The organism is Dickeya sp. MK7 (assembly GCF_000406305.1).
Lineage (GTDB): Bacteria > Pseudomonadota > Gammaproteobacteria > Enterobacterales > Enterobacteriaceae > Dickeya > Dickeya fangzhongdai.
This window is the reverse complement of sequence record NZ_CM001984.1, coordinates 2,698,083-2,790,730: the sequence shown is the minus strand read 5'-3', so window position 1 is coordinate 2,790,730 and position 92,648 is coordinate 2,698,083. Positions and strand designations below refer to the sequence as shown.

Genomic DNA, 92,648 nt, shown 5'->3' with positions numbered 1-92,648 from the left:
GCTGATTTGTCTGCGATGTCGGCGCCGTTCTGCTCTTTTTGCAGGGCGACGTTTTTGACAAACGCAGTGGTGGCCAACTGTGTGGAGTTTGCGCTTTTCTGCGCCGTTGGCGCGGTGGGCGCGCCGGTCAGCGCCGGACTATTGAGCGGAGCGTACTGCGGGTGAGGGTTGGCGGCGGCAATATGGGCGCCGAGTTGGGTGTCGGCGTAAGCCTTGGCCTTAATGGCGCTATCATCGACGTATTGACGAGTAGCCAGCACCACCGCCGGGTCAATCTTCAGGGTAATGGCTTCGGTCGTGCTGACAATCAGGATCATGCGCACGGTTTGCACCCGGCCTGATCCTTCCTGCAACTGTGGTTTATAGGTTTCGGCGCAGTTTGCGACCGCGATCAGATCGCCGTCGCTGTCGTACAAGCCGATTTCCCGGATCCACCAGCCGCCTTCATTCTCAGGAATAACCTGCTCGGCAATGATCTGGTTGGTGTTTTGCGCGTCGATGCTTAGCGCGTTGAGAGCGGCGCGGCGTTTCTCATTGACCAGTTTGGTTTGAGCGGGCGTCGGCGTCGGCAGGCTGCCGCCGCCATCGCCCACCGCCATTTGCGTGATAGCCAGGTGGCTACCCAGCGCGGTGGCGCTAGCCAGCTTCGCCGCGCCGGTGTTCGTCAGTAAAGCAAAGTATTTTGTACTCATGCAGATTACTCATACGGTTAACAGAATAGGATGCCGCAGGGCGACATCGGAGAAGCCGGGCTGGCCGACAGGTGATGACCACCGGTATGCCCGGCTGTGGGTAGGCGGTGTCCCGGCGCGCGTTGCGGACGCAGACCCCAAAGGCGTTATCGGGTTATAGAACGATGAGCTGGGGTACGTGCGCCCGCTTTGGTCGTGAAGAGCTTTACCCGGGGACACTGCCTGGGTAGAGGTAGTATGCGAAGTCAGCGCCGCCAGCGCATCCAGCGGGCGTTGTTCGCAGAGGGAGACAACATGTGAAGACCACATTCGGCGGCGATGCAGCCATAAAAAAAGCCAGCTCAGGCTGGCTTGGAACGAGTGGGGAAATCAACCGCCGACACGTATGTCATCAATCAGGTGGATAGCCGCGCCATTGATCTCGTCGCCAGAAACGCTGATGGTTTCCGGGAAGTAAGGGTAGATGGTGAGTTCGTCGCCGCTATAGGAACTGGCGCCCATTGACAGCGGACCCGAACTGTCCAGATTGATGTTTAACCCCAGCATCTGGCGGCTCACCGGTTTGGCGTCGGCAATCAGTCGCTCCAGTTCCTGAAAGGACTCTTCCGTGATCCCTGACTCCTGGACACCGATATCCAGCCGGAAGGTGCCGGGGGCGTCGCCGGTTTGCCACCATTCCTTGATGCGAATCAGATATCCCAGCGGTTCAACGACCCGGCGCAGCGCGCCGATCGTGCCCTTGTGGCGGTGGATAAAAAACGCATCTTTGATGACTTTGCGTTTGACGGCTTCCGACCAGCTTTCATCCCAACGATCGACCGATAGCGTCCAGGCCAGATAGGGCAGCAGTTCGACCGGACAGGTATCCGGATTCCAGATCTGACGCAGCGGAATCGGCACCTGCTCCAGCCCGGCGCCGGTGAGGGCAACGGCATGTTCCAGCGGCGATGAACCGGGTGGCAGTAGGGGGCTTTTATTCATCCGTTCCCCCCAGCGTTAGGGTATAGCCGGTACAGTGCGACGCCTGAGTATCGTCCAGCACGATATCCGCCGCTGGGCTGGTCAATTCCACCCGCTGTACCCCTTCCACATGCAATGCGGCGTAGATGGCGGAGCGGCGGATATCGCGGCCCAGCCGGTGCTGGCTGCTGACGTAACTCTGCAGTTTCTTCTCGGCGGCGGCGCGAATCGGCTCGACTTCCGGGCCGGGATACAGGTAAAGCGTGGCATTGATATCGTAAGGAACGATCACCGCCGATTTGACGGTAACCCGGTCAGCCACCGGCCGGACGTCTTCGGCGTTCAGCGCCGCATTGACGGTGGCGAGCAGCGTATCGCTGGCGGTGCCGTCGTTTTCCCGCGACAGGACCGACACCAGCACCTGAGCGGGGCCGGGGCTGATGACCGAAATATCCGCCACCTGGCCGCTGGCGCTGCGCCCGTGGAACTGGTAGGCGCCGATGGAACCTGCCACGCTCAGGCCCTCATAAGCCTGCTGAATGCGCAGACGAAAATCGGTATCGGACTCCATCACGGCGGCGGTCGGGGGAACGGTGGAGGTGTCGGCCGGGGTGATTAGCAGTCGGGAGACGTTGACGTTGGCGCCCAACTGGTCCAGATCGTTGCCCTGAGCAAACGCCAGCATCCCGGCCTGAGCGGCCTCATTGATGCGCTGGCGCAGCAGTAGCTCACGGTAGGCGTTTTCCTGCAGCAGTTTCACCATCGGCTCCGATTCCAGCGTCAGGGCGCGCGCGATGGCTTCACGCTCGTCGGCGCTGTAGAGCGACAGCAGGGTTTCTTTGCGTGTGGCGTACAGGGTTTCATAATCCAGCGTTTCGACCACGCTGGGGGCGGGTAACTGACTTAAATCGATAAGAGGCATGATCTCAGCTCACGGGAATGGTTAACGAAAGGGATGTGCCGTTGCCGGCCAGGGTGCCGGAAATATCCACAATCAACTGGCCGTCGTAGTGGCTTTCCATTGAGATGGAGGTCAGCGTCAGCCGCGGCTCCCACTTCAGCAACGCGACATAGCAGGCCGCCTGCACCTGTAGTTTCAGCGCGGGCGTTTGCGGTTGGTCGATCAGGGTGGAAAGCAGCGAACCGTAATCGCGCCGCATGACCCGGCTGCCTTGCGGAGTGGTCAGAATATCGCGCACGCTCTGGCGCAGATGTTCCAGATCGCTGAGGCTGCCGCCGGTGCTGCGATTCATGCCGGTGTATGACGTGCTGGTCATAAAGGTCCTCCTGTTGTGCCGCCGCCATTCTGTACGCCGCTGTGCTGATGGGTATGCACCACCACGCCATTGGAGGAGAAACTTCCCCCCGAGTGGGTGACGCTGCCGGTGATGCTGCCGCCTTGCTGAACGTCGATGGTCTGGGTGATTAATTTGTGCGTACAGACGACTTCCGGGGTGTCCAGCGTGATGCGCTGGCTTGCGTTGACGGTGACGTTTTTCGTGGTGACGGTCACCGATTCCGATGCGACGACCGTCGCACTCTTGATGCCGGTGACGGTCAGCGCGCCGTTGGCCGGTTCGTATTCCATCACCGCGCCATCAGGGAAACGGATGTGGCAGGCATCCGCAGAGGCCGATGGGGCCGGATGGTGTTCGCTGTAAATACCCGGTAAAACAAATGCCGTATTGAGTTCGCCTCCTATTGCAAGCAATAACACCTGTTCACCCACCGACGGCGCCCACCATTCGCGGGAACTCCCCGCACGACGGGACATCCAGTGGAGCCATCCGGTGACCATGCCACCGGTCTGCACGCGGCAGCGTGCCTGTTGGGTATCGACTTCGGTAATGACGCCGATACGAATCAGGTTACGCAGCGCGCGCTGGATTTCGGAGAGATATTCGTATGTATTCATGGTGGGAAGCATGCGTCTTCCCGCGGAATGAGACAATTTGTCGTGGTTGTGTGGCGGATGGCCCCACCGATCTTTGCGCCACGACTTTTACGTTACGACTTTTGCCTCACGGTAAACCACCGTGGCGCGGCCAGACAGGCGTAAGGGATCAGTGTCGCGCCGGGTCCGGTTTATTGACGAACATGTGCGTCAGATAAGGCGAGTCCTGTCGGAAGAACGGGGTGAATGGCACGCAGGTGTGGGCACTGCGACGGTTGTCGATAATGAGCAGATCGCCCCGCTTCAGATTGAGCCATTGCATGCTGTTTTTCAGCAGCGGGTCGAGCTTCAACAGCGCATGTCTGGCGGGCGAAGTCAGGGGATACGCCAGGTCAGGCGTACAGGTTAGAAATGGATCGTGGTCGGCGCTGAGGAGACTGAACGGCGTTTTTTCCTGGCTGACGGCGCCGGGGCGCAGCGCATACTGCGGCAGACATAATTCGGTGCGGGTGTGCTGATCCACATGCGCAATGACATGGCGAAGACTGGCGATGCCGACCAGTATTTTGAAGACGGACGTTTCACACAGGCAATACAGCAGCAGAAAGTCGGGCTGGGTAAACACCGGCGTTGGCGAGTCCGCGGCGGACTTCAGCAATCCGTAGGAAGAAAAAATGCTGGCGAGCTGCGGTGAGGCACCGGGAACGGCAGTTTGGCTGCAATACGGGTCGCCTAAATGACAGCCGAACAGATTGAGCAACTTTCTGGATTTTTCACGATTGCCGTTGCAATAGGGGGGCGTGTTTTCAGGAAGGGAAGGACGGATATCTTCCATGATTTTCGGGTAATAAAGAAATCCTTCATTGTTACCGAAATGTTTAAAGTGGAATAATTCCTTTCGTATATTACGTGGCAAACTTCGGCTTTTATCCAATTGTGTTTCCCTTCAGTTATTCAATCCAAAAGAGAGCAGGCGAGGTAATAACATCAGCCGGTTTTCGCTGACGAAACATGGAAGGTAATAGGGTATTACTGATTAATCCCGGGCGATAACAGTAGAAAACGATTTCTGAAATAATTTGCGATGAAGAAGATGAGGGCGCGTGTCAGATAGACTGCGGTGATAATCTTTTATTATGAAAATTACGAGCTGGAAATAAATATACCCGTCATACTTCACGTTGCAGGTGCGTTGGCTTTATTACTCGGCCCATCCCTGGGCCTCGCCCCTGCGGGCCGCGGTAAACCGCGTTCAACGCTGCTCCCGGCAGCGTTGTCGCTCATCCCAGTCACTTACTTATGTAAGCTCCTGGGGATTCACTCGGTTGCCGCGTTACAAGGCTCTTATGAGCCTTGCCCTAAAGGGCCAACGCGTAGCGTTGTTCAACACGCCAGCGTGTTGTCCTGCAACTCGAATTATTTAGGGTATAGGATAAGTATTTTAAATCATAAAATAATCATGATTTATCGTTTCCTGTGAAGAAAACAGGCCGTATTCGCAACGGCCCTCACGGAAGAAATGATATCTGAAGGGATCAGTTCCCTTTCCACTGGCTGACCAGCTCGCCGGCGATATACAGCGCAGTGGGTCGACTCACCGGCTCGGGCGGTGTTGGTTCCGGTTCATAATGCACCTGCAGGCTTTGATTCTGTTCATTGACACGGTTGCGCTCCGTCAGATTGAGCCGAACGGATAGTGTGCTGGTGTTGTCCGCATTGTTGTCGATCGTAAAACTGATGCCTTTATTGCGAATGCCTTCGCGCGTTAACAAATCCGGCTGGTTCTGGCGCACCCAGAGCAGCAGGGTGACAAAAAGGGTGTCGGGATTGTCAGAGAAATTATTCAGCGTCAGCAGCAACTGATAGCGGTATTCAAACGACAGGGACGGCTCCTGCAACGCGGCGATTTCCCCCTCCTGGATCCGAAACTGTAACGCATTACCCAGCGCGGGCAATGCGGTGGTCAGTGCAAGTCTGAGGCTTTGTGGTTTTTGCATGATAAGGTTCCTGGTGTGGCGGCGATCTCCATGTGTTATTTGCCGAAGGCGAGCATGGAGCCGGATAGTCCGGAATTATTCCCAGATATTGACGCTTTCCTGCGAGCCGGAAGCATTCATGTCGGGCAGCGTGACGGCGGTGCCGTGCGGCAGAATCGGACCAAGATCCGCAAGCCCCGGATTGGATTGCATAACCGTCTCCACCACATCTTGCGTGCGGCCATAATAGCGGTAGCAGAGCGCATCCAGGGTGTCGTCCTGATGGGCGTAAACTTTCATGTGATACCTTTAAGTTCGGATAAAATAAGGTCGAATAAAACAGGTTATTTCTGGTCCTTTATCCTCCAGAGGATCGGTACTGGTCGCAATGCCGGAAAGGTGTCGGACGGATGGCACAACAACAGGCGGGAAATACGGGAAATAATGTTGGGGGTTTATTGATTGTGTCTGCTGCTTATTGTCACTCTACCTATTTTGACCCCTGCCAATCTTTGCTGGCAGGGGGTATTGCGCATTAAAGGTACTGGAAAAGCCGGGGTAATGTCGCTAACAAATTTTCTTACATGGGATTACCCTAATTCCGTACTACGGTGTTAAAGAAAAAACGTCACCAACGAACAGGTTCGCACTGAGTCGAAATTAAAATTAATGCCAAAATGTATATACCAGCTTTGGCCGGTCAGACCGTTTTATGGAATGGTCTGGATACGAAAAAATTTTTGCTGCGTATTAGTCTGGCGTGTTAGCCACAGAGAAAATCCATTAATTTGCACGTGCCTCTGGCGATCGGCCAGGGAATTTCACGTCGGTCATTATTATCCATCGAAATCCCTTACAACATTTGTTGTTCGAACCATGCTTTAAGCTGCTGTCCATCACTGCTGTTCTTCAGAAACTGTTGATAATCACTCTCCGGGAGCTCGCCGTGAGATAAGTCGGCGATCAACGACATGGCGATTTTCATTTCTTCAGGATCGCATTGTGATATCAATGACATATCGGCAATTAATCGAATCCTTGACAAGGTCAGCTCTCTGTTTTCAGTCTGTTCCACGGTACCTCTTCCATTGTGAGACTGTATTTATATACAGTACTTTATTCAGTAGTATTCGTCAACTCATAAGTGCAGGCGCTGTGCGCTCATGATGCACTTTTCATCAACGGCGGATATCGCGTTATTCCTAAATTCATCAATCAGTTGGCCGTCAATTTTCACGCTGGCGCCGCGTACCAGCGCCTCCCGCTCCCAGCGTGAGATTTCGATACCCTGCCGGCTAAGACGGGGGCGCAACGACGCCAGCCGATCGCGCTGAAAATAGGTTAGCCGCGCTGAAGGAACGCGGGGAATATCGCGAAATGGGTAAGGGAGCGCGCCGGGTGAAAACGCGCCCCCACAGTTATTGACAGAACTCCAAGGCAGAGCCGGCCGGCGGCGATCGGCGATATCGACAGCGGCGTGGTTTTTGGCCACGATCTGCCATTCATCCGGGCGGGTGGTGAATACACGTTCACGGCCGCGCTGGGCGGAAAAAATACCGACGGTACGCACGATCGTTTCATCGTAGGCGTTCAGCCGTTCGCTGGCGGCTCTGGCGACACGAACCGACTGATGTTGCCGGGCGACATTCGCGCCGCCCTGCGCCTCGATATAGGCGGCGAAGTCGCCGCGATCCGCCGCGTTCCTCACCGTTTCTGCCTGTTCGCCCAGCGCATCCTGTAATGACCGGCTGCGAATGCGTCGGCATTCGCGGTAGGCGCCAATCGTGGGCAGCCCGATGAAATGGAATTGAGGAATGCGCCAGAGCGAGGCCCAGGCCGAGGCCGAGGCGGCCATGTCTTTCAGCGGCTTGCCGGTTTCGTGGTCGGATTCGCCGTCCAGCGCATAGCCATCGATATTTTTGGCGATGTACTTGGCGACGTACGCCGCCGCGCCGCCCTTGTTGATATGCTTGCAGTCAAACCGGCGGCGGTGCGCCACGGCGCGGTCGCTTTCATTTGACTGGGCGTAACGGCGCAGGATATCGACGATCGCCTGACGCTGCGCGCGTTCGCAATACAGCATCATGTGCCAGTGCGGCGTGCCGTCGTGATGGGGTTCAACGACCCGCAATCCGTAGATTTGCAGTTTACGGTCTTTGAGCGCAGTGCGGATTTTTCCCCATAGCCGGACCAGATAATGCTGGGTCATTTTGGGCGAAGGACAGTCCGGCATCCACCCTGTGTTGACCAATACCCGGTCGTGACCGCGAGTACGGGTGGGATGGTAGTGGCCGGGAGCGGTGAGCGTCACCAGCATGCCGATGTGATGGTGTGCGGTAGCGTAACGCTCAATACCCGCCAGCATGGTCATCAGTTCCATACGGCGAATATCCGGATTGGCGATACTGCCCATGACTTTATCGATCAAATCGACCCGCTCGCCGTTGCGGGTATTTTCCAGCTCGCGACTTTTCAGAAAATCCAGCGTCGCCAGACGGCGGTAGCGGATATCCTGCAGCGCCTGGCGGCTGAGAAAGGGGGATGCGGCCCGGCTCACCTCGCCGCTGGCAATCCACAATGCTTCACGCCAGCGGGTTCGCTGAATTTTCAACTGGCGTTCCCACCAGCGGGGGGTGACCAGCCGCATAATGCCGGCGCATGCCTGTTCCAGCGTGAGCGTCCCGTTTTGATGGCGTTGCCAGTGGGCGGGCGCCACGTTTAGGGCTTGCGCCAGCGTCGCTAACTGGCCATAGATGCGCGCTTGTGTTTCATCGCTGAATAAATTCGCCTGATTATCGCCGGGGCATTCCTGCAGGTAGCGTTCGCAGTAGGCATGGTAGGCATCGTTCATGTGGGCGGCGATACGGCTGGCAAACGCCCGCAGAACCTTGTCCGGCATATCCGGCAACTGATGATACTGCTCCGCTTCGCTGATGAAGCGTGAAGAGCAGGCGGTATTCATCCGATAGCGGGCGTTGACGGCGTCGATTCGGGGCCAGAGCCGACGCTGAACCACCGATAACAGGTAGTTGAACGCGGCACCCAGTCCCTGATGCTGCTTCAAATAATCGAAACGGCGGCGGAAATGGCCGGCCAGAAAACGCGGCAGCAACGCCAGCCGATACAGTACCGCCTGTCCCTGCTGCAGGGTATCCGCGGACAATGCGCTGGATTCGGGCAGAATGGCGGAACGGGGCGCATTCCACGGGTATGCCCAGCGGTTGCCCCGGTTGTCGGCGTTTTTTTTAGCTTCGTCAGACGTCATAACCAGCCAGCGTTTACCTGCTCGATGAGTGTTTGCCGGGTTGTCGGCGGGAATAAATAGCCGCAGATCGACCCTGGCTTGTCTGTCAGTGACCGCACGTTTAGGACGGTGAGCGGTAGTGACGTTGCTTCTGTTCGCGAATTTCCTGACACGCTACGCAGCACGTCACGCCGGGGATCGCCTGACGACGGGCCTCGGGAATCGGCGCATCGCAGTCCTCACAAACGTGGGCGGTGTGAGCGGCTGGGGCTTTGCGGGCATGGGCGATTTGCGCATCCAGCAGCATGGCCTGCTGCTCCTGGGAAATGTCCATACTGTCTGCCATTAGTGCGCCTCCCAAATCTGGTGACGGATGTTTTCGGCTTCCTGTTGCAGCAAGGCCACCAGTTCCTGAGCGGATAACTGCTCCTGCCGGGCGTGTTGCGCCAACTGGTCCAGATGTTCGCTATAGCGATGAGCAAGGTCTGTACGCCAGACGTCATTCGGGATTTGCCGCCTTGCGACAGACTGAGTCTTGTGATTGGTTGGTGTGTTTTTCATACAATTTCCTGATGTTAAGCAGCAACAATGCGGACCTGCCTGAGCGGCGGCCTATGTGCTGGCGGTTGAGTTAACGAGGGTCGTTTTTTCTGGCGAGATCTGTCGTCAGCGAAACTGTCGTCAACGAGAATGGTGTTCGGGTCTGAAATAGTGTTCGGGTCTGATGCTGGTCAGAATGTCGGGTGCTCCGGTAAACATACTGTGCAGCTCGCCGAGGGCGCGGCTAAGCGCTGTCGACCACTGGCAATCCGACTCGTCAATGCGTCGCAAGGGTTGATCGAATTCCCGGGTCGTGAGCCCGGCATGGAAAAACAGCGTGCGGCGCTCGCTGAGGGTGAGGACCCGAACCGCGTGCAGCAACTGATCGTGCTCCTGTTTTTCCGGCAAGCCGAATGCGCTACGCAGTTCATTCAGCGCGCTGACAATTCTTTCGCGCGCCATTTCATCCATCTCTTCCAGTTGATAGACGCACCAGCGGTGATGCAGTGCGGCATGAAAACACAGCGTACGGCGATAGCGTTCGGAGAGACGCCGGTAAAAAACGCACGTCTGCGCCCAGCGCGAATCCGCGAAGTGTTTTCCGATCAGCGCCCGCAAATTGGGCGGCAGGGTCTGCAGATGGTCGGCGGTAAAGGCATAATGGGGCTTCATGATTACGCTCGGTTGCCATCGCTGCCGCCTGTTTTCGGCAGCAGGCGCAGAATATAACCGAAATTCGAATTTCCGAATTCGATGTTAAAATCATTGCCGCCATTCACAACGGTTGAACCGCCATACCGTACTGATAGCGCACAGGCAGCAATGAGGCTGGAAAATAGGGCTGCCGTCGTGGCGGTGATGAATGCTGTTTTTGCATTTGCAAAATCATGCTGAAGCGCGGTGCGGGTAAACCGGAACCGCTGCTTCCTTGTATGGCGCGTTGCGCGCCACGCCACGGATATCGGCGCTGCGGCGTAGGCTGCGTTACGCAAGCCGGTGAAAGAAAACAGCGCCCGAACAGGGATAGCATGGGGCTGTCGGCTGACGTCCGAAAAGCCGGTTTCTGTCACCGCGGATGGACTCGCTGTGGTAGGATTTTCCTCAGAAATGTGCGTTAGAATTGAAATCTCGTCCGACATAAAGCAATATCTCCCCCAGGCCAGGGTGTTCTATGGTGTTACATGTGCTGTGTAGACACTATAAAACACGTAACGTGTATATGTAAATACTCGTGAGGTGTTTTTGAATACAAATAGTAATGCCGTGTCTGCGGCCTTCGTGCTTGAACGCATCATGTCAAGTTACGGAGTAAAGACTCAGAAGGAACTGAGCGAGGTCACTGAGATACCTACCAATACAATCAGTAACTGGGTTCAGCGAGGGAATGTGCCGGGTAATATTATTTTGAAGTGTGCGCTTGATACCGGAGCCGATGCCGGATGGCTGGTCACCGGAGAGTTCGCAAATGCGAATGTTTTTACGCATAAATCGCCGCTGAAAGGCAAAGCGCTTTATGAGCAGATCCTGTCATCGGGCGGCAAGGCGGTACTGCGTCGAATGCTTGATGCCTATGGCTTCAGTACGCAAAAAGAGTTGGGCGACTTGCTGGGCATCGCGCCCGGTACGATCAGTACCTGGATTCGCCGTGATTTCTTTCCCGGGGATGTGGTGGTCACCTGCGCGCTGGATACCGGCGTGTCGTTGGCGTGGCTGGCAACCGGTAAAGGCTCGCCGCAGCAGGATGACGCGCCCGTCAGCCGTCAGGATGACAGCGGTATCTGCCTGATCCCGCGCAATCTGCTGAAAACCGGAAAACTGCAGGACGCGGGGGAGTGGAAGGCGGATCCGCAGTTTATTCCGGCAGGGTTGCATGCGCCTTTGCTGGTGGAGGGGAGTTCATCTTCCTGGCTGGTGGATACTGGAATTACCAGTATCAGCAATGGTCGCTGGTTGCTGGATATCGACGGCAAGAGCGATATCTACGATGTGGCGCTGTTGCCGGGGCGTAAAATGCAGGTTGAAGGCGGCGGCTCACAATTCCAGTGCGGGGTGGATGAAGTTACCCCGCGCGGTGTGGTGGTGCTGACGCTAACCCCCAGCTTCTGAGATCCGAATACCCGGCGCGCGCAGGCTGCGCCGGGTATTTCCATCTGCAGAGAAACCGTCGCCGTTGCGAAAGGTCGACCGCGTCAAGAGTTGAGCGCCCCATTGCGCCATCACAGGTTGAGCGCGTCATAAAGGTTTAGTTCGTCTAAAGGACGGATTTGTCATAAAGAGAAGGCCACGCCTGAGTATCATCCCGAGGTATATGCTGTTTTCCCGCTGTTGTTAACGAGCTATTTATTTTCACTGAAATATCCAGTCATGATAGATCTGCGGGGGTTCTTATACCCTTGTATTATATGTCTTTCTATTATGGGAAGGATGATATATAGATTATGAGGGATTAAACGGTTAACGGAAATTCTGATAATCAACGTAAATCGTTTTTCTTTCACCATTCTTAACGGCGCCCCGGTTAATTCACAATCGCATGATTTATTGGCTATTTTAATCATGCAAGACGGTATGACACATTCCGGTGTCCATTATTTTTTACTGAATTTGGCTTTATACCCAAAATAATTCGAGTTGCAGGACAACACGCTGGCGTGTTGAACAACGCAACGCGTTGGCCCTTTAGGGCAAGGCTCAGAATGAGCCTTGTAACGCGGCGACGCAGCGAATCCCCAGGAGCTTACTCAAGTAAGTGACTGGGGTGAGCGACAACGCTGCCGGGAGCAGCGTTGAACGCGGTTTACCGCGGCCCCAAAGGGGCGAGGCCCAGGGATGGGCCGAGTAATAAAGCCAACGCACCTGCAACGTGAAGTATGACGGGTATATACGTATCAATCGATTTTTGACGGCAGGATGGCAGTAAAAAATGGACGTTGATTATCTTCGTAATTATTAAATGACGATATTTAATTTTTCATGGCATGTCATTGATATACATGGAATGACAATCACATCATGAGAGCCATAAATGGTGATTCTATGACTATTTTGGGTGGGAAATACGAAAACCTTAAGCTGGGAACCAAACTGTCATTAGGCTTTGGTTCGGTTTTGTTATTGTCGCTGGTGGTGTTGATCGCCGGCGTTATTGGATTTCGCAGTGTGGCGGATAATAACGATAAGGCGCTGGCGACTAATCAACTTAACGCCACATTGGCGCAGGCCCGCATTCTGCGCACACAATTTCAATTCACGCATGATTACAGCTTTATCGATAAAAATGGCGAGCTGATTAATAAAATGGACGATATTCTCCGGCAGGCGAGGGCGCTGAGTTGGGATAAGGATACGATTGACGATGTAAACCGAATTGAGCAGGACCTGAAAGCGTATCGGGTCGTGCGGGACGCGTTCATCGCCGCCAGCAAAAAGCGGGATACGGCCGGCTTGGCTATCGGTCAGGATGAAAGCGGCAGTGTGCTGGAAGCATTCCATAATAAATGGCAGCAGGTTGCGAGCGGGCCGTCAGACATTCAGGTGCTGTTGTACCAATTGGGCGAGTACATGGCGGACATTCGCGACCTGGCGCATGACCTGCTGCTGACGCCCTCGGATAATACGCTGGGCGCGACCATGAAAAGCATTGATGTCGCCGAAACCGCCATCAGGGAAAAAGCCGGGCGGTTGTCTGCGGAACAACAGGCATGGCTGAACACCGCCTGGGAGTATTTCGCGGGCTACCGCCGTTCTGCGCCGGCTTATCTGGCCGCCTTTCAGGATGAAACCCGCGCCAGTCAGGCGATGAGTGAAGCGGCGGAAAAACTGAATGCGGATGTCGGCGGCCTGTTCAATCAACAACTGGCGAATTCCAACCAAACCACCCAGTCGTCGGAATTCAATATGGTGGTGACCGGCCTGCTGGTGATCCTGCTGGGTATCGTCATGGCGTGGCGTATCTCGGTACAGCTGATTACCCCGCTTAAACTGAGCCTGTCGGTCGCGGAACGGATTGCCAGCGGCGACCTGTCGTCCGTCGTCAGCACAACGCGTCGCGACGAGCTGGGGCAGTTGCTCACCGCAATGGGCAACATGAATGACAAGCTGCGCACCATGATCCGGGATATCCGCGAAGGGGTGGGTCATGTCGAATCCGCATCGGCGGAAATCGCGGCGGGCAATACCGATCTCTCGTCCCGCACCGAGCAGCAATCGGCGGCGGTGGTGGAAACGGCCGCCAGCATGGAGCAGTTGACCTCGACGGTGAAACAGAACTCTGAAAACGCCCACCATGCGTCGCAACTGGCGTCTGAAGCGTCGCGGAACGCGGTCAAGGGCGGTGAAATCGTCAATAACGTGGTGAAGACCATGGACGACATTTCCAGCAGCTCCAAACGTATTTCTGATATTACGACGGTGATCAACAGCATCGCCTTTCAGACCAATATCTTGGCGCTGAATGCGGCGGTTGAGGCGGCGAGAGCCGGCGAGCAAGGACGAGGGTTCGCGGTAGTCGCCAGCGAGGTGCGCAATCTGGCGCAGCGCAGCGCCCAGGCTGCAAAGGAAATCGAGGGGTTGATTCATGAATCGGTATCGCGGGTCAATACCGGTTCAGCGCTGGTGGGGGAAGCGGGAAAAACCATGCAGGATATTGTCAGCTCGGTAGCTCATGTATTTGACATCATGGGGGAAATCGCGTCGGCTTCGGATGAGCAAAGCCGGGGAATATCCCAGATCGCGCAGGCGGTATCGGAACTTGACACCACGACCCAGCAAAACGCGGCGCTGGTGGAGGAGTCGTCATCGGCGGCCAATTCGCTTGAGGAACAGTCGCGGATGCTGGCGCAGGCGGTATCGGCGTTTCATTTGGGCGACGATGGGCATCCTCACCATGTCAGTTCACCAGCAAGTCATCAGACATTACTGCTGAATAAACCAGGCCAGACCGGCCGAAAACCGGCGCAGAAGAAAGATACTCACCGCAAGGCGACTGAATCGGCGAAACATCATCCCGCCGAAGATGAGTGGGTGAAATTCTGACCGTTATGAAATTCCAATAATAACAGGCAATAACCATCACACCTGTTTGGGCAACGCCGTCACAGCTGCGGCGTTGCTTTTTTTGCGGTGCCATCAGCGTCAGCGGTCACGATACTCGTGAGCCGGTTTCCAGTACCCGCTGCGAAAATCATCAACCGGAAAACAGCCGCCGTTACGGATTTGCTGTTCCTCCATGGCACCCAGACATTGTGGTTCATTGATATAGGTTCCCGCGACCAGACTCTCGCAGTTACCTCCCAGGTAACAGACAAAGATCACCAGTGCGAACATAGATTCCTCAACAGGTTGCCACGCCCTGCTTGTGAGTGTAGATGAAAAAAACGCACTGGGGACGCCGCGTACGGCGGCCCGGTCAAAGATTATCCGATAGCGGAGACAAGGTTGGCGCCATCGCGAACCAGATCACGAGGCAGGTTGTTTTTCAGGCGTTGGCCGACACGTTTGGTCAATCCCAGCGTGGTCTGCTGCCAGGTCAACAACACCTCGTCGTGGCTGACGGGCGAGGGCGGATAAATGTCTTTGCCGCGGAACCAGTCGACGACCTGCTCCGCGCTGAGCGCGTAGGTGTTTGGGCTGTCGGGGTTGCCCAGCGCCACAACGGCTTCATGCTGCCAGCGATACCCTTTGGCAAAGCGCTCCGCCAGCTTGACGCCCATGCGGGAGAAACGCATTTTGCCCAGCATCGGCTGCAATGCCGCCGGAAATAACCAGATCTCATCGTCCCGTTGCCACAGCTGTAATTGCTGTTCTGACCACTGCAGGCCCAACCGCTGCGCGCTTTGGCGAATCAACTGCGCATCCTTGGGGTTGATGGGGGTAAACGGCAGCTTGCCGAGTTTGTAATCCGGCGCCGCCAGCGGCGTTACGCTGGCGGTTTTACGCAAGCGCGCCACAAAAAAACCTTCGCTGTCGTAAATCTGCGGGAAGACGTGCAAAAAGCCGTCTTCGGTGATAGCACGGTGCGCTTGCGGGAACAATGCCTCCAGCGATTCGATCTCGCAGGCGTCGGGGAACTGCTGCATCAGCCAGCGGCAAACATGCTGGTTTTCTTGATGGTTCAGGGTACAGGTGGAATAAATCAGCACGCCGCCCGGCTTCAGGGCATGGAAGGCGCTTAGGATCAGTTCGCGCTGGGTCGCGGCGATATCGGCGATGCTCTCCAGCGACCAGTGACTCATGGCGGCGGGATCTTTTCTGACTACGCCTTCCCCGGAGCAGGGCGCGTCCAGCAGGATGGCGTCAAACGTCTCCGGTAAGGCGTTGCCGAATACCCGGCCGTCAAAATGCGTCAGGGCGGTATTGCTGACGCCGCAGCGGTGCAGGTTGGCGTGCAATACCTTGACCCGGCTGGCGGAATATTCGTTGGCGACAATCAATCCCTGATTGTTGAGCCGGGCGGCGATCTGGGTGGTTTTGGAGCCGGGGGCGGCCGCCATGTCGAGCACCCGCTCCGGGGCGTCATCCCCCATGAACAGCGCGCTGACCGGCAACATCGAACTGGCTTCCTGAATGTAGAACAGGCCGGCCAGGTGCTCCAGCGCGTTGCCCAGCCGCATGGCTTCCTCATCGGCGTTCAGCAGCCAGAATCCTTCATCGCACCAGGGCACCGCCTCTAACTCCCAACCGTAGGGCGCGACCAGCGCGAGAAAATCGGGCACGCTGATTTTCAGGGTGTTAACGCGGAGGCTGCGTCGCAGCGGTCGCTGGCAGGCGTCGATGAACGTGTCCATGCTCAGGTGCGCAGGCATGATCGCCTGCATGGCGGTCAGAAAGTCGGGAGTGAGAGACGCGGGAATAGGTTTGGCCACAGAAATGGTTCCGTTACAGCTACAATCAGGACGCGAATCTTACCATATCTCTTCCGCCGGAAGGGATGACGACTCACCGCTATAAGCCGGTGAGTCGCAGACATGACGCCTATCGTTCCGGCAGCGCGGTTCCCCAGTCGCGCCAGCCGCCGGGCTCTTCGCCGTGCAGCAGGAAGTGTTTGCCCGCCTGTGCCGCAGGCGCCAGCGGGGTGGCCGGCGGGGTGGCGAAGGCGATGCCGCCGCGAATAAATTGCTGGAAGGTGCCGCTTTTGATCACACCGCCGGTCAGGCCAAACTGCAGGTTGTAGCCGGAGGCCAGCCAGAACACCGAATTGTCGCGCACCAGATGTGCATGGCGTTTGCTGATGCGAAGCGCCACCGATACCCGGTCGGATAGCGAACCCAGCGACAGGCCGGTCACCGTGCCGACCTCAATCCCGCGGAACAACACCGGAGTACCGATTTGCAGCGACCCGGCTTCGGCGGTATCAACACTGATGTTCAGCCCGTCCTGATAGCGGGAGTCGGAAATGGTGGCTTTTTGTAGTTCAAAGCTGCGGGTAAACGCGCCGCTGCCCGGCTCGACGTTGATATAGGGCTGGATCAGGGTTTCCAGGTGGTTGACGCCGGCGGCGGAAATCTCCGGCGTCACCACCGAGAAGCGGGTGCCGGCGCGGGCGAAGTTGCGGACATATTCCGGATAGAGCACCGCCTGCACCAATACTTCATCCCGCTGCTCCGCCAGTTTCAGCGACTCCAACTGGCCGATATCGATGCCGAGATAACGAATCGGCATCCCGGCGGAGAGTTTGCTGGCGTCGTAGGTACGTAACGTAATGCGGCTGCCAATCGCCCGGGCGGCGGTTTCGTTACTGTATAACGGCCGTTTGCCGCCCTGTACGTCGGCGGCGCCGTCCACGTTGTCGAAGCTAATGGCGCCTTTCAGCGCCCGGCTGAGCGGAGACGCCTGCACGGTCAGTCCGGCGCCGCTAAGTTGCACGCGCGCGCCGCCTTCCGCCCAGAAGACACTGTTGTCGGTCAATAGGTTGCGGTATTCCGGCCGGACATAAACATCGATTTCGAAGGTGTCGGCTTTCGGGCGAATGCGGGTGATTTCACCCACCTGAAACTTGCGGTACAGTACGACCGAACCTTCCTGAATATCCGGCAGGCTGTCGGTCAGTAGCGTCAACGTGGTGGGCGGGGTAGCGCCCTGAATCCCGGCGCCGGCTTTTTCCCGATCGCTGTAGAGCGGATAACGCGGCTGGGCGTCGCCAGTGCGTCCCGGCAGCACCGTCACGCCGCCGCTCAACCATTCCTGGGCGCTGGCGCCCAGCACCTGAACGCCATCCAGCCCCATTTTGACGTTGACCCGGCTACTGGCGATGAACTGGCTGTCTTTATGCAACAAATGACGGTACTGACGGTCGATAACGGCGGTAAAGCTGACGCCGTTATCGGTTAAGGCGCGCTGAACAATCCGGCCGATTTGTACGCCGTGCAGGACAACCGGCTGACCGCTGTCGATGCCGTAACTCTGGCTGGCGGTCAATTCAACGGTGAGCGCGCCGGGCTGCTGTAGCTGCTGTTGGGTGGCGTCGGGCACGGTGAAGCGCTGCTTCGGCTCGCCATCGCCGGGGATCAACGTCAGGGTCGTGCCGCCCAGCAGGCTGGGCAGATTGAGGTCGTTCAGCGACAGACGCGGCGCGGCCAGTTCGATACGGGTGTTTTCCCGCATTAGCGGCACCACGGACGGGTCGACAATCAGCTCCCCGGTGACGCGCTGAGCCGCTTCCAGTGCGATGCGTTGCAGCGTGCCTACTTCCAGCCCCTGATACAACAGCGGCGTATGTCCGGCCCGCAGTTTATCGCCGGAGGGCAGATCCAGCGTGATCAGCACGCCGCGCTGGCTGCGCGCCAGATCCGGGTACAGGGTGTAATTCTGGTCTGCGGCCGCCGCTTCCCCTTGCTCGGGGGAGTCGAACGCGATGGCGCCGTTGACCAGCGCGGACAGATTCTGCATTTCGACGGTCGCGCCGCTGAGACTGACGTCGGCTTTCAAACCGGACACGTTCCAGAAACGGCTGTCCTTTTTCACCAGCCCGGTAAAACGGCGGTCGATCAACACATCGATCATCACGCCGTTGTGATCGGGGTTGATGCTGTAATCGTAGACTTTCCCTACCGGCATTTTACGAAAATAGACCAGCGAGCCGGCGTTCAGCGAACCCAGATCGTCGGCGCGCAGATGTATCAGCAATTCGCCGCTGTTAACGCGGTATTTGGGCTGAGTGTCCTGGGCGGTGAAGTGACTGACGGGCTCGCCGCCGCCGGGCAGCATGCCGATGTAGTTGCCGCCGACCAGCGCATCCAGACCGGACACGCCGGCCAGCGACGCTTTGGGGGTAACCAGCCAGAACTGGGTGCCGCTGCGCAACGCGTCTTTCATGTCGTTGCGAATGCTGGCGATGACCTGGATGGTGCGCAAATCGTCGCTGAGCTTAATGTTGCGCACGGTGCCGATCTCGACGCCCTGATAGCGTACCGGCGTGCGGCCGGGGACGATGCCGTCCGCCGACACGAAATCGATGGTCACCGTCGCGCCGCGTTCCTGCTGGTTGGTGTACAGCAGCCAGCCGGCGATCAGCAGGGCGATAAAAGGAAGCAGCCAGAATGGCGACAGGCGGCGCCGGGTTTTGACGTTGGCTTCAGTTGGTGTCATCGGCGTTTGGTTCTGCATTGTTATCCTACGATTATTAATCGTTATCCCACATCAGTCGGCTATCCAGCCACTCGACAGACAATATTGTCAGAATAACGGCGGCGCCAAAATAGAACGCCGCCGGTCCCATGGTAAAAGCAAGCAATTGGTCGCGGTTAACCAGCGACATGGTCAGGGCGATCACGAACAGATCGAGCATCGACCAGCGCCCGATCCAGGTCATCAGGCGCAGCAGCCGCATGCGCGTCATTAGGCTGTGTTTGACCCGAAAATGAATACTCAGCAGCAAAGTTGAGGTAATGAGCACCTTGCTGAACGGCACCAGAATACTGGCGATAAAAACCACCAGCGCCACGGGGACATTCCCGGCGGCCAGCGACATAATTCCTGAAAAAATCGTGTCTTCCCGGCGAACGCCGTTGACGTAAATCACCGATATCGGCAGCAGATTGGCGGGAAACAGCAGGATCACGGAGGTAATCAGCGCGGCCCAGGATTTCTGCAGGCTATAGGGGCGGCGCAGCGTCAGCGGAATATGACAGCGGCGGCAGCGGCCCCGGTGGTCCGGCGCGCCGGTGAAGCGGCAGGACAGGCAGACCAGCGCCTGCGGCGAGGCCGGAGCGGCGCGCTGCGGATAGAAGCGTTGCCAGAGTTGTTCGGGATTAAGATGAATCAGGGTCAGCAGACTGAGCGCCATCAGCGCCAGAAACGCCAGCAGGCCGTTGCCGGGCAGCACCTCGGAAAACTCGCGCACCTTAATCGAGGCGACCGCCAGACCGACCAGATACACATCCAGCATGACCCACTCTTTCAGGCGCTCAAACAGCAACAGCACCGGGCGCAGGTTCATGCCGACCCGCGGGGCGAAGAACAGATACAGCAGGGCGAATACCAGCGTCACCGGCGCGCCGATGATACAAAACGCCACCATGCTGGCGGTGACCGGGTGGCCCTGACGGGTCATTTGCCAGATGCCTTCCAGCAGGCTGGCGTTAATCGACACCCCCAGCAGCCGGATATTGATCAACGGCTCGGTATAGGCGAAGGGCATTAACACCAGCATGGCGAGCGCCATCGCCACCAGTCGAACAATCGGCCAGTCGCGGCCGCTGGCGATATGCGCCGCGCAGCGCGGGCAGTGGCCGTGCTGATGGCGTTTGAGCCGGGGCAGCGTGAACAGCAGGTCGCATTGCGGGCAACGTTGAAGCCGCCGCGGCGCGGCAGGCGGGGAATCAGCCGGCCCGGCGGACGGGGCGGCGTTATAAATTTTCATATTTCCTGCGGGCAGGTTAACAGGACAGGTATTATCATAGTGTAACTGAATGATGGACGACACAAAATCACTGCTACCCTTGTCAGTTGACATTGATGGCGTCACCAGGCGGTAGCCCGTACGGCAAGGACAGGATGCCAGGCGGAAAGGTATAACCCGCTGTCCTGTGACGGCGCCGTGCGGTGAAGGTTGGGCTAACAAGAGAAATCCTGTAGCATCCTGATCCGAAACTTTATTAATGTGCTGCGGGCGTCAGCCGTCAGGCGGTCCGTAAAGACAATTTCTGCCTATTACAAGCTATGAAAAAAGAACAATTCTACGATGAGCTGGTGCGTGATCTGACGGCGCTGATTGCCGGTGAAGATCGCTTCATCACGATATTATCAAACAGCAGCGCGTTACTGTTTGAACGACTGGATGGTGTGAATTGGGCCGGCTTTTACCTGCTGGACGGCGATACGTTGTTTCTGGGGCCGTTTCAGGGGCGCCCGGCCTGCGTGCGTATTCCGGCGGGAAAAGGGGTCTGTGGTCGGGCGGTTGCGGAAAACCGCGTGCAGCGGGTCGGCGATGTGCATGAATTTCCCGGCCATATCGCCTGCGATGCCGCCAGCAATGCCGAAATTGTGTTACCGCTGACGGTCGACGGGCAGTTGATTGGCGTACTGGATATCGACAGCACCATTCATCACCGTTTTGATGCCGTGGACGAAGACGGGCTGAATGCTGTGACGGCCGCGCTATGCCGCCAGTTGTCACAGAGCGACGTGCTGGCTTTCATCAATTCTCTTACGTTGCGACAAGGATAACGTAGCAATTGCCGATGGCGTCATTATAATGACGCCTGTTCATGCCTGCGCTGGTTGGCAAACCCGTTGTAATCAGGAAATTTCATGGAAAATCAACCTAAGTTGAACAGTAGTAAAGAAGTGATCGCCTATCTGGCAGAGCGTTTTCCGCTCTGTTTCACACTTGAAGGCGAAGCGCGTCCGTTAAAGATTGGTATTTTTCAGGATCTGGTCGAACGCGTGTCCGAATCTGAACACGTCAGCAAGACGCAGCTGCGTTCCGCACTCCGTCTTTACACGTCAAGCTGGCGCTATCTGTATGGCGTCAAACTGGGCGCCCAGCGCGTCGATCTTGATGGCAATTCGTGCGGCGAGCTTGAGCAGCAGCATGTAGAACATGCGCGCAAGCAGCTGGAAGAGGCCAAAGCCCGCGTTCAGGCCCAGCGGGCGGAGCAGCAGGCGAAGAAACGCGAGTCCGGCGAAGCCGAACCGTCCCGTCCGCGTCCGGCTGGCGGCAGAAATGCCCCGCGTCGTGAGCGTGATGCCGCCGGCGCCGCGCCGCGCAAGCCGCGTTCTTCCTCTTCCCGTTCCGCACAGACTGCTTCTCCGTCATCCGAAAAATCCCAACCCCGTCAGCCTAAAGCGGCCCGAGCGGTGCAACCGGAACGGCAGGCGGTGACGGATATTTCCAGCCTGCAAATCGGCCAGGAAATCAAAGTCAGGGCTGGCAAAAACGCCATGGATGCCACTGTGCTTGAGATCGCCAAAGATGGAGTCAGGGTACAGCTGGCTTCCGGACTGGCGATGATCGTACGCGCAGAACATTTGCAGTTCTGATACGGAGGCCAACCTGGGCATGAACAAATTTGTCAAAGCAGCGGCTTTAATCTGGCTTTTGCTGTCTGGATGCAGTTTTGCCAGTGAGAATATCACCCGCGCGGATCAAATCCCCCAATTGCAGCCGGAAGCGCAGCATTCCACCGTTAGCGAACGCGTCGCGTCGCGTTTCCTGCGTTCCCACTATCGCCAGTTCATGTTGGATGCGCAGTTTTCCGGCAAGATTTTTGATCGTTACCTCAACATGCTGGATTACAGCCATAACGTGCTGCTGGCTTCCGACGTGGCGCAATTTTCCGGTCAGAAAGGCGAGTTGGGCGACGATCTGAAAAGCGGCAAACTCAGCCTGCCGTACGCCATGTACAATCTGGCCCAGAAGCGCCGTTTCGAACGTTACCAGTACGCGCTGACGCTGCTGGAAAAACCGATCAGCCTGAACGGCAACGATGCTATCGATCTCGATCGCGCCAAGGCGCCCTGGCCGCAAAGCGTGGATGAGCTTAACGCGTTGTGGGACGCCAAGGTCAAATATGACTGGCTGAGCCTGAAGTTGACCGGCAAGGCCGATGCGGAAATCAAGGAAACGCTGACCAAACGTTATCAGTTTGCGATTCGCCGTCTGGTGCAGACCAACAGCGAAGACGTGTTTCAGCTGATCATGAACGCCTTCGCGCGGGAAATCGATCCGCACACCAGTTATCTGTCGCCGCGCAATACCGAGCAGTTCAATACCGAGATGAGCCTGTCGCTGGAAGGCATCGGCGCGGTGCTGCAGATGGATGAAGATTACACCGTGATCAACTCCATGGTGCCGGGCGGCCCGGCGGCGAAAAGCAAACGCATCAGCGTTGGCGATCGCATCGTGGGCGTCGGTCAGGCCGGCAAGCCGATGGTGGATGTGATCGGCTGGCGTCTGGATGACGTGGTGGCGTTGATCAAAGGGCCGAAAGGCAGCAAGGTGCGTCTGGAAGTGCTGCCTGCCGGCAAAGGCACCAAAACGCAAACCATTACCCTGACTCGTGAACGTATCCGGCTGGAAGATCGCGCGGTGAAAATGTCGATCAAGGATGCGGGTAAAGACAAGGTTGGCGTACTGGATATTCCCGGTTTCTACGTCGGGTTGACGGATGATGTGAAAGTGCAGTTGCAGAAGCTTGAGAAAGAGCATGTCAGCAGCATCATCATTGACCTGCGCGGCAACGGCGGCGGCGCGCTGACGGAAGCGGTCAGCCTGTCTGGGCTGTTCATTCCCACCGGGCCGGTAGTGCAGGTGCGCGACAACAACGGCAAAGTGCGTGAAGACAGCGATACCGACGACACTATCTATTACAAAGGTCCGTTGGTGGTGCTGGTCGATCGCTTTAGCGCCTCGGCGTCGGAAATTTTCGCGGCGGCGATGCAGGACTACGGCCGCGCGCTGATTGTCGGCGAGCCGACCTTCGGTAAGGGTACGGTGCAACAATACCGTTCGCTCAACCGCATTTACGATCAGATGCTGCGCCCGGAATGGCCAGCGCTGGGTTCGGTGCAATACACCATCCAGAAGTTCTATCGTATCAATGGCGGCAGCACCCAGCGTAAAGGGGTCACGCCTGATATCGTGATGCCGACCGGCAACGAGATGGTGGATACCGGCGAGAAGTTTGAAGACAACGCCTTGCCGTGGGACAGCATCAAACCGGCCAGCTATACGGTGATGGGCGACATGAAACCGCTGTTGCCGGGGCTGCTCGATCAGCATAACGCGCGTATCGCCAAGGATCCGGAGTTCCAGTACATCCAGCAGGATGTGGCCCGGTATCAGGAGCTGAAAGAGAAGCGCAACCACGTGTCGTTGAATCTGGCTCAACGCCAGAAAGAAAACAACGAAGACGAGGCTACGCGTCTGCAGCGCATCAACGATAGACTGAAGCGTCAGGGTAAACCGCCGTTGAAAACGCTGGATGATTTGCCGAAGGATTATCAGGATCCGGACGCTTACCTGAATGAAACCGTCCAGATTGCGGAAGACCTGTCTAAACAGGAACCGAAGCCGCAGTAAAGGCGAGCGGTAGCACTAAAGAAAAGCCCGGTGAGAAAACCGGGCTTTTTTATGGGTGATGATCCGTCCTGAATAGCGTTGACACGTTCCTGACTTAAATCTGGAGAACGTGATGATGACTGAGTTCAAACGTACCCAACGTGATTATCCTCTATCCTTTAAATAGCCGTCGTTGAGCAAGTCGAAAAAGGTGAAATGACCTACAAACAGGCTCAGCAACGATACGGTATTCAGGGGCGCTCCACTGTCCTTGTCTGGCTGCGTAAATATGGCCGGCTTGACTGGAGCCCCGGACTTCCGAATTTGGTGAAGAGGAAATTGCTTGTGGCTCAGACAAATACCCCACTCACCCCCGAGCAAAGAATCAAAGAGCTTGAAGAACAGCTTGAGCTGGCGAACCAGAAGGCTGAGTTTTTTGAGTCGGTTATCAATGTCCTGAAAAATGATTACGGGGTGAGTGTCGTAAAAAAGCGGCCCGGCAAGTCCTTGCTCAAGGTCAGACCTCAAAAATAACCGTTACGCGCGCCTGCCAATTTCTGGGTCACAGCAGACAGGCATGGTATCAGTACAATGCCCGCTGCAATCAACGACATGCACACCATAGTAAGGTTCTGGATGTTATTGCCCGGATCCGGTGCCGCCAGCCGAGGATCGGCACACGTAAACTGCACCATCTATTGAACAGTCACCCGGACAAGACACTGAAGGCACGGTTTATCTGAGTCTGGTCACTGATGCCTGCTCAAGAAAAATCATGGGTTATCATGTGGATGAAAACCTGCACACTGAAAATGTAGTAAAAGCGTTCAAACAGGCACTGCGGCAAAGGCAAACAGAAGGCCCTCTGATACATCACTCAGACAGGGGGATACAATACTGTTCAGCACTTTATCAGTCAGTGCATAAAGAATACGGAATAACCTGTTCAATGACAGATGGTTACGACTGCTACCAGAATGCACTGGCGGAACGAATAAACGGGATCCTGAAGAGTGAATTTTTACTCTCACGCCCGGCCGATCCGGCACAGGCAAGGAAAATGGTGAAAGAGTCTGTAGCAATTTATAACCATGAACGGCCACATCTGGCCCTGAAATACAAAACGCCTGATGAAGTTCATCAGGCGTTTTACGGGCAAACAACTGTCAACCTATATCAGGACTAGTCATGAAACTTTTTATGGACCGAACACACGGTGGTACAGGGAAACGGTTCCTGCGGCAATCGCAGGAACCGGGCCGGAAATTACCAGCCGACGCCCAGACCCAGCGAGTACAGGGTATCGTTGACGTTGCCCTGAACGCTTTCGGTACGGTTGCGGGATACCTTCATGCTGACGGATGACCAGTCGGTAACCTTGAGGCGCAGACCGGCGCCAGCTTTGAAGTAGAGCGGGGTGGTGCTGTCAAACGAGCGGCCCACTTCGCCATCGGTGAACAATTCGGTGCGCTTGCTGAACAGGAAACGATCATAGTTCCACTTCAGGCCGCCGGAGTAGAAATTGTCTTCGCTGTTGTTCTGATAAGTAAAGGTCTGGGAGTTCACCAGCGTGGTGACGGAGAAGGAACCCAGATCGTTATCCCAGAACTGGTAACCCGGACCGGTACCGACGGAGCGGTTGATCTTGATGTTTTCCACCCAGTCGCGTTTGTATTCATAACGGCCCTGCCAGAACCAGTGCTCGTCGATGAATTTATCCAGCGCGTATTCGCCGGCGGCGTTTTTGGTGCTCTCCACATTGTCTTCTTTGGTCATGTGGTAGCTGGCATCCAGATTGTGACGCCAGGTGCCGTGACGCAGGCGGGTGTTCAATGTGACATCGCGGTTGTCGGTTTCGGTGGAGCTTTTCTTGTGGGCCAGGCTGACATCAACGTTGCCTTTCCAGGAGAAATCTTCCACCCAGCGGCGCGGCACCACCATTGAGTTGATGTCAGACAGCGGCAGGGTTTCCTGACCGGCGCTGACCTGCTGGCCATCTACGCTTGCCGGCTGGGCAACGATGGCGCGTGAACTGTCGGATGCCTTGATGGACGGGTAGAGCACGCCTTTTTCGTAGCGTTGTCCCTGAATTACCATCCCGTGGTCGGTCTGGAAGGTTTTGACTTTGTCCCAGGTGACCGACACGGTGTCGGCATAGTCGGTTTTGATGAATAATTTACCGCTGTCCAGCAGCGTAATCTGGCCGCTGATCTTGTCACCGTTGGTTAACCAGACGGTGTCCGCATGGCTGGTGGAAATGCCTGCGGCGCTGAGGGCGATAAACAGACTCAGCGACGAAAGTGCGTGTTTGGAATGTGTCATGATGTCAGATAAAACAGTGGGTGACTAAAAGTGAAAGACGCCGTTCAGACGGTCTGCCGATGCATCGATGTACCGGTTTTTTCCGGCGAGGCAAACATTAACAGGAATCGCGCTGCGCCTCTAGGTATAAGTGTCCCATAATTAGAATGGAAATTGTTATAAACCGTGCGATTAATGATTTACGGCTATAACGGTGATGACGATCACATCACCGCGATAGCCGTTATCATCAGGCTGCGCTGCGGGAGGGTTGGAAACGGCGGCCCAGGAAACGTTCGGTCAAGGCCTGTTTCATGCGGATGACCACCTGTTCCTGAAACACCACGCACAGTGCGACAGTGGTCAGCAGGAACACGCCATAACCGGTCATGGACAGTTCGACTCGTCCGGCTGCGTCGATACAGGCCGTCCAGTCGGTGAAGCACTGCAACGGGTCGCCGCGCAACAGCTGTTCCAGCGTGCGGAACAGATTGAACAGCGGTACATGCAGGGCGAAGATCGACAGCGATGCCGCACCGAGGCGGGTGGCCCAGATTTTCAGCGTGTCGCTGTCCGGCTCGCGGAAGTGAGCGCACAGGCACACCAGCGCCACCTGCGCCGGTAACAACAGACCGTTGTGCAACAGGAAATACCAGTAGCGGTCGCCATGGGTAAACAGCCAGGTGGCGACGATAAAACTCAGGCTGATAAAGACGCCCAGCGCTTTACGCTGTATACGGCTCAGCGCCGGCAGTGTGCCGTCGCGGTATTGACGGAAAATGGCGTAGCCCAGCACCCCGGCCAGAAATTCCGGCAGACGCAGCAGGGGGCTGCGTTGCAGCAGACCGGTGTAAGGCGCGCCATATAATTGATGCCAGACAACCCATATCGGCGGCAGCAGGTACAGCACAAACATCGCGATCAGCCACAGGCGCGGGTAACGGCTGCCTAAAAGCCGCGGCGCCAGCAGCGGGAACAGTAGATAAAAGAAGAACAGCGTCGAAACCGACCACAACGGCGCGTTGAACGTCAGAAAATAAGGGTTCCACGCCTGCAGCATCAGTAATTGCAGCAAGCCGTTAAAAGCCAGTTGAGCATTGTCCATGTAATGACGCAATGTCTCCGGCGCGACGCTGGGGTCGTTGCTGTCGTAAATGACGAAGCGGGCGCTGGCGACCTGGCCTTCCGGCGGAATCGCCAGCCAGTGCATCAGGCTGACCACCACGATGGATGACACCAGCCCGATGATATGGATCGGGTAAAGGTTAAAGAACCGTTTGGCCAAAAAGTGCCGGGCAGGTTCCCGCAACTGGCCGTCACGCAGATAAACGTGCGTCAGCAGAAAGCCGGATAACACAAAAAAAGTACTGGTGGCGAAGAACCCCATGCTGGTCAGTTCGTTCATAAAGAGGATCTTTTCGCGCTGTGGATAGATATGTACGGTGTGATAGACCATGACATAACATCCAAGTAGAAACCGGAGCCATTCCAGTCCAATAAATCGTTCTCTGACTTTCATTCTCTTTTTCCTCCGGTTAAGCCTGGCGAAAGCGCAATGAAACGCCGAACAAGGTGAGTCTAGGAAAGGAATATGGGGAAATATCTAGGAAAATGGCGATAAAGTACTAAAAACCATGATCAGGTGTTACTTTATCACCCCCAGTGCAAACAAATGTATAGAAGTGTAGGTGAGGGTATTTTACTGTAATTTCTGACATTAAAAGGTAAGGGCGACATCGCTGGGTCTATTCCGGCTGGCGGCGTCCGGCCGCCGCCGGTTAAAAAATCTTCTCCTGCACCACCCAGACAGCGGCTTCCACCCGGGAGCGCAATTTCATTTTTTTCAACAGATGTTTGACGTGCACTTTCACCGTGCTTTCGGTGATCGTTAGCTTGCGGGCGATGACCTTGTTGGGCAGGCCCTGGGCGATCAGCTTCAGGATATCCTTTTCCCGCGGGGTCAGTTGCTGGATATCCCGCGTGTCGCTGCTGCGCGTTTCCCGCAGGCTGGCCGCCAGAACCGGCGTCAGGGCATCGCTGAGCACCATTTTGCCGGCGGCGGCCTGATGCAGCGCCACCAGCAGGTCTTCCGGCTCCATGTCTTTGAGCAGATAACCGTCGGCGCCGTTTTTAAATGCGCTGATGACATCTTCTTCGTGGTTGGAAACGGTGAACACCACGATACGCCCGGACAGTGGCGTTTCCCGCAACCGGGCCAGTGTTTCCAGCCCATTCATGCCGGGCATGTTCAGGTCCAGCAGAATCAGATCCGGATCCAGCTGTTCCGCCAGCGTAACGCCCTGCTCGCCGTGGCTGGCTTCGCCGACTACGCGCAGGTCGGGCGCCATGCTAAGCAACTGCTTGACGCCGTTGCGCAGCATCGGATGGTCGTCAATCAGCAGCACGGTGGCGGCGTCGTTAGTCATGGTGTTCTCCTGATAATACGGGGGGCTGGCGGTAGTCTGCCAGAAAGCTGACGCAGACTTCTGTGCCGCCGGACGCAAGACGTTGAATAGTACAGTCGCCGTGCAGGCTTCGGGCGCGGTCGCGCATGATGATCAAACCGTAATGATTCGCGCGGCCGATGTCATCGCTGATGCCGATGCCGTTATCGCGCACGCGCAGCTCAATATACCGCTGCTGCTGACGCAGGGTGATGCCGACGGCTGTAGCCTGCGCATGTTTGTAAATATTGCTCAATGCCTCACGCACGATCTGCAGCAGATGGATGCCCTGATGAGCGGAAACCGCCTGTAGCGGCAGCTGGTAGTCCAGCGCGATATCGTAGCCGAGGCGCTGGCTGAATTCGTCCGCCGTGGCCCGCAACGCCGCCAGCAGACCGGACTCCGACAGTTTGAGCCGGAAGGTAGTCAGCAACTCGCGTAACTGACGGTAGGCGGTATTGGTTTCATCGCGCATCGCGTCCAGTTGCTGTTGTATCTCCGGCGTCAGCGCGGTGTGCTGCATCTGCAGGCAGCTGATCTGAATCTTCAGACAGGAGAGCGACTGGGCGATGGAGTCATGTAATTCGCGGGCGATGGTGGCGCGTTCTTCCATCAGCATCAGCTGCTGCTGATGGCTGGACTGCCGCTCCAGCGCCAGCGTGCTGGTCAGTTGCTCCAGCAGGGTATTGAACAACTGGTGTTGGTCGGGCGTCAGTTGCTGGTGGTCGGGCAGCCGCGCCAGCACCACGCCGTAATGGCCGAGTTTGTCGTGCAGATCCCAGCTTACCGGTTTGCCTTCGGTCGCCATGCGGGGCGGGGCAAGGCGATCGCAGCGTTTGCAGTGACTGTCCGGGCAGGCGTCGGGGTCGGGAATGTGCGTCAGGCTGGAGGGCGTCACATGCGCCTGATGATTGTCTTCATAGAGCTGTAAGCGGATATCGGACAGCGGCATCAGCGCGCTCAGCTCGTCCAGCACCGGCAGCAGTCGGCTGCAGAGCGGCGCGCTGGTATGCAGCCGGCGGCTGGCGCGATAGAGAAACGCCAGCGTGTCGTTCTTCTGTTGCAGGTCAGCGGTCTTTTCCGCCACCCGCCGTTCCAGATCGCGGTACATCGCCGACAGCTCATCCGACATATTGTTCAGCGCCTGCGCCAGCGTGCTCATTTCATCCTGACCGCGCAGCGTCACCCGCTGATGGAATTCGCCCTGACCGATGGCCTGCGCCATCGACACCAGCTTACGCCAGGGGGCCAGCAAGCGGTGGCGCAAATAGAAAAAGGTGATCAGCAATAGCGACAGCATGATGCCGATAAAAACGCGCTGCACCAGCGTCACCAGCCGCAGGTGCGCCTCGGTTTTCTGGTCGATGGCCAGCACCAGCGTATCCAGATGGTGGACAAAATCGGCCACCGCGGTGGCGGCGTCGGTCGGGCGTTCGGCCTGGCGCAGGCGCGGTTTAAGCTGCTCCGCCCAGTAATGCCGCAGGGTGCTGAATTGGTCGCTCAGCCCCTCGCGCACCACCGCCTGACGCAGGTCGTCGTCGTTTTCATCCTGCTCCAGCTCCTGCAAATAGCGCTCGCCGCCGGCGTCGAGCGGCACCATCGACAGCAGCCGGTAGCTCTGCATGCGCAGAGAGCCGGCGGTATTGATGGCGTGCGCATTGCCCTGAATGCTTTGCGACATCCAACTGGAAACCGCCATGCCCGCAATCCCCAACAGACCCTGCAGCAACATCAGCAACGCCACCTGATTGACCAGCGAGAGTGGAAGCCGAAAGCGTCTGAACATCGGGAAACCGCCTGTGACGAAAGTGGAAACGCGTTTGTGTGATAAAACTGTACTGCGGGTATGGTGTTACGCGTTGATGGAGATCGACAAAAAACCGAACCCTGCTGCCTGCCGTGAGAACAGCCTCACGCATCACAAGGTCATTTTTTCTTATTTTCAGGGGTAACCCTATACCCCTAAAGAGGTACCTCCCAATTTCCACAAGGGGGAGGCGGTGAGTACAGTGACAAAATAAATGACTATAACAGTATGAAACTATGACATTAACTTGTCATTATCGCTTACCTATTTGGGAGGGGGCGCAAAAGAGACGCATTTTTTTACCCAACAACCTGTTGATGTATATCAACTTTGCCCCGGTCATACCTTCTAATGTGGCGCGTAGTGTTATAGGCATTTTTACTGACCGAGGCTTTTTATGACGCAGTCAACCATTACGCCAGGCGCTTCACGGCAGACTGTTATCCGGGAATGGCGCCCGGAAGACGTTCAGTTCTGGCAAACACAGGGGCGCGGTATCGCTCAGCGCAACCTGTGGATTTCAATTCCTTGTCTGTTGCTGGCTTTCTGTGTCTGGATGTTGTTCAGCACCGTGGCCGTCAACCTGAACAAGGTTGGGTTCCATTTCACCACCGACCAGCTGTTTATGCTGACCGCCTTGCCGTCGGTATCCGGCGCGCTGCTGCGGGTGCCGTATTCGTTCATTATTCCACTGGCGGGCGGGCGCCGCTGGACCACCTTCAGTACGCTGATTCTTATCATCCCGTGCGTGTGGCTGGGGTTCGTGGTGCAGGATCCGCAGACGCCCTACGGCGTATTCATCATTATCTCGTTGCTGTGCGGGTTCGCCGGCGCCAATTTTGCCTCCAGCATGGCTAACATCAGCTTCTTTTTTCCCAAGGCGCAGCAGGGTAGCGCGCTGGGCCTGAATGGCGGCTTCGGTAATCTGGGCGTTAGCGTGATGCAGTTACTGGTGCCGGTGGTGATTTTTCTGCCGGTGCTGAGTTTTACCGGCAATGGCGTGGCGCAGCCGGACGGCGGTCAGGTCTGGTTGCAGAATGCGCCCTGGGTGTGGGTGCCGCTGCTGCTTATCGCGTCGGCGGCGGCCTGGTTTGGTATGAACGATCTGTCCACCGCCAAAGCGTCGCTCCGCCAGCAGTTGCCGGTGCTCAAACGGGCGCACTTGTGGATCCTCAGCGTACTGTATCTGTCGGCGTTCGGCTCTTTTATCGGTTTTTCCGCCGGTTTCGCCATGCTGTCGAAAACCCAGTTCCCGGATGTGATTATCCTGCATTACGCCTTTTGCGGCCCGCTGCTGGGGGCGCTGGCGCGTCCGGTGGGCGGCATGCTGTCGGACCGCTTCGGCGGCGTGCGGGTGACGCTGATCAATTTCGTGCTGATGGCGATTCTGTCCGTGTTGTTGTTCACCGCGTTGCCGGGTGACAATCAGCCCGGTTCCTTCCTGCTGTTCTTCGGTATCTTCATGCTGCTGTTTTTAACGGCCGGGCTGGGAAGCGGGTCGACCTTCCAGATGATCGCGGTGATTTTCCGCGGGCTGACGGTGGCGAGGGTGACCGCAGCAGGCGGCGGCGAAGATGAAGCGCAGCGCAGCGCGGTGACCGATACCGCCGCGGCGCTGGGATTTATTTCCGCCATCGGCGCTATCGGCGGCTTTTTTATCCCGAAAGCGTTCGGCACCTCGCTGGCGTTGACCGGCTCGCCCGCCGGCGCCATGAAGATCTTCGTGGTGTTTTACGTGGCCTGCGTGGTTATCACCTGGCTGTGTTACGGACGTAAAGCCCGCGCCTGATCGCCGAACAATGCTATTTATCGCCGAGCAATGCTATTTATCGGCAAACAATGCTTTTGATCGTTGAATAATTGATCGCTGAATAATTGATCGCTGAACAATCCTACCGCGTTGAGGCCGTGAAACCTCAACGCGGTAGCGTTCCCGCACGCTTTCATCCCATCCACCCATCCACCCATCCACGCCATAATCCTACATGCTCGTTCTTGGGCTGCTTTTGTGCCCGATTACCGATCTTAAATCTTCCTGCCATCTGTAGCGGCGTTTACACCTGCTACGGCCTTACTCTGCCGCAGAATTGACCGGCTTACATTTACCACCCACTTATGGCTGCGCTCATTCAGGCTAAAGCGTCGGGGTGAAAAACCGGTTTTGGTCGCCTGATACGACCTACTACCTCCAAATAGTCACCGGGGGTGAGTATCCTCTCCCCTGATCATTGCAAATCAATAAATTCCATTAATTATCAGTCTATTGGGTTGTTTTTTTCGCGTAATCCTTTGGTGGTATCTCCGCTGTTCCCCGCGTAAACCGGCCCGGGCTGGCTTGATCGCTGTCAATTCTGGCACTTATCCGGCTGGCTACCCTACGCCTCAGTGAGCAAAACCCACGTGTACTTCATAACGACAGGAACCGTCAGGTTCCGCAGCAGGAGAGTCCGGATGAGCAAATTTCTTGACCGGTTACGTTATTTCAAACAGGTGGCCGAGCCGTTTTCCGGCGATCACGGCCAGACGCTGAATACCAATCGTGACTGGGAGGACGGCTATCGCAGCCGCTGGCAACATGACAAGGTGGTGCGTTCGACGCATGGCGTCAACTGTACCGGTTCATGCAGCTGGAAGATTTACGTTAAAAACGGGCTGGTCACCTGGGAGACACAGCAAACCGATTACCCCCGCACCCGGCCGGACCTGCCGAATCATGAGCCGCGCGGCTGCCCGCGCGGCGCCAGCTATTCCTGGTATCTCTACAGCGCTAACCGGCTGAAATACCCGATGGTGCGCAAACGCCTGATGAAGCTGTGGCGTGAGGCGCGTCAGCATCATGCCGACCCGGTGGACGCCTGGGCGTCAATCGTCGGCGACGCGGGCAAAACGCGGGAATATAAGCAGGTGCGCGGGCGCGGCGGTTTTGTGCGCGCCGACTGGCAGGAGGTGAATGAACTGATCGCCGCCGCCAACGTGTATACCGCCAAAACCTTTGGCCCGGACCGGGTGATTGGCTTTTCGCCGATCCCGGCGATGTCGATGGTGTCCTACGCTGCCGGCGCCCGTTACCTGTCGCTGCTGGGCGGGGTATGCCTGAGTTTTTACGACTGGTATTGCGACCTGCCGCCGGCCTCGCCGCAAACCTGGGGCGAACAGACCGACGTGCCGGAATCGGCCGACTGGTATAACGCATCGTACATCATCGCCTGGGGTTCCAACGTACCGCAGACCCGCACCCCGGACGCTCACTTCTTTGCGGAAGTACGCTATAAAGGCACCAAAACCGTTGCCATCACCCCGGATTATGCGGAAATCGCCAAGCTGTGCGATCAGTGGCTGAATCCGAAACAGGGCACCGACAGCGCGCTGGCGCTGGCGATGGGTCACGTGATCCTCAACGAGTTTCACCTCAAACAGCCGCGCCAGTACTTCACCGATTACGTGCGCCGCTATACCGACATGCCGATGCTGGTGCTGCTGGAGGCGCGTGCGGATGGTAGCTACGCCGCCGGGCGTTTGCTGCGCGCCGCCGATCTGGTGGGCAACCTGGGGCAGGAGAACAACCCGGAGTGGAAAACCGTCGCGATTGACGAACCCACCGGCGAACTGGTCGCGCCGCAGGGCTCCATCGGTTATCGCTGGGGTGAGCAGGGCAAATGGAATCTGGAACAGCGCGAAGGCAGCGCCCAGCGTGATGTCAATCTGCAACTGAGCCTGTTGGGCAAGCACGACGACGTGGTGTCCGTCGGTTTCCCCTATTTTGGCGGCGCATCCAGTGAAAACTTCGCCAGCGTCGCGCTGGACGAGGTACTGCTACATCAACTGCCGGTCAAACGCCTGACGCTGGCCGATGGTCAGGAAGGGCTGGTCACCAGCGTTTATGACCTGACGCTCGCCAACTACGGCGTGGATCGCGGTCTGGACGACGCGCAGTGCGCGACCGGCGATGATCAGGTAACGGATTATGATCAGGTAAAAGCCTACACCCCGGCATGGGCGGAGCAGATCACCGGCGTGTCGCGCCAGAACATTATCCGCATCGCCCGTGAGTTCGCCGATAACGCCGACAAAACCCACGGCCGTTCGATGATTATCGTCGGCGCGGGTATGAACCACTGGTATCACCTCGACATGAACTACCGCGGGCTGATCAATATGCTGATCTTCTGCGGCTGCGTCGGGCAGAGCGGCGGCGGCTGGGCGCATTATGTCGGTCAGGAGAAACTGCGTCCGCAAACCGGCTGGCTGCCGCTGGCATTCGGTCTGGACTGGCAGCGCCCGCCGCGTCATATGAACAGCACCTCGTTCTTCTATAACCACTCCAGCCAGTGGCGTTACGAAACCATCGCGCCGCAGGAGCTGCTGTCGCCGCTGGCGGACCACTCCCGTTTCAGCGGCAGCCTGATCGATTTCAACGTGCGCGCCGAACGCATGGGCTGGTTGCCGTCGGCGCCGCAGCTGGGCGCAAACCCGCTGCGTATCGCCGGGCAGGCCGCGGCCGCCGGCATGTCGCCGCAGGATTACACCGTAGCGGAACTGAAAGCCGGCCGCCTGCGTTTTGCCGCCGAGCAGCCGGATAACCCGCAAAACTTCCCGCGCAACCTGTTTATCTGGCGTTCCAACTTGCTGGGTTCATCCGGTAAGGGGCATGAGTACATGCTCAAGTACCTGCTGGGCACCGAACACGGTATTCAGGGGCAGGATTTGGGCCAGCAGGGCGGCGTGACGCCGGAAGAGGTGGAATGGCGCGAGCAGGGCGGCGAAGGCAAGCTGGATCTGGTGGTAACGCTCGATTTCCGCATGTCCAGCACCTGTCTCTATTCCGACATCGTGTTGCCGACCGCCACCTGGTATGAAAAGGACGACATGAACACCTCGGACATGCATCCGTTCATCCACCCGCTGTCGGCGGCGGTTGACCCGGCCTGGGAGTCGAAAACCGACTGGGAAATCTATAAAGGGCTGGCGAAAACCTTCTCTCGCGTCTGTCAGGGGCATCTGGGGGTGGAAACCGATGTAGTGACGCTGCCGATCCAGCATGATTCGGCGGCCGAAATGGCGCAGCCGCTGGGGGTGCAAGACTGGAAAAAAGGCGAGTGCGACCTGATTCCGGGCAAAACCGCGCCGCACATCATGACGGTAGAGCGCGACTACCCGAACCTGTATACCCGCTTTACCTCGCTCGGTCCGTTGCTGGATAAGCTGGGCAACGGCGGTAAAGGCATTAGCTGGAATACCCAGAATGAAGTCGATTTCCTCAAGCGTCTGAACCGGGTGCAGGAAGACGGCCCGGCCGCCGGCCGCCCGAGAATCGACACCGCGATAGACGCCGCCGAGGTGATTCTGTCGCTGGCGCCGGAAACCAACGGCCAGGTGGCGGTAAAAGCCTGGGCGGCGCTGAGCAAGGTCACCGGGCGCGATCACACCCATCTGGCGCACCCGAAAGAGGAAGAAAAAATCCGCTTCCGGGATATTCAGGCGCAGCCGCGCAAAATCATTTCCAGCCCGACCTGGTCCGGTCTGGAAGACGAGCATGTGTCTTACAACGCCTGTTACACCAACGTGCATGAACTGATTCCGTGGCGCACGATTTCCGGTCGCCAGCAACTGTATCAGGATCATGAGTGGATGCGCGCCTTCGGCGAAAGCCTGCTGGTGTATCGCCCGCCGGTAGATACCCGCGCGGCGCAGCCGTTGCTGAATAAAAAGCCCAACGGTAACCCGGAAAAGGCGCTCAACTTCCTGACGCCGCATCAGAAGTGGGGGATTCACTCCACCTACAGCGAAAACCTGTTGATGCTGACGCTGGGGCGCGGCGGGCCGATTGTCTGGCTGAGCGAGGATGATGCCCGCGAGCTGACCATCGCCGACAACGACTGGGTGGAAGTGTTTAACGCCAACGGCGCGCTGACCGCCCGTGCGGTGGTGAGCCAGCGTATTCCGTCCGGCATGACCATGATGTACCACGCTCAGGAGCGGCTGGTGAACCTGCCCGGCTCGGAAGTCACCGGCCAGCGCGGCGGCATTCATAACTCGGTCACGCGCGTTTGCCCGAAACCGACCCACATGATCGGCGGCTACGCCCAACTGGCGTATGGCTTTAACTACTATGGCACTGTCGGTTCCAACCGCGATGAATTCGTGGTGGTCCGCAAGATGAACCGTATCGACTGGCTGGATGAGGACAGCCATGACGACCTGTCTTCCCATGTGCAACCTCATCTGCAGGAGAAAGCCTGATGAAAATTCGTTCACAAGTCGGCATGGTGCTGAATCTGGATAAATGCATTGGCTGCCATACCTGTTCGGTGACCTGCAAGAACGTCTGGACCAGCCGCGAAGGGATGGAGTACGCCTGGTTCAATAACGTGGAAACCAAACCCGGCACCGGTTATCCGCACGCCTGGGAAGATCAGGAAAAATGGAAAGGCGGCTGGATTCGTAAAATCAACGGGCGGCTTGAGCCGCGCATGGGCAATCGCGTCGGGGTGCTGTCGAAGATTTTCGCCAACCCGGACGTCCCGACGCTGGACGATTATTACGAGCCGTTCGACTACGACTACGCCCATCTGCAACGCGCCGGTGAAAGCCGGCACCAGCCGGTGGCGCGCCCGCGTTCGCTGGTAACCGGCCAGCGCATGGAGAAGATCGAAAACGGCCCGAACTGGGAAGACGATCTGGGCGGCGAGTTCAGCAAACGTTCGCAGGACAAGAACTTCGACGACATGCAGAAAGCCATGTACGGGCAGTTCGAGAACACTTTCATGATGTACCTGCCGAGACTGTGCGAGCACTGCCTGAACCCGGCCTGTGTCGCTACCTGTCCGAGCGGCGCCATCTACAAACGGGCGGAAGACGGCATTGTGCTGATCGACCAGGATAAATGCCGCGGCTGGCGCATGTGCCTGACCGGCTGCCCGTACAAGAAAATCTATTTCAACTGGAAGAGCGGCAAGTCGGAAAAATGCATTTTCTGCTATCCGCGCATCGAATCCGGCATGCCGACGCTGTGCTCGGAAACCTGCGTCGGGCGTATCCGCTATCTGGGGGTGCTGCTGTACGATGCCGATCGTATCGAGCAGGCGGCATCGGTAGAAAGCGAAACCGATCTGTACGGTCGCCAACTGGATATTTTCCTCGACCCGCACGACCCCGAAGTGATCGCGCAGGCGCAGCGCGACGGCATTCCGCTCAGCGTGATTGACGCGGCGCAGCAGTCGCCGGTGTACAAGCTGGCGGTGGAATGGCAACTGGCGCTACCGCTGCACCCGGAATACCGCACGCTGCCGATGGTGTGGTACGTGCCGCCGTTGTCGCCGATCCAGTCCGCCGCCGATGCGGGCAATCTGGCGCACAGCGGCGTACTGCCGGACGTGGAAAGCCTGCGTATCCCGGTGCAGTATCTGGCGAATCTGCTGACCGCGGGCGATACCCGCCCGGTACTGCGCGCGCTGCGGCGTATGCTGGCGATGCGCCATTACAAGCGGGCGCAGACGGTGGAACAGGTCACCGATGTCAGCGCGCTGGAGCAGGTGGGGCTGACGCAGGCGCAGGCCGAGGAAATGTACCGCTATCTGGCGATCGCCAACTATGAGGATCGCTTTGTGGTGCCGTCCAGCCATCGGGAACTGGCGCGGGACGCGTTTCCGGAAACCCGCGGCTGCGGCTTCAGCTTTGGCGATGGCTGCCACGGCAGCGACTCGTCGTTCAACCTGTTCAACAGCCGACGTATCGACGCTATCGACGTTACCAGCAAAACCCAGACCATGAGCAACCGGCGGATGCAGGAGAACAAGTCATGATCAGTCTTCGCGTTATCGCCCGACTGCTGGAGTATCCGGATGCGGAACTGTGGCAGCAGCGTCAGGCCATGCTGGAGGCGCTGGAACAGGCCGACGAACTGCCGCTGCGCCAAAGCGCGCAACTGCTGCAGTTCATCGCCGACTTTTATCAGGGCGACCTGCTCGACCGGCAGGCGCGCTACAGCGAACTGTTTGACCGCGGCCGCGCGTTGTCGCTGCTGCTGTTCGAACATGTGCATGGCGAGTCGCGCGACCGCGGTCAGGCGATGGTGGATTTGCTGGCGCAGTACCGTGAGGTCGGGCTGGAACTGGATTGCCGCGAACTGCCGGATTTCCTGCCGCTCTATCTGGAGTACCTGACGTTGCGCGATCCGCAGACCGTGCGCGATGGGCTGCGCGATATTGCGCCGATCCTGACGCTGTTGGCGGAGCGGTTACGCCAGCGCGACAGCGAGTATGCCCTGCTGCCGGATCTGCTGTTGGCGCTGGCGGCGATCGAGCCCTCGCGTGAATCCGTGGCGGCGAAAGTGGCGGAAGAGGCGCGCGACGACACGCCGCAGGCGCTGGATGCCGTGTGGGAAGAGGAGCAGGTCCGCTTTCTGGCCGACGCGGGCTGCGCCCCGGCGCAACAGACTGGTCACCAGCGTCGTTTCGTCGACGCGGTGGCGCCGCACTACCTGAACCTTGACGCATCACGCGCCAAAGGAGACTGCTGATGCATTATCTCAATCTGTTTTTGTTTGATATCTACCCCTACATCGCCGGCGCGGTTTTTCTGATCGGCAGTTGGTTGCGCTACGACTACGGTCAGTACAGCTGGCGCGCCGGCTCCAGCCAGATGCTGGATAAGAAAGGCATGCGGCTGGCGTCGAACCTGTTCCATCTCGGCATTCTGGGCGTGTTGGGCGGTCATTTTCTGGGCATGATGACGCCGCACTGGATGTACGAGTCGTTTTTGCCGCTGGAGATAAAACAGAAGATGGCGATGATCGGCGGCGGAACCTGCGGCGTGCTGACGCTGGTGGGCGGCGTGCTGTTGCTGAAGCGTCGGCTGACGAATCCGCGGGTGCGCGCTACCTCAACCACCGGCGATATTTTGATCCTGTCGCTGCTGGTGATTCAGGCGGCGTTGGGGCTGCTGACCATTCCGTTTTCCGCGCAACACATGGACGGCAGCGAGATGATGAAACTGGTGAACTGGGCGCAGGCGGTGGTGACGTTTCGCGGCGGCGCCTCGGCGCATCTGGATGGCGTAGCGCTGATTTTCCGCCTGCATCTGGTGCTGGGAATGACGCTGTTCCTGCTGTTCCCGTTCTGCCGGCTGGTGCATATCTGGAGCGCGCCGGTTGAGTATCTGACCCGTCGTTACCAACTGGTCAGAAACCGGCGCTAACGCCGTCTGTCATTCGGCATGGTTAACGCGATATGCTCCGGCGTATCGCGTTGTCATTTGGGGAAGAGAGAATCAGTGCGTATCGCGCCAGAGCAGGTTCAGGGCGCGCATGACATAGGGCACAACCGGCAGATGCGCGATTTGCTCGCGGGTGAAGAACGCAAACCCGGAACCTTCCTGCAGCACGATATCGCCCGGCGTCAGCGCCGTTGTCAGCGAGAAGATATAAATCCGGGCGTTTTTACTGTCATCCGACAGCGTGACGATCAGCGGCGTCAACTCCCGGTCGTCAAGGGTGATGCCGATCTCTTCATTTAATTCACGCACCGCCGCCTGGGCGGGCGTCTCTTCACCTTCAAGTCCGCCGCCGAACAGCGACCAGTAACCGGGGTAGGGTATGTCTTTATCCGAATCCCGCAATTGCAGCAGGATTTTTCCGTACGGATCGACGAGTACAACCAGCGCCGCGCTACAGGCGCTGGCCGTGCTGATATCGCCGATCACCTTAAATGTGATCTCATTCGTCATGGGTATTGTCGACATTAAAAGCCCCGAGTAGTCATGACACGACCGCCTGTCTCTGTTCACTAATACTGATACGGTTTGGTCTGGCGCGATACGCCGATGTAACACCTTTTCAGGCCGTAATCTATGTAATAACGGCAGATTGACCCGCTTGTTTACGATGAAAATACCACCCGCCCCGTTACGCCGGTTCTATGCGCAACCTGGAAGTAAAATAATTGTTTATTTGTGCGGCGCAGTTTTTTCATTCATACATGATATTCCTCAGAAAAAACGGTTCAGCATTTTAGCGAAGAGTGGATGAAATTTGTTTTTGGTCAATTTCACCGATAAATGTCAATGCTAGGATGGCTGTAAGTTAAGACTCTGTAATAAATGGATGGTGATCTATGAGCAGCGCATTTTATATTCCGGCTTTAAACCTGATGGGTGAGGGTGCGTTAGAGGAAGCGGCCAGGCAGATTCAGTTGCAGGGTTTCAAACATGCCTTGATCGTGACTGACGGCGTGCTGAACAAAATCGGCGTCGCAGCCTCCGTGCAGCAATTGCTGAAAAAATACCAGATCGATAGCGCCATTTATGATGGCGTGCAGCCGAACCCGACCGTTGCCAACGTGGATGCGGGCCTGAAAATTCTTAAAGCAAACCACAGCGATTGCGTGGTGTCGTTGGGCGGCGGTTCTTCCCACGACTGCGCTAAAGGTATCGCTCTGCTGGCAACCAACGGCGGCGAAATCGCCGACTACGAAGGCGTGGATGTTTCCGCCAAACCGCAGTTGCCGCTGATCGGCATCAACACCACGGCGGGCACCGCGTCTGAAATGACCCGCTTCTGCATCATTACCGATGAAGTGCGTCATGTGAAAATGGCGATCGTGGATAAAAACGTGACCCCGGTGATGTCCGTCAACGACCCGGTCCTGATGGTCGGAATGCCGGCATCGCTGACCGCTGCTACCGGGATGGACGCCTTGACTCACGCCATCGAAGCTTATGTGTCGACCGCCGCTAACCCGATTACCGATGCGGTGGCGATCAAAGCGATTGAACTGATCCGCGACCATCTGCGTGATGCGGTCAAAGACGGTAAAAACATGGTGGCGCGTGAACAGATGGCTTACGCCCAGTTTATGGCCGGCATGGCGTTCAACAATGCATCGCTGGGGTATGTGCATGCGATGGCGCACCAGTTGGGCGGCTTCTATAACCTGCCGCACGGGGTGTGCAATGCGGTGCTGCTGCCGCACGTAGAGCGTTACAACGCAACCGTCGCCGCAGGGCGTCTGAAAGACGTCGCGGTCGCGCTGGGCGTCGACGTTGCCGGGCTGAGCGATCAACAGGCTGCTGACGCGGCGATCGCGGCGATCAGCCAGATGGCGCGCGATGTCGGTATCCCGGCCGGATTGAAAGATCTGGGCGTGAAAGAAGAAGACTTCAACATTCTGGCGGACAACGCGCTGAAAGACGCCTGCGGGTTGACCAACCCGAAACAGGCGACCCACGCGGAAATCGTCGAGATTTTTGCCGCCGCGTTCTAACTGTCATCTGAATATTATCGACGAGCCCCCGGCCTTTCATGGCCGGGGGCTTTTTTATAACTGTCTCCTGTCTATAGTCAGGATGATGGGCTGTTTTATTAATCGGGTGTATTTTACTGGCTTGTAATTAATTTCAATTTGACATTATTGTTGGTGTAATTATTTCTGCTGGTCAGTTAAATGCCGGTAGCGGACATTACGCACATCACGGTTTATTAATTAATGGGAGCAGACCATAGTGCTATGCACAAACTCCATGCATAAGAGAGGAGGCCGCACAAAAGGTGCGGCCGTCAGTGTCAGGCTGCTAGTTCAGGCATCTGCTCCATCACGAACTTTAAAACTTTCTCCGCGTCGAGTGATGCATAGAGTAGACTTTCAATAATCGCAATTGAACGAGAGTCTCCGACAATCTCTCTAATTTCTGTGAGTTTGTACTGAATGTGCGGCGCAATGAGAAAACCGTCGAAAACGGAAGCTACGCTGGCGAAATTATCCAGACCCACAGCACTAATGATCAGATGGTAGCCTTTCCTTTCTGCCACTAACTGCATCTTTTTGGCGAGAGAGTTTGCTGTATTCCCGAACAAACAACATATCAGAAGCTTTTTCATGGTATTTCCTCCTGAGAGCTATTCACAGAATATGACTCGCTAAGGTAATAAAATGAGCGCTACCTCTTATTTGCATGACAAATCAATAGCCGAGTTGACTGTACCACCCCGGAAAGACGAACCTGCCGTATAGTTGAACCGCCGCTGAGCATTCACACCTTTTCGAGTAGCCGCTCTTGTATAAGCAATTCGCTATTGGGGTCTTAAGTCTGCTTCTCGCTTATAGCTGCCCAGTGAAGTTTCCGCAGACGGCTTCGTGCCAGAAACGGACAATACGAAGCATGACGAGCTTGTGCCGATCATCATGGTGGTAATCGAACCAGCCCGGTCTGACGATGGTGTAGAAATGACCGTATCAATATCTTTCGCCACGCCAGCCAATGTCTTAAGCATTGAAACGTCACCGTAGAAAACGTCGACCTCATGGGGAAACTGTTTTACTTTGCGCCGATTTCTGACCAATGCTTTGGGTCGGCGGCCCATTTCCATTGCGGTCTTCACGACATGCAGACCAATACTTCCCGTCGCCCCGACAACGAGTATTTTCATGAGAAACCGTCTGTTAATTCAGACATATTTTCAATACAGACAGAATATCAATTATCATTATTGCCAGTGGCGAGACTAAAATGATGGCGTCTATGGACACCCTTCATAAGTTCTCTTTGAGGGGTATAGGAATAAGGAAATGGCCGATGCTTAAAGAAAACTTCAATGAGTTGCAGATCTTTCTTGTTGTGGCAAGAGAGCGAAGTTTTACCAAAGCCGCCGGTAAGCTTGGCGTTTCGCAGTCGGCGCTGAGCCATGCAATGAAAGCGCTGGAAGAGCGCTTAAACATCCGTCTTTTGACCCGAACCACCAGAAGCGTAGCCCCCACAGAGGCTGGCGAGAGAATTATTGCCTGCCTTGAGCCACGAATTGCCGATCTTGAGCAGGAACTGGAGGCGCTGATTCAACGGGATGGTACTGCTTCAGGTAACATCCGCTTATCAGCCGGGGAGCATGCCGCACGTAGCTTGGTGTGGCCGAAGCTGAAACCCTTCCTCAGGGAATATCCAGAAATCAATGTCGAACTGGTGGTTGATAATGGTTTTGTCGATATTGTCGAAGGACGTTTTGATGCCGGGATTCGCCTTGGCGAAAGTGTTGATAAGGATATGATCGCCGTAAGAATTGGGCCGGACATGCGAATGGCCCTGGTCGGCGCGCCGGCATATTTTGCCGCAAACCCTGTTCCTGATTCGCCGCATGAGCTACAAAATCATCGATGTATCAATATGCGCCTGCCTACCGCCGGTGGCCTGTATCATTGGGAGTTTGAACGGGAGGGGAAACCCCTGCGCGTCAGAGTCGAAGGGCAACTGACGTTTAATCTGTTGTCGGAAAGAATCGATGCGGCGTTATCCGGGTTTGGCATCGCCTGTGTGCCAGAGGATACGGTTCAGGCTTTTATAACATCAGGCGAACTTATCCATATTTTGCAGGATTGGTGTCCCTCTTTCCCTGGATACTATCTTTACTACCCCAGCCGTAAACAGCACCCTCCAGCCTTTGCGTTAATGATAGATGCGCTGCGGTACTCGGAATAACCGGGCCGTAGCCGTGGCTGAGCCCCATGCAACCCAGCCCCAGAGCCGACACTTCAAGCCCGGATGTTCCGAGATAACGTTTTTGCATCAAGAGGTACCTCTTCTGCCGTGGCTTAAACGTCGAGCTTACGGCCGGTCAGCCATTCCACCATCGCCGGGTCTCGATGCGAGAAGAATGCGCTGGTTGCGGTATCGAGAGCGGCAAGCTGCAGCATATCGTCAGCGCTTAACTCGAAGTCGAGGATGTTGATATTCTCTTCCATTCGCGCTTTTCGTACAGATTTTGCCAGCGAAACGATGCCACGCTGGAAGATCCAACGCAGGACAACCTGACCCACGCTTTTGCCATACTTCTCACCAATCGCCGTTAATACCGGATGCTGGAACAGACCGTTTTTCCCTTCTGCAAAAGGCGCCCAGGCTTCAGGCTGAATTGCGCGGCTTTTCATCCACGGCACGGCATGCAGTTGCTGGTTAAAGGGGTTTACTTCAATCTGATTTACGGCAGGGACGACTTTGTTGAAGGCGATAAGATCGGCAAGTCTGTCGGGATGAAAGTTGCTTACGCCAATCGCGCGAATTTTTCCTGCCTGATGCAGTTCTTCCATCGCGCGCCAGGCCCCATGAACATCGCCATAGGGTTGGTGAATCAGGTACAGGTCGACATAATCCAGCTGCAGCCGATTCAGTGAGCGTTCGAACTGTGCTTTAGCACCTGCGTAATTGGTATCCTGCAGCCAAAGTTTAGTGGTAATAAAAAGTTCGTTACGTGCGATGCCGCTTTGTTTCAGCGCGTTCCCGACCTGAGTCTCATTTTGATAGGACGCTGCGGTATCAATCAGACGATATCCTGTTTCGATGGCATCAAGAACGGCGCTCTCACACTCCGCGGCATCCGTCATCTGAAATACACCAAAGCCCAGCAGGGGCATTTTAATACCGTTGTTCAGTGTTACTGTTTGCATGACGTTATCCTTCAGCTTGTTATGTATGAAAAGCATACCGCAAGGTGATTTATTCGATTAGAGGGTGAAATTCGCTAGGGTTAATTAGTAGAGTTCATTAATACTCTTTGAGCCTTGCTTGCGGCTCTTTTACTACGGCAGGTTTTTTCTTGCAGGAACCGGCTAACCAGATCAGCGATCTGAACATTATTCAGATCGGAGAACGGGAAGTGGAATGTCTTTTATCCCCCCCTCCGGCAGATGCGTAACGGTCACATCACCTCCGGATTTGTTAACCACGTCTCGCCATTGCCGGGCCATTGCCAGGCGTACCCGACAGCTGTCTTGTGCTGCCGGAGCAGGGCCGGCAAGAATACGTCGCTGTCACCTTTGCCGTAACCGCCGTGAGTAATAGGGCCCCTTTATTTTGCGCCAGCCAGTGCCTGTTGCAGCGCATGTTCAGCCCGTATTGCGGCATCATTTTCGCCATGTTCACGCAGTGCCTGTACCAGCTGGCGCAGTTGTCCTGCCGTCAGGCCGACCCGCATGCCTGCACGCGTATGCGATAGCAACTGAGCTTCAACGCCCGGAGTGGCCGCTAATGCGCCGACCGTTGCCAGTTCGCGGCTTTGCCAGTCGAGGTTATCGCGGGCAAAAATGTCACCGAACAGATGTGTTTGCAGGAACTGATTAATGACCGGAGCGAAATCAAACAATGGGCCCTGAACCGGGGCGCCTGAGATTCTGGTCTGGTTTGCGGTGCCAATACGGCGGAGTTCATCGCCGACGGGAACAGGGTTGACAGGTTCTTTACCCTCAACATCGCTGATGCCGCGTTGTTTACGTGCTTCAACGACCTTCATGAGTTCATTTAACGCATTCAGGCTGCGAGGGAAGCCGGTATAGGCATAGAGCTGAACGAGAATTTCTTTGGCTTCGTTTATGGTGAGTCCGGCGTCCAGGCCCTGATTAAGCGCGGCATTAAGCTTTTCCATCTGGCTGCTTGCCATATACGCCGCAATCAAAGGGATAGCCTGCTGGCGTGCGGACAATGTATCTGCAACGGTTTGTTCCTGATTCATTGCGGTGACTCCTTGCGTTACTGTCGCCGCATTTGCCGTGAGGCTGTAACCAACGATCAGCAATGCTGCTACCGTGAATGCCTTAATGGGCGTGGTATTGTTCATCAGTCACTTTCTCCATCCAGTTAACGCTTTTCCCATCCACGATCCCGGTTATCGCCAGGTGCGTCATGGCGCTGCCAGAGGCTGCACCATGCCAGTGTTTGACACCAGGGGGGCATGACACGACATCACCAGAACGAATTATCTGTACCGGCTGGCCTTCCTGCTGGGTCAGCCCTACGCCGGAGGTCACAATAAGCCGCTGACCTGCTGGGTGCGTATGCCAGGCGGAGCGAGCACCTGGCTCAAAAGTGACGTAAGCCCCCGAAACACGCATGTCCTTATCAGGCTTGAACAGCGGATCTACCCGGATGCGTCCGGTAAAATTCTCCGCTGGCCCATATACCGCGTTCTGACTTCCGGCGGGGGTAATATGAACGGGGACATTTTGCGCCACCGCCCAGGATGAAAAAGTGAAGAGGGGTAGTAACAGCCCGAAGTAACGTATTTTTCCGGTCATGCAAAGCATCCTTTTCGTCGATGAAGGGAATAGCCTGCAATGATTCTAATCAGGGTGACATGTCGTCAGGCTGACGACCCCCTGACAATTTTGTCAGTTGGGCCGGAAATTGGCAGGGCCAGGGAGGCCCCTCGGTGGCAAATACCATTGCTATAACTCTGGTTTTTAAAGCAGTTGTTCTAACCACTCAGCAAACACGCGTACTTTGCGTGAGAGGTGACGGTGCGGATAAAGCAGCGACAATTTGCGATCCGGAGCGGGATAGTCTGGTAAAACTTCCACCAGACTGCCACTGTCGAGATAAGGCTGTAAAAAGAAGGTCATCCCCTGCAGAAGCCCCAGCCCGGCAAGACCCGCGGCGGTATAGGCTTCTGTGTTGTCCAGTACCAGCTTGCCGGGCAGTTGTATTTCCTCTGTTCCCGATGCGGTCTGAAATATCCACGGCATAATCCGGCGATTGCTGCTGTTAATCCAGTTTACAGCCTGATGCTGTTTCAGCGATTCCAGCGTGTCGGGCTTACCATAAGCGGCAAGATAAGCCGGGCTTGCGCAGGTCGTCATTTTTATATTGCCCATCGGCCGGGCGATATACTCTCCATCTTCCAGTTCCCCCACGCGCAGCACACAATCCAGGCCATCATGCAGCATATCCCGGCGGAGGTCAGAACAGCTCAGAATGATCTCGATACCGGGGTTTTCGCGGTAAAAATCAGGCAGGTTGGGTACGATCAGTAACGTTGCGAAAGCGATTGGCATATCTACACGCAGTTGCCCGTGCAGTGCGCGTTCTGGGGCGAATGACTCCAGTAGGTCATCCGCCTGCACCAGTAAGGGTTTGCTGCGGCGATAAAATTCTTCGCCATCAGGCGTCAGGTAAATTCGGCGAGTGGTTCGCTGCATTAAACGAACGCCGCTGTGTTGCTCCAGCTGCTGCAACGCTTTGGTCACGGCAGGACGGTGGAGTTGCAAGTTTTCTGCCGCCTGGGTAAGGCTGCCGGATTCGATAATTTCGATAAAAATCTTAATTGATTCAAAAAGATTAATTTGCATAGCGGGCTTCTTTTACAGGGGAAGAAAAGCGGCTCAGAAGAAATCGGATAGCGTTATTGTTACTCATTTTATAATAGTGATGAACTATATCTGCTATTTTTCCAAATAATCTTGCGTCCTACACTCTCCGCATTCCGAAGCTGAGCTGCCCCGCAGCATCATTTCGAAACGTAAAAGCACTATGAAACGTAAAAGCAATATTAAGACGGCCTCATCCGATGGTCTGAGTCTCTTTTAAGGAAATTCCGCGATGCAAAATCAAAAGAACCGTATCTGCCAGATTTTGGGCATTGAAAAACCCGTCATCCAGGGGCCATTATCCTGGCTTACCGACGCCCGTTTGGTCGCCGCTGTCAGCAATGCCGGGGGCTTGGGCGTTCTGGGACCAAACGCAGGTCTAACGGCTGAAACCGCCGTATTCACACCGGAAGAAACCGCTGAAAAAATGCGCGAAGAAATTCGTAAAACCAAAGCACTTACCGAAAAACCTTTTGGCGTTAACCTGATCCCAATGCCGGAGAATGACGTATGGACCCTGCCAATATTGCAGGTGATTAAGGAAGAAGGGGTGAGGGTGGTTGTTTATACCGGCTATAGCGAAGGCTCGATAATCCCCGGGCTGTTTGACGAACTGAAAGACGCGGGCATCAGCATCATCTATCGCGACATCAATCCCTCCCCCGAAAACACCCGCCTCGCCGAAGCCGCAGGGGCGGATATTATTGTCGCCACCGGTTTTGACGAAGGCGGAACGTTACCAGGAAAGGCCCTGGGCACGTTTTCCATCGTCCCGCTGATCGCCGATGCTGTTCAACATGCTCCTGTGCTGGCGGCGGGGGGGATCACCGATAGCCGTACCGCCAGAGCGGCTCATGCCTTAGGGGCAAGCGGGGTCTTCGCAGGTTCCGTATTCATCAGCACGGAAGAAAGCCGCGTACCCCAGTCGGTAAAAGACAAGATCGTCGATTCCGACGGACTGGATATGCTGCTTTTCCGCACGCAGCCCGACTACTATCGCTCGCTGCCCGGCAAGCTGGCCGAGAAACTGGTGCAGATGGACAAAGCGGGCGCCAGTAACGAAGAGCTTGGCAAAACGATGGGCGGTCTACGCGGTTTGCGGATCGGTATGCTCGAAGGAAATACCGACGAAGGCTATATCTCACTGGGCACCGGCATCGGCGCTATCCGGGGCGTAAAAAGCGTCGCTGACGTGGTTAATGAATTAGCTCCGTGATATCGCAAAGGTCAGCCCAAACGTATTGATACCGTCCTCACTACGCGCAAAGACGTCTCCCCGGTGCATAATGGCGACGGCGCGTACGATCGATAACCCCAGACCATGATGGGTGTCGCTCCTGGCCCGGGAGGAGTCAACCCGATAAAAACGTTCAAAAAGCCGGTTTACATGCTCCAGAGCAATGGGATTGCCTGGGTTCGAAACCTCAACGCAGGCGTGATTATTTTTTTCGCTCAATCGAACGGTAATCGTACTTTGGGGGGGCGAATGCCTTGCACTGTTTTCCAGTAAATTGGCGAGGGAGCGGTGGAATAACCGTCGATCAATATGGGCTGTTACATCGCCTTCAACGTCCAGGGTAAGCTGTTTTTCAGCAAAGGAGGGCTCAACATATTCTGCCGTTTTAAGCGTTTCTTCACGCAGGGAGACCAGCATAAGCTGGGAGGCATATTCACCGGCGTGAGCATGGGACAGGAAAAGCATATCGTTAACGATTGATGTCATCCGCTCAAGCTCTTCGAGGTTTGAACCCAGTAACTCTTCCAGCTCATCGTACGAACGTCGGCGTGATAGCCCCAACTGCGTTTGACCAATCAGGTTGGTGAGAGGAGTGCGCAGTTCGTGGGCTACATCAGCATTAAAGCTTTCGAGCTGCCGCCAGGCGATCTCCTGACGCGCCAGTACACCGTTAAATGATGAAGCGAGCTGCTGTAATTCTTCGGGTAATGCCGTGGCATCAAGGCGTTGTCCATGATCTCCCGGGGCGAGATGTTGCGCCTGTTTACTGAGCGCCACCACCGGACGCAGACCGATTCTTGAGACTAGATATCCCAGCAGCGCTACGATAAACACACCCAGCGCGGCAATAACCAGCAGGGTACGCGTGAACGCATCCAGTGTCCCCATGTACGGCGTGGAGTCGATGGCAACCACATAGCGCACCTCAGGCCTTTCGCCGTTTGCGGGGATCGTTTTCACCAGCAGAAAAAGTGAGCATGCGCCGTCCGATGCGCCGGGCATTTTGTTAAAACCTTCCTGCAAAGAAGACCACTGAACACCCACAGGCGGCGTTCCGCCCACACTGAAACGTGGGTTATCGCTCACTATCCAGTAGCGAACGCGCTCACCTTCAGAATTGGCTAATACGGTAAATTTATTCGCCAGCGTAGACCAGCCCTCAGCCGAGGTTCGCGCTGCAATCCACGAGCTCATTAATGATTCCCGAAATAACAGCTCGTTGTGCATCTGTTTTTGCAGCGAGTCATGCAATGAGCTTCTGAGCAGAATACCGATGACGGAAACAATCAGAAGCGCGGATAACGCAAACATCAGTGCCAGATGGACCGAAATGGCGCGCTTAAGCATGCTGATCCCTTTTATTTATTCGCACCTGACTTCGAGGACGTACCCCATACCGCGTACGGTATGCAGCAATTTAACATCGAACGGAGTATCAACTTTGGCCCGCAGGCGTTTAATGGCGACTTCAACCACATTGGCGTCGCTGTCGAAATTCATGTCCCATACCTGCTCGGCGATCATCATCTTTGACAGAATTTCCCCCTGATGACGGGCCAGAAGGCTCAGTAGAGAAAACTCTTTCGCCGTCAGTTCCAGTCGCGTTCCGGCACGAAATACCCGACGAGCCAGCAGATCAAGATGGAGATCGTTAATTTGCAGTTGTGTGATATCCGCTCCATCGGTTGAGCGGCGACGCACCAGCGCCTGAATGCGCGCCACCAGCTCAATGAGCGAGAAAGGTTTAGGGAGATAATCATCAGCGCCAAGCCGAAGCCCTTTGACGCGCTCGTCGACCGATCCCCGTGCAGATAACATCAATACAGGGGTCTGTTTACTGGCTCGTACGCCTTCCAGTACCCGATAACCATCCATTCCCGGTAACATTACATCGAGGATTATCGCGTCGTAGTCGAATTCCAGTGCGTAATGAAGACCTTCGGCCCCATCCGCTGAAACATCTACTGTAAACCCGGATTCACCCAGCGCACGGCTGAGATAGGTTGATGTTTTTTCCTCATCCTCGACTAACAACAGCCGCATAACGTGACATCCTCATTAACTTTTCAACGGAGCGTCTACATCTGAATAAACCTGTACCGCATCCGGCAACCGTTGACCCTGAATAGTGATGGCATCCAGTGAACGGGTGAGTTCGGTCATTTCGCTAGACGTCAGTGAGATCCGTGCGGCGGCCGTGTTTTGCAGCATATGATCTTTGTTTGTGGTGCCCGGGATCGGGACAATCCAGGGTTTGCGAGCCAGTAACCATGCCAGCGCAATCTGGCCCGGTGCGGCATTTTTTCTTACCGCCCAGGTTTTCAGTAATGCCACTAACTGTAAGTTGTGCTGGCGGTTGTCAGGCGAGAAGCGAGTTTCTGTCGCGCGGAAATCACCGACAGCGAATCGGGTATTCTCATCAATCCAGCCCGTTAAAAACTGCACGCCCAATGGGCTCCATGGCACAAACCCTATCCCCAGCTCTTCGCATGTCGAAAGCACATGCTTTTCAGGGCCTCGCCAGAGCATGGAATATTCACTTTGTACGGCTGTGACGGGTAATACCGCATGAGCTCGTCTTAACGTATTAATCCCCATTTCTGACAGACCCCAGTGCAGGACTTTTCCCTGATCCATTAAATCCTTAATCACACCGGCGACATCTTCGATCGGAACCTGAGGATCCACCCGGTGCTGATACAGCAAATCGATGCGATCGGTACGCAGGCGTTTGAGCATATTTTCGACGACCAGTCTGATATGCTCCGGTCGGCTATTGAGGCCCGGCAGGCGCTTACCCGTCTGCTGATCGATGTTCCAGCCAAATTTAGTGGCGATAACTATTTTGTCCCGAAAAGGGGCGACGCCTTCACCCAGGATCTTCTCCACCTCAAAGGGACCATAAGCTTCAGCAGCATCAAAAAGCGTCACGCCCTCATCAAATGCCCGACGGATAATGCTCACCATTTCGGGACGCCACGGGACAGACGTGTCGTATTTACGGCTCATGTTCTGGACACCCAGACCCACGGCAGAAACGTCAAGGCTGCCTAGTTTACGTTTACCCGGTGAGGCTGAGCGTTGGCTGCCTTGTCTGGAGGCATCACCCTGAGAGGATTTCCCCGTTGCTGAAGCATGAGGAATCAGTGATGCTGCGGCGATACCCGCCCCGGCAACTAATAACTTACGTCGCTCGGGCATCGCCGGGTTGTGTTGACTTTTCATGGATCATTCCTTTTCTCAGTAAATTGAACATGAACCTCATTTAATCTGAGCGCATTCTGCCCCTTGATTACCAACATAAAGCTGACGGTTACCTGACAGCGTTGTCAGAAACCATTGCCTGCCGCACAGTGGCTTCCTGACAAAAATGTTATTCGCCTGTCACGAGGCTGACAGCCCTCACTCCCTAATCTGAGCCTGCATATTCGATATCACGAGCCTGCATGGACAGGCCGTCACTCATCGGGAGAGACCATGAAATTCACGCTGTTAAGTGCAATGTTGCTTACGGCAATGGCCGGAGTTACCTCGGTTAATGCTGCTGACTATAAAAAGAATCCATTTACCCTCGTCTACGACGGTGCCATCACCGAGAACGTCAAAGGCAAGGTCAACATTCATCCGGTGAAATACGATCTGCATGGCATCCAGATTGCCGCGAATGTCTACACGCCAGCCAACTACGACCCCGCGAAAAAATACCCTGCGGTTGTGGTTGCGCATCCGAATGGCGGCGTAAAAGAGCAGGTCGCCGGGTTATATGCTCAGCGTCTGGCCGAGCACGGATATATCACTATTACCGCCGATGCGGCTTATCAGGGGGCCAGTGGCGGCATGCCTCGTAGCGTTGATAAGCCTGCCAATCGCATTGAGGATATTCACGGTATGGCTGACTACATCAGCCAGTACCCAGGGGTTGATACCGCCCGCATCGGCTTGCTGGGCATCTGCGGCGGCGGTGGCTATTCATTAAAAGCCGCCCAGACGGATAAGCGCTTTAAAGCGCTGGCGACGCTGAGCATGTTTGATTCCGGGCTCGTGCGCCGCAATGGTTATCAGGACTCGCAGATTTCCACTATTCAGGAGCGTTTGAAACAGGCAAGTGATGCGCGCGCCAAAGAAGTCACCACCGGTGAGGTCAGCTATTCCGGAGACGCCAACCTGACAGATGAACAAATCGCGAAACTTCCGTACGATTTGTACCGTCAGGGTTACGAGTATTACTGGAAAACGCATGCTCACCCGAACTCAACGTTCCGCTACACCACAAGCAGCCTGCTTGATTTGATGAGCTTTGATGCGCAAAGCAATATTGATCTCATCAATCAGCCGCTGCTAATGATGGCCGGTACTAAAGCTGACTCGCTTTACATGACCGAAAGCGCATTCAAAAAGGCCACCGGTACGAAGAATAAACAACTGTTCCTGATTGATGGCGCAACGCATATCGAAACCTACTGGGTACCTCGTTACGTTGATCAGGCGATGAAAAAATTAGATACATTCTTCGATCAAAATATTTAATCCGTTCTACTGATACCCTGGCCAGCCTTGCAGGCTGGCCGTTATATGGTCCCGCCGCGACTATCCACTTACCGGCTTAATATTCGTTGCGCCTGGTAACGTGATGTGCCCAGATTAACGAAGTTGGGGGGAAAGATAATTACGCCCATTAACTAGGCGCAATGAATGAAATTCATAGACCCAGTCCGGAAACTCCGAATAAATTCAGCCTGGGCCATGTCATTTAATAGGTCTGGATTACGGTTATTGTTGCCATATGTCTGCTTCACGCTCATGACAGCCCGGGTTATGCACCTCCCGAAGGCAGCCCTGTGCCATAAAAGCATAAGCTCACGAATGCGACGCAACCATGTCAGTGCTCTGTTGCCAGTAGCAAGAAGATATTAGGTTGGTGTATTGTTTTTAAAAGATTAATCACGCGGAAGGACATTCGAAGTATGCTTAAAATACTTGGCAAAACGACGTCAATAAATGTGCGCAAAGTGCTCTGGACCTGCGAGGAAGTGGGGCTGGATTATGTTCAGGAAGATTACGGTAGCGGGTTTGCCTCGACGGAAACCGATGCATTTCGCGCTATGAACCCAAACGCCATGGTGCCCGTGTTGATTGACGATGAATTCGTGCTGTGGGAATCGAATTCGATTTGCCGCTATCTGGCGCGCAAAGCCGGGCGCGATGACTTGCTCCCCAACGAAGCGCAGGCGTGCGCTAACGTCGAGCACTGGATGGACTGGCAGGCGACCGAGTTTAACAACGCCTGGCGTTATGTCTTCCCGGCCCTGGCGCGTAAGAACCCGGCCTATAACGATCAAAACGCGATTGCCGCAGGCATTAAAGAGTGGAATCACTGTATTGGTATTCTTGAACAACAACTCCAGCGCACCGGCGCATGGGCGGCAGGTGAGACGTTTACGCTGGCCGATGTGGTGCTCGGGCTGTCGGTGAATCGCTGGAAAATGACACCGTTTCCCCACCCTGAAGTCCCTGCCATTGACGCGTGGTTTACGCGCTTGAATCAGCGACCGGCATTCTTGCGTCATGGGAATAATGGTATGGTCTAAAAGCCGGATTGGCGGCGATGTGTCAGCACGCTATATCACGCTTTACGACAGTCAAAGGGCGGCCCGGTTTACTCCGCCGGCCGCCGGTGGTTTTGTTTCGCTACTGGTTTACGGCATCATATAAGTTAGCCGTTCTTCATCAGTAATTGCGCAATGTTCGGTATTGCTCAGTCCGGTTGGTGGTTCAGGTTATTTGGCGATTGATCAGATCGCCTGACACGGACTGAGTTTTTTAATGATCGACAATGCCGTGGTGTTATTGAGCAGAGAGCTCTCTGCGGATGATGTCTGCGCCTGCACTTAACGCATTGAGTTTGCCTGTGGCTACCCGACGAGATAAGGGGGCCATTCCGCAGTTGGTCGAAGGATAGAGCTTGTCGGCATCGACAAATTGGAGTGCTTTTCGTAACGTATCGGCGACTTCCTCTGGTGTCTCTATCGTATTGGTTGCCACATCAATGGCCCCTACCATGACTTTTTTACCGCGAATCAGCTCAAGCAGATCCATTGGAACACGCGAGTTATGGCATTCCAGCGAGATGATATCGATAGTCGATGTTTGCAGTTTGGGAAACGCTTCTTCATATTGCCGCCACTCTGACCCCAGCGTCTTTTTCCAATCGGTATTGGCCTTGATGCCATAGCCATAGCAAATATGTACAGCCGTTTCACATTTCAGCCCTTCAATGGCTTTTTCTAACGCGGCGATCCCCCAGTCATTCACTTCATCAAAGAAAACATTAAATGCGGGCTCATCAAACTGGATGATATCGACACCTGCAGCCTCTAATTCTTTCGCTTCCTGATTGAGTATTTTTGCGAATTCCCAGGCGAGCTTTTCGCGGCTTTTGTAGTGGTTATCATAGAGCGTATCAATCATCGTCATCGGCCCTGGCAAGGCCCATTTAATGGGTTGCTTGGTGAGTTGACGTAAGAATTTAGCATCTTCAACAAACACGGGTTTTTGACGCGCCACCGCACCGACCACTGTCGGTACGCTCGCGTCATAGCGATTACGAATTTTAACCACTTCACGTTTCTCAAAATCCACGCCGCTAAGGTGTTCAATAAACGTGGTGACAAAGTGTTGGCGTGTTTGTTCGCCATCGCTGACAATATCAATACCTGCACGCAGTTGATCAAACAGCGACAAGCTTAATGCATCTTTTTTCCCCTCAATCAACTCGTCGTTTTGTAATTTCCAGGGGGACCACAGTTTCTCCGGCTCGGCGAGCCAGGAAGGCTTGGGTAAACTGCCGGCAGTCGAGGTAGGTAGCAATGTTTTCATAGCAGGTGACCTTATATTTTTGGTGAATTAGCGCGCGTAATGAGCCGACCATTGCTCAAGAATATTTTTGTACGGTTTGATGAAGTGCTCTTCAGTAAACTTCCCTTGCTTAATGGCCAACTGGCTGCGCTCTTCCCGATCATAAACAATTTTTGTTAATGAATGATCATGATGATTCAGGTTGGGGCAATAGTATTGCCCGGCAGCGGAGTTCGCATTGTAAATCTCAGGGCGGTAGATTTTTTGGAACGTCTCCATCGTGCTGATGGTACTGATAAGCTCAAGATCCGTGTAATCACTCAGTAAATCACCAAAGAAATAAAAAGCCAAAGGCGCCACACTATTTTGTGGCATAAAGTAGCGAACCTGTAGCCCCATTTTTTCGAAATACTGTTCGGTTAAAGAAGAACCATTTGGCTGGTACTCGATGCCCAATACAGGATGCTGGTTTCCCGTTCTATGATAGGTTTCTTTGCTGGAAACACTTAAGCATATTACCGGCCGCTTGCTAAATTTGTCTTTGTATTCCTGCGAATTGACGAAATATTTAAATATATTCCCATGCAAATCGCCAAAGTTATCGGGAATGCTAAATTCGGATTGACGATTATTATGCTCTAACAACAACACACTAAAATCATAATCACGCACGTAAGACGAGAAGTTATTACCTACAATACCTTCAATCCGTTGGTTTGTTTTTTTATCAATGATGTTTGTTTTCAAAATTTCAATTGCCGGGAAGGTGGCGTTATTGTCGGCAATGTGCATATCAACAGAAATGATTTCAAGTTCGACGGAATAACGGTCACCTTTGGGGTTATCCCAATACGCCAATGTATTGAAGCGATTGTCAATCATCACTAATGTATTGCGTAAGTTCTCCTGGCGGCTCGTTCCTCTGGCCAAATTCGCAAAGTTAGTCGTGATACGCGTATTTTCGGAGGGGTTATAGTTCTCATCGAAGCAACTGCTTTTAATCGTAAATGTAAAATTTTTAGTCATCGCGTTCTTTTTTCCTGATGCTTGATATGAAAACCCGGTTAAAGTGTTGATGTTAAATGACTTTATTTTGTCATTTGGTGGTCTTCATGTTGCTGACAAGTTAATTTAGCATATTTTATGCCAGAGTTGATGGGCGAGGGAAAGCGACTTAATTTCATTACAACATGAGCCATATTCATGGTCGGGTATACGGTCAGGTCAGGGATGGTTGCAGACGTCGCTCAACGTCTTATCTTGGCACGGTGATGGCGTTGTTTTCTCGCCGCATTGTTTGGTTGATGGGCAGCCGAATAACCAAAGAACGCGTGTTAGATGCACGAGTAATCGCCGTGACAAGACTGATCATGAGCCTTGTCCTAAAGGGCCAACTCAACTTAACGTGTTGGCCTGCAACTCGAATTATTTTGGGTATACACAGGGTAATGAAAGCCGTTCAGCACCGCTATCGGTAAGGCAATATCAGCCTGTTGTCACCGGCGTGCATGCGGGCGTTGACGTTACATCGTATATCCCGGCTTTTTGGTGAGATTAGCCAGTTCCGGCCCGATTTCGATATCGTAAACCGCGTCTTTCCAGCGCTCCGGCGCGATTTCCGTCAGGGCAACCGAGATCGACTTGTCTTCCGCGTTCAGGTACTTCTTGAGCAATTCGCTGATTTCGTTTGCCAAATCCTGTTTGACGGTTTCCGGCAGATTGCGGGGGAAATACTTGATGGCAACATGTGGCATAGATAAGGCTCCGTGTATTGCGTCCGGTATATGGCGGACAGCGGTTAAACCTAACGCCGACGGCCATCCGCGCAGTGTCTGCGCCGGCATGGCCTCGGGCGGCAAGCGTTAGTGCTTTATTATTGACGTCGGCTTAACCGGTGGCAACGTTTGTCGCCATCATCAGTGCGTCGTGACTGCATCCAGCGCGCGCAGGTGTTCCGGCTGCCAGGACAGATTGATTTCGCTGCCGATTTGCCAGTCCGGGTTAACGTCGCTGGCCGGCAGTTTCACCATAAACTGCGGTTGACCGGCAACCTCGGTCATCATGCGCACATGATCGCCGAGATAGATAAATTGCTGGATACGGGCTCTGACCTGTTGTGCGCCGTCCGGCAGCACGCTGGCGTTGACCCGTACCCGCTCCGGGCGAATACACAAATGGATTTTCCTACCCGGCGAGCTGGGGCGGACTTTCAGCGCGCGTAATTCGGTGCCGTCATCCAACTGAGCCTGATAGTAGTCGCCGTCGCCGCCGGACTGGGTGCCAATCAGCGTGTTGTTTTCGCCGATAAACTGCGCCACGAAGGCATTCTGCGGGCGTTCGTAAATGTCGCTGGGGCTGTCCATCTGCTGAATAATCCCGTCGTTGAAGACCGCGACCCGGTCCGACATGGTCATGGCTTCGCTCTGATCGTGGGTGACGTACACCACGGTGAGTTCCAGCGCCCGGTGTAGCTCCTTGATTTCCAACTGCATGTGCTCGCGCAACTGCTTGTCCAGCGCGCCCAGCGGTTCATCCATCAGTACCAGACGCGGCTCGAACACCAGCGCTCTGGCCAGCGCCACGCGCTGTTGCTGACCGCCGGACATCTGCGCCGGGTAACGATCGGCCAGATTGGTCAGTTTGACGCGGTCCAGCACCCGATCCACTTTGTCTTTGATATCGCTGCGGTTCATGCGACGAATGGAGAGCGGAAACGCCAGGTTTTCCGCCACCGTCATGTGCGGGAACAGCGCATAGTTCTGAAACACCATGCCGATACCGCGCTGGTGCGGCGGCAGGTTGTGCAGCGGCGTGTCACGCAGCAGAATTTCGCCCTGTGTCGGCGTTTCAAACCCGGCCAGCATCATCAGGCTGGTGGTTTTGCCGGAGCCGGACGGGCCCAGCATGGTCAGAAACTCGCCTTCCTGAATATCCAGATTCAGATTTTTGACCACCAGACGATCGCCATCGTAGGTTTTTTGAATATTTTTGAAGCTAACGTAGGTTTTCATTCTTCCCTTCTCTCACGTGTCGTAGCGCGGTGCTGATGACTGATGTATGCATAAGTCATGCCTGATAGTTAATTAAGAAATTATTCTTATAAATTTGAGCATGAAAAAAGATCAATTCAGGGGTTTGCTTCGGCGGAAAATCACAGCAAAAAATCAGGCTGAAGCTCGGCCGTTAAGATCAGAGTATTGTGCATGTTGCACAATAGTAAAATCGCAAGAGTTAGCAGCAGCAGTGAACAATAAGGTGCACGACAATCCGCCTTTGCCTCAAAATGGTGAGCGCGTGTTAAATAAAGGCACTGATATTGTGCGTGACGGCAAGGCGAAAACCGGGGCGGATAGGGTGTCTGCCGGGCCGGTTTTTCTGCGGCGAGCGGGGCGCTCAAACCGCGTGTGGGGGATTCAGGCGCGCGCGTTTTCCAGCGCGCGTAAACAGGAAAGAATGACGTCAAACGCCCGCACCATCTCGGCGTCGTCCACGCTGGCGTAACCGAGCAGCAGCCCGCGCTGGTGCGTCGGCCGCAGATAGTAACTGGACAGCGGTTTGACCATCACGCCGTGTTGCAGGATACGGGCGCTCAGCACCACATCGTCGATGCGGTCGGGTAACCGCAAAATCAGGTGCAGACCGGCATTACTGTTGTAGCCAAGGTACGCTTCGCCCAGATGCTGCACGATCAACTCGCTCAGCAGGGCGCGGCGGCGTGCATACAGCAGGCGCATGCGGCGGATGTGGGCGGCGTAGTGGCCTTCGCTGATGAACTGACTCAGCGTCAGTTGCGTCAACAGGTGGCCGCCCCGGTATAGCTCGGCGTGCGCCGTTTTCAGCTCACGCGCCAGATGCGGCGGCAGCACCATGTAACTGACGCGCAATCCCGGATAGAGGGTTTTACTGCAGGTGCCGATGTAAATCACCGGCGGCTGGGTTTGCAGCCCCTGTAATGCCGGGATGGGGCTGCCGGAAAAACGGAACTCGCTGTCGTAATCGTCTTCGATGACCCAACTGCTGTGTTCCTGCGCCAGCGCCAGCAGACGCTGGCGGCGCGCCAGGCTCATCACCGCGCCCAGCGGGTACTGGTGCGACGGGGTGACGCAAATCAGCCGCGGCACCGATTGGGGCGAGACGTCGTCCGGCGGCACCATCCCTTGCTCATCCACCTCGATGGGCGCGACGCGCAACCCGTTGATGGTCAACACATTGCGCATTCCCCAGTAGCAGGGGTCTTCAATCCACGCCAGATCGCCGGGGTTGCACAGCATTTTGGCCAGCAGGTCCATCGCCTGATGGGTGCCTTCGGTAATCAGGATTTGCTCCGGGGTACAGGTGACCGAGCGCGCCACCCGCAGGTAGTCCACCAGCGCCTGTTGCAGTTCCGGGCAGCCGCCGATCGGCGAGTAGGAGAGTTGTTCCGGTTTCAGGCGGCGAGACAGCCGGGTTTGCAGCCGCCGCCACAGGTCATGCGGAAAGCTGGCGATATCCGGGATGCCCGGCATAAACGCGCCCCACTGGCGCGCCGACGCGCCGGCGTAGCCCAGCAGATGCATGCCGCGCCGGGAAATTTCCTGCACCACCGGGCGCAACGGCGACTGGGTATCGTCGCGGACATCCGGCGGGCGGGTGTCCGGCAACTGCTCGGTGACGTAACTGCCGCTGCCGGTGCGGGTTTCGATATAGCCTTCCGCCAGCAGCTGTTCGAAGGCGGCGATTACCGTATTGCGCGACAGCGACAGCTGCTGCGCCAGGTCGCGGGACGAGGGCAGCCGCCGTCCCGGCGTGATGTCGCCGGTCAGAATCGCCAGCCGGATAGTGTCGTACAGCCGCTTGTTAAGCGTGCCTTCCTGCTGTTGTTCCAGCCCCTGTAGTAGCAAATCGGTCAGTAGCGAGCGCAAAGTGGATCCTTTAAATATTAAAAACTGGCTCTGGATTATAGGGCCATGCAGGGGATAAATAGCAACATCAGAACGTTAATCGTCAGCCCCCGTCGGGCGGTGTGTTCATCGAATCGGAGCAGAATAATGAGTAACAGCGAATTGAATCAACGTCGTTTGGCCGCCACGCCGCGTGGCGTGGGCGTCATGTGCGATTTCTTTGCCGACAAGGCCGAAAACGCCACCCTGTGGGATGTTGAAGGGCGCGAGTATATTGATTTTGCTGCCGGGATTGCGGTGCTGAACACCGGCCACCGTCACCCGAAACTGGTGGCGGCGGTGCGCGAACAACTGGAGAAATTCACCCATACCGCGTATCAAATCGTCCCCTACGGCAGCTATGTGACGCTGGCGGAACGCCTGAACGCGCTGGCGCCGATCGCCGGCCCGGCCAAGACCGCTTTCTTCACCACGGGCGCCGAAGCGGTTGAAAATGCGGTGAAAATCGCCCGCGCTTATACCAAACGTCCGGGCGTGATCGCGTTTGGCGCGGCGTTCCACGGCCGTACGCTGCTAACTCTGACGCTGACCGGTAAAGTGGCGCCGTATTCCACCGGCTTCGGCCCGTTCCCTGGGTCCATTTTCCACGCGCTGTACCCGAATGCCCAGCATGGCATCACCGTGGAACAGGCGCTGGAGAGCATTGACCGCCTGCTGCACACCGATATCGCCGCCGATCAGGTCGCGGCCATTCTGCTGGAGCCGATACAGGGCGAGGGCGGCTTCAACGTCGCGCCGCCGGAATTCATCAGCGGCGTGCGCCAGCTGTGCGACAAGTACGGCATGCTGCTGATCGCCGATGAAGTGCAGACCGGTTTTGCCCGTACCGGCAAAGTGTTCGCTATGGAATATTACGACGATAAAGCGGACCTGATCACCATGGCGAAAAGCCTGGGCGGCGGTTTCCCGATTTCCGGCGTGGTGGGTCGCGCCGAGGTGATGGACGCGCCGGGCCCCGGCGGGCTGGGCGGTACCTATGCCGGTAACCCGCTGGCGGTGGCGTCGGCGCTGGCGGTGCTGGATGTGATTGAAGAAGAACAGTTGTGTCAGCGCGCCCAGCGCCTGGGCGCTACACTGGTAGAAGCGCTGGAGCGGGCGAAAGCCGGCAATGCGGCGATCGCCGATATTCGCGCCCGCGGCTCAATGGTGGCGGTGGAGTTTAACGATCCGCAGACCGGCAAACCGAGCGCGGAGATCACCAAAAAATACCAGCAGGCGGCGCTGGAACAGGGACTGCTGCTGTTGACCTGCGGCACGCACGGCAACGTGATTCGTTTCCTGTATCCACTGACCATTCCGGATACCCAGTTTAGCAAGGCGCTGTCGATTCTGAGCAGCGTTCTGGCGAAGTGAGACGTGAGTGAAAGGGTAGTTATGCAACTGAAAAATAAAACGTTATTCCGTCAACAATGTCTGATCGGCGGCGAATGGCAGGATAGCAGCAACGGGGCGCGTCTGAGCGTGACCAATCCTGCAACCGGCACCGAGCTGGGCAGCATTCCGCTGGTGACGGCGGAACAGACCCAGCAGGCGATTAGCGCCGCCGAACAGGCGCTGAGCGCCTGGCGCCAGCGCACCGGCAAAGAGCGTGCTGCGTTGATGCAGGCCTGGGCGCAGTTGATTCGCGCGAATCAGGACGATCTGGCGGCCATTCTGACCGCCGAGCAGGGCAAATCGCTGGCGGAAGCCAGCGGTGAAATCGCCTACGCCACCTCGTTTATCGACTGGTTTGCCGAAGAAGCCAAGCGGGTGGAAGGCAGCGTGCTGCAGTCGCCGCAGGCCAGCCAGCGCTTGCTGGTGATCAAACAGGGTATCGGCGTGTGCGCCGCGATCACGCCGTGGAACTTCCCGGCGGCGATGATCACCCGCAAAGCCGCACCGGCGCTGGCGGCTGGCTGCGCCATGATCGTCAAACCGGCGGAGCAGACGCCGTTTACCGCATTGGCGCTGGCGGAGCTGGCGCAACAGGCCGGTATTCCCGCCGGCGTATTGCAGGTGGTGACCGGCGAAGCGCCGTCGGTGGGTAAAATCCTGTGCGACAGCCCGGTGGTACGCAAGTTGAGTTTTACCGGTTCTACCGAAGTTGGCCGTATTTTGATGGCGCAATGTGCGCCGACGGTGAAAAAGCTGTCGCTGGAACTGGGCGGCAATGCGCCGTTTATCGTGTTTGACGATGCTGATCTGGAGCAGGCGATAAAAGGCATTCTGGCATCCAAATTCCGCAACAGCGGCCAGACCTGCGTCTGCGCCAACCGCATTTATGTCCAGCGCGGCATCTATCCGGCGCTGGCGGCCCGGCTGGTGGCAGAGGTGGAAAAGCTGAAAGTGGGTGACGGCACCCAACCCGGCGTGATGCAAGGCCCGCTGATCGACCAGGATGCGGTCGGCAAAGTCGAGCAACATATTGACGATGCGCTGTCGAAAGGGGCGGAACTGCTGACCGGCGGCTCACGCCACGCGCTCGGCGGCACCTTCTTCACCCCGACGGTGATTGGCGGCGTGACGCGCGAGATGCGTTTTGCCCGCGAAGAAACGTTCGGCCCGGTGGCGCCGCTGTTTCCGTTTGACGATGAAGCGCAGGCGGTGGCGATGGCCAACGATACCGAGTTCGGTCTGGCCGCCTACGTCTACACCCGCGACGCCGTCCGTCAGTGGCGGGTGCCGGAAGCACTCGAATACGGCATGGTGGGGATCAACACCGGCCTCATTTCCAACGAAGTGGCCCCCTTTGGCGGGGTGAAACAATCCGGATTGGGACGCGAAGGCTCACGCTTTGGCATCGAGGAATACCTGGAGATGAAATATCTCTGCGTTGACCTCACCCCCTCAGCCTGACGGCGGATGAACAGGGATGTTCATCCCGCGTACTGGCGAGCCAGAGTGGTGCAATTGTCTTGTTCTATTGCACCACAATAAGGCGAATTCGGCAGGGCTTGCTCATCACGCGCCACGCAATGTATCAGGCAGAAAACAAGTCACCAGGTAAAAAAACAAGTCATCACGCGAAAAACAGCATAGGCACTGTGCACATTGCACAGTGCGGTTTCTCCACGGCGCCGTTCAGCGGTTTTTCAACACAGACAACAGAAACTGGCACGAAAACTGCTTTATAAAATGATGCCTATGCATCAAAAAAATTTAAGGGTTTCGCCCTCGTGGGCATACGTTGACTACTCTCTTCAGGAGCCAGACCATGTTGAAAAAATTTGCATTATCCGCTCTGCTCGTTGCCATGGCTTCCCAGAGCTGGGCCGAGAACCTGACCGTGATTTCCTTTGGCGGCACCAACAAGGACGCGCAGGATAAAGCGTTTTACAAACCGTTCCAGGCGGCAGGCAAGGGCGCGATTGAAGCCGGCGAATACAACGGTGAAATGGCTCGCATCCGCGCTATGGTGCAGACCGGCCAGGTCGGCTGGGACGTGGTGGAAGTGGAAGGTCCGGAACTGCTGCGCGGTTGCAACGAAGGGTTGTTTGAAACGCTGGACTGGAAAAAGCTGGGCGATCAGGCTGATTTCGTAAAAGGTTCGGTGTCCGAGTGCGGCGCCGGGATCTTTGTCTGGTCCACCGTGCTGACCTATAACGCCAACAAACTGCAACAGGCGCCGAAAAGCTGGGCCGATTTCTGGGATGTGAAAAATTTCCCCGGCAAGCGCGCGCTGCGTAAAAGCGCCAAGTTCACGCTGGAAATCGCCTTGCTGGCGGACGGCGTGAAACGTGAAGAGGTCTACAAAGTGCTGGCGACCCCGGCCGGCGTCGATCGCGCGTTTAAGAAACTCGATCAGATCAAATCCAATATCCAGTGGTGGGAATCCGGCGCGCAGCCGTTGCAGTGGCTGGTAGCGGGCGACGTGGTGATGACGTCCGCCTACAACGGCCGCGTGGCGGTGGCGCAGAAAGAGAAACCGGGCATCAATATCGTCTGGAACGACGGCCTGTACGATCTGGATAGCTGGGCCATCGTGAAAGGCACCAAACACAAAGCGCTGGCCGAGCAGTTCATCGCGTTCGCCAACCAGCCGGAAAACCAGAAAGTGTTCGCGGAAAACATCGCCTACGGCCCGACCAACGCGAAAACCACCGCCTTGCTGGACCCGGCCGTCAGTAAAAACCTGCCGACCGCGCCGGATAACCTGGCTCAGTCGGTGCAGGTGGATACCGAGTTCTGGATCGATCACGGCGAAGAGCTGGAGCAGCGTTTCAACGCCTGGGCCGCCCAGAAGTAATCCCGAACCGGTATTGATCACAAGGAGAGAACGCTTATGTCCCAGAACGAGATGTTGAAGGCAGAGCCGCCTGCCGGCGGCGAGGGAAACCGTACCAGTCTGAAACAGCAGTTGCATCAGGCGCAGGCCCGCTATCAGAAACGGTCGCTGCTGCTGATTGCGCCATTGTTCCTGTTCATTCTGGTCAGTTTTCTGTTCCCGATACTGTCGATTCTGGGCAAAAGCGTGTCCAACCCGGACCTGCGCGTCAGCATGCCGACCACTATCGAGGCGATGCGGCAATGGTCCGGCAAGAATGTGCCGGATGAGAGCGTGTTCCGGGCGCTGGTGAGCGATCTGCGCAATGCCCGCAGCACCGGGCAGGTCGCCACCATCACCAAACGGTTGGGTTATGAAGATGGTCAGTACCGCCAGCTTATCACCCGCACGCTGCGCAAGCTGCCGTCAGATGAGCAGCAGGGGCTGCGCGAACAGTTGATTGCCGACCAACCGATGTGGGGCGAACTGACCACCTGGAAAACCATCGACCGCGCGTCACGGCCTTTCACCAGCTACTATCTGTTGGCGGTATTCGACCACAAGGTGGACCCGCAGACCGACAACGTGGTGGCGCAACCGGCGGATCAGGCGCTGTACGTCGATGTGCTGCTGCGCACGCTGCTGATGGCGGGCGTGGTCACGTTGCTGTGCGTGGCGCTGGGCTACCCGCTGGCTTACTGGCTGGCGAAACAGCCGGATAATCGCGCCAACCTGCTGATGATTCTGGTGTTGCTGCCGTTCTGGACCTCACTGATTGTGCGTACCGCCAGTTGGATCGTGTTGTTGCAATCCGGCGGGTTGATCAACCGCTCGCTGATGGGGCTGGGCATCATTGATGAGCCGCTGGTGCTGGTGTTTAATCGTATCGGCGTCTACATCTCCATGACCCACATTCTGTTGCCGTTCTTCGTGTTGCCGCTGTATGCGGTGATGAAAGGCATTTCGCCCAACTATGTGCGGGCAGCGATTTCGCTGGGCGCGCATCCGTTTCTGGCGTTCTGGCGGGTGTATGTGCCGCAGACCTACGCCGGGGTGACCGCTGGCGCGTTGCTGGTGTTCATGATGGCGATTGGCTACTACATTACGCCGGCGCTGCTGGGCGGGCCGGGCGACCAGATGCTCAGCTATTTTGTGGCGTTTTTCACCAACACCACCATGAACTGGGGGATGGCGGCGGCGCTGGGGACACAACTGCTGGTGATCGTGGTGCTGCTGTATGTGGTGTATATCCGTGTCACCCGCACCGACGCCGACGCGGCGGCGCGTTAACCGAAGGAGCAAGCGATGAAACCGATGAAGGAAATGAGACAACAGGGTTCGCAGCTGCTGCGGGTGTGGAATGGCTTCTTCAATTTTTACGGCGCGGCGATGCTGCTGTTTCTGATCGTGCCGGTGTTGGTGATTGTGCCGCTGTCGTTCAACGCCGGGTCGTTCCTCAGCTACCCGCTGGCGGGCTTTTCCCTGCGCTGGTACCGGGAGTTCTTCCATTCCAGCGAATGGCTCAGTGCGCTCGGTAACAGCCTGTTGATTGCGCCGCTGGCGACGGTGCTGGCAACCGTACTGGGCGTGCTGGCGTCGGTGGGGCTGGTGCGCGGCGAGTTTCGCGGCAAGTCGCTGGTGATGGCGGTGTTGATTTCGCCGATGATTGCGCCGGTGGTGATCGTGGCGGTAGGGATGTTCTTCTTTTTCGCCAAGCTGTCATTGCTGAACAGCTATATTGGTCTGGTGCTGGCCCATGCGGTACTGGGCGTGCCGTTTGTGGTGATCACCGTGACCGCGGTGCTGAAAAATTACGATCAGAACCTGACCCGCGCCGCCGCCAGTCTGGGCGCGCCGCCGTTGCTGGCGTTTCGTAAGGTGACGCTGCCGTTGATCGCCCCCGGCGTATTCTCCGGCGCATTGTTCGCGTTCGCCACCTCGTTTGATGAAGTGATCGTCACGCTGTTTCTTGCCAGCCCGCGCCAGCGCACGCTGCCGTTGCAGATGTTCGCCGGGATCCGCGAAAACCTCGATCCGACCATCGCCGCCGCCGCGACCATGATGGTGGCCGCCGCGCTGGTGTTGCTGGTGGTGATGGAGGTGCTACGCCGTCGTGCGGAGAAACTACGCGGCGGGCGTTGATTCCGACGGTGGGTTGATGTCAGTAGCAATATCTATGAAGCGCCCTTGCCGGAATTGGCAGGGGCGTTGTTGTTTGCCATAAGAGGTGACGCTATTGAATTAATCTGCCGGCGTTGTTTCTGATTCATGCGGCGTAAAATAATCCATCCGGTAATTTTCCCTCTGTTGAATATTTATCCTTTTGGATACTAGTCCTGCTGTTATTAAAAATAATAACAATAGAAATCATGTAATTAATCCTTTTAACGCAATTGTGAATGCAGGCAGCTTGCATTGTTGGTTTATTACGTCATTCTTAAAGAACTCTCTGTGTTTTCCATAATTTTATAATGCGCCATGATGGCGATATTTTTTGTGCTTTATTTTTCATTCCTTGAAAAACGGATTTGTTGTTTTTATAAAACCAATCATGTCTGGGCGAGGGTTAATATGAAAAAGTACATTATCGTATCAATGATGGTGCTGTCGGGCTGTGCAGTAAAACCGGAAGTGTCGTATCAAATCATTCAGGGGGACAAGCCTGCAGGCGAAAAACTGCTGGATAAAAAGATATCCGATAGCTTTTATCTGGCATCATCTTCTGTGATTTTTGAGCCTGAATATGAAAAAAAATCCAATGGCGAAAATGGCGCTTTAAAATATAAGGTCACTGTTTTAAATCATGATTACAAGAAATTTAAAGTGGGTATTTCTCCTAAAGAAAGTCTGTTCACCAAAACAAACATTAGTATGTCCAAAATTGAAAATACAGACAGAGTGAAAGACATTGGAGTTGATACAGAGGATAACAGAGAAAAGGCTGTTAAAGAGTTTGGTGCATTGGCGATTGCAGTGACTAAATTTATACCAATACCTCTCTCTTCTACGAATAATAATAAAACCGTTCAGACTAAAATAGTCGAAACTAAAATAGTCGAAACCAAAACAGTAGACATTGACGACAAGATATTAAATGAGAATGGAAAATCCATTGATTTATCGGATGGTTATAGTGCAGAAATAGCATTGGGGAGTGTGCCCGTCGATGCCATTTCTGCCGACTGGGTTGTGCCATCATTGCCGGAGAACCTGGATAAGATTAAGCACCATTTTATCTACGCCTCCTGTAGAGACGCCGTCATTAAGGTAAAAAAGGCAGGGGCAGTTGAAGAGACTGTTTATGTCAGAGTGAATGACCCAAGATATTTGCAGGCGGTGGCTTTACCGGTGAAAGGGAAAGTGACCACCCATTCTCAGTGTGGCGTGTCGGTTGTTACCGAAAAGAATAGCCAGTCAACGGATACCGCCGTCTTAACCGCGTTGCTGAATGAAATGAAAAACGTTAAAGACGCAGTGGCGAAAAAGTAATGCCATTACCTGCCGGGTTGCTGCCGGATATAACGCACGGTTGAAAGGTATTGGCATTGGATAGTCGCGGCCTGGGCCGCGACCATCATGAAATGCCGCCTAATCAGAACCGGAACGTGGCGGTCGCGGTAACGCGACGTTCGCTGCCCCAGTAGCAGGCGTAATCGGTATAACAGCTGGCCACGTACTGGCGATTCAGCAGGTTATCGACATTGACGGCCAGGCTGGAGCCGGGCATACCGAACGCCGCCAGATCGTATTTCACCATCGCATCCAGCAATCCGTAAGGCGCCACCTTAAAGGTATTGTTCGCATCGCCGTAGGAACTGCCGACGTAGCGCACGCCGGAACCGATGGTCAGCCCGCTGAGCGTGGAATGGTTAAAGGTGTAATCCGCCCACAGCGAGGCCTGATTGTTGGGAATCTGATACGGGCGTTTACCTTGCAGATCGGTGTCGTGGGTATATTTGGCATTAACATGCGAATACGCCGCCGTCACGTTGATGTTCTGCGTCAGCGCGCTCTTGGCTTCCAGCTCCAGCCCGCGCACCGTGATTTCACCGCTCTGGACACTGAAGTTGGTGTTGTCGGGATCGGTAGTCAGGTTGTTGCTCTTGGTCAGCGAATAGACCGCCGCCGTCAGCACCAGCGGGCGATCCTTCGGTACGTATTTCACCCCGGCTTCATACTGCTTGCCGAGCGACGGTTTGAAGGTCTGGCCGCTGGCGCTGGCGCCCGATGTCGGTTCAAAGGATTCGCTGTAACTGAAATATGGCGTGATGCCGTTGTCAAACAGGTAGTTCACCCCGCCTCGCCAGGTAAATTGCCCCTGACTGTTCGAGTCGGTGGTCCCGGCGGTGCGATTCTGCGCCGAGGTTTTCGCCCGGTCGTAACGCCCGCCCAGCGTCACCAGCCACTGATTCCACTGCGCCTGATCCTGCACATAAACCCCGGTCTGCTCCTGACGATTCAGGTAGTTCCAGGGCGACAGCGAATCCGCTGGAATGCTATCGTCGCCGTAAGCCGGATTCAGCAGGTTCAGCGATGATGCCGAGCCAAAGTACTCGTCGATATCGTTACGCATCCGCATGTAATCCACGCCAAACAGCATCGTATGACTGACATCGGCGGTTGAAAACGTCGCCTGCGCCTGATTATCGACAGTAAGGCTGTTCAGACGCTCGTGAGAGATAACGGATGCGCGATCCATGACATACGGCAGCGAGGCGGAAATGCCCGAACCATAGATGCCGCGGTACTGCGTTTCCAACTGCATATAACGCAGGTTCTGCCGCACGGTCCAGGTGTCGTTAAACGCATGTTCGGCGCTGTATCCCACCATCTTTTGGTTACGCGCCATCTTGTTGCTGGCTTCGCCATCGTTAAACGACGTGGACAGCTTATGCGGATTGCCGTTGCTGTCGAGGAACGGGTTAACCGTGCCCTGACGCGGCAGCCAGCCGTAGAAACCGGCATACGGGTCGTTCTGGAAATGGGTCAGCAGCGTAAAGCGGGTATTTTCATCCGGCTGCCAGCTAAATGATGGAGCGATGGCATAACGTTTCTCTTTAGCGAAATCCTGCTGGGTATCGCTGCCTTTCGCCACGCCGGTCAGGCGGTAGGTATACACGCCTTGATCATCGATCGCGCCGCCGAAATCGAAACCGGTCTGGAACAGGTTATCGGTTCCCATCTTGAACTGGACTTCGCGGATGGTTTCAGCCGTCGGCCGCTTGCTGACCAGCGCCACCAGGCCGCCCGGGCTGCTTTTGCCGTACAACACCGACACCGGTCCGCGCAGTACTTCCACCCGTTCCAGCATGTAAGGATCCAGCGACGCTTCCGAATAGTTGTCGCCCTGCAATTTCAGGCCGTCGAGGTACTGATTGGTGTTGACCGCGGTGAAACCACGCAGGTTAACCACGTCATAGGTGTTTGAGCTGCCGCGGTTGCCGGCAAAAACTCCCGGCGTATAGTTCAGCGCGTCTTTGACGCTGACCACCTGACGCGTTTGCATCTCCTCACTGGTCACGACGGACACCGACTGCGGATTTTTTTCAATCGAGGTGTCGGTTTTGGTGCCGGTGGCGCTGCGTTTGGCGGCAATCGTCGGTGCGGCGCCCCACGCATTTTCCGGCGCGGCCGCCGTTGAAGCATCGACGTTGATGGTGTCGTCCGCATAGGCCGTTACCGATGCCGTACCCGCCAGAGCGGCGGAAATCAGCAGCGCCAGCGCGCGTTTGTGGGCATGCGAAGGGGAGACCTGGCCGAAGCCTGCGCCTTGTATTGTTATCATTACGATTTCCCTGACTATTTTTAATTAAAAACAAAAGAAAATGACAATGATTATCATAATCAATAACGATAATGCTGTCAGAGAAAGAATTCGTAACCTGATGTGTACGAATGTATAGATAAGGTAAAGCTAAGAGGCTTACCTGAAACAGACGTTGTCACAGGCCGGGACGGCGAGGTGGCTAACCCCGCGTTACCCGCCCGCGCGCCGGGGCGGGTAATACGTGCGGCATAAGGGCTGATTTATCGCACATCGGCAAAGCGGATAGGCAGCTGTTTGTCGATAAACGGCGCGAGTTTATCCGCCGGGATCGCCGGTTCCACCACCAGGGTGGTGATGTCTTCGCAGGGGATGACATGGTAGCGGGCGATCGCCGGGAGCTTGTCCGACGTCATCGCCACCACAATCTCGTTGCTCTTGCGCGCCGCCGCCTGCTTGAACTCCGCGTCTTCGTAGTCAAACACGGTCAGCCCTTCGGCGGCGTCCAGCGCGCAGCCGCCCAGAAAGCAGAGGTCGAAATAGATGTTCTCCAGCTGTTTTTGCGGTGTGATGCCAAGCGCGCCGCCGGTGCGCGGTTGCACCCGTCCACCGAGCATGATCACCTCCGCATGGGGTGATTTCATCATTTCCAGCGCGATAGCGGGGGAGTTGGTGACCACGGTCACGGATAACGAGGCCGGAATCGCCCGGGCGATAGCCAGATTGGTGGAGCCGGAATCAATAAACACGCATTGACCCGCCTGAACCAGCGCCGCGCAGGACTGACCCAGCCGATCTTTGGCCTCGCTGTCGGCAGCGGCGCGGGTGATGAAATGACCGTCAGCGGGAGCCAGGCTGACGGCGCCGCCATAGACCCGCTTACACACGCCTTCGCGCGCCAGTTCCTGCAAGTCGCGCCGTATGGTGTGTTCCGATACCTGCAATTCCTGCGACAGCAATGTACATACCACCCGGCCTTCCTGGTGCAGCCGATCCCGGATCAGGGATTGTCGCTGCTCAGGAAAAGATGCATAATCGAGCATAACCAATCCTTATAGATAAATAAATCGAGCGTAACGAGCAGAATCAATCATCGTGACGCGCTTTGTCAATCCAATATTGTTGATGTGCATGCTATCGCAAGAGGTGAATACCATGAGTCAGCCACTGCCGGATATGGCGTTTTTTCATACGTTGGCCGAGGCGGCCAGCCAGCAAACCCTGCCACGTTTTCGCTCACACCAGAATCTGCATGTCGGCAGCAAACCCAAAGAGGGATTTCGCTTCGATCCGGTGACGGATGCCGATCGGGAAGCGGAACGGGCGATTCGGGCATTGATTACCGAACACTATCCGGAACACGCGATTTTGGGCGAGGAATTCGGCGCGACCGGCAGCGGCGACATTCAGTGGATTCTGGACCCGGTCGACGGTACCCGGCCGTTTTTGTGCGGATTGCCGGTATGGGGCACGCTGATCGGGCTGTTATATCAGGGGCGCGCCGTGATGGGCATGATGAGCCAGCCGTTCACCGGCGAGGCGTTTTGGGCCGATGGGCGACATGCCTGGTATCGCGGTCCACAGGGGGACGAACGCCGGCTTGCGACACGCAAGAATGTCCCGCTCGATCAGGCCATTCTGCATACCACCTCGCCGGAACCGATTGAACGTCATCCACAGATTCGCTTCGCCGAACTGACCGGGCGCACGCTGATGACCCGTTACGGCGGCGAATGCTACGCGATGGCGATGCTGGCCGCCGGGCACATCGATATCTGCCTGGAGTATGCGCTGCAACCTTATGACATTGCGGCTTTTATCCCGATTGTGGAGCAGGCGGGCGGCGTGGTGACCACGCTACAGGGCGAACGGCCGGAAGCCGGCGGGCAAATTCTGGCGACGGGGTGCCCGCGGCTGCATGAAGACGTGCTGCAAGTCCTTAATGGATAGTTTACTGAATAGCCTAATGGATAGTTGATATGCGGCGCGCGCCGCGGCGGTTATTGGTCAATACCTTTCTATTGGTCAATACCTTTCACACGAGACAGTATCGTTTATGCCACAGTTAACGGATTCCCTGAAAAATTCCCCTTTGTCGGGTCGCGTCATCGACGAACCTGGACGGCGCGAACAACGGGCGACGCGCGCCATGTTTTTTCTGGCCGGGTTCGCCACCGCCGTCTGGGCGGCGCTGGTGCCCTTTGCCAAGCTGAATACCGCTGTCGATGACGGTACGCTCGGCCTGCTGTTGCTGTGTCTGGGCGGCGGCGCGCTGGTGGCGATGCCGGTCACGGGGATGCTGACCACCCGCTTTGGCTGCCGTAAGGTTATCGCGCTGGCGGTGTTGCTGTTTAGCCTGACGCTGCCGTGGCTGGCGGTGATTCCGGATACTCTGTGGCTGGCGATCGCGCTGCTGGTATTCGGCGTCGGGGTCGGCACCACCGACTGCGCCATGAACGTGCAGGCGATTCTGGTGGAAAAGGCGTCGGGCAAAGCCATGATGTCGGGGTTTCACGGGTTTTACAGCATTGGCGGCATCGTTGGCGCCGGGGCGATGAGCGGCATGATGTCGCTGGGGCTGTCGCCGCTGGCGGCCAGCCTGCTTAGCGTACTGGCGGCGCTCTTGTTATTGCTGACGCATCTGTCCGGCCTGCTGACGTACGCCAATCCGCCGGAAGGCCCGGCGTTCGCCATTCCCCGCGGCGCGGTGCTGGTGCTGGGCCTCATCTGTTTTGCCGTGTTCCTGGCCGAAGGCACGGTGTTGGACTGGAGCGCGGTCTTTCTGACCGAGCATCGCGGGATGCCGGACGCGCAAGGGGCGCTCGGTTTTGCGTGTTTTGCCGCCGCCATGACGCTCGGTCGCCTGACCGGGGACCGGGTGGTGACGAAACTGGGGCCGCAACCCGTGGTGATGCTGGGGGCGTCGATGGCGGTCGCCGGTCTGATGCTGGCGGTGTGGGTGCCGTTCTGGCCGCTGGCGCTGCTGGGGTATGCGCTGATCGGGCTGGGGTGCTCCAATATCGTGCCGATCATGTTCTCCGCCATTGGCCGTCAGACCAGTATGCCGCAGGCGGCCGCGGTGCCGGCGGTGACGACGCTGGGCTATCTCGGGGTATTGGCCGGACCGGCGAGTATCGGGTTTATCGCCCATCACAGCAGCCTGTCGGCCGCGTTTCTGGTGGTGGCGGCGTTGCTGGCGCTGGTTGGGCTGAGCGCCAAAGCAGTGAAGGTCTAATCGTTCGGACACATGACGGAGAAAAGTGATGATTAAGCTGATTATTACCGATCTGGACGGCACGTTTCTCAACCGCCACGGCGAGTTCAATCAGGCGTTGTTTGCCGAGGTCAGGGCGCTAATGCAACGCAAGCAGGTACAGTTTGCGCCCTGTACCGGCAAGCAGTGCGACCGGGTTGAAGAACTGTTCGGCGCGCCGGCGGCGGATTTCTGGATTCTGGGCGACAGCGCCACCCGTATCCGGCACCGGGGCGAGTACGTCTATCAGTCGCTGATCGACAATGCGCTCGGCCGGCAGATGATCGCCACGCTGGACGCGGTGAATCAGGAACATGTGATCATCGCCTGTACCCCCGATGGCGCGGTGCTGAAAGATTCGCTGGCGCCGGCGATGATCGAGAAAGTGAAAAAATCCTACGCTACCGTCCGGCTGGTGGCGGATTTCAACGCTGTGCGGGATGATTTTGTCAAAATCTCCCTGTTCGATGAAAAAGGGCGTTGCCATCAGACCCGCACCCATCTGGCGCCCTATGACGATCGCGCTTATATCGTGGTGTCCGAAGCGGCCTGGATTGATATCGCCGATGTCGGGGTACACAAAGGCAGCACGGTGGCCCGATTGCAGGACATGTTGCAGGTAACGCCGGAAGAAACCGCGGTCTTCGGCGACGGGTTAAACGACATTGAGCTGATGCGTTGCGGCGACTACAGTTTCGCCATGCGCAATGCGTTTGAGGAAACCAAGGCCGCCGCCCGCTTTATTACCGGTTCCAACGACGACGACGCGGTGATGCACACCATTATCCGGCTGTTGAACCTGCAGCCGGACGCGGCGTAGCCGGGGTCAGGCGTAGCCCTGATGGATGCGTCGACGGAAGGCGTCCGGCGACAGGGTATCCAGCGCCAGCGCGGGCAGGATGTTATTCTGTCGGCGCAGGTCCTGTCCCCAGATGGCGCTGGCGACATGGATGGCGGCGGTGTGCAACGGCAGCGGCAGCCCCGCGTAACGAGCGATAGTCTCGGCAAACACCAGTCCGTACGGGGTATCCTCCAGAATAAACCGGGTGTCCAGCGTTTGCGGTCCCGCCGGGCCGCCGCGTCGGCGGTGCAGTTCGGCGGCGATATCCGCCAGTTCTTGCTGCGGCAGGTCGAATGACTGCCGGAAGTGTTCCTCAATGCTGTGCAGCGACAGATCGAACGCCGCCGCCAACTGCTGCCGTTCCCTCTCCAGCGCGCCAATCAAGCGCGCCACGCCGTCGGTCAGGTAGTGATACTGCGGCCAGCTTTCATGGCGCTCAATGCGGGTCACATTACATAGCGCCAGCCCGAGGTGGGCAATCGGGTTGATATTGATGAGCGATGTCGCCAGGACGTCGGATTGCGCCCGGAAGCGCGCGCCGAAAAGCCCGGCGCACAGCGCGATGCTCTGCGCGTTATGCGTGACTGGCACAGTGGCGACATCCACGAACTGACGGGCCGCCATGAGGGCGACGGAGTGACCGTCCGGCTGGCGTCGGGCGGTCAGCAGCGTGGTGCCCCAGGTGATGATCGGCAGCGTAAGGCCGCGCGCTGCCAGCCGATCCGCCAGATATAGCGCGCTGAGCGAGCAGGCGCTGTTGATGATAACCGACTGGCCCGGTTGCAGATGGGGCGCCAGCGCGTCCATCACCGCCCGGTGACCATAGCCGGGTACGCACAGCAGGACGGCCTGCGCGTCCGCCACCGCTTTTGCGATATCCGGCGTGATCGTCAGCCGGTACTGCCCGGCGAGGACCCCGGAACAGGTCAGCAGACCTCCCGCTTGCTGCAACGCCAGCAGTTCGTCCGCCACTGCCGACCACAGCACCGGCGTATGCCCGGCGTGCGCCAGCCAGCCCGCGCTGGCCAGGCCGATATTGCCGGCTCCCAGAATAGCGACTTTCATAATTGAGTCCTTACAACGAATCGGATTTCGTCCGGGTTATCTTTGCTCTGGTTATATTTGCGATAGCGTATTCCGCCCGGCGGGCATGAATTATTCCCCTCGGTGGATGAAAATAACGGAATGCTGCTCCAGCACCGCCCGGCAGGCGCGGTCAGATAGCGCGATGCCTGAAACAAGCGCGCACGAAGCCCGTCCCGCCAGAGGCGGTAATTTATCTTCGCCGGTAGCCGACGGTGTTTTTATGCTTTACGCGCATGATTCATTCATTAATTGCTGATGAATGAACATGGCGGAAATATATTTTTTTGCGCAATAAATCCGGATAAGCGATTTTTAATTCCGGTGATGATTATCGCTATATCCCAGAATCTACGCAGCAGCGCTTCATCCAGACGGTCGCCCCGCGTGCCTCGATTCCTGGCTGCCTAGTTATTCAGCGTGGTCATGATGCGGTGATGATCGTCTGAATGAAACAGGGTAAACGCCGGTAAGCGTTCCCGGGCGCTGGCCTCCAGCGCGTCGATCAGTTGCAGCACCGGCGTTCTTGGCGTCCGGGACTGCGGCGTCACCACGCCGAAGTGGTAGGGAATGTCCGTATCCAGTTCCCGAATCGCCAGCCCGTCCAGCGGCAGGCCGTAGGCCGTCACCGGTTCGGTAATCGCCGCGCCCAATCCGGCGCGCACGCAGGACAGAATGGTGGCGGAAGAATTGGTTTCGATCACGTACCGGGGTTTGATGCCCGCTTTTTTTAGCACCTGCTCAAAGCGGTTGCGCAGCCGGTACGGGTTGTACAGCGTAATCAGCCGACGGCTGGCCAGCGCCTGCAACGTCACCACCGGCGCCTGCGCCAGCGGATCGCTATCGTTTAGCACCACCACGCAGCGGGACTGGCCGATCCAGTGGCGATTCACATTCTGATGCTCCAGCGGCAGGCTGCTGATGGCCAGATCGGCATGTCCTGCAATCACCGCCTGCAGCGTCTGCTCGGCGGACTGGCTGAGCAGCTGTAACGGCGCGGTCAGCGTCAGCCGCGACAGCGCCTGCGGCAACAGGCCGACCGACATCGCCGGCGTGGCGGCCACCACCAGCGGTTTCTCTTCGTCGTCGGCGATCTCCCGTACCCGCACCTGCACCTGCCGCAGCGAGATCAGCGCATGCTCTACCGATTCGTGCAACTGATACGCCTGCTCGGTCGGGGTAATGCGCGGCCCGTTGCGCTGGAACAGCGGGTAACCGATTTTGCTTTCGAACTCCTGAATCAGACGGGTCACGGCAGGCTGGGAACGATGCAGCAGCCTGGCCGCCGCGGTAATGCTGCCTGCGGAAATCACCGTGGCGAAGGCTTCCAACTGGCGTAAATCCAGATCGTCCAGCAAGGTGGTATGGGTCATGGCGCCGTCTTCCGTCCGTTGTGGTTTTTTCACAGGATCTCCCGCATAGCTCGTTGACGCACTCCGTGTCTTCCCGACGGGAAAACGCGGCGGGATTATCACCAACGCGCGGTCTGTCCGTCGTGAGCCTGGTCAATTTTGGCGACAGGATGCGGCATTTTCCCCGTGATGTATATGCAATTTTCCTCATAACCTCAGTGTTTTTTATCATTAATAAAACAAATCAAAGCGCGTTAATAATGTGAAAAAAACATATTAAGCGGATGTCCGTCCGCTGGCATGACCGAACACAGGAGCAGGATTCATGGCGTCACAACAAGAGGGCGGGCTGCCCGCGCTGGAAGCCCGATTGAAAGAGGAGCTGCAATGGCTGGAATTGCCCGCCCGGTCCTGGGTGCCGCCGCGACAGACGGAAGATGGGCAACCGGTGCTGGATGTGGCGATTCTGGGGGCTGGCATGTGCGGATTGGCCGCCGCTGCGGCGTTGCGGCTGGCGGGGGTGGATAATGTGCGCTGCTTTGACCGGGCGCCCGCCGGGCGTGAAGGACCGTGGAAAACCTACGCGCGCATGGAAACGCTGCGATCGCCGAAGCAGTTGACCGGCCCGGCGCTGGGGTTGGCGTCGCTGACGTTTCGCGCCTGGTATCAGGCGCAGTTCGGCGCCGACGCCTGGGCGGAGCTGGATAAGATCCCCCGCACCCAGTGGATGGATTATCTGGTCTGGTACCGGCGGGCGTTGGATTTGCCGGTGCAGAACGACACCGAGATCACCCGTATTTTGCCGGGCGTGGACGGGTTGCTGGCGCTGGAAACCCGCCATCTGACCACCGGCGAGGTGCGGCGCCGCTACGCACGCCGGGTGGTGGTGGCGAGCGGGCGTGACGGGCTGGGCGGGCCGTATGTGCCGGCCATCGCCGATACGCTGGATCGGCGCTACTGGGCGCACACCTCCGACGACATCGACTTTGACGCCCTGCGCGGTAAACGTGTGGCGGTGATCGGTGCGGGCGCATCGGCGATGGACAATGCCGCCGAAGCGTTGGAGCGTGGGGCAGGCGAAGCGCATCTGTTTTTCCGACGGCAGGATATTCCGCGCATCAACAAATTTACCGGCATTTCCAGTCAGGGGGTGGTGCAGGGGTTTCTGGGGCTCAGCGACGACTGGAAGTGGAAATTTCTGCACACCACGTTGGCGGCCCAGACGCCGCCGCCGCGGGATTCCACCCTGCGGGTGTCGCGCCATGCCAACGCCTTTTTCCATGCCGGCAGCCCGGTCGAGGCGTTGACCGCGACGGATGGCGCGGTGCGCCTGACCACGCCCAAAGGCGACTGGTCGGTTGATTTCGTGATTTTCGCCACCGGTTTTCAGGTGGATTTGCCGCAGCGTAGCGAACTGGCGTACTTCGTTCCGGCCATCAAACAGTGGCGCGATGTGTTTACGCCCGCGGCGGGTCTGGAAAACGCGGAGCTGGCGGCGGCGCCCTATCTGGGGCCGGCGTTCGAATTTCAGGCCAAAACGCCGGAACAAAGCCCGCTGCTGGCGCGGATCCACTGTTTCAATTACCCCTCGACCCTTACCCACGGCAAGCTGTCCGGCGATATTCCGGCGGTGAGCGACGGCGCTCGCCGGCTGACGCAGGGCATCATCCGCAGCCTGTTCGTGGAGGATCGTGAACAACACTACGCCGACCTGCTGGCGTTTGAGACGCCGGAGTTGCTGGGCGACGAATGGCGCGACGCCGACGAGGTGCGGCATGGCTGAGATTGTCGTCAACGGCGCCACGCTGGTGTACGCGCAGGCGGGAGAATCACATCCGCAAGCCGTCATTATCCTGCATGGCGGCCGCGGTATCGGCGATCACCGCGGTGACTTTCAGGCGTTTCTGCCGCTGGCGGATCGCTACCATCTCATCGCCTACGATCAGCGCGGCTGCGGGCGGTCGAGCCTGACGCCGCCGTTTACCTTCGACCAGTTGGTGGACGATCTGGACGCGGTGCGCCGACAGCTGGCCGGCGACAAGCCGGTTATCGTGCTCGGCGGTTCCTTCGGCGGGATGATCGCCCTGAGCTACGCGCTGAAATATCCGCAGGGGCTGTCGCATCTGATTCTGCGCGGCACCGCCCCCAGCCATCACCACGAGGCGCAAGCCGTCGCCAACTTCAAAGCGCGGTTGCACAAGGCGCCCAGCGCGTCGCTGGCTATGATCGACAAACTGTTTTCCGACCGCGTGACGGATGACGTCGAACTGCGCCTGATCTGGCTGGCGTTGCAGCCGCTGTATTACGAGCAGTTTGACGCCGACGCCGCGCTGGAGCGCACCCGCACGCTGTCGCTGCACGCCGCAACCCACAATGCGTTGTTCGCCGATAAAGCCTATGACCTGCGACACCGCCTGGCGGATATCCAGACGCCGACGCTGGTGGTAGTGGGCGGCGAAGACTGGATCTGCCCGCCGGAGCAATCCCGGCTGATCGCCGAAGGCATTCCGGGGGCGCGCTATCTGGAGATCGCCGGCGCCAACCATCCGGTGCATATCGAGCAGAACGCCCGCGTTCTGGCGGCGATCCGCGCCTTCCTGTCGCCGCAGGAGGTGTGATGGCGCGCTTTATTCTGGTTCGCCTATTGGAAGCGCTGATCGCCGTCTGGGGCGTGGTGACGCTGGTGTTTTTCGTCACCCGCGTACTGGGGGACCCCACCGTACTGCTGTTGCCGGTAGGGGCCGGGCAGGCGGAACTGGACGCCATGCGGCATGCGTTGGGGCTGGACCGCCCCTTATACCAGCAGTACGCCCATACGCTGTGGGCCATGCTGCACGGGGATTTCGGCATCTCTTTTCAGTACATGCAGCCGGCGTTTGACGTGGTGCTACGGCATATGCCCGCCACCGTGACGCTGGCGCTGACGGCGCTGCTGTTCGGGGTGCTGCTGGGCGCGGCGGCGGGCGCGGTCGCCGCCCTGATGCGCGGCACGTTGCTGGAGCTGTTGGTGATGGTGGCGGCGCTGCTGGGGCAGGCGACGCCGGTATTCTGGCTGGGCGTGATGCTGATCCTGCTGTTTGCGGTGCAATTGGGCTGGCTTCCCACCGGCGGCGCGGGCGGCGGGCGCCATGTGGTGCTGCCTGCCGCCACGCTGGCGGTCTTCGTCACCGCCTCCATCGCTCGTCTGCTGCGCTCTTCCATGCTTGATGCCCTGCGGGAGGACTATGTGCGCACCGCCCGCGCCAAAGGGCTGTTGCCGCATACGGTGTTTTTCTGGCACGTGGCGCGCAACGCGCTGATCCCGGTGGTCACCATGGTGGGCATTATCGCCGGCGAGCTGCTGGGTGGTTCGGTGGTGACGGAAACGGTGTTTGCCTGGCCCGGCGTCGGACGGCTGATCGTGCAGGCGATTCAGGTACACGATTTCCCGGTGATCCAGGCCGGCGTGGTGGTGGTCGCCGTGCTGTTCATCGTCATCAATGTGATGGTGGACATGCTGTACGGCGTGCTTGATCCGCGCATTTCCCGACGTCGTTAAGGAGGCGAAGCGATGAAAAGCTTGGTTGTAGCGCTGGGCCGCCACCGCGGCGGTCTGTTTGGTCTGGCGATGATCCTGTCGCTGTTGGCGGCGGCGCTGGCGGCGCCCTGGCTCGGATTGCCGTCGCCCACCCAGTCGAGCCTGCTGCTGCGTATGCAGCCGCCGAGCTGGAGCGGGCTGCTGGCGCCGGGAGCGCATCCGTTTGGCACCGATGAGCTGGGGCGCGACGTGCTGTCGCGGCTGCTGTTCGGCAGCCGCGTCACGCTGATGGTGGCGCTGAGCGCGGTTCTGCTGGGCGGCGTCGTCGGCGTGCTGCTGGGCATGCTGGCCGGGTATCACGGCGGGCTAATCGACCGCGTGCTGATGCGACTGGTGGATATTCAACTGGCGTTGCCGCTGATGCTGATGGCGCTGCTGGTGGTGGCGGCGCTGGGGCCGTCGCTGCAGAACCTGGTGTTGGTGCTGGCGTTGACCAGTTGGATCCGCTTTGCCCGCATTATCCGCGGGCAGACGCTATCGCTGCGCGAACGGGAGTTCATCCTGTCGGCGCAGGCCATCGGCGCGAGCGGCTGGCGCATTCTGCTGCGCCATATTCTGCCCAATGTGCTGACGCCCGCGCTGGTGGTGGCGACGCTGGAACTGGCGCGCATCATCATCATGGATGCGGCGCTGTCGTTTCTCGGGCTGGGGGTTCAACCGCCCGCCCCAAGCTGGGGGCGGATGCTGGCGGACGGGCGGGTTTATCTGTCCAGCGCCTGGTGGATCGTCACCTTTCCCGGCCTGAGCATTCTGCTCACGGTTTTGAGCGTCAACCTGCTGGGCGATGGGTTGCGCGACTATTTTGACCCGACATTGAGGAACCAACGATGAATTCACCGCTTCATACTTCTGCCGCGTCGCGGCTTCCGGCCCGTATCGAGCGCGTTCGCCGGGCGATGACGGCGCAAGGGGTCGATGTCATGGTGTGCTTCAAGCAGGAGCACAGTTTCTACCTCAGCGGGTTTAACCCGATTATCTATTCCCACCCGGTGATCGCTATTGTCGCCGCCGGGCACGACCCGATCATGCTGGTACACGCGCTGCGTGACGATCACGGGCGCGGTAGCGCCTGGGTGGGCGATGTGCGACTGTATGGCGCCTGGTCGAACAAGGTGACGCTGGGCGCCGACTGGCAGACGGCGTTGGCGGCGATTCTGGGCGATCTCGGCCTGGTGGATAAAACCGTCGGCATCGAAGAGGATTTTCTGTCGTTGCGGCGGGTTCATGAACTGCGGCAGGCGCTGCCGCAGGCGAGTTTTACCGACATTTCGGCGCTGCTGGAACATGCCCGCCTGATCAAGGACGAGGATGAAATCGCCCATGCCCGCATCGCGGCGCGTCTGGCCGACCGGGGGATGGACGCGGCGATTGCGGCGGTCGCCGCCGGCGGCAACGAACGGGAAATCAGCCTGGCATCCACCGTCGCCATGCAACAGCTGTGGGCGCAGGATTATCCGCAGGTGGAAGTGTGCGACTTCGGCTCGCTGGAAGGCGGCGTCCAGAGCGGACTGGCGACCTGGGCGCTGGCGGGGGAACGGCTGTTTTTCAACTGCGACAACCCGACTACGCGTCGGCCGCAGCGTGGCGAAACCGTCGGCATATTTATCTGGAGCATCGCCAACGGCATCCATGCGGAAAACGAGCGCATGGTGGCGCTCGGCCCGCTGGCGGACCCGCAACGGCGGCTGCTGGACACCATTTTGACGATTCGCAGCGAGGTGGATGCGCTGATCCGCCCCGGCACGCCCTATCGGGAGCTGTTTCTGGCGGTGAAATCCCGGCTGACGGCGCAGGGGTACGGCGATTACATTCCCGGCCGCATCGGCCACGGCATCGGGTTGGGCGCGCATGAGCACGCCTCGCTGGATCCGCGATCGTCGCTGGTACTGGAGCCGGGCATGCTGATCACCTTTGAACCGAACCTGCGGGTGCCGGGCGTCGGGGGCACCCAGATTTCCGATACCGTCCTGATTACCGACGGGGGGCGCGAATACCTGACGCGCACCGCCGGCGGTTACCTTGAGGTGTAACGCCGTGGCCTTGCTGGAAGTCAAAAATCTGAGCGTGGTGTTTGACGGCGCCGCCGGGCCGGTGCGGGCGGTAAACGATCTTTCCTATACGCTGACGGCCGGCGAAACGCTGGGGATCGTCGGCGAGTCCGGCTCCGGTAAAAGCGTACACGCGCTGGCGATGGTCGGGCTGCTGGCGTCGGCGGGGCGGGTGACCGGCGGCGAAGTCTGGTTCGACGGACGCGACCTGCTGCGGCTTTCGCGGCGAGAGCGGCGCGCGGTATGGGGCCGGGAGATCGGTTTTGTGTTTCAGGACCCGATGACCTCGCTCAATCCGGTACTGACCATTGAGCGTCAGGTGGCGGAGCCGTTGCGGCGCCATCTGGGATTGTCGGCGCGCGCGGCGCGGGAGCAGGTGGTCGAGCTGCTGGATCGGGTGGGGATCGTCAATCCGCGTCAGCGGTTGAGCCAGTACCCGCACGAGTTTTCCGGCGGTATGCGCCAGCGGGTAATGATCGCCATCGGCATCGCCTGCCGTCCGAAGCTATTGATCGCCGACGAAGCCACCACCGCGCTGGATGTCACCGTCCAGGCGCAGATTCTGGCGCTGGTGCGCGACCTGAAACGTCAGATCGGCACCACCGTCATCTGGATTACCCACGACATGGGCGTGGTGGCCGGGTTGGCGGATACCGTACAGGTGATGTACGGCGGCCGCATCATGGAACGCGGCCCGGTGGAGGCCATTTTCGACGCGCCGCGCAGCGCCTATACCTGGGGGCTGCTGAAATCGCTGCCGACCACCGCCCGGCGCGGCGGCGGACGGTTGTATCAGATCCCCGGCAATCCGCCGGACCCGGCCCGGCTGCCGCCGGGCGATCCGTTCGCGCCCCGCAATCCGTTCGCCACCGAGCGCTGCTTGCGCGAGGTGCCGCCGCTGCGGCAGGTCGCCGACGGTGCGCCCGGCCATCAGGTGGCGGCCTGGTACGATTTGCCCGCGCTGCTGGCGGCGCAGGGAGGTGCGGCATGACTCATGGGAACCTCAACCCGTCGCCGCTGCTGCGCGTCGAGCGGTTACAGAAAACCTACCGCCCGGCGGCGGGCTGGCTCCATGCCGGCGAGACGCCGCACAAGGCGGTGGACGACCTCAGCTTCGATATTTGGCCGGGGGAAACGCTGGGGCTGGTGGGGGAATCCGGTTCGGGTAAAAGCACCACCGGGCGTCTGGTGCTGCAACTGGAACGGCCCGACAGCGGCGAGATTCTCTTTGACGGCCAGCGCCTGAACGGGCTATCGCCGCGGCAGCTCAAGCCCTATCGGCGCGATATGCAGGTCATTTTTCAGGATCCCTATTCCGCGCTCAACCCGCGTATGACCGTCGGTGACGTCGTGGCGGAGCCGCTGGTGGTGCACCGGCTGGAAACCGGCGCGCAGGCGCGGCGTGAACGGGTGGCGGAGCTGTTCCGGCAGGTGGGGCTATCGCCGGATTTCATGCGGCGGTATCCGCACGAGTTTTCAGGCGGTCAGCGTCAGCGGGTCTGCATTGCCCGGGCGATTGCGCTGCACCCGCGCTTTATCGTTGCCGACGAGCCCATTACCGCGCTGGATGTGTCGATTCAGGCACAGATCGTCAACCTGTTTCAGGATTTGCAGGAGCAGTTGGGCCTGACCTACCTGTTCATCGCGCATGATCTGGCGATGGTGCGCTACCTGTGTCACCGGGTGGCGGTCATGCTGCGCGGGCGAATCGTGGAGATGGGGCCGACGGAAGCCCTGTTTTCGCACCCGCGCCACCCTTATACCCAGGCGCTGCTGTCCGCCATTCCGGTGCCCGATCCGCGTATTGAGCGGCAACGGCAGCCGCTGAGCGTGGATATCGCCGCCTGCCTGCCGGCTACGCCGATGCAATGGCGGGAAGTGGCGCCGCAGCACTTTGTTCTACAACCACAATGACCTACAGCCACCATGACCTACAACCACAATAAATCATTTTTCAACCAGGGGAGTTGCATGAAGAGAACCATAATACCGTCCGGGGCGGCCGTCGCCATCGCCGCGGCGCTGATGTTTTCCGCCGTCGCCGGGGCGCAGACCGCCCGTATCGCGCTCGGCACCACCGTCAATACGCTGGACCCGCACATGACCGCGTCTGTGGGTACTGACCTGAGCGTACTCAGCCATATTTATCCGGCGCTGGTGCTGCGCGGGCCGGATCTGAAACTGCAACCGGAGCTGGCGACGTCGTGGCAGGCGGTGAACGATACTACCTGGCGCTTCACGTTGCGTTCGGGGGCGAAATTCGCCGACGGTGAACCGTTGGATGCACAAGCGGTAAAGTGGAATCTGGATCGGGTGCGCGACCCGAAGGTCAACGCCCGCATCAAAGCCTGGTTTACGCAGGTTTCTGACGTCAAAGTGATTTCCCCCACCGAGCTGGAGGTGGTCACCGCGTCGCCTTATCCCGGTTTTGTCGATCAGATCTCCATGTTCCTGCTGTTGCCGCCGAAGTGGGCCGACAGCCATAACCCGGCGACGGAAACCCTGTCCGGCGGCCGCTATGTGCTGACGGAAAATGTGCCGGGAGATCACCTGACGCTGAAGGCCAACCCGGACTTTTTCGGCGCCAAACCGGCGTTCGATACCGTCGAGTTTCGCATTATTCCGGAGTCGGCCAGCCGCATCGCCGCGTTGCTGGCCGGGGAGGTGTCGCTGATTACCGGCATCCCGACGGCGGAGCTGGCGCGCATCAACCAGAGCGGCAAAGCGGAGGCCGGCTCGGTGCCGTCGATGCGCAGCGTGATGATCAAGTTCAATACCGAGCAGGCGCCGCTGGATAACAAGACGGTGCGGCAGGCGCTCAACTACGCGGTGGACAAAAACGCGATTTCCCAGGTGCTGTTCGACGGTCAGGCGCCGGTATCCCAGTGTCAGGTGCTGACGCCGTCCTATTTCGGTTACAACCCGGCTCTCAAGGCGTATGACTACAACCCGGACAAGGCGCGCCAACTGCTTAAGCAGTCCGGTGCCGACCTGTCCCGGAGTATTACGCTGGACGTGCCTTCCGGCACCTACCTGCAGGGCAATGAAGTCGCGCAGGTGGTGGCGGCGCAGTTGGGCGAGGTCGGGCTGAAGGTGAACATCAATCAGCTGGAGTTCAGCAGCTACATGAACAAATACCTGAAAACCCGCGAACTGGCCCCGACGTCGCTGCTGGCGCAGGCCTGGCCGACGCTGGACGCCGACGGCCTGCTGACGCTATTTGCGCCGGGCAACAACTATGCGTACTGGAACCACGCCGGATTCGGTCAGGCGCTGGCGGACGGGCGCGCGGGCATCGACCCGGCGAAGCGGCTGGCGGCCTACCGCCAGGCGACGGAAATCATGTGCGATGAAGCGCCGGTGATCTTCCTGTATGCCCAGCCAGCCACCTACGGCGTGGCGAAAAACGTCCACTGGGCTAAACGCGGCGATGACTGGGTGCGCGCTTTTGACCTGACGCCGGCGCAATAAAACATCGAAAAAAGACATCGAGAACATCGTGCCGACCCGGCCGGTATCCATGCGGCACGCGATTGCCGTGCCGTAGCGAGAAAGGCCGCCCGATTGGCTGACAACAGGAAGGAAGCATGAATAACCACAATCAGGATGCGGTGGACCGTCTCGCCGGTCTGGACCCGCAGGGCGAGCTGTCTGCTCTGCGCCGGCGGCGCCCGGAGTGGGTCGTCGGCATTGCCGACTGCCGCCAAAGCGTGCTGACGCCCGCCGACGAACGGCAACTGCCCGCCGCGCTGCGGGTCGCACTGGCGATGCGTATGGCGATGCGGCTGGAACATCCGGCGTTGACGGCGGAGTATCAGTGCCGGCTGACGCGTCTGGATACTGAAGCCCGCTGGCAGCGCGTCGCGCAAGGAGAAGATGTCGCCGCGCCGTCGTGGCTGGCGGCGGTGATCGCGCACTGCGATAAAGTGACGTTGTCACCTGAGCGGTGCCGGCAGGATGACCTGCGCCGGCTCGAACGGGCCGGCCTGACGCCGCCGCAGGTGGTGGCGCTATCGGAACTGATTGCGTTTGTGAATTTTGAGGTTCGGGTGATTGCCGGGCTGGCGCTGCTGGAGACGCTGGCATGACGGCAACGGTAAAAATGCGGATTCATCCGCTGACCTGGCATCCCTATATTGAACCGGTCGCGCTGGAAACGGCGTCGGAAGAGCAGCGGGCGGCGATGCAGGTGACGCCGTCCAACACCCGGATATCGCCGTATGTGCGCACGCTGGCGCACGACCCGCAATCCTATGTGGCGCGTACCCGGCTGTTCAACGCCATTATGTACGGCGCAGGCGGGCTGACGCGGGAACTGCGCGAACTGGGGGCGCTGATCGCTTCCGTGGCCAACGGTTGCGCCTACTGCGGGTCGGTTCACGCGCGCCGCTATCTTGAACTATCCGGCCGCCATGATGTGGTCCGCTTGATCTACACCCGTGGGCTGGACGCCCGGTTTGACCCCAGGACCCAGGCGGTGGTGGATTTTTGCCGCGCCCTGTCGCAGTCGCCGGCGACGGTCACCGCCGTGCAGGTACAGGCGTTGCGAGACGCGGGCTTCAGCCGCGAGGAAATACTGGATTTGATCCACGCCGCGGCGATTTTTGGCTGGGCCAATCGGTTGATGCATACGTTGGGGCATGCGGAGAAAACCGCGTCTCCACGGGGTTCAGTCACTACCGGGAGCTGATATGCGACTCTTTCTCGATCACCTTGTCTTGAACGCTCACTACGATACCGACGGCGCCGCCGCGCTGTTCCGGCAACTGGGCTTTACGCTGACGCCCAAAGGCCATCATTCGCTGGGGTCGGTGAACCATCTGGTGCTGTTGGGCGACAGTTATCTGGAACTGCTCGGCCTGCCGGCCGAGCAAACGTCGCCGCGTCAGGAATTGCTGGCGGGGCCGCGCGGGTTGGATGGGGTGGTGTTCCGAAGCCGGGATATCGACGCCAGCGCCGCCGCGCTGCAGGCGGCGGGGTTGGCGACGCAGCCGGTACGCCATTTCTCGCGCCCGGTGACGCTTAACGGCGAATCCTATCCGGCGCGCTTTAGCACCGTGCATCTGGCGGCCGAGCGGTTTACGGAAGGCCGGGTCTATTTCTGTCAACACCATACGCCGGAGTTGGTGTGGCGCGACGAGTGGCGGCGCCACGCCAACGGCGTAACGCATCTGAGCCTACTGGTGGGGGTGGCGGCGGCGCCGGACGGCGCGACGCAGCGCTTTCAGGCGCTGGGCGAACTGGATGCGGCATTCGCGCTGGAATTTGTGACGGCGACGGCGTTCGGCGAACGCTATGCCCGGTTGCTGCCGCCCGGCGGCGGGCGAACCAGCCAGTTTGCGGTACTGCGGCTGCATGGCGGCGATCGTCCGGCGATAGCCCGGCAGGCCGAACAGCTTTCGTTGCCCTGTCACGTTGAGCCGCAGCGGCTGCTGGTCGCTTTACCCGCATTCAATACGCTGTTGGAGTTTGTGGATTAACCGGCGTTTGCCGTCAGCAGCACGCCGCCTTGGGCGGTATCGGCGTCATTCCGCTGATTCAGCAATGCGTCGGCGCCGTCGTCCCATTTTATGGCGCTGACCTGCGCTATATCCTGTACTTTCACCCGCCATTATCCGTTTTTCCACATTACTTATCCAAAATTAAACGTTCGTTTCAAACAAGCGTTGGGTTAGTTTTTCCGCAGTTCGGATTCCCGCGATGCAATCGCAATCCCAATCCCAACGAAATAACCAACAGGATTCGGTACATGCACACTCGCCTTTCCCCGCATAGCCACGCCGCCGGCCGCTGGTCGCAGCGATGTTGATCTGTAACGAGCGTGATTGACCGCCGTGGGCCCGGCGCGTTTCGGATACCGGCCGTACACGGGAGCATGTCCGGTCATCATGCTCCCGCGACACGAATAATGACTGGGCATCACTCATTTCACTCAGGGATAACGCAATGAAACATAAATCGCTTTTTGCAGCATTGCTGGTGGCTGCATCGCTGTTTGGCGCGATGAGCCAGGCAGCGGAGACGACGCCCAAACGCGGCGGTACGCTGAATTTTCTGGTCGAGCCGGAACCACCGGTGCTAACGTCGCTGGTGAACAGCGGCGGATCGGTGATCAAGGTCAACGCCAAGGTGATCGAAGGGTTGCTGAACTACGACTTCAACATGAAGCCGATTCCACAACTGGCGACCAGCTGGTCGGTGAGCCCGGACGGCAAACAGTACACTTTCCACTTGCGTCAGGGCGTGAAATGGCACGACGGCAAGGATTTCACCTCCGCCGACGTGGCGTTCTCCATTCTGACGGTCAAGAAATACAATTCCCGCGGGCAGGGCACTTTTGCCAATGTCACCGAGGTGAAAACGCCGGATCCCTATACCGCCATTGTGGAGCTGTCGCAGCCCGCGCCTTACCTGATCAGCGCGTTTTCCGCCAACGAAGCGCCGATCGTCCCCAAACACCTGTATGACGGCACCGATATTCGCACCAACCCTTACAACACGGCGCCGGTAGGCACCGGACCGTTTATCTTCAAAGAGTGGGTACGCGGCAGCCATATCGTGTACGAGCGCAACCCCAACTACTGGGATCAGCCGAAACCATACGTCGATCGCCTGGTGGTGAAATTCATCCCTGACGCCGCCACTCGCCTGATTGCCTTCGAAACCGGCGCGCTGGATCTGGGCAGCGAGTCGCCGGTGCCGCTCAATGAACTGGATCGCGTCAAGAAAAACCCCAGGCTGGCGATTGAAACCGGTGGTTACGGCTACGGCCCGACGCAGACCCGCATTGAGTTCAATCTGGACAATCAGTACCTGAAAAACCTGAAAGTGCGACAGGCTATCGCCCACAGCATCAACCGCGACGTGCTGCGCAACGTGGTGTGGTACGGCTACGCCGTCAATTCGCCGACGCCGATTACCCCGGAGCTGGCGCAGTTCCACGACAACGCGCCGTCGCCGTATCCGTTCGACCTGAAAAAAGCCGAACAGCTGCTGGATGAGGCCGGTTTTCCGCGTCAGGCCGACGGCATCCGTTTTCGTCTGGTGCATGACTACATGCCGTACGGCGATGGCTTCAAGCGGGTGGCGGAATACCTGAAATCCGCGCTGGCCAAGGTGGGGATCGAGGTCACCATCCGTTCGCAGGATTTCGCCACCTACGTCAAACGGGTGTACACCGATCGGGATTTCGAATTCACCAACCACTCCATCTCCAACCTGTTTGATCCGACGGTGGGCGTGCAGCGTCTGTACTGGTCGAAAGCCTTTAAACCGGGCGTTGCGTTCGGCAACGGTTCGCATTACGCCAACCCGGAAGTGGATCGACTGCTGGAACAGGCGGCGGTGGAAACCGACCCGGCCAAACGCGTGGAGGCGTTTCGCGCCTTCCAGCGCATCGTGGCGCAGGAACTGCCGGACATCAACCTGCTGCAGCTTAAACGCCTGACCATCTATAACACGCGTGTTCATAACCCACTGACGGATATCCAGGGCGCCAACGGCAGCCTGGCGGAAATCTGGTTGGATCAATAACCCGTGAACCCAGAGCACGCCGATTTGCGATGGCGTGCTCCGGGTCGCTCCGTAAATGACGCCGGTGCATAAAAGGTGAGTGATGAGAAACATTGAACGAATCCGACAGGTGCTGTGGCGTACGGTGCTGCATGCGGTGCCGGTGGCGATCGGCATCGTGATCGTCGTGTTCTTTTTGCTGCAGTTGGTGCCGGGCGACGCCGCCGATGTTCTGGCCGCCGAGGCGGGCAGCGCCACCGCTGAAACCACGGCGCAGATACGCCGGCAGTTCGGGCTTGATCTGCCGGTGCTGCACCAACTGTACAACTATCTGTCCAACCTGGCGCACTTCAGTCTGGGGTTTTCGCCGCGCTACAACGCCCCGGTGACGGATCTGATTTTGTCCCGCCTACCGCAGACGCTGTTTCTGATGCTGGCCTCGCAACTGGTGGCGATTGTGGTGGGGATCGCTCTGGGCGCCGTGATGGCGGTGTGGGCGGGTAAATGGCCGGATCGGCTGCTGTCGTTTCTGGCGCTGTTGCTCTATTCCACGCCGGGATTCTGGGTTGGCCTGATGGCGTTGATTCTGTTCTCGGTCCGGCTTGAGTGGTTGCCGGGCGGCGGCAGCGCCACCATCGGCGCGGAGCTGCACGGCTGGGCCTATCTTAGCGATCGGTTGCAGCATGCGGTGCTACCGGTCGGCGCCCTGAGCAGTTTCTTTATCGCTATTTACGCCCGCCTGACGCGCGCGGCGATGCTGGAGATCGACCGTCAGGATTTCGTGCGCACCGCCCATGCCAAGGGGCTAAGCCCGTGGCGGGTGACGCTGCGCCATATTCTGCGCTGCGCGCTGCTGCCGGTGACCACGGTCGCCGGGATGCATATCGGCAACCTGCTGGGCGGCGCGGCGGTGGTGGAAACCGTATTCAGCTGGCCGGGCCTGGGGCGGCTGGCGCTGGAGGCGGTGATGGCGCGCGATTTCAACGTGCTGCTGGGCGTGTTGTTGCTGTCGGCTTTTCTGGTGATCGTCGCCAATATTCTGGTCGATGTGCTGCAAAGCTGGCTGGACCCCCGAATCAAGGCGAACTGATATGAAAAATACCGTTTCTTCCCGCGCGGCCGTTGGCGAGCTGGCGCCGCCGCGCCGCCGCGTGCGGCTGTCGCCGGAGGTGAAGCTGTTTTTGCGCAATCCATCCGGCATGGCGGGCGTCGTGCTACTGGTGCTGGTGGCGGTGATGGCGCTGACGGCGTCGTGGGTGTACCCCGGCGACCCGCTGGATATGGTGGCGCCGCCGTTTCTGTGGCCGGGGCAGGACCCTGCTTTCCCGCTGGGCACCGACTCGCTGGGGCGTGATGTCGCCGCCGGGGTGGTGCATGGCGCGCAGGTTTCGTTGCAGATCGGTTTTTCCGCCGTGGCGGTCAGCCTGCTGATCGGCGTGACCGTCGGCGCAAGCGCCGGCTTCTTCGGCGGCAAGGTTGACCACCTGCTGGTGCATGCCACCGAACTGTTCCAGACCTTTCCTACCTTTTTGCTGGTGGTGGTGCTGGTGGCCATCGGTCAGCCGTCGGTGATGCTGATCGCCTGCGCCATCGGCGTCGCTTCCTGGCCCACCATCGCCCGGCTGGTGCGGGCGGAATTTCGCACCTGGCGCGAAAGCGATTTCGTGCTGGCGGCGCGCAGCCAGGGGTTTTCCAGCCTGCGCATCATGGCGCAGGAGATCCTGCCCAACGCGCTGCCGTCGATTATCGTCACCACCTCGGTGATGGTGGCGTCGTCCATTCTGATCGAGTCCGCGCTGTCGTTCCTCGGGTTTGGCGATCCGAACCGGGTGAGCTGGGGCAGCATGATCGGCGCCGGGCGCGAGTCGCTGCGTTCGGCGTGGTTTTTAACCGCGATCCCCGGCGGGGCGCTGGTGCTGACCGTGCTGGCGCTCAATCTGGTGGGGGATGCGCTCAACGATGCGCTGAACCCGCGCTCACGGAGGGAACGTGTATGACCCCGCTGCTGGAGATTCAGGATTTACGGGTGACTTTCCCCGGCCATCAGGCGGTGCGCGGTCTTGATCTGGCGCTCAACCCGGGCGAAACGCTGGCGCTGGTAGGCGAGTCCGGCTGCGGCAAATCCGCCACCGCGCTTTCCATCATGCGGCTGGTGGGCGCGCCGGGGCAGGTCGCCGGACGCATTCTGTTCGACGGACAGGATCTGCTGGCGCTGCCGGATACGGCGATGCGCCAACTGCGCGGCAACGCAATTTCAATGATTTTTCAGGAGCCGATGACCTCGCTCAATCCGGTGTTGACCATCGGCCAGCAGATCGTCGAAACCCTGCGGACGCACCAGCCGCTGGCGCCTGTCCGGGCGCGGGCGCGCGCCATCGAGCTGCTGGATCTGGTGAAGATCCCGGAGCCGAGGCGGCGTATCGACGACTATCCGCACCAGCTGTCCGGCGGGCAGCGTCAGCGGGTGA

The 92,648-nt window shown here is 57.6% G+C and carries 80 protein-coding genes and 4 pseudogenes (1 of these 84 only partly in view); 40 read left to right on the top strand and 44 right to left on the bottom strand.

Annotation, left to right across the window (positions count from 1 at the left end; all coding sequences use genetic code 11):
- The 14 genes from DXXMK7_RS12125 to DXXMK7_RS22660 form a co-directional block, all read right to left on the bottom strand.
- Nucleotides 1-692: phage tail protein (locus tag DXXMK7_RS12125; RefSeq protein WP_038921000.1), on the bottom strand; the 692-nt coding region annotated here is incomplete at its 3' end.
- 369 nt (nt 693-1,061) lie between these two features.
- Nucleotides 1,062-1,673, bottom strand: coding sequence for a phage tail protein I (locus DXXMK7_RS12120; protein ID WP_038919319.1), 612 nt, complete (start codon nt 1,671-1,673; stop codon nt 1,062-1,064).
- Nucleotides 1,666-2,574 carry a baseplate J/gp47 family protein gene (locus DXXMK7_RS12115; protein ID WP_038919318.1) on the bottom strand — a complete coding sequence of 303 codons (909 nt, stop codon included), beginning with the start codon at nt 2,572-2,574 and terminating at the stop codon, nt 1,666-1,668. Before DXXMK7_RS12115 ends, DXXMK7_RS12120 begins: the two co-directional genes overlap by 8 nt.
- A gap of 4 nt (nt 2,575-2,578) precedes the next feature.
- Nucleotides 2,579-2,929 (bottom strand): GPW/gp25 family protein, encoded by a 351-nt coding sequence (locus DXXMK7_RS12110; protein ID WP_038919316.1) that lies wholly within the window; start codon nt 2,927-2,929, stop codon nt 2,579-2,581.
- The gene (locus tag DXXMK7_RS12105; protein WP_038919315.1) at nt 2,926-3,567 is read right to left on the bottom strand and encodes a phage baseplate assembly protein V; all 642 of its coding nucleotides are present in this window, start codon (nt 3,565-3,567) and stop codon (nt 2,926-2,928) included. The genes DXXMK7_RS12110 and DXXMK7_RS12105 overlap by 4 nt, the downstream gene beginning before the upstream one ends.
- 148 nt (nt 3,568-3,715) lie before the next feature.
- On the bottom strand, nt 3,716-4,381 hold the full coding sequence (locus tag DXXMK7_RS12100; RefSeq protein ID WP_038919314.1) for a hypothetical protein: 666 nt from the start codon (nt 4,379-4,381) through the stop codon (nt 3,716-3,718).
- A gap of 700 nt (nt 4,382-5,081) precedes the next feature.
- A complete protein-coding gene (locus DXXMK7_RS12095; protein WP_038919313.1) occupies nt 5,082-5,543 on the bottom strand; it encodes a phage tail protein in 462 nt (153 codons plus the stop codon).
- A gap of 75 nt (nt 5,544-5,618) precedes the next feature.
- The gene (locus DXXMK7_RS12090) at nt 5,619-5,822 is read right to left on the bottom strand and encodes a tail protein X (RefSeq protein ID WP_038919311.1); all 204 of its coding nucleotides are present in this window, start codon (nt 5,820-5,822) and stop codon (nt 5,619-5,621) included.
- A gap of 553 nt (nt 5,823-6,375) precedes the next feature.
- The gene (locus DXXMK7_RS12085; protein ID WP_038658013.1) at nt 6,376-6,597 is read right to left on the bottom strand and encodes a hypothetical protein; all 222 of its coding nucleotides are present in this window, start codon (nt 6,595-6,597) and stop codon (nt 6,376-6,378) included.
- A 63-nt stretch (nt 6,598-6,660) separates the two neighbouring features.
- Entirely contained in the window at nt 6,661-8,787 is a 2,127-nt protein-coding gene (locus DXXMK7_RS12080; protein ID WP_038919310.1) for a replication endonuclease, read from the bottom strand.
- 100 nt (nt 8,788-8,887) lie between these two features.
- Nucleotides 8,888-9,112 carry a TraR/DksA family transcriptional regulator gene (locus DXXMK7_RS12075; RefSeq protein WP_038919309.1) on the bottom strand — a complete coding sequence of 75 codons (225 nt, stop codon included), beginning with the start codon at nt 9,110-9,112 and terminating at the stop codon, nt 8,888-8,890.
- Nucleotides 9,112-9,327, bottom strand: a complete 216-nt coding sequence (locus DXXMK7_RS12070; RefSeq protein WP_038919308.1) for a DUF2732 family protein — start codon at nt 9,325-9,327, stop codon at nt 9,112-9,114. The genes DXXMK7_RS12075 and DXXMK7_RS12070 overlap by 1 nt, the downstream gene beginning before the upstream one ends.
- 120 nt (nt 9,328-9,447) lie before the next feature.
- Nucleotides 9,448-9,978 (bottom strand): hypothetical protein, encoded by a 531-nt coding sequence (locus DXXMK7_RS12065; protein WP_049842492.1) that lies wholly within the window; start codon nt 9,976-9,978, stop codon nt 9,448-9,450.
- Nucleotides 9,979-9,980: 2 nt separating this feature from the next.
- Nucleotides 9,981-10,445 carry a hypothetical protein gene (locus DXXMK7_RS22660; RefSeq protein ID WP_127353502.1) on the bottom strand — a complete coding sequence of 155 codons (465 nt, stop codon included), beginning with the start codon at nt 10,443-10,445 and terminating at the stop codon, nt 9,981-9,983.
- A gap of 124 nt (nt 10,446-10,569) precedes the next feature.
- Here DXXMK7_RS22660 and DXXMK7_RS12060 point away from each other — a divergent pair, with 124 nt between their 5' ends.
- Both DXXMK7_RS12060 and DXXMK7_RS12055 read left to right on the top strand, forming a co-directional pair.
- Nucleotides 10,570-11,412, top strand: coding sequence for a phage repressor protein CI (locus DXXMK7_RS12060; RefSeq protein WP_038919306.1), 843 nt, complete (start codon nt 10,570-10,572; stop codon nt 11,410-11,412).
- A gap of 930 nt (nt 11,413-12,342) precedes the next feature.
- A complete protein-coding gene (locus DXXMK7_RS12055) occupies nt 12,343-14,340 on the top strand; it encodes a methyl-accepting chemotaxis protein (RefSeq protein ID WP_038919304.1) in 1,998 nt (665 codons plus the stop codon).
- A 99-nt stretch (nt 14,341-14,439) separates the two neighbouring features.
- Here DXXMK7_RS12055 and DXXMK7_RS12050 read toward each other — a convergent pair whose 3' ends face one another.
- The 4 genes from DXXMK7_RS12050 to yebS all read right to left on the bottom strand — a co-directional run bounded on the left by DXXMK7_RS12050 (nt 14,440) and on the right by yebS (nt 20,164).
- Nucleotides 14,440-14,631, bottom strand: a complete 192-nt coding sequence (locus DXXMK7_RS12050) for a YebW family protein (protein ID WP_038658027.1) — start codon at nt 14,629-14,631, stop codon at nt 14,440-14,442.
- 89 nt (nt 14,632-14,720) lie between these two features.
- Nucleotides 14,721-16,169, bottom strand: coding sequence for a 16S rRNA (cytosine(1407)-C(5))-methyltransferase RsmF (rsmF, locus tag DXXMK7_RS12045; protein WP_038919303.1), 1,449 nt, complete (start codon nt 16,167-16,169; stop codon nt 14,721-14,723).
- 109 nt (nt 16,170-16,278) lie between these two features.
- Nucleotides 16,279-18,909 (bottom strand): PqiB family protein, encoded by a 2,631-nt coding sequence (locus tag DXXMK7_RS12040; RefSeq protein ID WP_038919302.1) that lies wholly within the window; start codon nt 18,907-18,909, stop codon nt 16,279-16,281.
- Between the two features lie 16 nt (nt 18,910-18,925).
- Nucleotides 18,926-20,164 (bottom strand): membrane integrity lipid transport subunit YebS, encoded by a 1,239-nt coding sequence (gene yebS / locus DXXMK7_RS12035; protein ID WP_038919301.1) that lies wholly within the window; start codon nt 20,162-20,164, stop codon nt 18,926-18,928.
- Nucleotides 20,165-20,463: 299 nt separating this feature from the next.
- On the opposite strand from yebS, the gene DXXMK7_RS12030 reads away from it, so the two are divergent.
- The 4 genes and pseudogenes from DXXMK7_RS12030 to DXXMK7_RS22320 all read left to right on the top strand — a co-directional run bounded on the left by DXXMK7_RS12030 (nt 20,464) and on the right by DXXMK7_RS22320 (nt 24,992).
- Entirely contained in the window at nt 20,464-20,970 is a 507-nt protein-coding gene (locus DXXMK7_RS12030; protein WP_038919300.1) for a GAF domain-containing protein, read from the top strand.
- An 84-nt stretch (nt 20,971-21,054) separates the two neighbouring features.
- A complete protein-coding gene (gene proQ / locus DXXMK7_RS12025; protein WP_038658037.1) occupies nt 21,055-21,786 on the top strand; it encodes an RNA chaperone ProQ in 732 nt (243 codons plus the stop codon).
- A gap of 19 nt (nt 21,787-21,805) precedes the next feature.
- On the top strand, nt 21,806-23,827 hold the full coding sequence (prc, locus tag DXXMK7_RS12020) for a carboxy terminal-processing peptidase (protein WP_038919299.1): 2,022 nt from the start codon (nt 21,806-21,808) through the stop codon (nt 23,825-23,827).
- Nucleotides 23,828-23,939: 112 nt separating this feature from the next.
- Nucleotides 23,940-24,992: pseudogene (locus DXXMK7_RS22320) on the top strand (IS3 family transposase).
- Between the two features lie 80 nt (nt 24,993-25,072).
- On the opposite strand, the gene DXXMK7_RS12005 reads toward DXXMK7_RS22320, so the two are convergent.
- The 4 genes from DXXMK7_RS12005 to narX all read right to left on the bottom strand — a co-directional run bounded on the left by DXXMK7_RS12005 (nt 25,073) and on the right by narX (nt 30,337).
- On the bottom strand, nt 25,073-26,128 hold the full coding sequence (locus DXXMK7_RS12005; RefSeq protein ID WP_038919297.1) for a DUF481 domain-containing protein: 1,056 nt from the start codon (nt 26,126-26,128) through the stop codon (nt 25,073-25,075).
- 229 nt (nt 26,129-26,357) lie between these two features.
- On the bottom strand, nt 26,358-27,626 hold the full coding sequence (locus DXXMK7_RS12000) for an acyltransferase (RefSeq protein ID WP_038919296.1): 1,269 nt from the start codon (nt 27,624-27,626) through the stop codon (nt 26,358-26,360).
- 259 nt (nt 27,627-27,885) lie between these two features.
- On the bottom strand, nt 27,886-28,533 hold the full coding sequence (gene narL / locus DXXMK7_RS11995) for a two-component system response regulator NarL (protein ID WP_038658044.1): 648 nt from the start codon (nt 28,531-28,533) through the stop codon (nt 27,886-27,888).
- Nucleotides 28,526-30,337 (bottom strand): nitrate/nitrite two-component system sensor histidine kinase NarX, encoded by a 1,812-nt coding sequence (narX, locus tag DXXMK7_RS11990; RefSeq protein ID WP_038919295.1) that lies wholly within the window; start codon nt 30,335-30,337, stop codon nt 28,526-28,528. Before narX ends, narL begins: the two co-directional genes overlap by 8 nt.
- Nucleotides 30,338-30,755: 418 nt before the next feature.
- Here narX and DXXMK7_RS11985 point away from each other — a divergent pair, with 418 nt between their 5' ends.
- The 5 genes from DXXMK7_RS11985 (at nt 30,756) to narI (ending at nt 39,553) form a co-directional block, all read left to right on the top strand.
- The gene (locus DXXMK7_RS11985) at nt 30,756-32,147 is read left to right on the top strand and encodes a NarK family nitrate/nitrite MFS transporter (protein ID WP_038919294.1); all 1,392 of its coding nucleotides are present in this window, start codon (nt 30,756-30,758) and stop codon (nt 32,145-32,147) included.
- A gap of 662 nt (nt 32,148-32,809) precedes the next feature.
- A complete protein-coding gene (locus DXXMK7_RS11980; RefSeq protein ID WP_038919293.1) occupies nt 32,810-36,598 on the top strand; it encodes a nitrate reductase subunit alpha in 3,789 nt (1,262 codons plus the stop codon).
- Nucleotides 36,598-38,160, top strand: coding sequence for a nitrate reductase subunit beta (narH, locus tag DXXMK7_RS11975; RefSeq protein WP_038658052.1), 1,563 nt, complete (start codon nt 36,598-36,600; stop codon nt 38,158-38,160). The genes DXXMK7_RS11980 and narH overlap by 1 nt, the downstream gene beginning before the upstream one ends.
- Nucleotides 38,157-38,876: a nitrate reductase molybdenum cofactor assembly chaperone gene (gene narJ / locus DXXMK7_RS11970; protein ID WP_038919292.1), complete on the top strand. Its 720-nt coding sequence runs from the start codon at nt 38,157-38,159 to the stop codon at nt 38,874-38,876. The genes narH and narJ overlap by 4 nt, the downstream gene beginning before the upstream one ends.
- On the top strand, nt 38,876-39,553 hold the full coding sequence (gene narI / locus DXXMK7_RS11965; protein ID WP_038658056.1) for a respiratory nitrate reductase subunit gamma: 678 nt from the start codon (nt 38,876-38,878) through the stop codon (nt 39,551-39,553). The genes narJ and narI overlap by 1 nt, the downstream gene beginning before the upstream one ends.
- A gap of 72 nt (nt 39,554-39,625) precedes the next feature.
- Here the strand turns inward: narI and DXXMK7_RS21375 are convergent, their stop codons facing one another.
- A complete protein-coding gene (locus DXXMK7_RS21375; protein WP_231348795.1) occupies nt 39,626-40,081 on the bottom strand; it encodes an NUDIX domain-containing protein in 456 nt (151 codons plus the stop codon).
- A gap of 386 nt (nt 40,082-40,467) precedes the next feature.
- On the opposite strand from DXXMK7_RS21375, the gene yiaY reads away from it, so the two are divergent.
- Nucleotides 40,468-41,616 carry an L-threonine dehydrogenase gene (gene yiaY / locus DXXMK7_RS11955; RefSeq protein ID WP_038919291.1) on the top strand — a complete coding sequence of 383 codons (1,149 nt, stop codon included), beginning with the start codon at nt 40,468-40,470 and terminating at the stop codon, nt 41,614-41,616.
- A gap of 299 nt (nt 41,617-41,915) precedes the next feature.
- Here yiaY and DXXMK7_RS11950 read toward each other — a convergent pair whose 3' ends face one another.
- Both DXXMK7_RS11950 and DXXMK7_RS23080 read right to left on the bottom strand, forming a co-directional pair.
- A complete protein-coding gene (locus tag DXXMK7_RS11950; RefSeq protein ID WP_038919290.1) occupies nt 41,916-42,230 on the bottom strand; it encodes a PTS sugar transporter subunit IIB in 315 nt (104 codons plus the stop codon).
- Nucleotides 42,231-42,542: 312 nt separating this feature from the next.
- Nucleotides 42,543-42,779, bottom strand: a pseudogene (locus tag DXXMK7_RS23080) (NAD(P)H-binding protein); the annotation flags it as partial.
- Between the two features lie 146 nt (nt 42,780-42,925).
- On the opposite strand from DXXMK7_RS23080, the gene DXXMK7_RS11940 reads away from it, so the two are divergent.
- Nucleotides 42,926-43,819, top strand: a complete 894-nt coding sequence (locus tag DXXMK7_RS11940; RefSeq protein ID WP_038919288.1) for a LysR family transcriptional regulator — start codon at nt 42,926-42,928, stop codon at nt 43,817-43,819.
- Here DXXMK7_RS11940 and DXXMK7_RS23270 read toward each other — a convergent pair.
- The 6 genes and pseudogenes from DXXMK7_RS23270 to DXXMK7_RS11920 form a co-directional block, all read right to left on the bottom strand.
- Nucleotides 43,800-43,907, bottom strand: a pseudogene (locus tag DXXMK7_RS23270) (aldo/keto reductase); the annotation flags it as partial. The gene DXXMK7_RS11940 and the pseudogene DXXMK7_RS23270 sit on opposite strands and share 20 nt — an antisense overlap.
- A 25-nt stretch (nt 43,908-43,932) precedes the next feature.
- Complete coding sequence (locus tag DXXMK7_RS11935) at nt 43,933-44,784, bottom strand: aldo/keto reductase (RefSeq protein ID WP_038919287.1); 852 nt, start codon at nt 44,782-44,784, stop codon at nt 43,933-43,935.
- Between the two features lie 80 nt (nt 44,785-44,864).
- A pseudogene (locus DXXMK7_RS21905) lies at nt 44,865-45,114 on the bottom strand (hypothetical protein); the annotation flags it as partial.
- 71 nt (nt 45,115-45,185) lie between these two features.
- Nucleotides 45,186-45,950, bottom strand: coding sequence for a carboxymuconolactone decarboxylase family protein (locus DXXMK7_RS11930; protein ID WP_038919286.1), 765 nt, complete (start codon nt 45,948-45,950; stop codon nt 45,186-45,188).
- Nucleotides 45,928-46,407, bottom strand: a complete 480-nt coding sequence (locus tag DXXMK7_RS11925) for a cupin domain-containing protein (RefSeq protein ID WP_038919284.1) — start codon at nt 46,405-46,407, stop codon at nt 45,928-45,930. The genes DXXMK7_RS11930 and DXXMK7_RS11925 overlap by 23 nt, the downstream gene beginning before the upstream one ends.
- A gap of 165 nt (nt 46,408-46,572) precedes the next feature.
- A complete protein-coding gene (locus DXXMK7_RS11920; RefSeq protein WP_193745954.1) occupies nt 46,573-47,451 on the bottom strand; it encodes a LysR family transcriptional regulator in 879 nt (292 codons plus the stop codon).
- 256 nt (nt 47,452-47,707) lie between these two features.
- Between DXXMK7_RS11920 and DXXMK7_RS11915 the strand changes: the two genes are divergently transcribed.
- Nucleotides 47,708-48,691, top strand: a complete 984-nt coding sequence (locus DXXMK7_RS11915) for a nitronate monooxygenase family protein (protein WP_038919282.1) — start codon at nt 47,708-47,710, stop codon at nt 48,689-48,691.
- Here the strand turns inward: DXXMK7_RS11915 and DXXMK7_RS11910 are convergent.
- Genes DXXMK7_RS11910 through DXXMK7_RS11900 form a run of 3 tightly spaced genes read right to left on the bottom strand, consistent with a single transcriptional unit; the run spans nt 48,680 to nt 51,937 of the window.
- Nucleotides 48,680-50,059 (bottom strand): heavy metal sensor histidine kinase, encoded by a 1,380-nt coding sequence (locus DXXMK7_RS11910; RefSeq protein ID WP_231348794.1) that lies wholly within the window; start codon nt 50,057-50,059, stop codon nt 48,680-48,682. The two genes, DXXMK7_RS11915 and DXXMK7_RS11910, sit on opposite strands and share 12 nt — an antisense overlap.
- 15 nt (nt 50,060-50,074) lie before the next feature.
- Nucleotides 50,075-50,755: a heavy metal response regulator transcription factor gene (locus DXXMK7_RS11905; protein WP_038919281.1), complete on the bottom strand. Its 681-nt coding sequence runs from the start codon at nt 50,753-50,755 to the stop codon at nt 50,075-50,077.
- Between the two features lie 15 nt (nt 50,756-50,770).
- Nucleotides 50,771-51,937, bottom strand: a complete 1,167-nt coding sequence (locus DXXMK7_RS11900) for an aldo/keto reductase (protein WP_193745923.1) — start codon at nt 51,935-51,937, stop codon at nt 50,771-50,773.
- Nucleotides 51,938-52,189: 252 nt separating this feature from the next.
- On the opposite strand from DXXMK7_RS11900, the gene DXXMK7_RS11895 reads away from it, so the two are divergent.
- Nucleotides 52,190-53,239: an alpha/beta hydrolase gene (locus DXXMK7_RS11895; RefSeq protein WP_038919279.1), complete on the top strand. Its 1,050-nt coding sequence runs from the start codon at nt 52,190-52,192 to the stop codon at nt 53,237-53,239.
- 437 nt (nt 53,240-53,676) lie between these two features.
- On the top strand, nt 53,677-54,300 hold the full coding sequence (locus tag DXXMK7_RS11890; RefSeq protein ID WP_038919278.1) for a glutathione S-transferase family protein: 624 nt from the start codon (nt 53,677-53,679) through the stop codon (nt 54,298-54,300).
- A gap of 256 nt (nt 54,301-54,556) precedes the next feature.
- Here the strand turns inward: DXXMK7_RS11890 and DXXMK7_RS11885 are convergent, their stop codons facing one another.
- The 5 genes from DXXMK7_RS11885 to DXXMK7_RS11865 all read right to left on the bottom strand — a co-directional run bounded on the left by DXXMK7_RS11885 (nt 54,557) and on the right by DXXMK7_RS11865 (nt 60,468).
- Nucleotides 54,557-55,588 carry a methionine synthase gene (locus DXXMK7_RS11885; RefSeq protein WP_038919277.1) on the bottom strand — a complete coding sequence of 344 codons (1,032 nt, stop codon included), beginning with the start codon at nt 55,586-55,588 and terminating at the stop codon, nt 54,557-54,559.
- Nucleotides 55,589-55,615: 27 nt separating this feature from the next.
- Nucleotides 55,616-56,593, bottom strand: a complete 978-nt coding sequence (locus tag DXXMK7_RS11880; protein WP_038919276.1) for a DUF1852 domain-containing protein — start codon at nt 56,591-56,593, stop codon at nt 55,616-55,618.
- Nucleotides 56,594-57,090: 497 nt separating this feature from the next.
- Entirely contained in the window at nt 57,091-57,321 is a 231-nt protein-coding gene (gene pptA / locus DXXMK7_RS11875) for a tautomerase PptA (RefSeq protein ID WP_038919274.1), read from the bottom strand.
- A gap of 162 nt (nt 57,322-57,483) precedes the next feature.
- Nucleotides 57,484-58,578: an ABC transporter ATP-binding protein gene (locus DXXMK7_RS11870; RefSeq protein ID WP_038658090.1), complete on the bottom strand. Its 1,095-nt coding sequence runs from the start codon at nt 58,576-58,578 to the stop codon at nt 57,484-57,486.
- A 402-nt stretch (nt 58,579-58,980) separates the two neighbouring features.
- Nucleotides 58,981-60,468 carry a PLP-dependent aminotransferase family protein gene (locus DXXMK7_RS11865; protein ID WP_038919273.1) on the bottom strand — a complete coding sequence of 496 codons (1,488 nt, stop codon included), beginning with the start codon at nt 60,466-60,468 and terminating at the stop codon, nt 58,981-58,983.
- Between the two features lie 126 nt (nt 60,469-60,594).
- On the opposite strand from DXXMK7_RS11865, the gene DXXMK7_RS11860 reads away from it, so the two are divergent.
- From DXXMK7_RS11860 to DXXMK7_RS11835, 6 genes are all read left to right on the top strand, one after another.
- Nucleotides 60,595-61,860: a 4-aminobutyrate--2-oxoglutarate transaminase gene (locus DXXMK7_RS11860; protein WP_038919272.1), complete on the top strand. Its 1,266-nt coding sequence runs from the start codon at nt 60,595-60,597 to the stop codon at nt 61,858-61,860.
- 21 nt (nt 61,861-61,881) lie between these two features.
- Nucleotides 61,882-63,342, top strand: coding sequence for an NAD-dependent succinate-semialdehyde dehydrogenase (locus tag DXXMK7_RS11855; RefSeq protein ID WP_038919270.1), 1,461 nt, complete (start codon nt 61,882-61,884; stop codon nt 63,340-63,342).
- Nucleotides 63,343-63,700: 358 nt separating this feature from the next.
- Nucleotides 63,701-64,732 carry an ABC transporter substrate-binding protein gene (locus DXXMK7_RS11850; protein ID WP_049842489.1) on the top strand — a complete coding sequence of 344 codons (1,032 nt, stop codon included), beginning with the start codon at nt 63,701-63,703 and terminating at the stop codon, nt 64,730-64,732.
- A gap of 36 nt (nt 64,733-64,768) precedes the next feature.
- Nucleotides 64,769-66,040, top strand: coding sequence for an ABC transporter permease (locus tag DXXMK7_RS11845; RefSeq protein ID WP_038919267.1), 1,272 nt, complete (start codon nt 64,769-64,771; stop codon nt 66,038-66,040).
- A gap of 33 nt (nt 66,041-66,073) precedes the next feature.
- Entirely contained in the window at nt 66,074-66,892 is an 819-nt protein-coding gene (locus DXXMK7_RS11840) for an ABC transporter permease (protein WP_038920993.1), read from the top strand.
- 429 nt (nt 66,893-67,321) lie between these two features.
- On the top strand, nt 67,322-68,239 hold the full coding sequence (locus tag DXXMK7_RS11835; RefSeq protein WP_049854085.1) for a hypothetical protein: 918 nt from the start codon (nt 67,322-67,324) through the stop codon (nt 68,237-68,239).
- Nucleotides 68,240-68,342: 103 nt separating this feature from the next.
- Here DXXMK7_RS11835 and fhuA read toward each other — a convergent pair whose 3' ends face one another.
- Nucleotides 68,343-70,535 carry a ferrichrome porin FhuA gene (fhuA, locus tag DXXMK7_RS11830; RefSeq protein WP_038919265.1) on the bottom strand — a complete coding sequence of 731 codons (2,193 nt, stop codon included), beginning with the start codon at nt 70,533-70,535 and terminating at the stop codon, nt 68,343-68,345.
- A 242-nt stretch (nt 70,536-70,777) separates the two neighbouring features.
- A complete protein-coding gene (locus DXXMK7_RS11825; RefSeq protein ID WP_038919264.1) occupies nt 70,778-71,557 on the bottom strand; it encodes a DeoR/GlpR family DNA-binding transcription regulator in 780 nt (259 codons plus the stop codon).
- A 112-nt stretch (nt 71,558-71,669) separates the two neighbouring features.
- Between DXXMK7_RS11825 and hisN the strand changes: the two genes are divergently transcribed.
- The 3 genes from hisN (at nt 71,670) to DXXMK7_RS11810 (ending at nt 74,587) form a co-directional block, all read left to right on the top strand.
- Entirely contained in the window at nt 71,670-72,464 is a 795-nt protein-coding gene (gene hisN, locus DXXMK7_RS11820; protein WP_038919263.1) for a histidinol-phosphatase, read from the top strand.
- Between the two features lie 106 nt (nt 72,465-72,570).
- Nucleotides 72,571-73,749: an MFS transporter gene (locus tag DXXMK7_RS11815; RefSeq protein WP_038919262.1), complete on the top strand. Its 1,179-nt coding sequence runs from the start codon at nt 72,571-72,573 to the stop codon at nt 73,747-73,749.
- A 28-nt stretch (nt 73,750-73,777) separates the two neighbouring features.
- On the top strand, nt 73,778-74,587 hold the full coding sequence (locus DXXMK7_RS11810; protein ID WP_038919261.1) for an HAD family hydrolase: 810 nt from the start codon (nt 73,778-73,780) through the stop codon (nt 74,585-74,587).
- A gap of 6 nt (nt 74,588-74,593) precedes the next feature.
- Here DXXMK7_RS11810 and DXXMK7_RS11805 read toward each other — a convergent pair whose 3' ends face one another.
- Together DXXMK7_RS11805 and DXXMK7_RS11800 are read right to left on the bottom strand one after the other, a co-directional pair.
- Nucleotides 74,594-75,673: an NAD/NADP-dependent octopine/nopaline dehydrogenase family protein gene (locus tag DXXMK7_RS11805; protein ID WP_038919260.1), complete on the bottom strand. Its 1,080-nt coding sequence runs from the start codon at nt 75,671-75,673 to the stop codon at nt 74,594-74,596.
- A gap of 425 nt (nt 75,674-76,098) precedes the next feature.
- Complete coding sequence (locus DXXMK7_RS11800) at nt 76,099-77,064, bottom strand: LysR substrate-binding domain-containing protein (protein WP_038919259.1); 966 nt, start codon at nt 77,062-77,064, stop codon at nt 76,099-76,101.
- A 304-nt stretch (nt 77,065-77,368) separates the two neighbouring features.
- On the opposite strand from DXXMK7_RS11800, the gene DXXMK7_RS11795 reads away from it, so the two are divergent.
- From DXXMK7_RS11795 to DXXMK7_RS11745, 11 genes are all read left to right on the top strand, one after another.
- Nucleotides 77,369-78,826 (top strand): NAD(P)-binding domain-containing protein, encoded by a 1,458-nt coding sequence (locus tag DXXMK7_RS11795; RefSeq protein ID WP_038919258.1) that lies wholly within the window; start codon nt 77,369-77,371, stop codon nt 78,824-78,826.
- Entirely contained in the window at nt 78,819-79,661 is an 843-nt protein-coding gene (locus DXXMK7_RS11790) for an alpha/beta fold hydrolase (RefSeq protein WP_038919256.1), read from the top strand. The genes DXXMK7_RS11795 and DXXMK7_RS11790 overlap by 8 nt, the downstream gene beginning before the upstream one ends.
- Entirely contained in the window at nt 79,661-80,581 is a 921-nt protein-coding gene (locus DXXMK7_RS11785; protein ID WP_038919255.1) for an ABC transporter permease, read from the top strand. The genes DXXMK7_RS11790 and DXXMK7_RS11785 overlap by 1 nt, the downstream gene beginning before the upstream one ends.
- A 12-nt stretch (nt 80,582-80,593) precedes the next feature.
- Nucleotides 80,594-81,451 carry an ABC transporter permease gene (locus tag DXXMK7_RS11780; protein ID WP_038919254.1) on the top strand — a complete coding sequence of 286 codons (858 nt, stop codon included), beginning with the start codon at nt 80,594-80,596 and terminating at the stop codon, nt 81,449-81,451.
- On the top strand, nt 81,448-82,650 hold the full coding sequence (locus DXXMK7_RS11775) for a Xaa-Pro peptidase family protein (RefSeq protein WP_038919253.1): 1,203 nt from the start codon (nt 81,448-81,450) through the stop codon (nt 82,648-82,650). Before DXXMK7_RS11780 ends, DXXMK7_RS11775 begins: the two co-directional genes overlap by 4 nt.
- Nucleotides 82,651-82,654: 4 nt before the next feature.
- Nucleotides 82,655-83,659, top strand: coding sequence for an ABC transporter ATP-binding protein (locus tag DXXMK7_RS11770; protein ID WP_082170946.1), 1,005 nt, complete (start codon nt 82,655-82,657; stop codon nt 83,657-83,659).
- The gene (locus DXXMK7_RS11765) at nt 83,656-84,582 is read left to right on the top strand and encodes an ABC transporter ATP-binding protein (protein ID WP_038919251.1); all 927 of its coding nucleotides are present in this window, start codon (nt 83,656-83,658) and stop codon (nt 84,580-84,582) included. Before DXXMK7_RS11770 ends, DXXMK7_RS11765 begins: the two co-directional genes overlap by 4 nt.
- Nucleotides 84,583-84,639: 57 nt before the next feature.
- A complete protein-coding gene (locus DXXMK7_RS11760; protein WP_038919250.1) occupies nt 84,640-86,139 on the top strand; it encodes an ABC transporter substrate-binding protein in 1,500 nt (499 codons plus the stop codon).
- Nucleotides 86,140-86,255: 116 nt separating this feature from the next.
- Nucleotides 86,256-86,756, top strand: coding sequence for a CMD domain-containing protein (locus tag DXXMK7_RS11755; RefSeq protein ID WP_038919248.1), 501 nt, complete (start codon nt 86,256-86,258; stop codon nt 86,754-86,756).
- Nucleotides 86,753-87,358 carry a peroxidase-related enzyme gene (locus tag DXXMK7_RS11750; protein ID WP_038919247.1) on the top strand — a complete coding sequence of 202 codons (606 nt, stop codon included), beginning with the start codon at nt 86,753-86,755 and terminating at the stop codon, nt 87,356-87,358. The genes DXXMK7_RS11755 and DXXMK7_RS11750 overlap by 4 nt, the downstream gene beginning before the upstream one ends.
- A 1-nt stretch (nt 87,359) precedes the next feature.
- Nucleotides 87,360-88,148 carry a VOC family protein gene (locus DXXMK7_RS11745; protein WP_038919246.1) on the top strand — a complete coding sequence of 263 codons (789 nt, stop codon included), beginning with the start codon at nt 87,360-87,362 and terminating at the stop codon, nt 88,146-88,148.
- Here DXXMK7_RS11745 and DXXMK7_RS23180 read toward each other — a convergent pair.
- Nucleotides 88,145-88,273: a hypothetical protein gene (locus DXXMK7_RS23180; RefSeq protein ID WP_256379659.1), complete on the bottom strand. Its 129-nt coding sequence runs from the start codon at nt 88,271-88,273 to the stop codon at nt 88,145-88,147. The genes DXXMK7_RS11745 and DXXMK7_RS23180 overlap by 4 nt on opposite strands.
- A gap of 341 nt (nt 88,274-88,614) precedes the next feature.
- Between DXXMK7_RS23180 and DXXMK7_RS11740 the strand changes: the two genes are divergently transcribed.
- From DXXMK7_RS11740 to DXXMK7_RS11725, 4 genes are all read left to right on the top strand, one after another.
- Entirely contained in the window at nt 88,615-90,201 is a 1,587-nt protein-coding gene (locus DXXMK7_RS11740; RefSeq protein ID WP_038919245.1) for an ABC transporter substrate-binding protein, read from the top strand.
- 82 nt (nt 90,202-90,283) lie between these two features.
- Nucleotides 90,284-91,270 carry an ABC transporter permease gene (locus DXXMK7_RS11735; protein WP_038919244.1) on the top strand — a complete coding sequence of 329 codons (987 nt, stop codon included), beginning with the start codon at nt 90,284-90,286 and terminating at the stop codon, nt 91,268-91,270.
- A gap of 1 nt (nt 91,271) precedes the next feature.
- On the top strand, nt 91,272-92,177 hold the full coding sequence (locus tag DXXMK7_RS11730; protein WP_038919242.1) for an ABC transporter permease: 906 nt from the start codon (nt 91,272-91,274) through the stop codon (nt 92,175-92,177).
- Nucleotides 92,174-92,648, top strand: the 5' end (the start) of a protein-coding gene (locus tag DXXMK7_RS11725; protein ID WP_038919241.1) for an ABC transporter ATP-binding protein. The gene runs 1,226 nt beyond the window's last position; 475 of the gene's 1,701 nt are visible here — the first part of the coding sequence; it begins with the start codon at nt 92,174-92,176; the stop codon falls past the right edge of the window. The genes DXXMK7_RS11730 and DXXMK7_RS11725 overlap by 4 nt, the downstream gene beginning before the upstream one ends.

Bases quoted from the DNA above. Each gene is read 5' to 3' on its own strand.
- DXXMK7_RS12095 (WP_038919313.1), bottom strand. From the start codon at position 5,543: ATGCAAAAACCACAAAGCCTCAGACTTGCACTGACCACCGCATTGCCC.
- pptA (WP_038919274.1), bottom strand. From the start codon at position 57,321: ATGCCACATGTTGCCATCAAGTATTTCCCCCGCAATCTGCCGGAAACC.
- DXXMK7_RS12075 (WP_038919309.1), bottom strand. From the start codon at position 9,112: ATGGCAGACAGTATGGACATTTCCCAGGAGCAGCAGGCCATGCTGCTG.
- DXXMK7_RS11915 (WP_038919282.1), top strand. From the start codon at position 47,708: ATGCAAAATCAAAAGAACCGTATCTGCCAGATTTTGGGCATTGAAAAA.
- narI (WP_038658056.1), top strand. From the start codon at position 38,876: ATGCATTATCTCAATCTGTTTTTGTTTGATATCTACCCCTACATCGCC.
- DXXMK7_RS11850 (WP_049842489.1), top strand. From the start codon at position 63,701: ATGTTGAAAAAATTTGCATTATCCGCTCTGCTCGTTGCCATGGCTTCC.
- DXXMK7_RS11835 (WP_049854085.1), top strand. From the start codon at position 67,322: ATGAAAAAGTACATTATCGTATCAATGATGGTGCTGTCGGGCTGTGCA.
- DXXMK7_RS11980 (WP_038919293.1), top strand. From the start codon at position 32,810: ATGAGCAAATTTCTTGACCGGTTACGTTATTTCAAACAGGTGGCCGAG.
- DXXMK7_RS11840 (WP_038920993.1), top strand. From the start codon at position 66,074: ATGAGACAACAGGGTTCGCAGCTGCTGCGGGTGTGGAATGGCTTCTTC.
- DXXMK7_RS11895 (WP_038919279.1), top strand. From the start codon at position 52,190: ATGAAATTCACGCTGTTAAGTGCAATGTTGCTTACGGCAATGGCCGGA.
- DXXMK7_RS12055 (WP_038919304.1), top strand. From the start codon at position 12,343: ATGACTATTTTGGGTGGGAAATACGAAAACCTTAAGCTGGGAACCAAA.
- DXXMK7_RS11730 (WP_038919242.1), top strand. From the start codon at position 91,272: ATGAAAAATACCGTTTCTTCCCGCGCGGCCGTTGGCGAGCTGGCGCCG.
- DXXMK7_RS11905 (WP_038919281.1), bottom strand. From the start codon at position 50,755: ATGCGGCTGTTGTTAGTCGAGGATGAGGAAAAAACATCAACCTATCTC.
- DXXMK7_RS12005 (WP_038919297.1), bottom strand. From the start codon at position 26,128: ATGACACATTCCAAACACGCACTTTCGTCGCTGAGTCTGTTTATCGCC.
- hisN (WP_038919263.1), top strand. From the start codon at position 71,670: ATGAGTCAGCCACTGCCGGATATGGCGTTTTTTCATACGTTGGCCGAG.
- DXXMK7_RS11845 (WP_038919267.1), top strand. From the start codon at position 64,769: ATGTCCCAGAACGAGATGTTGAAGGCAGAGCCGCCTGCCGGCGGCGAG.
- DXXMK7_RS12120 (WP_038919319.1), bottom strand. From the start codon at position 1,673: ATGAATAAAAGCCCCCTACTGCCACCCGGTTCATCGCCGCTGGAACAT.
- DXXMK7_RS11800 (WP_038919259.1), bottom strand. From the start codon at position 77,064: ATGACCCATACCACCTTGCTGGACGATCTGGATTTACGCCAGTTGGAA.
- DXXMK7_RS11890 (WP_038919278.1), top strand. From the start codon at position 53,677: ATGCTTAAAATACTTGGCAAAACGACGTCAATAAATGTGCGCAAAGTG.
- DXXMK7_RS11950 (WP_038919290.1), bottom strand. From the start codon at position 42,230: ATGAAAAAGCTTCTGATATGTTGTTTGTTCGGGAATACAGCAAACTCT.
- DXXMK7_RS11745 (WP_038919246.1), top strand. From the start codon at position 87,360: ATGCGACTCTTTCTCGATCACCTTGTCTTGAACGCTCACTACGATACC.
- DXXMK7_RS12000 (WP_038919296.1), bottom strand. From the start codon at position 27,626: ATGAAAGTCAGAGAACGATTTATTGGACTGGAATGGCTCCGGTTTCTA.
- DXXMK7_RS11780 (WP_038919254.1), top strand. From the start codon at position 80,594: ATGAAAAGCTTGGTTGTAGCGCTGGGCCGCCACCGCGGCGGTCTGTTT.
- DXXMK7_RS11935 (WP_038919287.1), bottom strand. From the start codon at position 44,784: ATGCAAACAGTAACACTGAACAACGGTATTAAAATGCCCCTGCTGGGC.
- DXXMK7_RS11880 (WP_038919276.1), bottom strand. From the start codon at position 56,593: ATGACTAAAAATTTTACATTTACGATTAAAAGCAGTTGCTTCGATGAG.
- DXXMK7_RS11805 (WP_038919260.1), bottom strand. From the start codon at position 75,673: ATGAAAGTCGCTATTCTGGGAGCCGGCAATATCGGCCTGGCCAGCGCG.
- DXXMK7_RS11910 (WP_231348794.1), bottom strand. From the start codon at position 50,059: ATGCTTAAGCGCGCCATTTCGGTCCATCTGGCACTGATGTTTGCGTTA.
- narH (WP_038658052.1), top strand. From the start codon at position 36,598: ATGAAAATTCGTTCACAAGTCGGCATGGTGCTGAATCTGGATAAATGC.
- DXXMK7_RS11810 (WP_038919261.1), top strand. From the start codon at position 73,778: ATGATTAAGCTGATTATTACCGATCTGGACGGCACGTTTCTCAACCGC.
- DXXMK7_RS11790 (WP_038919256.1), top strand. From the start codon at position 78,819: ATGGCTGAGATTGTCGTCAACGGCGCCACGCTGGTGTACGCGCAGGCG.
- DXXMK7_RS11900 (WP_193745923.1), bottom strand. From the start codon at position 51,937: ATGAAAAGTCAACACAACCCGGCGATGCCCGAGCGACGTAAGTTATTA.
- DXXMK7_RS22660 (WP_127353502.1), bottom strand. From the start codon at position 10,445: ATGTCGGACGAGATTTCAATTCTAACGCACATTTCTGAGGAAAATCCT.
- DXXMK7_RS11765 (WP_038919251.1), top strand. From the start codon at position 83,656: ATGACTCATGGGAACCTCAACCCGTCGCCGCTGCTGCGCGTCGAGCGG.
- yebS (WP_038919301.1), bottom strand. From the start codon at position 20,164: ATGAAAATTTATAACGCCGCCCCGTCCGCCGGGCCGGCTGATTCCCCG.
- DXXMK7_RS12080 (WP_038919310.1), bottom strand. From the start codon at position 8,787: ATGACGTCTGACGAAGCTAAAAAAAACGCCGACAACCGGGGCAACCGC.
- DXXMK7_RS12070 (WP_038919308.1), bottom strand. From the start codon at position 9,327: ATGAAAAACACACCAACCAATCACAAGACTCAGTCTGTCGCAAGGCGG.
- DXXMK7_RS11760 (WP_038919250.1), top strand. From the start codon at position 84,640: ATGAAGAGAACCATAATACCGTCCGGGGCGGCCGTCGCCATCGCCGCG.
- DXXMK7_RS11940 (WP_038919288.1), top strand. From the start codon at position 42,926: ATGCTTAAAGAAAACTTCAATGAGTTGCAGATCTTTCTTGTTGTGGCA.
- narX (WP_038919295.1), bottom strand. From the start codon at position 30,337: ATGTTCAGACGCTTTCGGCTTCCACTCTCGCTGGTCAATCAGGTGGCG.
- DXXMK7_RS11925 (WP_038919284.1), bottom strand. From the start codon at position 46,407: ATGACCGGAAAAATACGTTACTTCGGGCTGTTACTACCCCTCTTCACT.
- proQ (WP_038658037.1), top strand. From the start codon at position 21,055: ATGGAAAATCAACCTAAGTTGAACAGTAGTAAAGAAGTGATCGCCTAT.
- DXXMK7_RS11775 (WP_038919253.1), top strand. From the start codon at position 81,448: ATGAATTCACCGCTTCATACTTCTGCCGCGTCGCGGCTTCCGGCCCGT.
- DXXMK7_RS12090 (WP_038919311.1), bottom strand. From the start codon at position 5,822: ATGAAAGTTTACGCCCATCAGGACGACACCCTGGATGCGCTCTGCTAC.
- DXXMK7_RS11985 (WP_038919294.1), top strand. From the start codon at position 30,756: ATGACGCAGTCAACCATTACGCCAGGCGCTTCACGGCAGACTGTTATC.
- DXXMK7_RS12105 (WP_038919315.1), bottom strand. From the start codon at position 3,567: ATGAATACATACGAATATCTCTCCGAAATCCAGCGCGCGCTGCGTAAC.
- DXXMK7_RS11735 (WP_038919244.1), top strand. From the start codon at position 90,284: ATGAGAAACATTGAACGAATCCGACAGGTGCTGTGGCGTACGGTGCTG.
- DXXMK7_RS21375 (WP_231348795.1), bottom strand. From the start codon at position 40,081: ATGACGAATGAGATCACATTTAAGGTGATCGGCGATATCAGCACGGCC.
- DXXMK7_RS11930 (WP_038919286.1), bottom strand. From the start codon at position 45,950: ATGAACAATACCACGCCCATTAAGGCATTCACGGTAGCAGCATTGCTG.
- DXXMK7_RS11825 (WP_038919264.1), bottom strand. From the start codon at position 71,557: ATGCTCGATTATGCATCTTTTCCTGAGCAGCGACAATCCCTGATCCGG.
- DXXMK7_RS12065 (WP_049842492.1), bottom strand. From the start codon at position 9,978: ATGAAGCCCCATTATGCCTTTACCGCCGACCATCTGCAGACCCTGCCG.
- DXXMK7_RS12030 (WP_038919300.1), top strand. From the start codon at position 20,464: ATGAAAAAAGAACAATTCTACGATGAGCTGGTGCGTGATCTGACGGCG.
- yiaY (WP_038919291.1), top strand. From the start codon at position 40,468: ATGAGCAGCGCATTTTATATTCCGGCTTTAAACCTGATGGGTGAGGGT.
- prc (WP_038919299.1), top strand. From the start codon at position 21,806: ATGAACAAATTTGTCAAAGCAGCGGCTTTAATCTGGCTTTTGCTGTCT.
- DXXMK7_RS11815 (WP_038919262.1), top strand. From the start codon at position 72,571: ATGCCACAGTTAACGGATTCCCTGAAAAATTCCCCTTTGTCGGGTCGC.
- DXXMK7_RS11755 (WP_038919248.1), top strand. From the start codon at position 86,256: ATGAATAACCACAATCAGGATGCGGTGGACCGTCTCGCCGGTCTGGAC.
- DXXMK7_RS11885 (WP_038919277.1), bottom strand. From the start codon at position 55,588: ATGAAAACATTGCTACCTACCTCGACTGCCGGCAGTTTACCCAAGCCT.
- fhuA (WP_038919265.1), bottom strand. From the start codon at position 70,535: ATGATAACAATACAAGGCGCAGGCTTCGGCCAGGTCTCCCCTTCGCAT.
- DXXMK7_RS11750 (WP_038919247.1), top strand. From the start codon at position 86,753: ATGACGGCAACGGTAAAAATGCGGATTCATCCGCTGACCTGGCATCCC.
- DXXMK7_RS12040 (WP_038919302.1), bottom strand. From the start codon at position 18,909: ATGCAGAACCAAACGCCGATGACACCAACTGAAGCCAACGTCAAAACC.
- narJ (WP_038919292.1), top strand. From the start codon at position 38,157: ATGATCAGTCTTCGCGTTATCGCCCGACTGCTGGAGTATCCGGATGCG.
- DXXMK7_RS11740 (WP_038919245.1), top strand. From the start codon at position 88,615: ATGAAACATAAATCGCTTTTTGCAGCATTGCTGGTGGCTGCATCGCTG.
- DXXMK7_RS12110 (WP_038919316.1), bottom strand. From the start codon at position 2,929: ATGACCAGCACGTCATACACCGGCATGAATCGCAGCACCGGCGGCAGC.
- DXXMK7_RS12050 (WP_038658027.1), bottom strand. From the start codon at position 14,631: ATGTTCGCACTGGTGATCTTTGTCTGTTACCTGGGAGGTAACTGCGAG.
- DXXMK7_RS11795 (WP_038919258.1), top strand. From the start codon at position 77,369: ATGGCGTCACAACAAGAGGGCGGGCTGCCCGCGCTGGAAGCCCGATTG.
- narL (WP_038658044.1), bottom strand. From the start codon at position 28,533: ATGACTAACGACGCCGCCACCGTGCTGCTGATTGACGACCATCCGATG.
- DXXMK7_RS12100 (WP_038919314.1), bottom strand. From the start codon at position 4,381: ATGGAAGATATCCGTCCTTCCCTTCCTGAAAACACGCCCCCCTATTGC.
- DXXMK7_RS11860 (WP_038919272.1), top strand. From the start codon at position 60,595: ATGAGTAACAGCGAATTGAATCAACGTCGTTTGGCCGCCACGCCGCGT.
- DXXMK7_RS11870 (WP_038658090.1), bottom strand. From the start codon at position 58,578: ATGAAAACCTACGTTAGCTTCAAAAATATTCAAAAAACCTACGATGGC.
- DXXMK7_RS11855 (WP_038919270.1), top strand. From the start codon at position 61,882: ATGCAACTGAAAAATAAAACGTTATTCCGTCAACAATGTCTGATCGGC.
- DXXMK7_RS12115 (WP_038919318.1), bottom strand. From the start codon at position 2,574: ATGCCTCTTATCGATTTAAGTCAGTTACCCGCCCCCAGCGTGGTCGAA.
- DXXMK7_RS11785 (WP_038919255.1), top strand. From the start codon at position 79,661: ATGGCGCGCTTTATTCTGGTTCGCCTATTGGAAGCGCTGATCGCCGTC.